We start from the raw sequence: 114,233 nt of genomic DNA, 5'->3' as shown, positions 1-114,233 counted from the left end.
AGGACGCCGATGCCGGTCGGGCCGCACATCTTGTGACCGGTGAAGGCCACGAAGTCGGCGCCGAGCGCCTGCACGTCGAGCGGCATGTGCGGCGCGGCCTGCGACGCGTCGATCAGCACCAGCGCGCCGACCTCCTGCGCGCGCCGGACGATCGCCTCGGTCGGGTTGACCGTGCCCATGATGTTGGAGACCAGCGTGAAGGAGACGATCTTCGTCTTCTCCGTGATGACCTCTTCGATGTTGGACAGGTCGAGCCGGCCGTCGTCGGTGAGGCCGAACCACTTCAGCTTCGCGCCGGTGCGCTGCGAGAGCAGCTGCCACGGCACGATGTTGGAGTGGTGCTCCATCTCCGTGATGGCGATCTCGGTCTCGCGGTCGACCCGGTAGGGCTCGTCCGCCCAGCCGAGCATGTTCGCGACCAGGTTGAGCGACTCCGAGGCGTTCTTGGTGAAGATCACCTCGTTGCGGCTCGGAGCGTTGATGAAGGCGGCGACCTTGTCGCGAGCACCCTCGTACAGTGCCGTGGCCTCCTCGGCGAGCACGTGCACGCCGCGGTGGACGTTGGCGTTGTGCCGCTCGTAGTACTCGTTCAGCGCGTCGAGCACCTGGCGCGGCTTCTGCGAAGTCGCCGCGTTGTCCAGGTAAACGATCTTCTTCCCGTCGTGGACCACACGATCCAGAAGGGGGAAGTCCTTGCGGATCGCCTCGATGTCGAGGAGGCCAGGCAGCTGTGTCACGCGGTCGCGCCACCCTTCGTGCTGTACGACTCGTAGCCTTCGGCCTCCAGCTTGTCGGCGAGCTCGGCGCCACCGGACTCGGCGATGCGGCCCTCGGAGAAGACGTGGACGAAGTCGGGCTTGATGTAGCGGAGGATCCGCGTGTAGTGCGTGATCAGCAGGGTGCCGGTCTCGCCGGTCGCGCGGACGCGGTTGACGCCTTCGGAGACCTGACGCAGGGCGTCGACGTCCAGGCCGGAGTCGGTCTCGTCGAGGATCGCGATCTTCGGCTTCAGGAGCTCCAGCTGCAGGATCTCGTGGCGCTTCTTCTCACCGCCGGAGAAGCCCTCGTTGACGTTGCGCTCGGCGAAGGCCGGGTCCATCTGGAGCTGCTCCATCGCGGCCTTGACCTCCTTCACCCAGGTACGCAGCTTCGGCGCCTCGCCGCGGATGGCGGTGGCCGAGGTGCGCAGGAAGTTGGAGACCGAGACGCCGGGGACCTCGACCGGGTACTGCATGGCGAGGAAGACGCCGGCGCGGGCGCGCTCGTCGACGGACATCTCCAGGACGTCTTCGCCGTCGAGGGTGACGGTGCCACCGGTGATCGTGTACTTCGGGTGACCGGCGAGCGAGTACGCCAGCGTGGACTTGCCGGAGCCGTTCGGACCCATGATGGCGTGCGTCTCACCCTGCTTGACGGTGAGGTCGACGCCCTTGAGGATCTCGCGGGCGCCGTGCTCGGCCTCGACGGAGACGTGCAGGTCGTGGATTTCAAGCGTTGCCATGGATACCTCAGGACTCCTGGGTGAGGGAGACGAGCACGTCGTCCCCTTCGATCTTTACGGGGTATACGGGTACGGGGCGCGTCGCGGGCAGACCGGAGGGCTTGCCGGTGCGCAGGTCGAAGGCCGACCCGTGCAGCCAGCACTCGATCTGGCAGTCCTCGACCTCGCCCTCCGAGAGGGAGACGTTCGCGTGCGAGCAGATGTCGTTGATCGCGAACACCTCGCCCTCGGTGGAGATGATGGACACCGGCGTGCCGTCGAGTTCCACCCGCTTGGGGGTGTTCTCCTCCAGCTCGCTCATCGCACAGGCCTTGACGTAGGTCATCAGACGGACGCCTGCAGCTCGGTTTCGATCTTCGCGAGCAGTCGCTCTTCGATGTCGGGGACACCGATCTGCTGCACGAGCTCGGCGAAGAAGCCGCGCACGACCAGACGGCGGGCCGTGTCGGCCGGAATGCCGCGGGACTGGAGGTAGAAGAGCTGCTCGTCGTCGAAGCGGCCGGTCGCGGAGGCGTGGCCGGCGCCGACGATCTCGCCGGTCTCGATCTCCAGGTTCGGCACCGAGTCGACCCGCGCGCCGTCCGTGAGGACGAGGTTGCGGTTCATCTCGTAGGTGTCGGTGCCCTCGGCGGTCTTCTCGATGAGCACGTCACCGATCCAGACGGCGTGGGCGTCCTGGCCCTGGAGCGCGCCCTTGTAGACCACGTTCGACTTGCAGTGCGGGGCCTTGTGGTCGACCAGGAGACGGTGCTCCTGGTGCTGGCCGGCGTCCGTGAAGTACAGGCCGAACAGCTCGGCCTCGCCGCCGGGGCCCGCGTAGTTCACGCGGGGGTGCAGGCGTACGACGTCGCCGCCGAAGGTGACCACGATCGACTTGAAGGTCGCGTCGCGGCCGATCAGGGCGTTGTGCTGGGAGCAGTGGACGGCGGTGTCGTCCCAGTCCTGCACGGAGACGACGGTGAGCTTGGCGCCGTCGCCGACGAGGAAGTCGACGTTGGCGGCGCGCACGCCGTCACCGGTGTGGTCGATGACGATGACGGCCTCGGCGAAGGCCTTCACGTCGAAGACGGTGTGGCCGAAGGTGGTGCCGCCCTCGCCGTGCAGCGTGACGCGCACGGGCTCGGTGAGCACCGCTTCCTTGGGCACGGTCACGACCGTGGCCTTGGCGAAGGACGAGAACGCCTGGGCGGCGATCCGGTCCACCGGGGTGCCGGCCTTGCCGATGCGCGCGTCGCCGCGCTCCACGGACTCGATCGTGACCACGTCGGGCGCGTCGATCTGGGCCTTCATGGTGCCGTTGGCGACCGCGGTGCCGTCGTGCAGGCCCTTGAGGCGGGCGAGCGGCGTGAAGCGCCACTCCTCCTCGCGGCCGTTGGGCACGGGGAAGTCCGCCACGTCGAAGGACGGGGGGGCACTCATCCGGGTGGCGACGGTGGACTCGGCGGCCACCGCGATCGCGCCGGCGGTGGTCGAGCCCGCCGGAATGTTCTGAGCCTCAGCCATGGCTGTCGTGTTGCTCTCTTCCTTAAAGAATCTGCTGCGGGACGTCGGGCGGGCCGGGACTAACCGACCGAGCCTTCCATCTGCAGCTCGATCAGCCGGTTCAGCTCCAGCGCGTACTCCATCGGCAGCTCACGGGCGATCGGCTCGACGAAGCCGCGCACGATCATCGCCATGGCCTCGAACTCCGTCAGACCGCGGCTCATCAGGTAGAAGAGCTGGTCGTCGGAGACCTTGGAGACGGTTGCCTCGTGGCCCATGGACACGTCGTCCTCGCGGACGTCCACGTAGGGGTAGGTGTCCGAGCGGGAGATGGTGTCGACCAGGAGCGCGTCGCACAGCACGTTGGACTTGGAGCCGTGGGCGCCTTCGCCGATCTCGACCAGGCCGCGGTACGAGGTGCGGCCGCCGCCTCGGGCCACCGACTTCGAGACGATGTTGGAGGAGGTGTTCGGCGCCATGTGGACCATCTTGGAGCCGGCGTCCTGGTGCTGGCCCTCGCCCGCGAAGGCGATGGAGAGGGTCTCGCCCTTGGCGTGCTCGCCCATCAGGTAGACGGCCGGGTACTTCATGGTGACCTTGGAACCGATGTTGCCGTCGATCCACTCCATGGTCGCGCCCTCGTACGCCACGGCGCGCTTGGTGACCAGGTTGTAGACGTTGTTCGACCAGTTCTGGATCGTCGTGTAGCGGCAGCGGCCGCCCTTCTTGACGATGATCTCGACCACGGCGCTGTGCAGCGAGTCCGAGGAGTAGATCGGGGCGGTGCAGCCCTCGACGTAGTGGACGTAGGCGTCCTCGTCGACGATGATCAGCGTCCGCTCGAACTGGCCCATGTTCTCCGTGTTGATACGGAAGTAGGCCTGGAGCGGGATGTCGACCTTGACGCCCTTGGGGACGTAGATGAACGAGCCGCCCGACCACACGGCGGTGTTCAGCGAGGCGAACTTGTTGTCGCCGACCGGGATGACCGTGCCGAAGTACTCCTGGAAGAGCTCCGGGTGCTCCTTGAGCGCGGTGTCCGTGTCGAGGAAGATGACGCCCTGCTCCTCCAGGTCCTCACGGATCTGGTGGTAGACGACCTCGGACTCGTACTGGGCGGCGACACCGGCGACGAGGCGCTGCTTCTCCGCCTCCGGGATGCCGAGCCTGTCGTACGTGTTCTTGATGTCCTCCGGCAGGTCCTCCCACGAAGCGGCCTGCTTCTCGGTGGAACGCACGAAGTACTTGATGTTGTCGAAGTCGATGCCCGAGAGGTCGGAACCCCAGTTGGGCATGGGCTTCTTGCCGAACAGCTTGAGGCCCTTGAGACGGAGGTTCAGCATCCACTCCGGCTCGGACTTCTTCGCCGAGATGTCGCGGACGACCTCTTCGGACAGGCCTCGCTTGGCGACCGCACCGGCCGCGTCGGAGTCGACCCATCCGTATTCGTAGGTGCCCAGGCCATCGAGCTCAGGGTGAGCAGTCTCCGTGGTCATGCGGGGTTCCTCCCGGCCGTACTTGCAGATACTGATGTGTCGGTCTGTGTGGCGCCTGTGCCAGCGGCGCCGTTTCCGCTGCGCGGAATGAACGTCGTGCACACCCCGTCGCCGTGGGCGATCGTGGCGAGACGCTGCACGTGCGTCCCGAGCAGGCGGGAGAAGACCTCGGTCTCCGCCTCGCAGAGCTGCGGGAACTGCTCGGCGACGTGTGCGACCGGGCAGTGGTGCTGGCAGAGCTGTTCACCGCTGTGCGGACCGGGAGCGCTCTTCGCCGTAGCAGCGTACCCGTCTCCGGTCAACGCCCTGGCAAGGGCCTCGGTGCGCTGCGCCGGGTCGGCCGCTTCCACGGCTTCGCGGTAGGTCTCCGCCTGCGCCGTCAGCCTGGCCTTCGCGAAGGCGGCCACGGCCGCTTCGCCCTGCTCCCCGCCCCCGGCGGCCTGCGCGATCCAGCGCATGGCGTCGGCGGCGAGCGAGTCGTAGGACTGGTCGAAGGCGTCCCGGCCGCAGTCGGTCAGCGCGAAGACCTTGGCGGGCCGACCTCGGGTCCGCGCACCGTACACACGCTGCTCACGGGGTTCGACGACGTCGTCGGCGACGAGCGTGTCGAGGTGGCGGCGAACGGCGGCCTGGGTGAGGCCGAGGCGCTGCGCGAGGTCGGCGACGGTGGAGGGACCGTGGTCCAGGATCGACCGCGCGACCCGGTTGCGGGTTGACCGCTCCCCGGTCGCGAGTTCGCCCTGGTGGGCCTCGCTCATCCGTTCGCCGTATTTCACAACGCCATTGTTGCGTAATTAGTCCGGCCCCGACAAGCCGTGATGGAGGCCACCTCTGGTGGCCTCCATCACTAAGGGTTACCTTATTTATCCACGGAGCGTTACTCGGAAGTCGACACTCCGCCCTCACGAAGAGCCCCTCCGGTGAACCAGTAAACGGCTCCCACCAGCAATCCCCCGCCCACGATGTTCCCCGGCACGGTGAACATCAGATTCCGGAAAAGATCACCGAACCCGGCTGAGCCATCCAGGATCGCGAGGCTGAAAACAGCCATGTTCGCTACACAGTGTTCGAATCCGACGGCGACAAAAACAGCCACGGGCAGCCACAGGACGAAAATCTTGGCGGCATCGCCGCGGGCCCGGGTGAACATCCAGATGGCCAGGCAGACGAGCATGTTGCAGAGCACCGCGCGCCAGAACAGCTGTCCGCCGCTCAGCGCCATCTTCCCGTGCACCATCTCGGTGAGCATGGACCGCGCCGAGGGCGAGGAGGCCACGCCCGAGGCGTGCACCATGGCCCCGAAGGCGAAGGCTCCGACCAGGTTCCCGGCCAGCGAGAGCGTCCAGGAGAGGATCAGGTCCCGGGGGCCGGTCCGCCCCGACAGGGCGCCGACCAGCATGACCATCACATTGCTCGTGAAGAGCTGGGCGCCGGCGAACATCACGATGGTCAGGGCGATCGGGAAGACCGCGCCCTCCAGCAGCTTCACAGCCGGCGAGCCCTTGGCCACGAACGGCGAGATCGCGACCAGGAGCAGCACCTCGCCGATGGCGATGTAGGCGCCGGCGAGCATCGCCGACACGAAGTAGCGCGGCGGATGCCCGAGGTCATGGGCCTTGTGCTCGGCCTGCCCCGAGGTGGCTTCGACGTTCTGAGCGATGCTGTTCACCAAACCTCCTCGAGGATCAGCGACGGCTGGTAGGGTCGTGGATCGCGGAGCGAGAACCAAGCCCGCACGGCAACTCCTTCCATAACTTCATACATCCGGGCTGGTTCCAACCCGGCTGGTGCTGATCGCGGAAGACTCGATCGTTCGCTGAGCGAACGAGCAGCGTGAGCCAGGAATCCCCCTCGTTCGCGAGCGGGAGGGTTCAACATTCGACGTTAGGTCCGCGCCGAGGGTTGGTCCGCACGAAAAGGTCATCAACGTGCGGGCCGGTAACCCCTCACCCCCGGGACCTAGGACCCCCTCCCCGGCTCCGTAGACTCAACCCCCATGAGCAACGACCCCGCCGTGGAAATCCGCGGACTGGTGAAGCGGTACGGCCCCAAAACCGCGGTGGACGGCCTGGACCTCACCGTCCGGAGGGCCTCGGTCACCGCAGTCCTTGGTCCCAACGGCGCGGGCAAAACGACCACTGTGGAAACCTGCGAGGGCTACCGCCGCCCCGACGCCGGATCCGTCCGCGTCCTCGGCCTCGACCCCGTGACACAGGCCGAGTCCCTGCGCCCGCGCATCGGCGTGATGCTCCAGTCCGGCGGCGTCTACTCCGGCGCCCGGGCCGTCGAGATGCTGCGCCACATGGCCAAGCTCTACGCCGACCCCCTGGACGTCCCCACCCTGGTGGAACGCCTCGGCCTCGGCGGCTGCGGCCGCACCGCCTACCGCCGGCTCTCCGGCGGCCAGCAGCAGCGCCTGGCCCTCGCCATGGCCGTCGTCGGCCGTCCCGAGCTGGTCTTCCTGGACGAGCCGACCGCCGGGCTCGACCCGCAGGCCCGCCGCGCGACCTGGGAACTCGTACGGGAACTGCGCGCCGACGGAGTCTCGGTCGTCCTCACCACGCACCACATGGACGAGGCCGAGCAGCTCGCCGACGAGGTCGCCATCGTCGACGCCGGCAAGGTCATCGCCCACGGCACCCCCGACGCGCTGTGCCGCGGCGGCGCCGAGAACACCCTGCGCTTCACCGGCCGCCCCGCGCTCGACGTCGGCTCCCTGCTGAAGGCCCTGCCCGACGGCACCCAGGCCGCCGAGCTCCTCCCCGGCGTCTACCGGGTCACCGGCGACGTGGACCCCCAGCTGCTGGCCACCGTCGCGTCCTGGTGCGCGCAGCACGGGGTGATGCCCGACAGCCTCTCGGTGGAGCGGCACACCCTCGAAGACGTCTTTCTGGAACTCACGGGCAAGGAGCTGCGCGCATGAGCGCCGGTACGTTCACCCCCCGCCCCGGGGCCGCGCCCGTGTCCCGCATGATCCTGGCGCAGACCGCGCTGGAGACCCGGATGCTGCTGCGCAACGGCGAGCAGCTCCTGCTGACCGTGATCATCCCGGCGCTTCTGCTGGTGCTGTTCTCGGCCGTCGACATCATCGACGTGGGCACGGGCAAGTCCGTGGACTTCCTCGCCCCCGGCATTCTGGCGCTGGCCGTGATGTCCACCGCCTTCACCGGCCAGGCCATCGCCACCGGCTTCGACCGGCGCTACGGGGTCCTCAAGCGGCTCGGCGCCTCCCCGCTGCCGCGCTGGGCCCTGATGGCGGCCAAGACGCTGTCCGTCCTGGTCACCGAGGTGCTGCAGATCGCGCTGCTGACGGTGATCGCCTTCGCCCTGGGCTGGTCCCCGCAGGGGAACCCGCTGTCCGTCGCCGTGCTGATCCTGCTCGGCACCGCCGCCTTCTCCGGGCTGGGCCTGCTGATGGCCGGCACCCTCAGGGCGGAGGCCACACTGGCCGCCGCCAACCTGGTCTTCCTGCTGCTCCTGGTCGGCGGCGGGGTGATCGTGCCGCTGGACAAGTTCCCCGGCGCGGTCCAGTCCGTCCTCGGCCTGCTCCCGATCTCCGCACTCTCCGACGGGCTGCGCGAGGTGCTCCAGCACGGGGCCGCGCTGCCCTGGGGCGACGCGGCGATCCTGGCGGTCTGGGCCGTACTCGGTCTGGGCGCAGCCGGGCGGCTCTTCCGCTGGGAGTGAATCCCTTCCCCCGAGCGTTGCCCTGGCAGGAGGATGGTCGCCTCCACAGGGGAGCGCACCACAGACGCCGGGGGGCGGCATGGCGCAGCGGGAGGCCGTTCTGCGGCTGGACGAGCAGTGGGCACGGATCCGGGCGGGCGCGGCGCACGCGGAGCCCGCGGAGGCCGACGCCCTGCTGGCCGAGCTGATCGGAGCCCTGCGCGAGCCGGCCCGCACCGACGCCGAGTGCGCGGCCCGGCTGGGTCTGCGCCTGGGCGACCTGGCGGCCCGCCGGTTCGCCGGCGGGGACCGGGCCGGGGCCCTGTCCGCCATCGAGGAGGGGCTGCGGTTCTCGCAGCAGGCGGCCGGCCACGCAGCCGAGTACGCCCGCTGGTACGCCCGGGGCCTGATCAACCAGGGGGTCTGGCTGGCCTGGCCCCTCAGTGACGGGGAGCGGCTGCCGAAGCACCCGCTGGGCCCGGGATCCGAGAGCGGCCCGAGCGCCATGGAACGGGCCGCCGGCGAGCGGGCCCGGGACCTGACGCACGGCGCGGTGGAGGTCTGGGCGGCCCTGGACCAGGAGGATCCGGTCAATCAGCGGGGCCTCGCGCAGGCGAAGGTGTTCCTGGGCGACCGGCTCGCGGAGCTGGGCCTGGCCGAGGAGTCCGTGGCCTGGGCCGTCGACGCGGAGGGCTCCTTCCGGCGGCTGCTGCTCGCCGATCCCGGCTCCGAGGAGTCGCAGGAGGCCGAGGAGGCCCTGGACCACATCGGCCGCCAGCTCGAACTGCGGCTGCGCTTCCTGTCCTTCGCCTCCCTGGCCGGCCTGCGCTCCCGCGGGCTGCTGCCCGAACGGCTGCTGCCCCAGGCCGTGGTGGCCGCGCGCGTCCAGGGCGTCCCCGAGGCGGAGATCGCCGCCCGGCTGGGCCTGGAGGCCGACCAGGTCCACACGATGCTGGAGGTGACGCCCTGGGTCGCGGTGTGGCGCGTCGAGGTCCGCGGCTCCGACGGACTGTGGAACGTACAGTCGCATCCCTGGCACAGCGGTGCGGAAGTGAGGAATAGGACAGCCGAGGACGTAGGGGCCGAATTGGTACGCGGCTTCGCGGCCTCGGCCGACTACCCGGGCGAGGGCGCGCATTGGCGGATCCGTGTGTGGTGGCACGCGGAAGGCGAATCCGCCGGGGCCCGGTTCCGGCTGGTCATCGGCCCTGACGGCGCGACCGCCACCCCCTCGTGAAACTTTGCACAAGTGTCCGCGTACGATAAGGGCCGTGTTGACCCCCCTCTCATATCTCGCCAGCCGCTGGACTCCGTCACCCCGGACCGTCCGGCGGGCCGCGTTCGCAGCGGTGCTCATGAGCGTCGTCATCGTCGTCACCGGCGGCGCGGTGCGGCTGACCGGATCCGGTCTCGGCTGCGACACCTGGCCCAAGTGCACCGGCGACAGCCTGATCGTGACCCAGGAACAGGGCTTCCACGGCGTGATCGAGTTCGGCAACCGCATGCTGACGTACGTGCTCAGCGCGGCCGTTGGCTGGGCGATCATCACCGCCCGCTGCGCCAAGCCGTGGCGCCGCTCGCTGACCCGGCTCGGCTGGCTCCAGTTCGCCATCGTGATGGGCAACGCGGTCCTCGGCGGCATCACCGTCCTGACCGGCCTCAACCCCTACAGCGTGGCCGGGCACTTCCTGCTCGCCACCTCGCTGATCGCCGTGACGACGATCACCTGGCAGCGCACCCGCGAGGGTGACGGCCCGTCCCGGCCGCGCGTGCCCGCTCCGGTGCGCAAGCTCGCGTGGGCGCTGCTCGCGGCCACCGCAGTACTGATCGCTGCGGGCACCGTGGTCACCGGTTCCGGCCCGCACGCCGGGGACAGCAGCGAGATCAAGCGGATGCCGTTCGACTGGTCTGCCATCGCCCACGTCCACGCGGTCTCGGCCTGGGTGGTGTGCGCGCTCGCCGTCGCGATGTGGCTGGTGCTGCGCGTGGTCGACGCCCCCGTGGACACCCGGGCGCGCGCCCGCGACCTGCTGATCGTGCTGCTCTCCCAGGGCGCCATCGGCTACGTCCAGTACTTCACCGATGTCCCCGAGGCGCTCGTGGCGGCCCACATGCTCGGCTCCTGCGTGGTGTGGATCTCGGCGGTCCGAGTGGTGCTGAGCCTGCGCGAGCGTCCGTCCGAACAGGCCGGGCTCCCGGCCCAGGACGACGCCCGGCTCGCTGCGGTCTGACCCACGCGTGTTCCCTCCGGGGGCCTGATCCGCGCGTCGGACCCGCTCGTCAGCCCCGTTCGTCCAGCCGGTAGACGCGGCGGGCGTTGCCCGCCGCGACCATCGCCGCCACCCGCTCCGCGTCCCGCCAGGACCAGGAGCCGTCCGCGACCCAGCCGCCGAGCACCCGGCCGAGCGCCTCCCGGAAGACCAGCGCGCCCACCGCGTGCAGTTCGGGCAGTCGGCGTCCCCCGCCGGAGAACATCAGCTTTCCGAACGGCGCCGTCTCCAGGCACTCCGCCAGTACGGCGGCCGCCCGCGCTCCCGTGGACCCCAGCGCCGCGCCGAGGTCGGCGTGTACGTGCGGAAAGGCCGCGGTCAGCCGCGCGGCCTGCCGGTGGTGGGGGTACCCGCCCAGCAGCACCAGCCGCGTCCCCGGGCCTTCGGTCGCCCGCAGGAACCCGGTCAGCCGCTCCGGATCCCCCCACTCCCCGCCCGTGTGCAGCTGGAGCGGCAGCCCGGCGGACACCGCGCTCCACGCCAGGTGCCGCATGAGTACGGGATCCCGTACGGCCCCGCCCTTGGCCCGCGCGGCCAGCCAGCGCCCGGCCGCGCCCCGCACCTCGCCCGGACCGGGCGGCTCGGGCGCGGCTTCAAGGGCGTCCCCCCAGGCCCGGGCCGTACTCCCCGCCCCGGCCCCGGCCCCGGCCCCGCAGGTGAAGGCCACGGCCCCTCCGGCGGCGTGGTGGACCGCCCCCGCGAGGTTGGCCAGGAAGGCCTCCACGGTCCCGGAGGTGTCCGCCGCCTGCTCGGCCAGCAGCTCGGGCCGCACCAGCTCGTGGGCCTCCGCCTCGCCGGCCAGGGCCAGTTCCTTGGGCCCGGTGAGGTCCCCGGGCACCCCGGTGTCGACGAGCCGGGCGCCGACCCCGCAGCCGCGCAGCAGTCGGCGGGCCGACTCGGCGGCGCCCAGCTCGCGCCGCCTGGCGAGGTAGCGGGCGGGGGCGCAGTGCGGTTCGAGCCCGAGCAGCGGCGGGCACCAGCGGCGCACCGCGAAGCCGGTCTGGGTGTCGAAGAAGGTGGTGCCGGCGGCGGGCGGGCCGGCCGAGGGGACGAGCTGGGCCTCGAAGGTGGCGAGGCCGAGCTCCGTGCGGAGCACTCCCTGGCAGTACTGGTCCACCAGGGGCGGCGTTTCGATCATCCGGGCATCCCGTTGCGGACGTGAGGAAGGGGCTTCCACACGTCCTAACGGGTGAGCGGGGTGTGAGGTGTTGCTCGCGCTGTTGACCGAGCGGGTGACGCGGAAACGATCAGGCCAATGATCAAGCCAAGATCAACCGGATCAGGCCGCGGGATTCGCGGGTCCGCCGAGCTGGATGCCTGCCATCCGGGACCACTCGTACGGGCCCGTCCGCACCCGCGCGGCGAACTCTCCGTCGAACTCCTCGTGGAGGGTCAGCCCGGCCTTCTCGGCCGCGAGCCGCGCGGTGTCGTACGCCGGGGCCACCAGGTCGCCCCAGCCTCCGTCGGTGCCGACGAGGACGATCCGGGTGCCCGCCTGGCCGATGTGCGCGAGGTGGCCCTCGGCGCCGCCGTGCTGCTTGGCGAACGCGCCGATCTGCTTGGCCAGCTTCGCGGCCGTGCGGTCCTGCTTCTTGTCCGCCGTGGTGGCGGTCTCCTCGGTATCTGCCATGGGCAGCATGCTACCGGCGGGTAATGAAGGAGGGAAGCACCGAAGGAAGCACGGACGCGGGAAGCGTCAGCGGGGGAAAGCTCAGCGGAGGAAGGGATCCACCGCGACGGCGACGAAGAGGAGCGACACATAGGTGATCGACCAGTGGAACAGCCGCATCTCCTTGAGCTTCGCGCCCGTCACGCCCGACTTGGCGCGCGCGTTGAGCCCGTGCGCCTCCCACAGCCACCAGCCGCCGGCCACCAGGGCGACCGAGGTGTAGAACCAGCCGGTGTACCCCAGCGGGGTCAGCAGCAGCGAGACCGCCACCATCACCCAGCTGTAGAGGACGATCTGCTTGGCCACGGCCCTGTTGCCCGCCACGACCGGCAGCATCGGCACGCCGACCCGCGCGTAGTCGTCCTTCACCTTCATCGACAGCGGCCAGTAGTGCGGCGGCGTCCAGAAGAAGATGACGAGGAAGAGGATGACCGCGGCCCAGGAGACCTCGTTCTTCACGGCCGACCAGCCGATGAGCACCGGCATGCAGCCCGCGATGCCGCCCCAGACGATGTTCTGCGAGGTGCGCCGCTTCAACAGCATCGTGTAGACGACGACATAGAAGAGGAGCGCGCCGAGCGCGAGCGCGGCCGAGAGCCAGTTGATCAGCAGCCCGAAGAACAGGGTGGACACGATCCCGAGGGTGATGCCGAAGACCAGGCACTCGCGCGGGCTGACCATGCCGGTCACCAGCGGGCGCCCCGACGTCCGGTCCATCAGCGCGTCGATGTCGCGGTCGATGTACATGTTCAGCGCGTTGGCGCCGCCCGCGGACAGGTAACCGCCGAAGCAGGTGGCGAGGACCAGCCACAGCGAGGGCACGCCCTGCTCGGCGAGGAACATCACCGGCACGGTCGTGATGAGCAGAAGCTCGATGATCCGCGGCTTGGTCAGTGCCACGAAAGCCATGGCCCGGGCCCCGAACGGCCGGTGACCGGGGCTCGTCCCGAGCACCCCCGCTGGACGGGATTCGACGGCCGTCACGCACACCCCTGACAGAGAATCCAGCAAGCTCCGACGTGAACCCTTTTAAACATGAAGGTCCCGTAAAGGCTTGCGCGTACCACGCCACTCTAGACGTAGCCATTGGCTCGTCCCGCGCGGGGGTCACCCCGTGTTGGTCCGATCGGCGCTGAGACGTCACGCGTGGACCGCGGGTGCTCGAATAGCTGCACGCTGTGGCGGGGGTAGGCTCGGAATCGCGCCGGTGCACCGTTCGTCACCGGGAACCAGACATGTGGAGAGGAGCCCTGACCCACGGTGAGCACCAAGCCGACGACCACAGAGCTCGACTGGACCGAACTGGACCAGCGTGCTGTCGACACCGCCCGGATCCTGGCCGCCGACGCGGTCCAGAAGGTCGGTAACGGCCACCCCGGCACGGCGATGAGCCTGGCCCCCGCCGCGTACACCCTCTTCCAGAAGGTGATGCGGCACGACCCGGCGGACCCGGAGTGGGTCGGCCGCGACCGTTTCGTGCTCTCGGCGGGTCACTCTTCGCTGACCCTCTACACCCAGCTGTACCTCGGCGGGTTCGGGCTCGAGCTGGACGACCTGAAGGCCTTCCGCACCTGGGGTTCGAAGACCCCGGGCCACCCGGAGTACGGCCATACCGCGGGCGTCGAGACCACCACCGGCCCGCTGGGCCAGGGCATCGCCAACGCGGTGGGCATGGCCATGGCCGCCCGCTACGAGCGCGGCCTGTTCGACCCCGAGGCTCCCGCGGGCGCCTCCCCGTTCGACCACATGATCTACGCGATCGCGGGCGACGGCTGCCTCCAGGAGGGCATCTCCCACGAGGCGTCCGCGCTGGCCGGCCACCAGAAGCTCGGCAACCTCGTGCTCCTGTGGGACGACAACCACATCTCCATCGAGGGCGACACGGAGACGGCCGTCTCCGAGGACACCCTGAAGCGCTACGAGGCGTACGGCTGGCACGTCCAGCGCGTCGCGCAGCAGGAGAACGGCGACCTCGACCCGAAGGCGCTGTTCACGGCCCTCCAGGCCGCCAAGGCCGAGACGGAGCGCCCCTCCTTCATCGCGGCCCGCTCGATCATCGCCTGGCCGGCCCCGCACGCCCAGGGCACCGAGGCCTCGCACGGCTCGGCCCTCGGCAACGACGAGGTCGCCGCCACCAAGCGCGTGCTCGGCTTCGACCCGGAGCAGACCTTCGAAGTCTCCGACGAGGTCATCACGCACACCCGCTCCCTCGGCGACCGGGGCCGCGAGGCCCGCGCCGCCTGGGAGAAGGAGTTCTCCGCCTGGCGCACCGCGAACGCGGAGCGCGCCGCCGAGTTCGACCGCATCAACGCCAATGAGCTGCCCGCGGGCTGGGAGGACAAGCTCCCCGTCTTCGAGGCCGGCAAGGGCGTCGCCACCCGCGCCGCCTCGGGCAAGGTCCTCGCAGCGCTCGGCGCGGTCATCCCGGAGCTGTGGGGCGGCTCGGCCGACCTCGCCGGCTCCAACAACACCACCATCGACAAGAACTCCTCGTTCCTGCCGGTGGGCAACCCGCTGCCGGAGGCCGACCCGTACGGCCGCACCATCCACTTCGGCATCCGCGAGCACGCCATGGCCGCGGCCATGAACGGCATCGCCCTGCACGGCCACACCCGCATCTACGGCGGCACCTTCCTGGTGTTCTCCGACTACATGCGCAACGCCGTGCGCCTCTCCGCCCTGATGCACGTGCCGGTCACCTACGTGTGGACGCACGACTCCATCGGCCTCGGCGAGGACGGCCCGACCCACCAGCCGGTGGAGCATGTCGCCGCGCTGCGCGCCATCCCGGGCCTGAACGTGGTCCGTCCGGCCGACGCGAACGAGACCGCCGTCGCCTGGCGCGAGATCCTGAAGCGCCACACCAAGGTCTTCGGCAAGGGCGCCCCGCACGGTCTGGCGCTGACCCGCCAGGGCGTGCCGACCTACGAGCGCAATGAGGACGCCGCCAAGGGCGGGTACGTGCTCTTCGAGGCCACGGGCCCCGATGGGCAGAGCGCAGCCGCTCAGGTCGTCCTCATCGGCACCGGTTCCGAGGTCCAGCTCGCCGTCGCCGCGCGCGAGGCGCTGCAGGCCGAGGGCGTCCCGGCGCGGGTCGTCTCCATGCCGTCCGTCGAGTGGTTCGAGGAGCAGTCCCAGGAGTACAAGGACAGCGTCCTGCCGCCTTCGGTCAAGGCGCGTGTCGCGGTCGAGGCCGGCATCGGTCTGACCTGGCACCGCTACGTCGGCGACGCGGGCCGGATCGTCTCGCTGGAGCACTTCGGTGCCTCGGCCGACGGCGCCGTGCTGTACCGCGAGTTCGGCCTGACCGCCGAAGCCGTGACCGCCGCCGCACGCGAGTCGCTCGCCGCCGCCGCGCGCTGACTCCCGCACCCAGACCAGTAGGAGATGCAATTCCCATGACAGACGCACTGAAGCGCCTTTCCGACGAGGGCGTGGCGATCTGGCTGGACGATCTGTCCCGCAAGCGGATCACGTCCGGCAACCTGGCCGAGCTCATCGACCAGCAGCACGTGGTCGGTGTCACCACCAACCCGGCGATCTTCCAGAAGGCGATCAGCGGCGGCGAGGGGTACGGGCAGCAGCTCGCCGACCTGGCCGCCCGCAAGGTCACCGTCGAAGAGGCGATCCGCATGATCACCACGGCGGACGTCCGCGACGCCGCCGACATCCTGCGCCCGGTCTACGACTCGACCGAGGGCCAGGACGGCCGGGTCTCGATCGAGGTCGACCCGCGCCTGGCCCACAACACCGCGGCGACCATCGCCGAGGCCAAGCAGCTCGCGTGGCTGGTGGACCGTCCGAACACGCTCATCAAGATCCCGGCGACCAAGGCCGGCCTGCCGGCGATCACCGAGGTCATCGGCAAGGGCATCAGCGTCAACGTCACGCTGATCTTCTCGCTGGAGCGTTACCGCGAGGTCATGGACGCGTACCTGGCGGGCCTGGAGAAGGCGAAGGCCGCGGGCCTGGACCTCTCCAAGATCCACTCGGTCGCCTCCTTCTTCGTGTCCCGCGTGGACTCCGAGATCGACAAGCGCCTGGATGCCGTCGGCACCGACGAGGCCAAGGCCCTCAAGGGCAAGGCGGCGCTCGCGAACGCCCGTCTGGCCTACGAGGCCTACGAAGAGGTCTTCTCCACCGAGCGCTGGGCCGCCCTGGACAAGGCGCACGCCAACAAGCAGCGTCCGCTCTGGGCCTCGACCGGCGTCAAGGACCCGGCCTACAAGGACACCCTCTACGTGGTGGACCTGGTCGCCCCCGGCACCGTGAACACCATGCCCGAGGGCACCCTCGAGGCCACCGCCGACCACGGCGTGGTCGAGGGCGACACCATCCGCGGCACGTACGAGCAGGCGCGCGCCGAGCTCGCCGCGGTCGCGAAGCTGGGCATTTCGTACGACGATGTGGTGCAGCTGCTCGAGGAAGAGGGCGTCGAGAAGTTCGCGGTGTCCTGGAACGACCTGCTGAAGTCGACCGAGGCGGAGCTTGAGCGCCTCGCCCCCACGGAGGCCTGAACACTTTGTCTGTAAACGGAGCGAACCCGCTTCGTGACGCACAGGACCGGCGGCTCCCGCGCATCGCGGGGCCGTCCGGCCTGGTCATTTTCGGCGTTACGGGTGACCTGTCGCGCAAGAAGCTGATGCCTGCCGTCTACGACCTCGCCAACCGCGGCCTGCTCCCGCCGGGCTTCTCCCTGATCGGCTTCGCCCGGCGCGAGTGGCAGGACGAGGACTTCGCGCAGGAGGTTCACGACGCGGTCAAGCAGCACGCGCGCACCCCCTTCCGCGAAGAGGTCTGGCAGCAGCTCGTCCAGGGCTGCCGCTTCGTCCAGGGCGACTTCGACGACGACCAGGCGTTCGAGACGCTGAAGTCGACGATCGAGGAGCTGGACAAGGCGCAGGGCACGGGCGGCAACTTCGCCTTCTACCTGTCGGTCCCGCCGAAGTTCTTCCCCAAGGTCGTCGCCCAGCTCAAGAAGCACGGGCTGGCGCAGAAGGAAGGCTCCTGGCGGCGCGCGGTCATCGAGAAGCCGTTCGGGCACGACCTGACCAGTGCACAGGAGCTCAACCAGCTCGTGCACGACGTCTTCCCGCCCAACGAGGTCTTCAGGATCGACCACTACCTGGGCAAGGAGACCGTCCAGAACATCCTGGCGCTCCGCTTCGCCAACACGATGTTCGAGCCGATCTGGAACCGGTCGTACGTCGACCACGTGCAGATCACCATGGCCGAGGACATCGGCATCGGCGGCCGGGCCGGCTACTACGACGGCATCGGCGCGGCCCGCGACGTCATCCAGAACCACCTGCTCCAGCTGCTGGCGCTCACGGCGATGGAGGAGCCCGGCTCCTTCCACCCCAAGGCGCTGGTGGCCGAGAAGCTCAAGGTGCTGACCGCCGTGGAGCTGCCCGAGGACCTGGGCAAGCACACCGTGCGCGGCCAGTACTCGGCTGCGTGGCAGGGCGGCGAGAAGGTCGTCGGGTACCTCGAAGAGGACGGCATCGACCCCAAGTCGAAGACCGACACCTACGCGGCCATCCGCCTGGAGATCAATAACCGCCGCTGGGCGGGCGTCCCGTTCTACCTGCGGACGGGCAAGCGCCTGGGCCGCCGGGTGACCGAGATCGCGGTCGTCTTCAAGCGGGCCCCGTACCTGCCGTTCGAATCGGGCGCGACCGAGGAGCTGGGGCAGAACGCCCTGGTCATCCGGGTCCAGCCGGACGAGGGCGTGACGGTGCGCTTCGGCTCCAAGGTTCCGGGCACCTCCATGGAGGTCCGGGACGTGACGATGGACTTCGCCTACGGCGAGTCCTTCACGGAGTCGAGCCCCGAGGCCTACGAGCGGCTGATCCTCGACGTGCTGCTGGGTGACGCGAACCTGTTCCCGCGCCACCAGGAGGTCGAGCTGTCCTGGAACATCCTCGACCCGATCGAGCGGTACTGGGACACGCACGGCAAGCCCGCGCAGTACCCGTCGGGCACCTGGGGACCGGTCGAGGCGGACGAGATGCTCGCACGAGACGGACGGAGCTGGCGCCGGCCATGAAGATCGATCTCACGGAGACCAACTCCAGCAAGATCAACGCCTCGTTGGTGCAGGCGCGCCGGGACATCGGCACGCCTGCCATCGGGATGGTGCTCACGCTGGTGATCGTGACCGACGAGGAGAACGCGTACGACGCGCTCAAGTCGGCGAACGACGCCTCCCGCGAACACCCTTCGCGGATCGTCGTGGTCATCAAGCGGGTCAGCCGCTCGCCACGCAGTCGCCGCGATGCCCGTCTCGACGCGGAAGTCCGCGTGGGGACGGACTCCGGCACCGGCGAAACGGTTGTCCTGCGCCTGCACGGCGAACTGGTCGACCACGCCCAGTCGGTGGTTCTCCCGCTCCTCCTCCCGGACGCGCCCGTCGTCGTCTGGTGGCCGGAGGGTGCTCCGCAGGACCTGGCGGGCGACCCCCTGGGGGCGCTCGGCCAGCGCCGGATCACGGACACGTACTCCGCCGAGGACCCGATCGAGGCGCTCGGCAGCCGGGCGGCGGCGTACGCGCCCGGGGACACGGACCTGTCCTGGACCCGGATCACCCCGTGGCGCTCCATGCTGGCGGCGGCGCTCGACCAGCAGGTCCACTCGGTGTCCTCGGCGACGGTCGAGGGCGAGGACGACAACCCGAGCTGCGAGCTGCTGGCGATGTGGCTCGCGGACCGGCTGGGGGTCCCCGTCAAGCGCACCTCCTCGGCGGGCCCCGGGCTCACCGCGGTGCGCCTGGAGACCAAGGACGGCGAGATCGTCCTGGACCGGGCGGACGGGGCACTGGCCACGCTGTGCATGCCGGGGCAGCCCGACCGTGCGGTGGCGCTGAAGCGCCGCGACACGGCCGAGCTCCTGGCGGAGGAACTCCGCCGCCTGGACCCGGACAACACCTACGAGGCCTCGCTGAAATTCGGCGTGTCCCGTCTGTCCCCCACGGCCGGGCCCGCGAAGCCGGCTCCCGCCAAGGCGGAGGCCAAGGCGGAGGCCCCGGCGGCGAAGCCCGCTCCGGCGAAGCCGGCCAAGAAGGCCGCGGCGAAGTAACGGCCCCGCTGCGCGGAGCTGTCCCCTACCCGCCCTTCGACCGTTCCCCGGGCTCCGCCCGGACCCGCGCCTCAAACGCCGGCGGGGCTGGATTTTCCAGCCCGCCCGGCGTTTGAGGGCGCGTGCGCGCAGCGCACGTACGGGGTCCGGGGCGGAGCCCCGGTTTCGGGAAGGGGCGGGGTGGGGGAAGGCTCCGCGCAGCGGCAACCGGACCCGCACCCGAACTCAGAACTACCGACAAGGCGGCAGCACATGGGTATGACGACTCCCCAGGTGGTCGTCCACCGGGACAAGGAGCTGATGGCCCAGGCCGCGGCCGCCCGGCTCATCACGAAGATCGTGGACGCACAGGCCGCCCGCGGCACCGCGTCCGTGGTCCTCACCGGCGGCCGCAACGGCAACGGCCTGCTCGCCGCGCTGGCCGCGGCCCCGGCCCGGGACGCCATCGACTGGTCCCGGATCGACCTGTGGTGGGGCGACGAGCGCTACGTGCCCGCCGACGACCCCGAGCGCAACCACGTCCAGGCCCGTGAGGCCCTGCTGGACTCCGTCCCGGTGGACCCCGCGCGGGTCCACGCCATGCCCGCCTCCGACGGCCCGTACGGGCTCGACGTGGACGCGGCGGCCGCCTCCTACGCGGCGGAGCTCCAGAAGGCCTCCGGCCCCGAGGACCACGGCCCGGTCCCCCGCTTCGACGTCCTGATGCTGGGCGTGGGCCCCGACACGCACGTGGCCTCGCTGTTCCCGGAACACCCCGCGTCCCGCGAGACCGAGCGCACGGTCGTCGGCGTCCACGGCGCGCCCAAGCCGCCGCCGACCCGCATCTCGCTCACCCTCCCGGCGATCCGGGCGGCCCGCGAGGTCTGGCTCCTGGCGGCCGGCGAGGACAAGGCCGGAGCGGTGGCGATCGCGCTGGGCGGAGCGGGCGAGGTCCAGGCGCCGGCGGCCGCCGCGTTCGGCCGCTCCCGCACCCTGTGGCTCCTCGACCGCGCTGCGGCCGCGAAGCTCCCGCCGGCCATGTACCCCCCGGCCTCCGCCTGACCCCGTACGACGCGAAAGTGCCCGCCCTCCCCACGGAGAGCGGGCACTTTCACGTCAGGTGTGACCGGGTCAGCGGCCGCGCAGCGAGCGGTACGTGGCCACCAGCGCGCGCGTCGACGCGTCCAGGCCGGGTACCTCCGCGCCTTCGGTGAGCGCCGGCTCGACCCGCCTGGCCAGCACCTTCCCGAGCTCCACGCCCCACTGGTCGAAGGAGTCGATGTTCCACACCGCGCCCTGGACGAACACCTTGTGCTCGTAGAGCGCGATCAACTGGCCCAGTACGGCCGGGGTCAGCTCGGTCGCCAGGATCGTGGTCGTCGGGTGGTTGCCCGCGAAGGTCTTGTGCGGGACCAGCGGTTCGGCGACGCCCTCCCCCCGGACCTCGTCCGCCGTCTTGCCGAAGGCCAGTGCCTGCGTCTGCGCGAAGAAGTTGGCCATCAGCAGGTCGTGCTGGGCCGCCAGCGCCGGCGAGAGTTCGTCCACCGGCCGCGCGAAGCCGATGAAGTCCGCCGGGATCACCCGGGTGCCCTGGTGGATCAACTGGTAGTAGGCGTGCTGGCCGTTGGTGCCGGGCGTGCCCCACACCACCGGTCCGGTCTGCCAGTCCACCGGGTTGCCCTCGCGGTCCACCGACTTGCCGTTGGACTCCATGTCCAACTGCTGCAAGTACGCGGTGAACCGGGAGAGGTAGTGGCTGTACGGGAGCACCGCGTGCGACTGGGCGTCGAAGAACGCCCCGTACCAGATCCCCAACAGGCCCAGCAGCAGCGGGGCGTTCTCCTCGGCGGGCGCCGTGCGGAAGTGCTCGTCCATGGTGTGGAATCCGCCGAGCAGTTCCCGGAACGCCTCCGGGCCGATCGCGATCATCAGGGACAGCCCGATCGCGGAGTCGAAGGAGTACCGCCCGCCGACCCAGTCCCAGAACTCGAACATGTTGGCCGTGTCGATGCCGAACTCGGAGACCTTCTCCTCGTTGGTGGAGAGCGCCACGAAGTGCCGTGCCACGGCCGCCTGGTCGCCGCCGACGCCCGCGAGCAGCCATGCGCGCGCCGAGGTGGCGTTGGTGATGGTCTCGATCGTCGTGAAGGTCTTCGACGCGATGATGAAGAGCGTCTCGTGGGGGTCCAGGTCCCGCACGGCCTCGTGCAGGTCGGCGCCGTCCACGTTGGACACGAAGCGCAGGGTCAGGCCCCGGTCGGAGAAGGCGCGCAGCGCCTCGTACGCCATCGCCGGTCCCAGGTCGGAGCCGCCGATGCCGATGTTGACGACGTTCTTGATGCGCTTGCCGGTGGAGCCGGTCCACTCCCCCGACCGGATGCGGCGGGCGAAGGCGGCCATCTTGTCGAGGACCGCGTGGACGCCGGGTACGACGTTCTCCCCGTCCACCTCGACGACGGCGTCGGCCGGTGCGCGGAGCGCGGTGTGCAGGACCGCCCTGTCCTCGGTCGTGTTGATCTTCTCGCCGCGGAACATGGCCTCGCGCAGCCCGGCCACGCCGGTCGCCGCGGCCAGTTCGCGCAGCAGTGTCAGCGTCTCGTCGGTCACGAGGTGCTTCGAGTAGTCGATGTGCAGGTCTGCGACCCGCAGGGTGTAGCCGGTGCCCCGGCCCGGATTCGCCTCGAACAGCTCCCGCAGATGCGTCTGCCCCAACTCGTCCCGGTGCTTGCCGAGTGCGTGCCACTCGGCCGTCCGGTTGAGCCTCGTACGGCTGTCTGCGTTCATCTCGGACATCAACCCACTTCCTGTCCTGTCGTGCCCCGCCGGTTCCAACCTAAGGGATGGGAAGCGGCACAACCGACACAAAGCGGCCCGGCCCGCAGGAGAGAAGACTCCTGCGGGCCGGGCCTGATGCCACGTCGGTCGTTCGGTGGGACGCGTCAGATCTCGCCGCGCAGTTTGGCGAGCGCCTCGGCGAGGATCGCCTCGCCGTCGGCGTCCGTCCGCCGCTCCCGCACGTACGCCAGGTGCGTCTTGTACGGCTCGGTGCGCGGCGGCGCGGGCGGGTTGTCCCGGTCCTGGCCGGCCGGGAACCCGCAGCGCGGGCAGTCCCAGGTATCCGGCACCTGCGCGTCGCTGGCGAAGCTCGGCTGCGTCTCGTGCCCGTTCGAGCACCAGAAGGAGATGCGCAGGCGGGGCGCGGACTCGCCGCGCTCGGCCTCACCCATCGGCCCCGCTCCGACCCGACTACCACGGATCGCGTTGCCACTTGCCACGGTCGTAACTCCCTGCGTGATGGTGCCGCGAAACGTGAGTGGATTCCGTCGCGGGCGCCCAAGTCTACGTAAGGCGGGCGCCCGTCCAGGAATGGAGTTACCCATTCCAGACAAGAACGCCGGACCTCATGATAGGCCGGGGGGAGCCGACCGGACGGCCGGAATGGCCAGAACGGTTCAGCTGCTGGTCTTCATGAGCAGACCGAGCGCGACGATGCAGGCGAACCAGAGCAGACCGACCACGACGGTGATGCGGTCGAGGTTGCGCTCCGCGACCGAGGAGCCGCCGACCGACGACTGCATACCGCCGCCGAACATGTCGGAAAGACCGCCGCCCTTGCCCTTGTGCATCAGCACGAGCAGCATCAGCAGGGCGCTGAAGACGACCAAGGCGATCTCGAACCCCAAAATCACGGCTGATTCCTACTTTCTGGGCTTACTGGCTTTCCGGCTTTCCCGTATTGCCGATAACGAGCACGGGGGCCAGCGGCTGGTTCAGCCTCTGGCCCCCGCAAGGGTACGACGGATCCGCCCTACCGCATACTCACGATGAACGTCACTGGTCGCGGAACCGGACGATCTTCACGAACTCGTCCGCGTCCAGCGCCGCGCCGCCGATCAGGGCGCCGTCGACGTCGGGCTGGGCCATGATCGCGGCGATGTTGCCGGACTTGACCGAGCCGCCGTACTGGATGCGGACCTTGTCGGCCAGCTCCTGCGAGTACAGCTCCGCGAGACGGCCGCGGATGGCACCGCAGACCTCCTGCGCGTCCTCGGGGGTGGCGACCTCGCCGGTCCCGATCGCCCAGACGGGCTCGTACGCGATCACGATGGACTCGACCTGCTCGGCCGGGATGTCCTTGAGGCCGCCGTCGAGCTGGTTCAGCGTGTACTGGACCTGCTGGCCGGCCTTGCGGATGTCGAGGCCCTCGCCGACGCACAGGATCGGGGTGATCCCGTGCTTGTAGGCGGCCTTGACCTTGGCGTTGCAGATCTCGTCGCTCTCGCCGTGGTACTGGCGGCGCTCGCTGTGGCCGACGGCCACGAACGTGCACTTCAGCTTCGAGAGCATCGGTCCGGAGATCTCGCCGGTGTAGGCACCGGAGTCGTGCGCCGAGATGTCCTGGGCGCCGTACTTGATCTTCAGCTTGTCGCCGTCGACCAGGGTCTGGACCGAGCGGAGGTCGACGAAGGGCGGCAGGACCGCGACCTCGACGAAGTCGTAGTCCTTGTCGGCCAGGGCGAAGGCGAGCTTCTGGACGTGGGCGATGGCCTCGAGGTGGTTGAGGTTCATCTTCCAGTTGCCCGCCATCAGCGGGGTACGGCCGGCGGTGTTCTCAGTCATCAGGGTTCAGACCTCCAGAGCGGCGAGGCCGGGGAGCGTCTTGCCCTCGAGGTACTCGAGGGAGGCGCCGCCACCGGTCGAAATGTGGCCGAAAGCGTTCTCGTCGAAGCCGAGCGTGCGCACGGCGGCGGCCGAGTCGCCACCGCCGACGACGGTGAAGGCGTCGCTGTCGACGAGGGCCTGCGCGATGGCGCGGGTGCCGCCGGCGTAGTCGGGGTGCTCGAAGACGCCCACGGGGCCGTTCCAGAAGACGGTCTCGGCGTCGGCGATCTTCGAGGCGTACAGCTCGCGGGTCCTGGGACCGATGTCCAGACCCTCCTGGTCGGCGGGGATCTTGTCCGCGTCGACGGTGATGAAGTCCGCCGGGGCCTTGGTCTTCAGGTCCGGGAAGTCCTTGGAGGCGAGGATGTCGACGGGGAGGACCAGCTCGACACCGTTCTTCTCGGCGCGCTCCATGTACTCCTTGACGACGTCCACCTGGTCCTTCTGGAGCAGGGAGATGCCGACCTCGTAGCCCTTGGCGTAGAGGAAGGTGTACGCCATGCCGCCGCCGATGAGCAGGCGGTCGGCCTTGCCCAGCAGCTCGTCGATGACGGCGAGCTTGTCGGAGACCTTGGCGCCGCCGAGGATGACCACGTACGGGCGCTTGACCTCGGCGGTCAGCTTCTTCAGGACGCCGACCTCGGTGGCGATGAGGTAACCGGCCGCGTGCGGGAGGCGCGCGGGGAGGTCGAAGACCGAGGCGTGCTTGCGGTGGACAGCGCCGAAGCCGTCGCCGACGTAGACGTCGGCCAGCTCGGCGAGCTGGTCCGCGAAGGCGCCGCGCTCGGCGTCGTCCTTCGCGGTCTCACCGGCGTTGAAGCGCAGGTTCTCGATGACGGCGACCTGGCCGTCGGCGAGGCCCGCGACCGTCTCCTTGGCGGAGGCGCCGACGGTGTCGGTGGCGAACGCGACGTCCGTACCGAGCAGCTCGCCGAGGCGGGCGGCGGCGGGCGCCAGCGAGAAGGCCGGGTCCGGGGCGCCCTTGGGGCGGCCCAGGTGCGAGGCCACGATCACGCGGGCGCCGGCCTCGGCGAGCTTCGCGATGGTCGGCTGCACGGCGCGGATGCGGCCGTCGTCGGTGATCTCACCGTTGGAGAGCGGCACGTTGAGGTCGGCGCGGACGAAGACCCGCTTGCCGGAAACGCCCTCGGTGAGAAGTTCGTCGATCGTCTTCATGCTGTTTTCTACTCCTTTTCCCAGCCCAGGACTCTACCCGTGCGGGGCGAGAGGGGTACGAGGCAAGCAACAGGGCCCGCACAGCGCTTCATCGCGCTGCCCGAGCCCCGGTGCTCACATCGTGGTGCCTTGCCTTGGTGCTTAGAGCTGACCGCCGACGAACACGGTCAGGTCGACGAGGCGGTTGGAGTAGCCCCACTCGTTGTCGTACCAGCCGATGACCTTGACGCTCTTGCCCTGGACCATCGTCAGGGAGGAGTCGAAGGTGCAGGAGTACGGCCAGTTCACGATGTCGGAAGAGACGATCGCGTCCTCGGTGTAGTCCAGGATGCCCTTGAGCTGGCCCTGAGAGGCCTTCTGGAAGGCCGAGTTGACCTCGTCCTTGGTGACTTCGCGCTCGAGCTCGATGACGAGGTCGGTCACGGAACCGGTGGGGACCGGGACGCGCATCGCGATGCCGTCGAGCTTGCCCGCCAGCTCCGGGATGACCAGCGCGGTGGCCTTGGCGGCACCCGTGGTGGTCGGGATGATGTTCTCGGCGGCCGCGCGCGCCCGGCGCAGGTCCGAGTGCGGGAAGTCCAGGATGCGCTGGTCGTTCGTGTACGCGTGGACCGTCGTCATCATGCCCTTGACGATGCCGAAGTTCTCCAGGAGGACCTTGGCCATCGGCGCCACGCAGTTGGTGGTGCAGGAGGCGTTGGAGATGACGTGGTGGTTGGCCGCGTCGTACTTCTCCTGGTTGACGCCCATCACGATCGTGATGTCCTCGTCCTTGGCCGGAGCCGAGATGAGGACCTTCTTCGCGCCGGCCGCGATGTGCTTGGCGGCGTCGGCCTTCTTCGTGAAGATGCCGGTCGACTCGATGACGATGTCGGCGCCCAGCTCGCCCCAGGGGAGGTTCGCGGGGTCGCGCTCGGCGAAGGTCTTGAAGGTGTTGCCGCCGACGGTGATGGTGTCGTCGGTGTGGCTGACCTCGGCCTTGAGACGGCCCAGGATCGTGTCGTACTTGAGGAGGTGAACCAGGGTTGCGTTGTCAGTCAGGTCGTTGACACCGACGATCTCGATGTCCGCTCCCTGCTCCAGAAGCGCCCGGAAGTAGTTGCGGCCAATTCGGCCAAAACCATTGATGCCTACGCGGATCGTCACGAACCGATCTCCTCGTTGGTGCGCCGGCCTGTCCGCCAGCGAGCTGTATGGGATGTCCCCGACCGCTTACGACACTACCTCTCCGTGAGCTTCGGAGTGACATCGACCGTCCTGTGACACGCCCCGAAGCCCCGCACTCCAAGACGACTACAGGACCTCGGGGACTTTGTGCCCGGTCACTCACGGTGAGCCCGGTCGGGGGCTCTGATCAGTGGTTCAGCGAGCGGAGCGCCTTACCGACGAGTACGGCGCGGTCGGCCGCGGCCGGCACGTGTTCCAGGCCGAAGCCCAGGAGCACGGTGTCACGCGTAGTGACGGAGGCGTAGGACTTGAACAGCTCGCCCGACCGGGACCATTCGCCCGGAACTTCAGGGCTTCCGGCAGGTGCGCCCTGGGCGGTCCAGACACCGAACGAGGACTCGAAGCCCTCGGCCGGCTGGTCGGCGCCGCCGATCGACACGCGGGCCTCGTCCGCGAAGACTCCGCGGCCGCCGGAGCCCGGGTCGGTGATGTAGGCGAGGGAGACCTCGACGGTCTTGCCCGCGTAGGCGCTCAGGTCGAAGGAGACCTGCTTCCAGCCGCCGGAGGAGGCGGTGAAGGAGTTCCACATGCCGCTGGTGCCCTGCGGGGTGCAGCCACCGGCGTCGAGGGTGAGGTAGCGGCGCAGGAACGGGTGGCCGTTGATGAAGAACCCGGCCCCGCACTCCTCCGGAACGGTGGTGGTGGTCAGGCCGCTCGCCTCGGGCAGCGTGGTCCAGTCGTCGCCGCCCGCGGTACGGGACTCCAGGACCGCGTGGTCGTAGCCCTCCTCGGTGTTCCAGTTCAGCGCCATCTTGAGCTTCGGCTGGTCGGCCGCGGTGACCCCGGTGAGGTCGATGGTGCGGGTGAGGCGCTTCCAGTCGTCGTCCGCGTGCGTGGCCGAGGCCATCGACGCGCCGGCGTACGGGGCGTACGGGTTCACGACTCCGGCGTACTGGCCCGACTGCGCGCTCTTGAACTGCGGGAACTGCGCCGCGGGCAGGGTGTCGGAGGTGACCGTGTAGGAGCCCGGGCGGTCGAGCGGGTTGCCCGTGGCGTCGCCGAGGGCGCCCTTGGCCCCGGTCAGGGAGCCCGCTCCGGTGAAGCCGGTGGGGCCGGTGACCCCCGCGCGGCCGTAGGCGCCGAGGAAGTACTGGCTGAAGTCGTTGGTCACGGCGCGGCCGACCTGGGCGTTGCCGCCCGCCAGCTCGCCGGCCTCGATCAGCTTGCCGCCCTCGTTGAGGAAGTCGCGCACGGCCAGCTGGGTGTCGCCGCCCGGGGACTTGGCCCCGGTGTAGTGGACGGCCGTACGGAAGTGGGAGAGGGCTCCGAGGTGGTGCGGGGCGCCCTGGACGGCCACGTCCCAGACCGCCGCGCTCTTGCCGTTGGCGCGCAGGGCGTCGACGTAGGCCTGCGCGTGCTGCGCCGGGGCGCCCTCCTCGGCGATCACCAGCACGTCGGCGCGGGGGCGCTGGGCCACCGTGTAGGTGAAGTGCTCGCTGGAGACCTGCTTGCCGCGGTCGCGGCCGGTGAACCAGACCTCGACCTTGTCGCCGGGCTTGGCGCCCTCGACCTCGGCGCGGTATTCGTCGAACCAGTTGTTGTCCTCGCCGCCGTAGACCTCACCGCCCTTCCAGGCCTCGAGGTCCTCGTCGTGGGTGCGGCCCCCATTAATCCTGTACTGGAGTTCCTTGTCCTTCAGCGCCTTGCGGGCCGTGACGGCGACCTTCTGGTCCTCGCCGCGGGCCGCGTAGGAGGTGGTGAAGGGGTCGAGGGTGAAGTCCGCGGCGGTCAGGCCCAGGGAGGACTTCGGCTGGTCCGGACGCTCGGCGCTCTCGGCCACGGAGAGCGCGAAGTCGATGTTCTTGGCGAACTCGGCCTGGATGAGCTTCTCGTCGTCCGGGAAGTTGAAGCCGGAGGCGCAGTCCTCGGGCTTCCACTGGTCGTCCGGGTCGATCGCGGAGGCCGTCTGGCAGGTGGTCATCTCCGGCGTGAACATCATCATGCCGTTGGCGTTGGCGGCATGGCCGTCGGCCTCGCCGTTGGTGGTGTAGAGCTCGGAGGAGACCTGCGGGTAGTAGCCGGGGACCGCCGGGTTCTCCGGGGTGCCGGCGAGCGCCTTGTAGGCGACGTCGTCGGGGGTGGGGGTGGCCACCTGCCAGCCCACGCCGTACAGGATCAGTTCGGCGGCGGAGTGGTAGTTGATGCCGTAGTCGAATCCGATGCGCTTCTGGAACGTGTCGAGGGCGACGGTCTCGGGCTCCGAGGAGGGCTTGGCGCCGCGGTAGGTCTCGCTCGACTCGTTGGGCGAGGAGCCCTCGTTGTCGTAGCCCCACTTGTAGGTGAAGTTGCGGTTGAGGTCGACGCCGTCGCCCGCGGTGATCTTGCCGTCGGCGTTGTTGTCGCGCAGGTTCTTGCGCCACAGCCGCCGGCCGTCGGGGGCGAAGGTGTAGTCGTAGCCGTCGGGGTTGGCGGAGAGCAGGAACCACAGCTCGGTGGTGTCCACCAGCTTGGTGATCCGCGGGTCCTTGCCGTAGCCGTCGAGGGTGTGGTGCATCAGCCGCCGGGTCATCTCGGGGGTGATCCACTCACGGGCGTGCTGGTTCGACATGTACAGCGTGGAGGGCTTGGCGCCGTCCCTGGACTTCTTGGCGTTCTTGGTGACCTTCAGGGCGAGGATGTCCTTGCCCTGGACGGTCTTGCCGATGGAGACGACCTTGGTCAGGCCCGGGTTCTCCTGGGCGGTGCGCAGGATCTCCTCCTGGAGCCCGCCCTTGCCGCTGTAGGGGCGGAAGACCCCGTCACCGGCCGCCAGCGAGCGCGCCGCGGCCTTGGCGCCGACCTTGCGTTCGGCGAGCGGGATCCCCTGCGCCGCGAGCTCCTTGGCCTGACCGCCGGTGAGGAAGAGCTCGACCTTGGCGGTCCCCGTCTCCGGGGCGCGTTCGGAGAGCTCGTGCGCGTCCTGGCCGGCCGCGAGGACCAGCGGGACCTGCTCCTTGGTGATGTCGGCGTCGTAGACCCGTACCTCGTCGGCGGCGGGCTTGTCCGCCGAGCCGGGCTGGGCCTGAGCCGCTGCGGGTAGTGCGGCGAGTGTGGTGCCGAAGACGAAAGCGCTTGCGGCGAGGATCGATCTCGCGCGGTGCCTCATGTGCCCCCCTGGGCGTCGTCTGCCACGAAAGCTCCCGTCTGCCACGAAAGCTTCGGACGACAGGCTCACGATCAGCCCATGCTCATGTCAATGGGGCCTACCGAAAAGGGGCCCGCACGAGTGATCGTGCGGGCCCCTTCTGCCGTAGTCCCCAGCAGGCCTCAGCCGGCCATGTTGTCGGCCAGCTCCTCGCTGTCGCTGAGGTCGAGGTTCGACTCGGTGCCCGGGATCCCGAGGTCCTGGGCCCGCTTGTCGGCCATCGCCAGCAGGCGGCGGATCCGGCCCGCGACCGCGTCCTTGGTCAGCGGCGGGTCGGCGAGCGCGCCCAGCTCCTCCAGGGAGGCCTGCTTGTGCTCCATGCGCAGCCGGCCGGCCGCGGCGAGGTGCTCGGGGACCTCCTCGGCGAGGATCTCCAGGGCCCGCTGGACCCGGGCTCCGGCGGCCACCGCGGCCCGCGCCGAGCGGCGCAGGTTGGCGTCGTCGAAGTTGGCGAGGCGGTTCGCGGTGGCGCGAACCTCGCGCCGCATCCGCCGCTCCTCCCAGGCCAGCACCGAGTCGTGGGCGCCGAGCCTGGTCAGCAGGGCGCCGATGGCGTCCCCGTCCCGTACGACGACCCGGTCCACGCCGCGGACCTCACGGGCCTTCGCGGCGATGGAGAGCCGGCGGGCGGCGCCCACCAGGGCCAGCGCGGCCTCCGGACCGGGGCAGGTGACCTCCAGGGAGGACGAGCGTCCCGGCTCGGTCAGCGAGCCGTGGGCCAGGAAGGCCCCGCGCCAGGCCGCCTCGGCGTCACAGGTGGCCCCGGAGACCACCTGCGGCGGCAGACCCCGGATCGGACGGCCGCGGCCGTCCACGAGACCGGTCTGGCGGGCGAGCTGGTCGCCGCCGGCGACCACGCGGACCACGTACCGGTTGCCCCGGCGCAGACCGCCCGGAGCCATGATCACCAGATCTGAGGAGTGTCCGAAGATCTCCAGAATGTCCTTGCGCAGGCGGCGGGCCGCGATCCCCGCGTCCAGTTCCGCCTCGATGACGATCCGGCCGCTCACCAGGTGCAACCCGCCCGCGAACCGAAGGATCGCCGAGACCTCCGCCTTCCTGCAGCAGGTGCGGGTGACAGGCAGGCGGGCGATCTCATCCTTCACCGCGGGCGTCATCGCCATGGGCCGATCCTTCCATGCATACGAAAAATACGGTCGTACGCGGCGGCCAGCAGCTCCGGATCATGCTTCGGAGAGCCGTCCTGCCTGGCAACCGGCGCCAGCTCGACCGCGGCGCCGAACCGTTTTGCGGCATCGGCGAGGGACTCGCGATCGGGCACGGCAGCCTGATCGGCCAGCACCACGTCCAGGGCGAGTTTAGGGGCGTGTCGGGCCAAAACCTCCAAATGACGCTGCGGAGAGAAGCCCTCTGTTTCGCCGGGTTGTGGTGCGAGGTTCAGCGAGAGCACCTTTCTGGCCTTCGTCTCGACCAGCGCATCGAGCAGTTCGGGCACCAGCAGGTGCGGAATCACCGACGAGAACCAGGACCCCGGACCGAGCACGACCCAGTCCGCGTCGAGCACCGCGGCGACCGCTTCCGGCACCGCCGGCGGGTCGCTCGGCACCACCTGTACGGAGAGCACCTCGCCGGGGGTCAGCGCCACGGTGGCCTGCCCCCGTACGGTGTCCACTTCCTCGGGGCGGGCCGGATCGTGGCCCTTGACGAGGGCCTGGAGCTCCAGCGGGACCGCCGACATCGGCAGCACCCGGCCCTGGGCACCGAGCAGCTTGCCGACGAGGTCCAGGGCCTGGACGGGGTCGCCGAGCTGTTCCCACAGGGCGACGATCAGCAGATTGCCGACCGCGTGCTCGTGCAGGTCGCCCTGGGACTGGAAGCGGTGCTGGATGACCCGCGACCAGGTCTGGCCCCAGTCGTCGTCACCGCACAGCGCGGCCAGCGCCTTGCGCAGGTCGCCGGGCGGCAGGACGCCGAGCTCCTCGCGCAGCCTGCCGCTGGAGCCGCCGTCGTCGGCGACGGTGACGACGGCGGTCAGCTCGCCGGTGATCCGGCGCAGGGCGGTCAGCGAGGCCGAGAGGCCCATGCCGCCGCCCAGCGCCACGACCTTGGGCGAGACCCCCTCGGGGGCCTCGCCCCGGCGCAGGCCCGTGCGGCCCGCGCCGTCCTCGCCCTTGCCGGCGGTGAGCCGGCGCAGGCGGCGGAGCCGCATGGTACGTCCGGTCACTCGCGCCCCATGTCCCTGTGGACGACGACGGTCTCGACTCCTTCGGAGGCGAGGCGGGCGGCGAGCTTCTCCGACATGGCGACGCTGCGGTGCTTGCCGCCGGTACAGCCGACCGCGATGGTCACGTACCGCTTGCCCTCGCGGCGGTAGCCGGTGGCGATGAGCTGGAGCAGCTCGGTGTAGCGGTCGAGGAACTCCTTGGCGCCGGGCTGGCTGAAGACGTAGCCCGACACCTCCTCGTTCAGGCCGGTGAAGGGGCGCAGCTCCGGGACCCAGTGCGGGTTGGGGATGAAGCGGCAGTCGACGACGAGGTCGGCGTCGACGGGGAGCCCGTACTTGTAGCCGAAGGACATGACGGTGGCCCGCAGCTCGGGCTCCTCGTCGCCGGCGAACTGGGCGTCCATCTTGGCGCGCAGCTCGTGCACGTTCAGGCTGGAGGTGTCGATGACCAGGTCGGCGTCGCCGCGCAGCTCGCGCAGCAGGTCGCGCTCGGCGGCGATGCCGTCGACGATGCGTCCGTCGCCCTGGAGCGGGTGCGGGCGGCGGACCGACTCGAAGCGGCGGACGAGGGCGTCGTCCGAGGACTCCAGGAAGACGATCCGCCGGGTGACCCCGCGGGTCTCCAGGTCGGCGAGGGATTCGCGCAGCGCGTCGAAGAACTGGCGGCCACGGACGTCGACGACGACGGCGATGCGCGCCACGTTGCCCTGCGAGCGGGCGCCGAGTTCCACCATGGTGGTGATCAGCGCGGGCGGGAGGTTGTCGACGACGAACCAGCCGAGGTCCTCCAGGCACTTGGCCGCCGTACTGCGGCCGGCCCCGGACATACCGGAGATGATCACCAGCTCGGGGATGGCCGCCTCGGCGGTATCTCCGGGCTCCACTGTCGTGCCCGTACTCACCTGTGCTCCGTCTCGGTCGTACTCGGATGCGATGTCTGCGATGCCACTTCCGGAATCCTGCTCGGATCCTCGGTCGCGGCGGGTCTCGTGCTCGGTCATTGCTCGGTCCCCCGATCGGATGCTGCTCCCGCGGACGCGGGGGTCTCATCCTCAATGATCTCCCCGGTCGCCGTATTGACGGCGGGACCGGCGGGAACGGCCTGGGCGAGGGCCACGGCCACGGTCTCGGCCGTCTTGCGGCCTATGCCCGGGACCTCGCAGATCTGGTCGATTGTCGCCTGTCTCAGCTTTTTCACCGAACCGAAGTGCTTGATCAGGGCCAGCCTGCGGCTCTCGCCGAGCCCGGGGACCTCGTCGAGGGGCCCGGCCTTCAGGCGTTTGCCGCGCTTGTTGCGCTGGTACTGGATGGCGAACCGGTGGGCTTCGTCACGGACGCGCTGGAGCAGGTACAGGCCCTCGCTGCTGCGGGGCAGCACCACCGGGTCGTCCTCCCCGGGCAGCCAGACCTCCTCCAGGCGCTTGGCGAGGCCGCACACGGCGACGTCGTCGATCCCCAGCTCCTCCAGGGCCCGCTTGGCGGCGGCCACCTGGGGCTGCCCGCCGTCGACCACGACGAGCTGGGGCGGGTAGGCGAAGCGCCTGGGGCGCCCGTCGTCCTCGGGCTGCAGCTCGTTTTCGGCGTCCTCGGGCGACCACTCCCCCGTCTTCAGCTTCTCCTGGAGGTAGCGGCGGAAGCGCCGGGAGACGACCTCGTGCATGGAGCGGACGTCGTCCTGCCCCTCGAAGGACTTGATCTGGAAGCGCCGGTACTCGCCCTTGCGCGCCAGCCCGTCCTCGAAGACGACCATCGAGGCCACGACGTCGTCGCCCTGCAGGTGGGAGATGTCGAAGCACTCGATGCGCAGCGGCGCGCCGTCCAGCTCCAGCGCCTCGGCGATCTCCTCCAGGGCCCGCGAGCGGGTGGTGAGGTCGGAGGCGCGCTTGGTCTTGTGCAGGGCGAGGGATTGCTGGGCGTTGCGGTGGACGGTCTCCATCAGCGCCTTCTTGTCCCCGCGCTGCGGGATGCGCAGGCTCACCTGCGACCCGCGCCGCTCGGCGAGCCACTGGCTCAGGGCCGGGGTGTCCTCGGGGAGGGCCGGGACCAGCACCTCCTTGGGGACGGCCTCGCCCTTCTCCTCCCCGTACAGCTGCTGGAGCGCGTGCTCGACCAGCCCGGCGGTGTCGACGGCCTCGACCTTGTCGGTGACCCAGCCGCGCTGGCCCCGGACCCGGCCGCCGCGAACGTGGAAGATCTGCACGGCCGCTTCGAGCTCGTCCTCGGCGACCGCGAAGAGGTCGGCGTCGGTGGCGTCGGCGAGCACGACCGCGTTCTTCTCCATCGCCCGGCGCAGGGCCCCTATGTCGTCGCGCAGCCGGGCGGCCTTCTCGTACTCCATCTCCTCCGCGGCCTCGTGCATCTGCTGTTCGAGGCGGGTGAGGTAGGTGCCGGTGCGGCCGGCCATGAAGTCGCAGAAGTCCTCGGCGAGTTCGCGGTGCTCCTCGGGGGTGACCCGGCCGACGCAGGGCGCCGAGCACTTGCCGATGTAGCCGAGGAGGCAGGGGCGGCCGATCTGGGCGGACCGCTTGAACACCCCGGCGGAGCAGGTGCGGACGGGGAAGACCCGGAGCATCAGGTCGACGGTCTCGCGGATGGCCCAGGCGTGCCCGTACGGGCCGAAGTAGCGCACGCCCTTCTTCTTGGGTCCGCGCATGACCTGGACCCGCGGATAGTCCTCGTTCATGGTGACGGCGAGGGAGGGGTAGCTCTTGTCGTCCCGGTACTTGACGTTGAACCGGGGGTCGAACTCCTTGATCCAGGAGTATTCGAGCTGGAGCGCCTCGACCTCGGTGGAGACCACGGTCCACTCGACGGCGGCGGCCGTGGTCACCATGGTGGCGGTACGGGGGTGCAGCCCGGCGAGGTCCTGGAAGTAGCTGGCCAGCCGTTGGCGCAGGCTCTTGGCCTTCCCGACGTAGATCACCCGGCGGTGCTCGTCGCGGAACTTGTAGACCCCCGGGGAGTCCGGGATCTGCCCCGGCTCGGGGCGGTAGCTGGAAGGGTCGGCCATGCCAACCACCCTACTGTCGCCCGCCGACAAGCGGGCCTCAGCCCCGCAGGGCCTGAAATCCAGCCCCGCCGGCGTTTGAGGCGCGGGGTCTGGGGCGGAGCCCCAGCTGGGGGTCCCCCCGGACGGAGTCTGGGGGATGGTGGAAGGGCGGGTAGGGGACATGCCCCGCAGGGCCCGGCCGCCTGGCAGGCGGCCGGGCCCCTCGGGTGGCTACGCCCGCACCACCCGCTGCCGCCGGGACCGGCGCGCGGCCACCGCGCCGGCCGCGCCCAGGGCCAGAGCCAGGGCCGCGGCCCCGGCGCCGACCGGCAGTCCTCGCGTACCGCCGGACCCGGCCGCGGCTTCCGTGGGGGCGAAGCCGCCGGCCTTTCCGGACTTGGCGTAGGCGGACCCGGGGAGCTTGTCCCCGTACGCCTTCACGACCCGTGCCCGGTAGGCGGCGATGCTCATGCCCCGCTCGCCCACGGCGTCGATGGCGTCAGGATCCAGCGGCAGCACCCGCTCGCCGCCGGCCACGTACCAGGCGTCGATCTGCGGTTCGCGGAACACGGTCCCGCCGGGGAGTTTCGCCGCGCCGAGCCGTGCGTAGCGGAACTCGTCGTCGCCGGTGGCGATGTTCACCACCTGCCAGCCCGCTTCGGTCCGCGCGGTCCACAGGGCGGCCTGCTGTCCGTCCGAGGAGACGGCCTTGCTGGCGAGGAACTCCAGCCGGGCCACGCTCGCGCCCGCCTTCCCTGCGACGAACTCCGGCGAGAGGTGGTGCACGGGAACCGTCTCGCCCTCGATGCGGGGCTGCGCGGCGGCGAGGGAGACCTTGCCCTCCCGGGCGAAGAAGCGGGACAGGGTGGCGAGGGTGTCGGGGGCCGCCGCCCTTCGTCCCGCGGCGGCCAGGTTCTCGGCGGTGGCGTTCTGGGGCTGCGGAACGGGCGCCGCGGACGCCTGGGTGGGGGCCAGGGCCAGTACGGCGGCCGCGGCGACGGCCGCGGCGGCGAGGCGGGGATTCATGAGGTCACGGGGATTCATGAGGTCACGCCCCGATCCGGTAGAGCGAGTGGGTCCAGGAGAAGGTGCTGTTGTCCACGTACCAGGCGTGGGAGGCCCAGTTGTAGCGGTCGCTGGAGGGCCACGGGTCTCCCCAGTACACCCAGCTGTTCGCGGTGTCGTAGCCGTAGATCACGTGCATGTGGCCACCGCCGTTGGACCACTGGATGCGGGTCTCGACCGGGCGGTTGGCGTTGATCTCGGTCTGCACGGTGGAGTACTGGAGCCAGCCGTTCACGTAGGAGCCGGAGTTGATGCCGGCCCAGCGCAGGGCGGTCTGCACATTGCCGAGGGTGGCCTGGTTGTTGGGGCAGTCGTAGCCCTGCTGCCGGTTGAAGGCCGCGTTGCAGAACTGGTTCTGGGTGTAGCTGCGGCCGAACCAGGTGGCGATGGTGTTGCCGCCGGCGGCCCAGCACCAGTTGGTCTTCTGCTGGGCCTGCATGGTGATGTTCAGCCGCTTGGACGCCAGGGCCGAGCTCTCGCCGGGTACGGCGGCCATGTCGGGGGCGGCGGTCGTGGTGCCCGTACCGGCGGCGGCATCGGCGGCGGTGGCGGCAGCGGTGGGCAGGGCGAGGAGCAGGGCGGTGATGACGGCGGCGAGGGTGAGCCGCTGGTTTCTGTGGCGCATCGCGTTCCTCCCTATGGGGGGAGTGGGGGGTGGAGGAGCGCGTCCGGACGCTGTGGAGGAGCATCAGGGTGTTGTCGGGAACAGGTCAACACGCTTCAATACGGCGTGACATCGCGGTGTGAACGGTGGGGCCAGAGTGTGAACGTCCGCCGTCACCCCACCTGGACCCACCGGGACCCCGGGCGTCACCCGCCGGACCGCCCGCACCCCGTCGCGTGAACGTTCACAGGAGGAGCCGCCATGCGGTCGAGCGCGAACGGCACCTTCCCGGACAGCGCCCCTCCGGACAGCGCCCCTCGGGACGGCTTCCCTCCGGACCGCTCCCCTTCGGACCGCTCCCCTTCGGACCGCGCCCGCTCGGACCGCACCCGCTCGGAGAGCGCCCGGGAGCTGCCGCACCTGCTGCGCGTCGGCCCCTTCCACCTCGCGCTCCGCGCCGCCCTCACCTCCCGCGGCCTGCCCCTGCACCGGGTGCAGCACCGGCTCGCCGCCCGCGGCATCAAGCTCGGGGTGACCAGCCTCAGTTACTGGCAGCAGGGCGCCCGGCGGCCGGGCCGCCCCGAGTCCCTGAAGGCCGTACGGGCCCTGGAGCAGATCCTGGAACTGCCCGAGGGCGCCCTGCTGCGGCTGCTGGCCGCGCCGGATCCGGCCGCGCCCGCCGCGGCCCGGCCGCCCTCGCGTTCGTACCGGGCGCTGTTCAGCGTGGGCGCGGTCGTGGAGGAGCTGCTGGCCGGCATGGAACTGCCCGCCGACGGCGGCCTGCACACGGTCGGCCACCACGAGCGGGTGCGGATCGGTCCCGCCGGGGAGCTGCTCGGCCGCGAATCGCAGCACGTCGTACGGGCCCACCGCGACGGGGTCGACCGGTACATCGCGGTCCACCACGGCGACCCCGGCTGCGATCCGGAGCGGATCCGGGTCCGGGCCGACGAGAACTGCCGGACCGGGCGGATCCGCCGCCACCCCGAAGCGGAGCTGGTCGTCGCCGAGCTGCTCTTCGACGCCCGGCTGCGCGCCGGGGACACCTACGTCTTCGGCTACGGCTTCGAGGACGGCACCGCGGGCCGCAGCAGCGAGTACGTGCGGGGCTTCAGCTACACCGGCGGGCAGTACGTGCTCCAGGTCCGCTTCGACGAGGCCGCGCTGCCGGTGCGCTGGCGCCGCTTCACGCGCAGCGGGCCGGGCGCGCCGCGCGGGCGGCTCGCGGACCTGAACCCGAGCGGGCCGCACCGGGCCGTGCACCTGGTGGAGCAGGGGGTGCGGCGCGGGATCCTGGGGATCGGGTGGGACTGGGAATGAGTGGGCGGCGGCCGGTGGCCGCGGCGCCGGTCAGCCCGCGACGAGCTTGCCGCCCTCGACCTTCACCGGGACCTCCGGCAGCGGGTCGGTGGCCGGGCCGCGCAGCACCTTGCCCGTGGTCACGTCGAAGCGGCTGCCGTGGCAGGGGCAGTTGCCCACGCCCCCACCCTCGATGAGCTTGTCCAGGACGCAGCCGGAGTGGGTGCACTTGGCGCTGAAGGCCTTGTACTGGCCCGCCTCCGCGCAGCTGACCACGAGCTTCTGCTCCCGGAACAGCTTCGCGCCGCCGACCGGCACCTCCGCCGCCGCACCCAGCTCGACGGGCTCGGCGGGGACCGCCGGGGAGCCGTAGCCGCTGTTGGTCTCGGTGGAGCAGGCCGTGAGCGCAGCACCGCCGCCGACGGCTCCGACGATCGCGGCGGCGCCCTTGAGGACGGTACGGCGGGCGGCGGACTGCGAGGCGGACATGCGGTTCTCCCGGAGTGCGGTGGGTTGAGGATCAGGCCGGGCCGGGATCGGCCTGGCCGGGCCCGGGCGGGCCCACCCGACGATACCCGCGCCCGATGGGATACCTTCCCCCGCGTGATCGTCGTCGGTGGAGAAGCCCTGATCGACCTGGTGCCCGTCGCGCAGCCGCCGGGGGCCCTGCTGCCGCGGCCGGGCGGCGGACCGTACAACACCGCGCTCGCGCTGGGCCGGCTCGGCGTGCGGACCGCCTTCTGTTCCCGGATCTCGACGGACGGCTTCGGCGCCTCGCTGCTCGAGGGGCTGCGCGCGGCCGGGGTGGACCTCTCCCTGGTCCAGCGCGGACCGGAGCCGACCACGCTGGCCGTGCCCTCGCTGGCCCCGGACGGCTCGGCGGCGTACGGCTTCTACGTCGAGGGCACGGCCGACCGGCTGTTCCGGCTGCCGCCCGCGCTCCCCGAGGGGGTACGGGCCCTCGCGCTCGGCACCTGTTCGCTGGTGCTGGAGCCGGGGGCCAGTGCCTACGAGACCCTGCTGCGCCGGGAGTCCGGGCGCGGGCTGCTGACGCTGCTCGACCCCAACATCCGTCCGGCGCTGATCGCCGACCCGGCGGCCTACCGGGCCCGCTTCCTGTCCTGGCTGCCGCACGTCGGCGTGCTCAAGCTGTCGGAGGAGGACGCGGCGTGGCTGGGCGGCCGCGCCGGTGACTGGCTGGCGGCGGGACCCTCGGCGGTGGTGCTCACCCGGGGCTCCGGCGGCCTGACGGTGTGGACGCGGGAGGGAGCGGAGCACTCGGTGCCCGCACGCCGGGTCGCGGTGGTGGACACCATCGGCGCGGGCGACACCGTGAACGCAGCCCTGCTGCACCGGCTCGCGGGCGGCGCGGGGGGCCCGGGCCCGGTGGACTGGCCCGAGGTGCTCTCGTACGCCGCCGCGGCGGCCGCGCTGACCTGTACCCGGGCGGGCGCGGAGCCTCCGTACGCCCGCGAGCTCAGCGGAGCGCGGCCCACACCGTAGCGGCCACCGCAGGGGCGAACTCCTCGACCGGCGCGATCGTGTCGGGCCCGGAGAAGTGCAGGAAGAAGGCCCGCTGGAAGCAGGCGCCCAGCAGCAGCGCGGCGGCGGCGGCCGGGTCGGCGTCGGGGCGCAGCCTGCCGCGTTCGAGCTCGCGGAACAGATGACCGGTGAGGGCCTCCAGCACCACGTGCGGACCCGCGCCGATGCTCCGTACGCCTTCGCGGTGGCGGGTGAGCAGGACGGGATCGGCGAAGAGCGAGGCGGACATGGGCATCGCTTCGGCGTAGAAGAGCGAGGCGTACCGGGCGATCTCCGTCAGCCGCTCCTCGACCGGCTGCTCCCCCGGGTCGCCGGTCAGCGCCGCCATCATCGCGCCGGCGTTGGGGCGGCGCTCCATCAGCACGCGGACGAACAGCTCTTCCTTGTTCGCGAAGTACTTGTAGAGCGCGGCCTCCGAGCAGCCCGCCTCCCGGGCGATGGCCTTCGTGGTGGCGTTGGCCAGGCCGGTGGTGCGCATCAGGGTCTCGGCGGCATCGAGCAGGCGTTCCGGAGTGGACCGGCTTGACTTTGGGGTGAGCATTCACTCACCATAGCGGAAGCGGGGGTGAGTGAGCACTCACCCACCTCGTTTCGGTCATGCACCACACGTCATGCGCCATACGTCATGCGTCACATGAATACGGGAGCACAGCCACATGAAACTCACGGTGTTCGGAGCCACGGGCGGGGTCGGCCACGAGGTGGTCCGGCAGGCACTCGAAGCAGGTCACCAGGTGACGGCGGTCGTCCGCGACCCGGCGCGGCTGGACGTTCCGGCGCACGAACGGCTGCGGGTCGCGGTGGTGCGGGACCTGTCCGACGAGGACGCGCTCCTGTCGGTACTGGAGGGGCAGGAGGCGGTGGTCTCCGCGCTCGGCGCGGCGAGCAACAAGCAGGCCAGGCTCACCCCGATCGCGGGCCCGGCCCTGCGGTCGATCGTCTCCGCGATGGACCGGGCCGGGGTGAGCCGCCTGTCGGCGGTCAGTGCGGCGCCGGTGGCCCCGGACGGGCCGGAGGACGGCGCGCTCGTCCGGGTGGTGGTCTACCCGATCCTGCGCAGGGCCCTGCGGGACCTTTACGCGGACCTCGCGGTCATGGAGGAGGCGATCGCCGCCAGCCGTACGCAGTGGACGGTGATCCGGCCGCCGAGGCTGCTGAACCGGCCGTTCACGGGGACGTACCGGCGGGCGGTCGACGCCAACGTTCCCGGCGGCAAGGTGATCGGCCGGGCGGACGTCGCCGACGCCCTCCTGACCACCCTGTCCGACCCGTCGACGACAGGCCACGCCATCGGCGTAGCCGCGTAGCCGGTCCCGCTTCGCGGGGCTTGTCCCCTACCCACCCTTCCACCGTTCCCTGGGGCTCCGCCCCAGACCCCGCGCCTCAAACGCCGGCGAGGCTGAAATTGCGCACAGCGCAATTTCAGCCCGTCCGGCGTTTGAGGACCGGGTCCGGGCAGAGCCCGGTTTCGGGAAGGGGCGGGGTGGGAAAGGCCCCGCGCAGCGGCACCCGCACCCGGCAACGGACCCGCACCCACCCCCGGAGGGCTACGCCTTGCGGGCTCGCGCCGTCTTCTTCGCGGCAGCGGCAGGTGCCGCCGCCTTCTTCCGCGGCGCCGCCTTCTTCACCGGCCGGGCCGGCTCGGACGCCGCGTCGGAGATGCGGTCCGCGCCCAGGATGTCCCGCAGGAACTTGCCCGTGTGGCTCGCACCCACCGAGGCGACCTGCTCCGGCGTGCCCTCGGCGACGACCAGGCCGCCTCCGTACCCGCCCTCGGGGCCCATGTCCACGACCCAGTCCGCGGTCTTGACGACGTCGAGGTTGTGCTCGATGACGATGACCGTGTTGCCCTTGTCGACGAGCCCCGACAGCACCTTGATCAGCTTCGAGATGTCCTCGAAGTGCAGACCCGTCGTCGGCTCGTCCAGGACGTACACCGTCCGCCCCGTCGACCGCTTCTGGAGCTCCGAGGCCAGCTTCACGCGCTGCGCCTCGCCGCCCGAGAGCGTCGGCGCCGACTGGCCGAGGCGGACGTACCCGAGCCCCACCTCGTTCAGCGTCTTCAGGTGCCGCGAGATCGTGGGGACGGCCTCGAAGAAGCCCGCGGCCTCCTCGATCGGCATGTTCAGGACCTCGGCGATGGACTTGCCCTTGTAGTGGACCTCCAGCGTCTCCCGGTTGTACCGGTCGCCGTGGCAGACCTCGCACGGGACGTACACGTCCGGCAGGAAGTTCATCTCGATCTTGATCGTGCCGTCGCCGGAGCAGTTCTCGCACCGGCCGCCCTTCACGTTGAAGGAGAAGCGGCCCGGCAGATAGCCGCGCACCTTCGCCTCCATCGTCTCCGCGAAGAGCTTGCGAACGTGGTCGAAGACACCGGTGTAGGTGGCCGGGTTGGACCGGGGGGTCCGGCCGATCGGCGACTGGTCCACGTGCACGACCTTGTCGACGAGGTCGTCGCCGTCCACCCGGGTGTGCCGCCCCGGCACCGAGCGCGCGCCGTTGAGCTCGCGGGCGAGGTGCGTGTACAGGATGTCGTTGACCAGCGTCGACTTGCCGGAGCCCGATACGCCCGTCACCGCCGTGAGCACGCCCAGCGGGAAGGCCACGTCGATGTCCCGCAGGTTGTTCTCCTTGGCGCCGTGGACCGTGAGCTTGCGCGACGGGTCCACGGGACGGCGTACGTCCGGGAGCGGGATGGACCGCTTGCCGGACAGGTACTGACCGGTGATCGACTCGGGGTTCTTCAGCAGCTCCTTCAGCGAGCCGCTGTGCACGACCTTGCCGCCGTGCTCGCCGGCGCCCGGGCCGATGTCCACGACCCAGTCGGCCACCTTGATGGTGTCCTCGTCGTGCTCGACGACGATGAGCGTGTTGCCCATGTCCCGCAGCCGGACGAGGGTCTCGATCAGGCGGTGGTTGTCCCGCTGGTGCAGGCCGATGGAAGGCTCGTCCAGCACGTACAGCACGCCCACCAGGCCGGAGCCGATCTGCGTGGCGAGGCGGATGCGCTGGGCCTCGCCGCCCGACAGGGTGCCGGCGGCGCGGTTGAGCGAGAGGTAGTCCAGGCCGACGTCGACGAGGAAGCGCAGCCGCTCGTTGACCTCCTTGAGGACCCGCTCGGCGATCTTCTTGTCGCGGGCGTCGAGCTTGAGGCGCCCGAGGAAGTCCGCGCACTCGCTGATCGACATCGCGGCGACATCCGCGATCGAGCGGTCCATCACCGTCACCGCGAGCACGATCGGCTTGAGCCGGGTGCCCTGGCAGGTGGGACAGGGCACCTCGCGCATGTAGCCCTCGAAGCGCTCGCGGCTGGCGTCGCTCTCGGACTCCGAGTGGCGCCGCTTCACGAACGGCACCGCGCCCTCGAAGGCCGTGGTGTAGGCCCGCTCGCGCCCGTACCGGTTGCGGTAGCGGACCTCGATCTGCGTCTTGTGGCCGTACAGCAGGGCCTTCTTCGCCCGGAGCGGCAGCCCGGCCCACGCGATGTCGGTGCGGAAGCCGAGCTCCGTGGCGAGCGCGCCGACCAGCCGCTGGAAGTAGTCCTTGGTGTGGCCGAGCGACCACGGCGAGACCGCGCCCTCATCGAGGGACTTGTCCTCGTCGGGGACGATCAGCTCCGGGTCCACCTCCATGCGCGTACCGATGCCGGTGCACTCGGGGCAGGCGCCGAAGGGCGAGTTGAAGGAGAAGGAGCGCGGCTCCAGCTCCTCGAAGGAGAGGTCGTCGTACGGGCAGTAGAGGTGCTCGGAGTACATCCGCTCACGCTCGGGGTCGTCCTCCGCGAGGTCGACGAAGTCCAGGATCACCATGCCGCCCGACAGCCCGAGGGCGGTCTCCACGGAGTCCGTCAGCCGGCGCTTGGCGCTGTCCTTGACGGTGAGGCGGTCGATGACCACCTCGATGGTGTGCTTCTCCTGCTTCTTCAGCGTGGGCGGTTCGGAGAGCTGGATCGTCTCCCCGTCCACCCGGGCCCGGCTGTAGCCCTTGGTCTGGAGGTCGGCGAAGAGGTCGACGAACTCGCCCTTGCGCTCGCGCACCAGCGGCGAGAGCACCTGGAAGCGGCTGCCCTCGGGCAGCGCGAGCACCTTGTCGACGATCGCCTGCGGCGACTGCCGCGAGATCGGCCGGCTGCACTCGGGGCAGTGGGGCTTGCCGATGCGCGCGAAGAGCAGGCGGAGGTAGTCGTAGACCTCGGTGATGGTGCCGACGGTGGAGCGCGGATTGCGCGAGGTGGACTTCTGGTCGATGGAGACGGCCGGGGAGAGGCCCTCGATGAAGTCGACGTCGGGCTTGTCCATCTGCCCGAGGAACTGGCGGGCGTACGAGGAGAGCGACTCGACGTAGCGGCGCTGGCCCTCGGCGAAGATCGTGTCGAAGGCCAGGGAGGACTTGCCCGACCCCGAGAGTCCGGTGAAGACGATGAGCGAGTCGCGCGGCAGGTCAAGAGAAACGTTCTTGAGGTTGTGCTCGCGAGCGCCACGAACGATGAGACGGTCGGTCACGCCGGTCCGCACCTTTCTTGAGAGAGCGGGGGCACTGGCCCCCGTCCCAGGGTATTGGGGGGCGCCTCTGCGGTGGAGTGGGAAGACTGGACTCCGAGCGTATAGCACGTGCATTCGATTTTCGGCACTACGCCGACCGCTTCACCCGATCGTGTGGCGGAGGCCCTGCCACCACTAGGCTCGGCCGCATGATTGACCATGCGCATGACCTGCGATCCGTACGTGAGGCCACGGACCGGCTGCTGACCGCGGCCGCGAAGCTGGACAACGCCGCCCTGGCCGAAGAGTCACATCTCCCCGGCTGGACGCGTGGCCACATCCTGGCCCACCTCGCCCGCAACGCCGACGCCCTGGTGAACGTCTTCGAGGGCCGCCCGATGTACGAGAGCGGCGCCGCCCGCGAGGCGGACATCGAGCGCGACTTCGGCCGACCCCTTCTGGAACAGCTCGAAGACGTCCGGCATTCCGCGGATCGCTGGCAGGCCGTCGCCGAGCGCCCGCAGGACTGGACCCGCACCGTGGAGCTCCGCAACGGGGTCACCGACACGGCGGCCCGGGTGCCCTTCCGGCGCCTGATCGAGGTCGAGCTGCACCACGTCGACCTGAACATCGGCTACGAGCTCTCCGACCTGCCGGAGGAGTTCACCGGCCGGGAGATCGAGTTCCTGGCCGACCGCTGGTCGGGACGCCCGGACGTGCCGCCCACCGCCCTGTCCGCCGCCGACGGACGCCACTGGCGCACCGGCTCCGCCGGCGACCCGGCCGTCACCGTCACCGGCACCGCCGCCGCGCTCCTGGGCTGGCTGGCCGGCCGCGCGGACAAGGGAGCCTCCCTGACCACCGAGGGCGGACCCCTGCCGGCCCTCCCGCCGCTCTAGGATCGGTCCATGACGTACAGCGGAGCGGTCAAGGTCGGCGGTCCGGCCGACGTGCACGAACTCTCGGACCTGATGATTTCCAAAGTCGCGGTGGGCGGGATGAACAACAACGCCTACCTGCTGCGCTGCCGGGCCACCGACGAGCAGCTGCTCATCGACGCGGCCGCGGAGCCGCAGACCCTGCTGAGCCTGATCGGCGACGGCGGCATCGCCTCCGTGGTCACCACCCACCAGCACGGCGACCACTGGGGCGCGCTGGCGGACGTGGTCGGAGCGACCGGCGCGCGGACGTACGCGGGCCGCTACGACGCGGAGGGCATCCCGGTCCCGACCGACGTGCCCGTCGAGGACGGCGACACGATCACGGTCGGCCGGGTCACGCTGACCGCCCGCCACCTTGTCGGCCACACCCCCGGCTCGATCGCGCTGGTCTACGACGACCCGCACGGACACCCGCACGTGTTCACCGGCGACTGCCTCTTCCCCGGCGGCGTCGGCAACACCTGGGGCGACCCGAAGGCCTTCGCCCAGCTCGTCGACGACGTGGAGCACAAGCTCTTCGAGCGGCTGCCGGACGAGACCTGGGTCTACCCCGGCCACGGCAACGACACCACGCTCGGCGCCGAGCGGCCCCACCTGACCGAATGGCGCGAGCGCGGCTGGTAGCGGGCGGCGAAGGGGGCGCCGGCCCGTCAACCTCACGCCGGACCGCACTCCCTTCCGGTCATTGATGGCCGAACGCACGTCCTGAGGGGGCGGGGCAGGGTAATTGCTGCACCATGCAACAGGACCCCTCTCCCGCTCCCCTCCCCCAGGCCAAGGCCGTCCCGGCCGCCGCCGCCCCGTCCCGCTCCTCCGCCTCCCCCTCGATGCTCCGGCTCGCCACGGCCTCCCTCGTCGGCACCGCCATCGAGTTCTACGACTTCTTCGTCTACGGCACCGCCGCCGCCCTGGTGCTCGGGCCGCTGTTCTTCCCCTCGTTCTCCCCGCTCGCCGGGACCCTCGCCGCCTTCGGCACCTTCGGCGTCGGCTTCCTCGCCCGCCCCCTCGGCTCCGCCGTCTTCGGCCACATCGGCGACCGGTACGGCCGCCGCCCGGTCCTGCTCGCCTCCCTGCTGCTCACCGGCCTGGCCACGGTGGCGGTGGGCTGCGTGCCCTCGTACGCCTCCATCGGGATGGCCGCGCCGATCCTGCTGGTCCTGCTGCGCTTCCTCCAGGGCCTCGGCCTCGGCGGCGAGTGGGGCGGCGCGGTGCTGCTGACCTCGGAGCACGCACCCGAGGGGCGGCGCGGACTGTGGTCGAGCTTCCCGCAGATGGGCCCGGCGGTGGGGTTCCTGCTGGCCAACGGCCTGATGCTGACCCTGTCGAGCACGCTGTCCGACGGGCAGTTCGCCGCCTGGGGCTGGCGGGTGCCGTTCTGGGTGGCGGGGCTGCTGGCCCTGACCGGGCTGTGGCTGCGCCGCTCGGTGGAGGAGACCCCGCAGTTCCGTGCCCTGGCCGAGACCGGCCACCGGGCCGAAGCTCCCCTGGCCGAGGTCCTACGGGGCCACTGGCGCCTGCTCCTGCTGACCGGCGGGGCCCTGGCCGTGGGCTACGCCGTCTTCTACGCGGTCACCACCTGGTCCCTCGCGTACGCCACCGAGCACCTCGGTGTGCACCGCTCCGTCATGCTGGCCTGCATCATGGTGGCCGTCGCCCTCAAGGGGGTAGCCACCCCGGTGATCGCGGTGCTCGGCGACCGCTACGGCCGACGCCCGCTGTGCCTGGCGGGCTGCGCCGCGTCCGCGCTGTGGATGTTCCCGTTCGTGGCGCTGCTGCGCACCGCGGACCCGCTGCTGATGACGGTGGGCCTGTTCGGCGCCCTGCTCGGCATGGTGACGATGTTCGCGGTGGTGGGCGCCTACCTGCCGGAGCTGTACGCCCCGCGGATCCGCTGCACGGGCGCGGCCGTGGGCTACAACCTCGGCGGGGTGCTGGGTGGTGCGCTGACCCCGATCGTGGCGACGGCGCTGGCTGACGGCTCCGGCCCGCCGTGGGCCGTGGCCGTGTACCTGACGGCGATCGCCCTGGTCTCGCTGGCCTGTTTCGCGCTGCTGCCGGAGACCAACCCGGTGGTCGTACGGCAGCGGACGGGCGCGGACGCGGAGAAGGGGGCGGCCGAAGCGGCCGCCCCCGTGTAGCCGCGGGGCTCGGATCCGGTCAGTCCTTCTGGGGCACGGTCGGCTTGTGTCCCGGGTACACGTGGCCGGGGGTCACGATGCTGGTGACGGCCTCCCCGAAGAGGGTGCTGGGCTCCTGGCCCTTGTACAGGTCGTCGGTGTTGAGGACGACGACCATGGTGGCCTGCTCCTGCGGCAGGTAGACGGTCAGCGTCTCGTACCCGGGCAGCGAGCCGTTGTGGCCGATCCAGCCCTGGACGTTGAAGATGCCGAGCCCGTAGCCCGCGCCGGGGATGATGCCGATCGGCTGGGTCTTCAGCCGCTCGGCCTGGGTCTCGGGGGTCAGCAGGGTGCCGGTGGCGAGGGTCTTCGCCCAGCTGCGCAGGTCCTCCAGGTCGGAGACCATCGCTCCGGCGGCCCAGGCCCAGGACGGGTCGAAGTCGGTCGCGTCCACGATCTTCCCGCCGGGCAGGTCGTTGGTGTAGCCGTGTGCGTGCGGCTCGGGGAACTCCTTGCCGACGGGGAAGAGCGTGCGGCCGCTCAGCCCGGCGGGCTTCACCACGTCCTGCCCGATGACCTCGTGGATCGGCCGGCCGGTGATCTTCTCCACCAGCAGGCCGAGCAGGATCAGGTTGGTGTTGGAGTACTCGAACTTCGCGCCCGGCTCGAAGTTCACCGGATGCTTGAAGGAGATGTCGAGCAGCTGCTGCGGCGTGAAGGTGGAGGTGCCGCTGAGCTCCTTGTCGAAGCCCGGGTCCTCGCTGTAGTTGAAGAGCCCGCTGCGCATGCCCGCGAGTTCGCGCAGGGTGATGCGGTCCCCGTTCGGGACGCCGCTGATGTACTTGCCGATCGGGTCGTCCAGGGCGAGCTTGCCCTGGTCGACCAGCTGGAGGAGGGCGGTGACCGTGAACGTCTTGGTCTCGCTGCCGATCCGGACCCCGAGACCGGGCTTCATCGGCTCGCCGGTCGCCTTGTCGGCCACACCGAAGGACTTCACGTAGCTGCCCTTGCCGGGGGCCCACAGGCCCACGGTCACGCCCGGCACCTGAGCCTGCTCCATGACCTGGCGGACGGCCGTGTCCAGTCGGGCCGCGACGGCGGGGGTGAGCTGTGGGAACTCCGTATCGGCGTCCGGGGACGGGGCCGCGGACACGGACCGCGCCGGGGCGGTGGCCCCGTACGCGGTGCCCGCGACGACCGGCACCAGGAGTGCGCCGGCGGCCGAGACGGCCACGCAGGCCCTGCGCATACGCATACGGGTCGCCCTCATCGCAGGGCCTCCTGTCGCACGACGGCCAAGGCAGCATCCTCAGCCTAGGCCCGGGCCACCCCGGTCGCGCGGCGACCGGGGTGGGCCCGGATCAGGCGTCGATGCGCTCCGGGCCGGCGGCGGCCTCGGCGGCCTCGGCTTCGGACTGCTTCTTCGAGGCGATCAGGCTGGTGATCGTGGTGATCACCAGGACACCGCAGATGACGCCCAGGGAGACCGGGATGGAGATCTGCGGGACGTGCAGGCCCGACTCGTGCAGGGCGTGCAGCACGAGCTTGATGCCGATGAAGCCGAGGATGACGGAGAGGCCGTAGCTGAGGTGGACCAGCTTCTTGAGCAGGCCGCCGATGAGGAAGTACAGCTGGCGCAGACCCATCAGCGCGAAGGCGTTCGCGGTGAAGACGATGTACGGGTCCTGGGTGAGGCCGAAGATCGCGGGGATCGAGTCCAGGGCGAACAGCACGTCGGTGGTGCCGATGGCGAGCATGACGACCATCAGCGGGGTCAGGACGCGCTTGCCGTTGCTCTGGATGAAGAGCTTCGTGCCGTGGTAGCGGTCGGCGACGCCGAACTTCTTCTCGATGGACTTGAGGAGACGGTTCTCCTCGAACTCCTCTTCCTCCTCGTCCTTGCGGGCTTCCTGGATCAGCTTCCACGCGGTGTAGATGAGGAACGCGCCGAAGATGTAGAAGACCCACGAGAAGTTGGTGATGATCGCGGCACCGGCGGCGATGAAGATGGCGCGCAGGACCAGGGCGATCAGCACGCCGATCAGCAGCACGCGCTGCTGGAGCTGTGAGGGGACCGCGAACTTCGCCATGATCAGGACGAAGACGAAGAGGTTGTCCACGCTCAGGGACTTCTCGGTGATGAAGCCGGCGAAGAACTCCTGCGAGGCATGGCCGTGGCCGAACACCAGCAGGCCGATGCCGAAGAGCACCGCGAGGGCGATCCAGACGACCGTCCAGATGCCCGCTTCCTTCATGGAGACGTCGTGCGGTTTGCGGCCGATGAAGAAATCGGCGCCGATGAGGATGCTCAGACCAAGAATGGTCAGCACCCAGAGGGTCAACGAAACGTCCACAATTAACACGCCTCCGGCAGATGGCTCAGAACTTTGTCAGCGTCATCGCTGCCGGAGGTCTCTTCCACCCGGACGGCCAGGAGGCCACGGGCCGGCGCCCCGGGACCGATTGCAGTCCGTATTGACGGGCACGCCGTAGCAGGAAAGCAGGAATACTCCCCTCCGCGCTCACCAGGGTACCCGTCGTAGGCACTTTAGGTAAAGGGGACCCCAAGAACTGGTCAGTGGCCGGTCATCGAGGCCGGGCGGCGGACCGCCCGGCCGCCGCTACCGCGCGCCGCCCCGGGCCGCCGCGACCCGCTCCAGCGCCTGGTCGAGGACCCGGCTGCCCTGCGGGGGCAGATCCGGCTCGAAGATCCAGGCGTGGTGGACCCAGGGGTCGGCGAGGTGGTTGTCCGGTACGGGCGACAGCCGCATCAGCGAGCGCCACAGCGGGTCCAGCAGCGGCCCGTAGGCCGAGGCCTCGTCACGGTCCGCGACCATCAGGAGGTGCACGCCGACCGCCGGGCCCTCGTCGGCGAGGTAGCGCAAACGGGTGACGGCGCGGTCGTCGAAGCCGTGCGGGAAGTCGTGCACGATCAGCAGCTGGTCGGAGGTGTCCACATCGGGCGGCAGGTCCTCGGGAGCACCGGCCCGCACCGCCATCTGTACGAGGTCCACCCGGCGGGTCAGCCGCTCCAGGGTCTCGGTGACCCCCGCGGCCCCGGCGGCGGGCGCCCCGGCCAGCACTCCGGCGCGCACCAGCGGTGCCAGCGAGGCGGCTCCGGCTCCGGCCGCGTCGATGACGTGGACGGCGAACCGGTCGGCGGGGTGGGCAGCCAGCATCCGCGCCGCGTGCGCGACGGCCATGTCCATGGCGGCCCGGCGCAGCCGGTCGGTGTCCATCGCCATGGCCGCCTCGGAGCCGGTACGGCCGTTGTCTATCCACAGCCCGCGCTCCAGCGGGACCCGGACCAGCATGGGGATGCGCAGGTCGGGCCGCTCGGGCAGGTGGAGGTCGCCCAGGCGCAGGGCGAGGGGGGCCTCGGCGGGCACGGAGTGCGCCTGCCAGACCGGATCGTCCCAGCGCGCGTACGCGGCGGGCAGCGCGGGCTCGACCACCTCGGACTCGGCGGTGAGCTGGACCAGGTCCCGGTCGAGGACTTCCTGCGCCCGCGCGACCAGTTCCTCGCGGCGGGCCCGGGCGGCGTCCCGCGCGGCGTTGCCGGAGCCGCCGAGCCGGTGGCGGGGGTCGGACAGCGCCTCGTCGAGCTCGCGGTCCATCCGGGAGTCGGCGAACTCGACGGCGCCGCGGTAGGCGGCGACGGCGCGGGCCAGGTCCTCGAACATGCCCCAGACCTGGTTGTAGAGCCGCTCCTCCATGGACCAGCCGCTCGCGTCCCCGGCGACGGGGCGGGGCGCCTCGCCCGGCCCCGTCGGCGCGGCCGGGCGCGGCGCGGGCTCGGGCGGCTCGGTGCTGGTGCGGCGGCGCGGGTGGGCGTAGCTGATGGTGGGCGGGCCGCCCGCGGTGTCGGCGCCCTGAGCGGGCACGGGGCCCGGGGTACCGGCGTACGGGGCTCCGGAGGCCGGGACGACCGGCTCCGGGGGCGTGGGGGCGGACGGTGCGGGCGGAACGTCCTGCGGGGCCGGGGCCGGGGCCGGAGCCGAGGCCGGCGCCGGAGCCGGAGCCGGGTCGGGAGCCCGGAGCCCGCGCGGGACGGTCGGGGCCGGACCGCCGGGACGGGCGGCCAGGGTGATGTCCCCGGCCGGCGCCGCGCCCAGGGCGGCGGCGGCCAGTTCGGCCGCGGCCGGGGCGGGCAGCCCGGCGTCGGCCAGGAGCGCGCCGAGGCCGGCGGCGTACCCCTGGCCGACGGCGCGCACCTTCCAGGCGCCCTGGCGCCGGTACAGCTCAAGGGCCACGACGGCGGTCTCCGTCTCCAGTCCGGTCAGTGTGTACCCGGCGAGCTCCGCGCCCTCCGGGTCGGCCACGGACACGTAGGAGGCGGGGACCGCGCCGAAGTGCCCCGGTCCGCCGGGCGGCAGGACCAGGACGAAGCCGACCCGGTGGACGGCCGGTGCGACCGCGTCGAGGTCGACCGCTATGCGGTGCTGCCCGGAGGCCGCCCCGGGCACTTCCAGCCCGGGGAGGGTGCGGGCGCCCGGGTGGGCGACCGCACCGGGGCCGGCGAGCCGGCCCGCGTCGTCGCCGAGCTGGGCCAGGGCGAGCACGGGTGTGCCCGCCGAGACCCTGACCTCCACCCGGCTCCGGGACAAGGGGTGGTTCTGCCCCCGGACCAGTTCGGCCGTCATCGTGCAGCCCCTCCCCCGTACCCGTTCTTCCGCCGGGCCCTCGATCGTGCCCGGTCGTGCCGTGCTGTGCTGCGGTGCTGCTCTGCGGTGCTGCTGTGCTGCCGTGCTCTGACGAGCCGCCGGTCCTGCTTACAGGTGCGGCAGGATCGACGGCATCAGGTCCTGGAAGGTACGGCCGTTGGCCGGGTTCCCGAGGGCCGTCATCTGCCAGCCGGTGCCGACGCGCGACACCTTCGCCATGATCTGAGCGGTGTACTGGCCGCCACCGTCCAGCGTGTAGCGGGCCAGCTCCTGGCCGTTGGTCTCGTCGACGATGCGGCAGAAGGCGTTCTCCACCTCCTGGAACGTCTGGCCGGTGAAGGAGTTCACCGTGAAGACGATCTGGTCGATGTGCACCGGCACGCGCTGCAGGTCGACGAGGATCGACTCGTCGTCCCCGCCCTGGCCGACGCCGCCGACGAGGTTGTCACCGGTGTGCTTGACCGAGCCGTCGTCGCTCTGCAGGTGCCGGAAGAAGACCACGTCCACGGGCTGCTTGTCGGCGAAGAGCACCGCCGACGCGTCGAGGTCGATCTCCCGGGTCCGCGAGCCGAACAGCCCCCGGCGCTTGGCCGCCTGCCAGCCGAGGCCCATCCGGACCGCGGTCAGCGTGCCTCCGTCCGCCTTCTGCAGATTGATGGCCTGACCCTTGGTCATGTTGACCGTCACGCGCTGTCCCCTCTCCATAGCCCTCCCCCGATGGGGGTGCGCAGCGTGTACCTGCGGCTGGTGCCAACCCTACTGACCGCCTCCGGGTCAGGCGAGGCCCGCTTCCTTCATCTGTCGCAGCTCCTTCTTCAGCTCACCGACCTCGTCACGGATCCGGGCCGCGACCTCGAACTGCAGCTCCGCGGCCGCGCCCCGCATCCGCTCGGTCATCTGCTCGATGAGTGCGGCCAGTTCGGCGGCGGGACGGTCGGTCGCGACCACGGGACCCTTCGCTCCCCTGGCCCCCTTCGCCCCGGCCTTGCCGCCCGACGCGGCCTGCGCCGCCTTGCCGCCCAGCGCCGGGACGGGGGCCTTGAGGGCCTTGCCGTCCTTCGTCTGCCGGTAGCCGGTGCCGAGGAGCTCCTCGGTGTCGAGCTCCTCGCGGGCGATGGTGGCGACGATGTCGTTGATCTTCTTGCGCAGCGGCTGCGGGTCGATCCCGTTGGCCGTGTTGTAGGCGACCTGCTTCTCGCGGCGCCGGTTGGTCTCGTCGATGGCCTGCGCCATCGCCGGGGTGATGCTGTCCGCGTACATGTGGACCTGGCCGGACACGTTGCGCGCGGCGCGGCCGATGGTCTGGATCAGCGAGGTGCCGGAGCGCAGGAAGCCCTGCTTGTCGGCGTCGAGGATCGCCACCAGCGACACCTCGGGCAGGTCGAGGCCCTCGCGCAGCAGGTTGATGCCGACCAGGACGTCGTACTCGCCGGCCCGCAGCTCGCGCAGCAGCTCGATGCGGCGCAGGGTGTCCACGTCGCTGTGCAGGTAGCGGACCTGGATGCCGAGCTCCAGGAAGTAGTCGGTGAGGTCCTCGGCCATCTTCTTGGTGAGGGTGGTGACCAGGACCCGCTCGTCCTTCTCCACCCTCTGGCGGATCTCGTGCACCAAGTCGTCGATCTGGCCCTCGGTGGGCTTGACCACGACCTCGGGGTCGATGAGGCCGGTCGGGCGGATGATCTGCTCGACGAAGCCGTCGCCGCGCGAGAGCTCGTACTTCCCCGGAGTGGCAGACAGGTAGACGGTCTGGCCGATCCGCTCCTGGAACTCCTCCCACTTCAGCGGCCGGTTGTCGAGGGCCGACGGGAGCCGGAAGCCGTGGTCGACCAGGGTCCGCTTGCGCGAGGCGTCGCCCTCGTACATCGCGCCGATCTGCGGCACGGTGACGTGCGATTCGTCGATGACGAGGAGGAAGTCCTCGGGGAAGTAGTCGATGAGGGTGTTCGGGGCGGAGCCGCGCTCGCGGTCGTCCATGTGCAGCGAGTAGTTCTCGATGCCGGAGCAGGAGCCGATCTGGCGCATCATCTCCAGGTCGTAGGTGGTGCGCATGCGCAGGCGCTGCGCCTCCAGCATCTTGCCCTGCTTCTCCAGCTCGGCGAGGCGCTCGGCGAGCTCGGCCTCGATGCCGCGGACCGCCTTCTCCATGCGCTCGGGGCCGGCGACGTAGTGGCTGGCGGGGAAGACGTAGAGCTCGCGGTCCTCGCTGATCACCTCGCCGGTCAGCGGGTGCAGGGTGGACAGGGCCTCGATCTCGTCGCCGAACATCTCGATGCGGACGGCCAGTTCCTCGTAGACCGGGAAGATCTCGATGGTGTCGCCGCGCACCCGGAAGGTGCCCCGGGTGAAGGCCACGTCGTTGCGGGTGTACTGGATGTCGACGAAGCGGCGCAGGAGCTGGTCCCGGTCCATCTCCTCACCGACCTTGAGGGGGACCATCCGGTCCACGTACTCCTGCGGGGTGCCGAGGCCGTAGATGCAGGACACGGAGGCGACGACGATGACGTCGCGCCGGGTGAGGAGGGAATTGGTCGCGGAGTGGCGCAGCCGCTCCACCTCCTCGTTGATCGAGGAGTCCTTCTCGATGTAGGTGTCCGACTGCGGTACGTACGCCTCGGGCTGGTAGTAGTCGTAGTACGAGACGAAGTACTCGACCGCGTTGTTCGGCAGGAGCTCGCGGAACTCGTTCGCCAGCTGGGCGGCGAGCGTCTTGTTCGGCGCCATCACCAGGGTGGGCCGCTGGAGCTTCTCGATCATCCAGGCGGTCGTCGCCGACTTGCCGGTTCCGGTCGCGCCGAGCAGCACGACATCCTTCTCACCTGCACGGATGCGCTTCTCCAGCTCGGCGATGGCCGCCGGCTGGTCGCCGCTGGGCGTGTAGGAGCTGACGACCTCGAAAGGCGCCACCGTGCGTTCGATCTTCGATACGGGCCGCATGGGTCAACCGTACGACCCCCCACTGACACCCGAGGCACGCCCGCCCCGGGCGGAGCCGTGCGGGCGTGGTCCGTTTGTCGTAGTTCGGTGGCGGCCCGGTGATCGCCAACCCCATGATCGCCGTACGCGGCTCTCCCTGAAAGTGCGTCGGAAACGCACCGCCGCCAGTGCCCCGCCGCAACGAATGCCGCTCCGCGCCCGTTTGACGGCAGGAGCAGGGCCCCTGACCCGAGGAGAACGCGCATGTACGTCCGATCAGCCGCCGCGGCCACCGCCGCCTTCCTTGGACTCACCCTGACCGTGTGCGCTGCGGGCTCCGCCTCGGCCGCACCCGGTCCGGACTGGCTGTCCAACCCGATCGTGTACGCCCACCGGGGGGCTTCGGCGTACGCCCCGGAGAACACCCTGGAGGCGATCGACCTCGCCATGGAGATGGGGTTCGACTGGGTGGAGAACGACGTCCAGCGCACCAGGGACGGGGAGCTCGTGGTCATCCACGACGAGACCCTGGCCCGGACGACCGACGTCGAGGAGGTGTTCCCCGACCGCAAGCCCTGGCGGGTGAAGGACTTCACCGCGGCGGAGATCGCCCGGCTGGACGCGGGCAGCTGGTTCGGGCAGGAGTTCGCGGGCGCCCGCGTACCGACCCTGCGGGCGTACATGAACCGGGTCCAGCGCAACCAGCAGCGGCTGCTCCTGGAGATCAAGAAGCCGGAGCTCTACCCGGGGATCGAGCGGCAGACCCTGGACGTGCTGGGCGAGACCGGCTGGCTCGAAGAAGACCACGTGGCCCGCCGGCTGGTGGTCCAGAGCTTCAGCGCCACCTCGGTCCGCACCGTGCACGAACTGCGCCCCGACCTGGTCACGGCCTTCCTCGGCACCCCGGCCCTCGCCGACCTGCCGCGGTACGCCGAGTTCACCGACCGGATCAACCCCTGGCACACCACCATCGACAGCGACTGGGTCGCCGCGGTGCACGGGCTGCTCGGCGCCCACGGCAAGGCGCTCGAAGTGGACACCTGGATCGTGAACGACGCCGCGACCGCCCGGAAGGTCCAGGACATGGGCGTGGACGGGATCATCACCGACAACCCCGACGTCGTACGGGAAGCGGTCGGCGGCTACTGACGGGCAGGGCCGTCAGCGTTGTCGGCGTTGTCAGCGTTGTCAGCGTTGTCAGTGGGGCGCCGTACGGTGAAGGGGTGGACACTCCTGAGCCCCGCGGGCCGTACCTCGAATGGACCGTCGTCGACAGCGGCGGCATCGGCATCGGGGCGCTGCTCCTCGCCGCCACCCCCGAGGGCCTGGTCAAGATCGAGTTCCATGCCGGACCGGACCGGGCCGAGAAGATGATCGGGGCGCTGATCTCCCGCCTCGGTGCCGACGCATGGCGCCCGCCGCCGGGCGTGGAGGTGCTGCTGGCCGAGCCGATACGCCAGCTGGACGCCTACTTCGCCGGTACGCTGCGCCGCTTCGAGCTGCCGCTGGACTGGCGGCTGAGCTCCGGCTTCAACCGGCAGGTCCTGCTGGTGCTGGACCGCACCGTGCCCTACGGGGCGGTCGTGGGGTACGGCGAGCTGGCCGCCCGGGCCGGGGCCCCGGGCGCGGCCCAGGCCGTCGGCAACGCCATGGGCTCGAACCCGCTGCCCCTGGTGGTGGCCTGCCACCGGGTCGTGGAGAACGACGGGGGCATCGGCGGCTTCGGCGGCGGCGTGGAGACCAAGCGCCGCCTGCTGGCCCTGGAGGGGGTCCTCCCCCAGCCGCTGTTCTGAGGGGGGACGGGCCGTGCTCCCGGTGCTCCCCGTGCTCCCCGAAACCCTGTTCCGCCCGCCTGGGGAGGGGTGCGAAACTGCGGCGGTGACCACACCTTGCGCCGCACCCGCAGCCCCTCCGCATCCGTGTCGGGGGTGGACCGCGTGAGCACCGCGCCCGGCACCGCCCGGCCCGCCGTCACGTTCACCGCCGCCGACCTGCCCAGGCTGCGGCGCCGCACCTCCGGGGTACTGATCGCCGGCCAGGTGCTGGGCGGGATCGGCGTGCCCATCAGCATCGCCCTGGCCCCGGTCCTGGCCACCGAGGTCAGCGGGACGGAGTCGCTCTCCGGCTTCGCCTCGACCGCCTCCGTGATCGGCACCGCGGCCGTCTCCCTGCCGCTCGCCGCGCTGATGACCGCGCGCGGCCGCCGGCCCGGCCTGGTCCTGGCCTACGTGATCGGCGCGGCCGGTGCCGCCCTCGTCGTCCTCGCCGCCTCGATCAAGAGCTTCCCGCTGCTGATGCTCGGCATGGCCGCCTTCGGAGCCGCCTCCTCCGCCAACCTCCAGGCCCGCTTCGCCGCCGCCGACCTCGCCGAGCCGGACCACCGGGCACGGGCGATCTCCGTCGTCGTCTGGGCCTCCACCATCGGCGCCGTGCTCGGCCCCAACCTCTCCGCCCCGGCCAGCCGCAGCTTCGCCGGCACCTCCATACCCCCGACGGCGGGGCCCTTCATCTGGGCCGGCGCCGTCTTCCTGCTCACCGCCACGCTGATCGGCGTACTCCTGCGCCCGGACCCGCTGCTGACGGCCCGCGCGCTCGCCCCGGCCGAGGACCAGACCCGCGCCGGGCGTTCGCTGCGCGCCGGGTTCGCGGCCGTCAAGGCCTCCCCCCGGGCCCGGCTCGCGCTGCTCACCATCGCGGTGTCACACACCACCATGGTCTCGATCATGGTGATGACCCCGGTCGACCTCGGGCACCACGGAGCCGGGCTCCAGCTCATCGGGCTCGTCATCAGCGGGCACATCGCCGGCATGTTCGGCTTCTCGCCGGTAATGGGCTGGCTCGCGGACCGGATCGGCCGGCTGTCCGTGATCGGGCTCGCCGCCGGGCTGCTGTCCATCGCCGCGCTGCTCGCCGGCACCGCCGACGGGAACCACACCCAGAGCGGCGTCGGCCTCTTCCTGCTCGGACTGGGCTGGTCCGCCGGCATGGTCTCCGGCTCGGCGCTGCTGACCGACTCGGTGCCGCAGCCCGCGCGTGCCGCCGTACAGGGGCTGGGCGACCTCACCATGAACACGGCCGCCGGGGTCGGCGGCGCCGCCGCCGGGCTGGTCATGTCCCAGGCGGGGTACGGCTGGCTCAACGCGGCCGCCGCCGCCCTGCTGCTGCCGATGGCGGCGCTCGCGCTGTTCACCTCGCGCCGCCGTCCCGCGAAGGCCTCCCCTACCGATCAGTAGCTGATGTGGTAGGCCTTGCGGAGGGTCTCGTGGACCGTCCAGGTGGTCTTGTCGCCCTCCCGCAGGACGCAAGCGGAGCCCGGGCCGACCTCCAGCGTCTCGCCGCCCTCCACCTCGACGGTGGCCCGGCCGCTCACGACCACGAACAGCTCGTTCGCCTCGGTGTCGGTGACCACGCCGGGGGTGATCTGCCAGATCCCGCGCACCTGCGAGCCGTCCGGCGCCTCCCACAGCACCTTGCCCGTCACCACGGGGTTCCCGGAGACGATCTGCGCGGGGTCGAGCTCGTCCACCTCCAGCTCGGAGTCCGGGAAATCCGTCACGGAAACGGCGAAGGAGGCGGGGGCGGGGGCGGGGACAGGGACGTCGTGGTGATCAGTTGTGCTCATGTCCGGGAGCCTAATCCGGACACCGGGCGCGCCGGGGTGACCAGAGCGTCCAGCGCGCGCCCGGCCCACCCGTCACCCTGTCGAGCGGCGTCGCGCGGTGAGCACCGGCTGGTGGAACCCGGAGTTTCCTTCTTGACGCCGACCTCGCACCGCTACGCGGGCTTCGCCCGGCGGCGCCTGGCTCCGTCCGGCGGTGGCCGGTCGGGGCCCGCGCCACTGCCGTCCCGGCGCGGGGTCCGGTGGGCGGGTGCGGGTGGTTCGGCCCTGCGGGGCCGGGGTCCCCTACCCGCCCTTCGCCCGTTCCCCGGGCTGCGCCCGGACCCTTGCCGTGTGCGGCGCCGTTGCCGGGGACCAGTCCCCGGACCCCTGCGCCTCAAACGCCGGCGAGGCTGGATACGCCGACGGGGCTGGAATTGCCCCGGCAATCCAGCGCGCTGACGCGCACGTGCAGGCTGACGCCGGGCGAAATCCAGCCTCGCCGGCGTTTGAGGCGCGGGGTCTGGGGCGGAGCCCCAGGGGGTCCGGGCGCAGCCCGGTACCCCTCCTCAGCCCGTCCGGCGCTTGAGGACCGGGGTCCGGGCGGAGCCCGGGAACGGGCGAAGGGCGGGTAGGGGACTTCGCCCCGCGCAGCGGCACACCCGCAGACGTCCAGGCCGACGCGGCGCCACCCCCAGCCCCCCGCGCCCCCGCCTCGCGGGCGACGGAGCCGGGCTGCCTCGGGTCCGTGCCGGTGACGCAGTGACCGAGCGCGGCCCGGGCGGGCGGTGCGCGCTCGCCGGTCGGCATACAGCAGGTCGTGGCGGTCGGCGAGTTCGTCGTGGAAGGTGTCCGGGTCCCGGGAGGCCGGTGCGTCCTGAGGGCTCATGCGGGCACGCCACCGGGGCGGGTTCGCGCCGCTGCGGCGTCCGGGCGTTTGGGGTGCCGGATCGCGTGCCAGGGATGGGGACATGTCACAGCACACTGCATCTGAGCACACGGCGCCGTCCCCCGTCCCGGCCGCGGTCCCGGTCCTGTCGGAGGAGGTGCGCGAGGCGCTGGAGCGCCGGCAGCCCGTCGTGGCGCTGGAGTCCACCATCCTCGCCCACGGCCTGCCCCGCCCCCGCAATCTGGCGGTCGGTCTGGAACTGGAGGAGCTCGTCCGGGCGGAGGGAGCCGTTCCGGCGACGATCGCGGTCGTCGACGGGGTGGCGTACGCCGGGCTGGACAAGGCCCGGCTGGAGCGGATCGCGGGCGGCGAGGGCGTGCGCAAGCTCGGCCACCGGGATCTGGCCCCCGCCCTCGCCACTGGGGCGACGGGCGCGACCACGGTCTCGGCCACGGCCTTCCTCGCCGCGCGGGCGGGACTGCGGGTCTTCGCCACCGGCGGGCTCGGCGGCGTCCACCGGGACTGGACGCGGTCGCAGGACGAGTCGGCGGACCTCGCGCTGCTGGCGCGGACCCGGATCACCGTGGTGTGCGCGGGGGTGAAGTCGATCCTGGACGTGCCCGCGACGCTCCAGCGGCTGGAGACGCTGGGGGTGACGGTCCTCGGCTACGGGACGGATCGTTTCCCCGGGTTCTACCTGGCCGATTCCGGCGAGCCGGTGGACTGGACGGTCCACCGCCCGGAGGAGGTGGCGGCCGTGATGGCCGCTCAGGACCGCCTCGGCGGCGCGGAGTCGGCGCTGCTCGTGGCCCATCCGGTGGCGCGGGAGCGGCAGCTCGATCCGGAGCTCCACGACCGGGTCCTGGCCGAGGCGCTGTCGGAGTGCCGGGAGCGGGGCATCACGGGGCAGGCGGTGACGCCGTTCCTGCTGGGGTTCCTGGTGCGCGCGACGGGCGGGGCCTCCCTGGAGGCCAACCTCGCGGCGGTACGGGGCAACGTGCGCCTCGGGGCCCGGATCGCGCGGGCCTGGGCGGCGCGGCCGTGACCGCGGCGCCGGCCGCTCCCGCCGGGCCGGGGGCGCTGCTCGTCGTGGGGGACGTGGTGACGGATGTCGTGGCAGTGCATGCGGAGCCGCTGGCTCCGGGTACCGACACCCCGGCCCGGATCCGCACCCTGCCGGGCGGCGCCGGGGCCAACGCGGCCTGCTGGGCCGCCCACGCGGGCGCCGCGGAGGTACGCCTCCTCGCGCGGGTCGGCGCCGACTCGGCCGGGTGGCACGAGCGGGCGCTGCTCGACGCGGGGGTGCGGCCGAGGCTGGTGATCGATCCCGCCGAGCCGACCGGGACGGTGGTCGCGCTGGTCGGCGAGGACGCGGAGCGGACCTTCCTGACCGACAGCGGGGCCTCGCTGCGGCTCTCCGCCGCCGACTGGGAGCCCGGACTGCTGGACGGAGTCGCCCATCTCCACCTGTCGGGCTACCTGTTCTTCGCCGACGCGAGCCGGGAGCTGGCCCTGATCGCGCTACGGGCGGCCCGTGCCCGGAACGTACCGGTGAGCGTGGATCCGGCCTCGGCGGGGTTCCTGGCCGCGCTGGGTCCGGAGCGCTTCCTTGCCGCCGCGGCGGGGGCCGGCGTACTGCTGCCGAACGAGGACGAGGCGCTGCTGCTCGCGGGGTCGCCGGGGGCGACCGGGGCGACGGGGGCAACCGGGGCGACCGGGGCGATCAGGCCGCCGGATCGGCCGGCCGCGGTCGCGCGAGCCGCGGTCGCTCGGGCCGCGGCGGAGCTGAGCCGGCGGGTGCCGTTGGTGGTGGTCACCCGGGGCGGGGCCGGAGCGCTCATCGCCGAGGACGGCCGGGTGACGGCCGAGGTCGCGGCGGAGAGCGCCGAGGCGGTGGATTCCACTGGCGCCGGGGACGCCTTCACGGGTGCGTTCCTCGCGGCCCGGCTGGCCGGAGCGGGCTCGGCGTGGGCCGCGGGGGCCGGCTGCCGGGCGGCCGCGCTGGCGGTGACCCGGCTGGGCGGGCGGCCGTAGGGAGAACTGGGGAAGACCGTACGGCCGCACCTGTGGGTGTTACGACGTGTACTGCTGGTCCATCCAGTCGATCACGCCCGCGCTGTCCAGGTGGTAGCGGAAGACACGGCCCTGGTTCGGGTGGGCGATCAGCCAGTCGATGAGCTGCTGGAGCGTGATCGGCTTGCTCACCGGGCTGGCGATGATGGGGGTGACGGCCGTGATCTTGGCATCCTCTGCGATGTTGAGGAAGGTTTCCTTGCCGGTGGTCTCGAAGGGGGCGGAATCCTTGCCGGGGGCGGCGCAGCCCCAGTTGCCGTGCTTGATGATCAGGCTGTGGACCCCGCCTTCGGGGGTGTAGCGGTAGACGGCGACCTCGTCGGGCGAGATCGGCATCTTGTGGTCGCAGGTGGAACCGGGCGTCGGCGCCTTCTTCGTGCCGGCCGGGGTGACGGTCGCGGTGGCGGGCGGAGTGGCGGCCGGGGTCGGCTTCTTCGACGGGGCCGGGGAGGGCGACGGCGAGGCCGACGGCGAGGTGGTGCCCGTGGCCGCCGCGCTGGTGGCGGGACTCGCGGGGGTTCCCGGCGCGCCGGCCTCCTCGTCACCGTTGCACGCCGTGAGGGCCAGGGTCCCGCACAGGGCCAACGCGGCGAGCGCCGCCTGCGTGCGCACCCGTCTCGCGCCCCGAACCGCCGTGCCGTGTCCGCGCATTGCCTTCTCCCTCTGCCAAGGCGCCACCGGGGTGGCGCCGTCGAAGCGTGCCGTCAACGTAGCGCGCGGTTCCGGCCGGAGCGATGGCCGGAACCGATCGTCACCGTGCCGGAATCCCCCTGTTGCGGTTCCCGGACCTCCGTGACGGGGCGGGGGTACGCAGTGGCACGCAGAGGCATGCAGTGGAACGCCAACGTGCATGGACGGGCGCCGGCGTCAGCGCGGCAGTCCCGCGGAGTCAGCCGGTGCGGCCCGGCCGCAGGCCCGTCCAGGCCGGGTGGCGCGGATCGTCGGCGCGGACCAGGGCGTCGGCCCGGTCCGCCGGGGCGGTCTCGGCCTCGTAGCGTGCGAAGGCGGGGAGGGTCCAGCGGGCGGACTCCTCGGTGCGGCGGGCGAGCGCGCCCGGGGAGAGGCCGATGTGGACGCTGAGGTCGAAGGGGAACCAGTGGCTCAGCAGCAGCGGGCCGTGCACGATGAGTACGCCGCCTGGCGGGAGTTCGGCGTAGGGGCTGCGGGTCGCCCGGTCGGTGGCCGGGTCCCAGAGGTCGGGCAGCACCCGGCCGGTGCCGCCGGGGTCGGTCGGGCCGAAGACCTCCCGCCAGAGCGCCGCCGTGTCGTACCAGCCGTCGAGGTAGGAGTCGACGTCCTCGCGGCCGAACTCGAAGCGCAGGGAGGCCGGGCGCAGGAAGCCCTCGGCCGCCACGACCAGGACCGAACGCCCGCGCAGGCGCAGCGCGTCGGCGAGCTCCGCCGCGAGGACGCCGGTGCGGGCGGCGGGCGCCCCGTCGATGCCCACGCGCTGCCACCGGTCCCCCGGGCCGGTCTCGCTCTCGCCGCTGCCCTTCTCGTTGTCGTTGTCGTTGTCGTCGAGGTGACCGGCGAGCCGCTCGGCCATCCGCTGCCATGTGATCGCTTCCAGCTGCACCAGCCCATTGTCAGTGGTGGCCCCTAACGTTTTTCGAGAGGGATCACCGGCGCACAGGGGCCGGTGGCCCGGCCTTGGGGAGGGGTCTGTCATGGCTCGGGAGACGACGTATCTGGAGCTGTCCCAGGAGGACGGCGGAGCCCACAAGTTCTACGAGGTCACCCTCGACGGCACCGCCGTCTCGGTGCGGTACGGACGCATCGGCGCGGACGGCCAGCTGCAGAACTCCTCCTTCCCGACCGCCGAGAAGGCACGGGCGGCCGCCGCCAAGAAGGTCGGCGAGAAGGTCCGCAAGGGCTATGCCCCGGCGGTGCGGGGAGCCCGCGCGGCCCGGTCGGTGACGCGCCGCCAAGTGACCTCGACGCCGTCCACCGCACGCGCGACGGCCCCCGTGCTGTGGCGGCTGCGTACGGGGTCCTCCGCCTTCGGGATCCACGTCGACGAGGACCGCTGCTGGGTCGGCAACCAGGCCGGCGACGTCTACACGGTGAGCCACGGCGGTGAGGTGCTGGCCCGGTACTCGCTGCCGGACGGGGTGAAGTGCCTGGTGGCGGACGAGTTCTGGATCTACGCGGGCTGTGACGACGGCACGGTCTACGACCTGTCCTCGAAGGTGCCGTTCGGGGCGTACGACATCGCGGCCGACGTGGACATCTTCTGGCTCGACATCCGCGAGGGCGTGCTGAACGTGTCCGACCGCAACGGCGGGCTGACGGTCATCGACCACGAGGACGAGTTCCAGTGGTCGCGGCGCTCGGCCGGTACGAACGCGTGGATGGTGCGCGCGGACGAGCGGGCGGTCTACCACGGCCACGGCAAGGGGGTCACGGCCTACGCCCCGGACGGCGGGCGGGAGTTGTGGCACACGCAGACCGACGGGGCGGTGCTGTTCGGCTGGCAGGAGGACCACGCGGTGTACGCGGGGACCGGCCGCAACACCGTGCAGCGGCTGTCGAAGGCGACGGGCGCGCTGGAGGCCTCGTACCGGTGCGACGCGGCGGTCTACTCGTGCGCGACCTCGCCGGACGGCCGGCACGTCTTCGCCGGCGACCTGGCGTCGTCCGTGTACTGCTTCGACGCCGACGGGCGGCGGCTGTGGAAGCTGGGCACCGGCAGCGGGGCCGCGCTGTCCATGCAGTATCTGGACGAGCGGCTGTACTTGGTGACCACGGACGGTTCGCTGGTGTGCGTGGACGCGAGCGAGGCCGCGATCGCAGCCGCACGGGAGGGGACGGTGCCGACGCCCGTGGACGTGAAGTCGGCGGCCGCCCTGCCCGTCTTCACCCCGGCCGTCACCCCCGCCTCGGTGGCGACGGTGTCCGTGTCCTCGGTGCCCGCGGGCGGTGTGGTCGTGGAGTGCGTGCAGCAGGGCCAGCGGATGCGCGTACAGGTCGTGTCGGGCGGGTTCGAGCCCTCCTGGAACGTGCAGTTCCCGCGCGGGATACGGGAGCCCGGCGCCCGGTACGTGGTGGACGGCCTGCACCCGGCGGCCGGGGGCTTCTACCGCGTGCGCGGGGAGATCCGCCGACTCGTCTGAGCGGTGACCGGAAGCTTCACGGGGGGGCGAGGGCGACGGGCCGGATCTCACCTGGCCGGAGCTCACCGGGCCCGATCTCACCGCGTCCGCGTGGGGCACGCGCAGGGCGTGGCCCCGGGTGGGGCCTCGGCGGGCAGCGCGAAGGGGTCGCCCTCGGCGAGGGCGGCGGTCACGCAGAGCACGACCGGCTCGGTGCCGAGGTTGCGGCCGAGGTGGACGTGGCGGCGACCGGCGGGCTCGACGAAGCTGGTGCCGGTGTGATGCACCTCGACCGTGCCGTCGCGCAGGATCCGGGTCAGGATGCCGGACTTGACCACCGCTATCAGCGGGACGCGGTGGTAATGCCAGCCGGTGCAGCCGCCGGGCTCTATCTCGACCTCTCTCACCACGAGGTCGGAGGCCACCTCCGCTTTCGGACGCCGGCCCGCAACCCTCGGGCGCCCGGCCGTCGCCTGCCGTCCAGCCATGTTTCCCTCCTCCATGGACCGGCCGCGGCCCACTCGACTCACGGTAGGAGGACACCATGAGGTCAGGGAAGACTCTGTGAAACCGCAACTACCCGTTCTTACAAGGTGATATACGGCCGGATCGGCGGTATCACTTCGGCATGAGCCTGGTCGTTTTCGAGTCGACGAAGCAGATCCACTGCGCGGAGTGCAGGCAGGGACCACTGGGCCGCCTCGTCCGCGAGGCCGGCGTGCCCCGTTGCCTGGACTGCGCCGACCTCGGACACCTCGTCTACCTGCCGCGCGGCAACGCGGCCCTCACCCGGCGGGCCCACGAGGCCAGTCCGCTGTCCGCCGTCGTCGTCCGCTTCCACCGGCGCCGCCGTCGCTACGAGCGCCTGGGGATCCTCGTCGAGGACGCGGCCCTGGCCCGGGCCGAGCGGGCCTGCCTCGCGGACGCCGAAGCGCGGGCCCGCCGCCGGGAGCGCGACCGGCTGCGCCGCGCGGCCGAGGACACCCGGTTCACGGCGGCCTTCGCCGCCGAGATTCTGCGGCTGTTCCCCGGGTGCCCCGCCGGCCGGGCCCAGGCCATCGCCGCGCACGCCTCGGTGCGCGGCAGCGGCCGGGTGGGCCGCAGCGCGGCAGGCCGGGCCCTGGACCCGCCGGCCGTGTACGCGGCGGTACGGGCGGCCGTGCGGCACCTCGACACCGAGTACGACGCCCTGCTGATGGGGGGCGTGCCGCGGTTCGCGGCCCGGGCCCGGCTGGCGCCCCGGATCGACGCGATCCTGGACGGCTGGCGGGCGGCTCCCCAGGCGCCCGCGCAGGCTAGTTGAGCCGGAACCGGCGGTAGAGCAGCACCCCGCCGAGCAGCATGGCGCCGCCGCCGGACAGCAGGTAGCCGACGTTCTCGGCCCCGGTGTGGGCGAGGGCCGAGGGGTGGCTGCGAGGCGGGGCCGGCGGGGTGACCGGCCGCACGGCGGCGGGCGGCTGGACGGGCTTGCCGACGACCGGGGCCGGGCCGTTGACGGAGGTGTTGCCCCCGGAGGAGTTGCCGACGCCGACGACGCTCACCGCGTTGCCGCTGATGTTGACCGGCACCTCGACCGGAAGCTGGAGCCCGTTGCCGGAGAGCAGCCCCGGCGAATCCTTTCCCCGCCCATCGGCCACCGCACCCCGGCCCGGCCCGCCGTTCCCCGCACCGTTTCCGGCGCCGGGTTTCGAGGGGTGCGAGAGGTCGGACGGCCGCGACCCGTGATGACCAGGCTTGCCCGGCTTCCCACCGCCCTGGTCCGCGTTGACACACCGGTTCCCGGCTGCCGAGTTGAGCACGCCGACCACGCTCACGGTGTTCCCGCACACGTTCACCGGGGCGCTCACCGGCAGTTGCAGCAGATTCCCCGACAGCACCCCCGGCGAACGCACGGCCTGCCCGCCCGCCTCCGCGTCGGCGTGGGCGAAGCCGCCCACACCCGCGACCGCGAGTCCACCCCCCGCAACCACCGCAGCGATCAAGCCATTCCGACGACTGTGACGCATCAGTTTTCCTGCCTTCCGGAAGGGTCCACGGGCCTTGCACCCGTACCGGAAACAACGCGGTAACCCCATTCGGGTTATAGGGCCGGTAGGCATTTCACTCCATCGTGTACTGGGTAATCCCTACTTCATGACTCGCCCGCTGCTCCTCCTCGACGTGGACGGCCCCCTCAATCCGTTCCGGTCCCGCCTCGCAGGTCTCCGCGGATACACCAGTCACCGGATGCGTCCGAGCATCTGGCTGTCCTACCGCGCACCGGAATCCCGCAGCACCAGGCGCGGTCTGCGGGTGCGCCTGCACCCGGCCCACGGCGCCCGGCTGCTGGCCCTGCCCTACGAACTCGCCTGGGCCACCGCCTGGACGCACGAGGCCAACACGCTGATCTCCCCGCACATCGGACTACCCGCTGATCTTCCTGTCATCGAATGGCCGGAACCCTTCACCCGCGACCCCGACGGCCTCTTCTGGAAGACCCGCCCGCTCGTGGAATGGGCGGCCGGCCGCCCCTTCGCCTGGGTCGACGACTTGATCACGCCCCGGGACCGCGCCTGGGTCGCCGCCCACCACCCGGCCCCGGCCCTGCTCCTGCGCATCCACCCCCGCCACGGCCTGCGCCCCCAGGACTTCGCCACCCTCCACCGCTGGGCGGCAGGGCTCAGCCCAGCAGGGCCATGACCGGATCCGCGGAGGGGCGGCGGCTCGTGGGCCACCAGTCGTCGTCGCCCAGGCGGTTCTCGTACGAGTACCAGAGGCCGTCCCGGCCGAGCCGGAGCTGGCGGTAGGAGCCGGTGAGCCGGTTGCGGTCGGGCCGGAACGAGCCCTGGACGGCGGCGAGAAGGGCAGGGCGGGCCCGGTCGAAGGGGCCCGCCGGCGGGTCCCACGGCTCTTCGAGGGCGAGCAGGGCGGGCAGACCGCCCTGCCTCCAGGCGGCCGCCCCCCGCGCCAGGTCGGTCGTGCTGCGTCCCGTGGCGTGGGCCAGCTCCCGGTAGAGGGCGCGGGCGGCGCCGGTGAGCCCGGCCGTGGGGTGGGCCGAGGCCAGCCGGACGGCGTCCTGCCAGCGGCTCAGCCCGGCCATCGGATCCTCGGCGGTGCGCAGCAGAGCCAGGGCGCGGGCGGCCGCGTCCCCGGCGAGCTGGTCCAGGGCGAGCGGGTCCGGTGCCGCCGGGTCGGCCGGGTACGCGGGCGGCAGCCCGACGGCGGAGGGCGCCGCCAGGGGAGCGGGCAGCGGCGGCAGGACGGTACGGGCGAGCGCTCCACGGGCCGGTACGCCGGGGAAGTCCGGTGTCCCGTCGGGCTGTTCGCGCGCGGCCTGGGCGGCGTTGCGGCGGGTGAGCTCCTCCAGCAGCTCCCGCTCGCCGCGGCCGCGCAGCAGGAGCAGGACGAAGGGGTCGGAGTCCAGGAGCCGGGCCGCGCGGTAGCACAGGGCGGCGGCGTGCTTGCAGGGCGGGCGGGCGACGTCGGGGCAGGAGCAGCGCGGCACGAGCTCTCCCGCACCGGGCAGCACCGACTCGGCGAGGGACTCCGGGACCTCCCGCTCCAGCAGCGCGGCGAGCGCCGTCGGATCGGCCACCACAGATTCCAGCAGCTCGCTCCACTCGGTGTCCGAGAAGGCGGGCAGGGACAGCTCGGTGCGGTACGGCCGCGGCCGGCTGCCCCGTACGTAGGCCACGATCCGGCCAGGCGTGATGGTGACGGCGTCGACGTGGCCCTCGGCGGCGTACGTCCGCCCCCGGGTCAGGCGGGCTCCGTCACCGGCCACCGCCTCCAGCGCGGACACCCAGGCCCGGCCCCACCAGCTGACGGCCTCCACCCCCGGCGGCACGGTCTCGAAGGTGCGGCGGCGGTCGTCGCGCGCGGTGATCATACGGGCCTGCGCAGGGAGACCAGGTCGGCCAGCTCGCGGTCGGTGAGCTCGGTCAGCGCCGTCTCGCCGGAGCCGAGGACGGCATCGGCCAGCGCCCGCTTCGCCTCCAGCATTTCGGCGATCCGGTCCTCGACAGTGCCTTCGGCGATGATGCGGTGGACCTGGACGGGCTGGGTCTGGCCGATCCGGTAGGCGCGGTCGGTGGCCTGTTCCTCGACGGCCGGGTTCCACCAGCGGTCGTAGTGGATGACGTGGCCGGCGCGGGTGAGGTTGAGGCCGGTACCGGCCGCCTTGAGGGAGAGCAGGAACACGGGCACCTCGCCCGCCTGGAAGCGGTCCACGAGCTCCTCGCGGCGCGGAACGGGCGTGCCCCCGTGCAGCAGTTGGTGGGAGATCCCGCGCGCCGTCAGGTGACGCTCGATGAGCCGGGCCATCGTCACGTACTGCGTGAAGACCAGGACCGAGCCGCCCTCGGCCAGGATCGTGTCGAGCAGCTCGTCGAGGAGGGCCAGCTTCCCGGAGCGGTGCGCGATGCGTGGCTCCGCCTCCTTCAAGCTGTGCTCTTTCAAGCTGTGCTCTTTCAAATACTGGGCGGGGTGGTTGCAGATCTGCTTGAGCGAGGCCAGCAGTTTCATGATCATGCCGCGCCGCTCGATGCCCTCGCTCGCGCCGATCACGGCCATCGCCTCGTCGACCGCGGCCTGGTAGAGGGAGGCCTGCTCGCGGGTCAGGGACACGGGGTGGTCGGTCTCCGTCTTCGGCGGCAGCTCGGGCGCGATACCGGGATCGGACTTCTTGCGCCGCAGCAGGAAGGGCCGGACCAGCGCGGCCAGTCGGGCGACCGCCGCCTCGTTGCCCCCGTCCTCCTCCGTCTGGTGCTCCACGGGCCGGGCGTGCCGGGCCCGGAACGCGGTGAGCGGGCCGAGCAGTCCGGGCGTGGTCCAGTCGAGGAGCGCCCACAGCTCCGAGAGGTTGTTCTCCACCGGGGTGCCGGTCAGCGCGACCCGGGCCGGCGCCGGGATCGTGCGCAGCGCCTTCGCGGTCGCCGAGTGCGGGTTCTTGACGTGCTGGGCCTCGTCCGCGACGACCATGCCCCAGGGCTGTTCGGCCAGCCGGGCCGCTCCCGCGCGCATGGTTCCGTAGGTGGTGAGGACGAATCCCCCGGCGGGCTGGTCGGCCAGCCCTTCGAGGCTGCGGCCGGCGCCGTGGAAGCGGCGCACCGGCGTGCCGGGGGCGAACCTCTCGATCTCCCGCTGCCAGTTGCCCAGCAGCGAGGCCGGGCAGACCACCAGCGTCGGCTCGGGACGGTCGCGGTGCAGGTGGAGCGCGATCAGGGTGACGGTCTTGCCCAGGCCCATGTCGTCGGCGAGGCAGCCGCCGAGTCCGAGCGAGGTCATCAGGTCCAGCCAGGCGAGCCCGCGGGCCTGGTAGTCGCGCAGGGTGGCCTTGAGCCCGGCCGGCTGGGGCAGCGGCGCCAGCTCCCCGGTCAGCCGGTCCCGCAGGGCGGCCAGCGCCCCCACGGGCACCGCGGCCACGGGCTCCCCCTCGACCTCGGCCGTCCCCGTCAGTACGGCGGCCAGCGCGTCCACCGGGTCCAGCAGACCAAGCTCCCGCTTGCGCGCCTTGCGCACCAGCTCCGGATCGACCCGCACCCACTGGTCGCGCAGCCGCACCACGGGCCGGTGGGCCTGCGCGAGCGCGTCCATCTCCCCCGGGGTGAGCCGGTCCCCGCCGAGCGCCAGCTCCCAGGAGAAGGCGAAGAGGTGCTCGGCGTCGAAGAAGGCGGTGCCGTCGGTGGCGGAACCGGGCGCGGTGGACCGTACGACCGCGGTCGCGGACAGCGTACGAGCCAGCTCGCGCGGCCAGTGGACCAGGACTCCGGCCTCCGCCAGCCGGGTCGCGGCCCGGCCGAGCAGGTCTTCGAGCTCGGGGTCCGAGAGGGCCAGCACATCGGGGACCTGCTGGTCCAGCAGCCGCAGCAGCGGCGGCCAGACCCGGGCCGCCCGGCGCAGCGCGAGGACGGCGTCGATCCGGGCGCGGGGTCCGAAGCCGGCTGCGGCGGCGCCCGCCCAGAGCATCGCCGCGTCCGTGACCAGGGTCGGGTCGGCGAGGCTGTGCACCTGGACGACGGCGGCCCCGGCGCGGCGCACGTCCTGCGCCGGTTCCGTACTGGTCTCGGCCTCGTCGAAGAGGCGGAAGGAGGACAGGTCGAGGCGGAGCGAGATCCCGACTCCGGTGTCCGCGCCCGAGGCGACCTGCGCGGCCCAGTCCCGTATCCCCGGGACCTGCTGCGGCTCGCGGGCGGCGAACGGCCGGCCCGCGGCGAAGGGCGCCGCGGGGGTCCGGGGCAGGCTGTCGGCGACGGCGTCGAGGAACGCCCTGACCAGCGCCTCCGGTTCGGGCAGGTGGAGCGGGCGGCGTCCGGCGAGCGGGGTGGCGTACCCCTCGTGGGGCAGGGCGGCGGCGACCGCGCGCAGATGCCCGATGTCCTCGGCGTCCAGCGGCCCGGCCCGCCAGGCGTCGACACCCCCGGGGGTCACCCCCGGCAGCAGCCGGCCCCGCGCGACGAGCGACAGCGCCTGGACGGCGGCGGTCCCCCAGGCGCGGGTCGCGGGATGCGTGGCGGGCCTGCGGACCGCGCGGACGAGCACGGGCAGTGCGGCGGTGACCGTCAGCGTGACGGCGGGCACCGTGCGGGTACGGATGCCCTCGCCATGGGGACGGACCACCTGGAGCGTGTCCGGGGTGCCTTCGGCGGGCAGGGCGTCCCCGTCGGGGGCCCAGAACGCGATGCGGCTCTCGCGGGGCACGGCGGCGGGGAGGAACACGGCGGCGTGCCGCGGCAGGGCGGAAGCCGCCCCCGGCACGGACGGCTGCGCCGGTGCGTGCCGCGTCGTCGGCGTGGCCATCGCGTCCCCCCTCTCGCGCTCTGCGCGGTCTCCTTCATCACCTTCGCGGTCAGACGGATCCCGTCTGCCGTCGAGTCTAGGCGGGAGCACTGACAACGCCGCTGAGCTGCACGTTCCCCGAAGATCCGGAACTCCGCGAACCCGACGGCCCATACCCCGCCGACCCACCGCTCCGGCGGCCGTCCGATCCGGCAGCCCGAGGCCCAGCGGCCCTGAGTCTCGGGGGCCAGGGGGCCTGGGGGCCTGGGGCTCGGGGGCCTGGGGGCCCAAGGGCCCAGCAGCCCAGCAGCCCAGCAGCCCAGCAGCCCAGCAGCCCAACGGTCCGGTAGCCCGGCGGCCCGCGGTCCGGCGGCCGGGCGATCCGGCAGCCCGAGGCCCGGCGGCCCTGGGGCGCGGGGGCCCGGGGACCGAGGACCGGGGACCCGGGGACCCGGGGACCCGGGGACCCGAGGACCCGAGGACCCGAGGGCCCAGCAGCCCAACGGTCCGGTAAGCCCGGCGGCCCGCGGTCCGGCGGCCGGGCGGTCCGGCGATCCGGCAGCCCGAGGCCCAGCGGCCCTGAGGCTCGGGGCCGGGGGCCCGGCGACCCGGGAGCCCAGCGGCTCGGCAGCTCGGCAGCCCGGGGGTTCAGCGGTCCCAGCGTCCCCGCTCGTGGGCGTACCCGTAGACCGGACGGTCCGAGGAGACGGCGGAGATGCGCCAGGGTCGGCCGTCCTCGTCCAGGCGGAGGGTGCCGGAGCCGGTGGGGCCGCTCCAGCGGAGGTCCAGGTACCAGTCGCAGTCGCATCCGGTGCTGCTCGCCACCACCCGCAGGACGGCCGGTTCGGTGGCCGAGACCCGGAGCGGGAAGGCGGGTGCCGCGATCTCCTCCCCCTCGTTGTTGCCGGCCACCGGCCGGGCGAGTGGGCGCGGTGCGTCCAGGTTGACCGCGAACCCGGCCGGGGTGAGCCCTCCGCCGCAGCCCTGCGACATCTCGTAGACGTTCCACGGCAGCGGGGACCGCCGCCCGGCCACCCGTACCTCCAAGTCCTCCAGGACCACCGCGTCCGGCCCCGTGCCCAGCAGGGTGACCTCGACGATCTGCGTCCCCGCGTGGACGGCTCCGCGCCCCGCCGCCCACGCGGGCGCGTCCGCCTCCAGCGGGGGCGGGGGCACCGCCGAGGGCGCCGGCTCGGCGAGGTACGCGTGGTCGCAGGCCGCCGCCCACACGTGCGACCGTACGGCCGCGCGCAGGGGCGGGGAGGCCGGCGAGGGGCCGCCCGTCGCCGCGGGCCCGGTCGGCGATCCCGTCGCGCCCGTGGAACCGCCCGTGGAACCGCTCGTGGAACCGCTCGTGGAACCGCTCGTGGAGGCGCCCGGCGCCGGGCCCGTCGGCGTCGCCGCGGGCGCGGTCCCTTCGGGAGCGGTCGCCGACCTCGTCGGCCCGGCCGTCCCCGCAACCCCGGCCGTACCCGTGGCCGCCACCGGCGCCGTCGGTCCGGCCTGGGGTGCTGCCCGGTGGCCCTGACCCGTCTGCGGAAGCCATCCGACACCCACCGCGAGGGCCACGACCGCGGCCGCCACCGCCCCGGCCAGCAGCAGCCGGCGCCCGGACCGGCGCGGCTGCGGCGCCGCCGCAACACCGGGATCCGGGGCCGCCGCCTCCGGGTCGGCTTCCGGGTCCGCCCGGTCCCCCTCACCCACGGGTGACGCGTCCACCACCGAGACCGCCCGCCGCCGCGCGTCCGCCAGCAGCCAGGCCCGGTGCAGTTCCACCGCCTCCGCCGGCGTCGCCCCGCAGGCCCGCGCGAAGCGGTCCACCACCGCGAACTCCGCGGGCAGCGCCTCACCGCTGCAGTACCGGTGCAGGGTCGACGTGCTCGTGTGGAGCCCCCGCGCGAGGGCCCCGTAGCTCCGCCCGCTCCGCTCCTTCAGTTCCCTCATCGACCGCGCGAACGCCTGCGCCTCGGCCGATCTCCCCGTCCCGGAGTTCCGTTCCATGCCAAGGATGTTCCCGCAGCTGACGGTGCGTACGGCCGTTCCATCGTCCCGAGTTCGTCCCGAACCGTCGGCATGGGCCCGATCCGGGGTACAGCCTTCTCCAGACACACCGCCGCACCGTCACGAACCACACGGGGAGAACCGACCATGTTCCGACGCACCGCCCGATCCACCCGATCCGCCCGGACCGCCCGGACCGCCCGGACCACCGCCGTTCTCGCGGCCACCGCGGCCGCCGCCACCGCCCTCGTCCTCGCCGCCTCCACCACCTCCACGGCCGCCGTCACCGCGCCCGGGTTCCTGGCCGGCACCGATCTGCCCCCGCACCCCGGCTCCGCCTGGTACGCCGGGAAGGTCACCAAGGGGCTGCCCGAGTTCCCGCCGTTCTGCGCGGACGGCGTGCTCCCCGCCACCGGGAGCTGGTACCGCGACTTCGGCACCGAGTTCGACACGAACGCGGTACAGGTGTCCGTACGTACGTCCTCCAGCGCCGCGGCCATGAAGCTCAAGGCGGCCCTGGAGCGCAAGGTGGCGGCCTGCGCCGCCGACTGGCTGCGGACCATGCCCGGCGGTACCGCCTCCTGGCAGGACTACGGGAAGCTCAGCGTCGAGGAAGGCGCGCACGTCTACGGGGTGCACACCTCCATGCCGGAATCCGAGCCCGGCGTCCACCTGTTCGGCATCGGGCGCGACGGCTCCACGGTGACGTTCGTGAGGTGGGGGCAGATGGGGTACCTGCACGAGGCGCCCCTCCCGGCCTTCAAGAAGACGACCGTCAGGGCCGTGAACAAGCTCAACCCCTGACGCGCGACGCGCCACGCCCCCGGTGGGACCATGGAAGGGACAGGGGAGCCGGGGTGGGCGACGACGCCGAGGCGGCGATGGCCATGCGCAGCGGAAACGAGCCGGTGACCGCCCGCAGCGCGCTGCGGCTGCGCTTCTGGCTGAGCCTGTGGGGCCTGATCTGGTCCGGTGCCGGGGCGGCGGCGTTCTCGCTCGCCGCCCGGCCCGGGTGGGCGGCGGCCTGCGCCGCCGTCGCCGTACTCGCGGCCGTGGACCTGGCCGTGGTGCTCCGCCGCATCCACCAGGGCCCGCACTACCAGCCGGGCCGCGACATCCCTCCGTACGAGCCCCCGGGTCGCTAGGCAGCCGTCGTCTCTTTCGGATCGAGCCCGGCCCGGAGCCCTGCCCGGAGCACCGCCCGGAGCCCTGCCGGGCTACTTCTCGAAGCGGGCCGCCGCCAGGTAGTCCGGCTGGGGGTCCAGGGCGGCCGCGAGGCGGAAGTGCTTGCGGGCCTGGTCCGGCCGGCCGGCGCGCTCGTGGGTGCGGGCCAGCGCGAAGTGGGCGAACGCGTTGTCCGGCTCCCGCTCCAGCACGATCTCGAACTCCAGCTCCGCCGGCCGCAATTGGGCGGCGGCGAAGAAGGCCCGGGCGCGCAGCAGCCGGGCCGCCGTGTTCTCCGGGTGGGCGGCTATGACCGAGTCGAGCAGCTTCACCGCACCGCGCGGGTCGCGCGCGGCGAGGAGCTGCTCCGCTGCCCGGTAGTCGATGACGTGCGTCTCGGGCGAGGCGGACCGAGGGGGCGGCGGGAGCTGCGGCGTGGTGTCGGACACGGTCTGTTCCTTCCCTCTACAGCCGCGTTCAACGCCCCGCGCACCGCCCGCTATTCCGTCAGCCGAGCCGGTCCTCGAGTTGGGCGTACAGCTCGGCGACGGCGGCGTCGTCGGCCGGGGAGACGGGGAAGAGGTTGCGGAAGGTGTGGATCAGTCCGTCGTAGATACGGGCGAAGACGTCCACGTCGGCGTCGGTGAGGGCTCCGGCGTAGGCATGGCCCTCGTCGCGCAGGGAGTCGTACGGGGCGGTGCCGATCACCGCGGGGGCGAGGTCGGTGGACCTCTCGGCGCGCAGCGGGGAGACCCGGAGGGAGCCGCGGACGGCGGGGTCGTCGCCCGCGTAGAGGTGTTGGAGGTCCAGGACGTCCTGGGTGCCGAGGACGTAGCCGGTGGCGTTCTCGGTGCGTGAGGGGTGGTCGCCGACGAAGTCGGTGGCGGGGTGGACCAGGAGCTGTGCGGCGAGCGGCCGGCCTTCGTCGCAGGTTGCCTCCGGCGCTGTCACCGGCCACGGCGAGGCGGTCGCGGCGGCCGCCGTAGTCGTCGATGCGGTCGGCGACGTGGTGGGCGGCGGCGGGGAAGGGGTGCTCGGGGGCCAGGCCGTAGTCGACGGCCACGACCACGGCGTGCACGTCGCGGCACATCCGCCGGGTGACGTCGTTTGTGGGTGCCGAGGCCGCCGGTGAGCCAGCCGCCGCCGTGGAGGAAGACCACCGTGGGAACGGGTCCGTCGCCTTCGGGCCGGTAGACGCGGACGGGGATCCGCCCGGCGGGTCCGGGCACGACCGTGTCCTGCACCGAGCCGACCTCGATCGGGTCCGGGAGCGCGAGGCCTGCGCCCATCCGGCGGTTCAGCTCGCGCAGCACCTCGGGATCGGTGTCGATGACCCGGGGGGGCCGGGTGGGCGTTGACCTGGTCGAGCACGGCTGCGATGGGCGGGTCAACGGGCATGCGCGGCACCCTTCGTCGGCGGGACGTGCCCAGAACGCTCGGGAGCGGCGGTTCGGCTCCGTGCCTCGCGTCGTGCGGTCACGCCGCGGATGCCGCCACCGCGGGCCGGCCGGCGAGTAGCGGCCGCCCTGCCCTCCCGGGTCGGAAACGGAACCCGCCCGGCACTTTCCCCGGGCGCCGAGTCCCGCGCAAGTCCTGAGGGCGGGCCAAGGGACACCCCTCACCGGCATGCGCGACGGGCTACGTGCCACCGGCCACGGGCTACGGGCTACGGGCTACGGGCCACCGGCTATCGGCTACCGGCCACGTGCCACCGGCCAGGGGCTACGGCCACGTGCCACCGGCTACGGGCACGGGCTACGAGCCACCGGCCACGGGCCACGGGCCACCGGCCAGGGGCTACCGGCCACGTGCCACCGGCCAGGGGCGACGGCCACGGGCCAGGGGCTACGTGCCACCGGCTACGGGCTACCGGCCACGTGCCACCGGCCAGGGGCGACGGCCACGGGCCAGGGGCTACGTGCCACCGGCTACGGGCTACCGGCCACGTGCCACCGGCCAGGGGCGACGGCCACGGGCTACGGGGACCAGGCACCACGGGCCACCCCGCACAGGTCACGGTCACCCGTCACCCGTCACCCGTCACCCGTCACGATCAGCCTCACGCAGCACCCGTCATGCCCCGCCGCCCGCCGCCCGCGCCGTGAGTTCCTCCCACACCTTGCGCACCTGCGGCTCCAGCGCCTCCAGCGGCCCGTCGTTGTCGATCACGAGCGTGGCTACGGCCAGCCGCTGTTCGCGCGTGGCCTGCGCGGCCATCCGGGCCCGGGCCTCCGACTCCTCCATGCCCCGCAGCCCCGTGAGCCGGGCGAGCTGGGTGGCGGGCGCCGCGTCCACGACGACGACCAGGTCGTACAGCGGGGCGAGCCCGTTCTCCGCGAGCAGCGGTACGTCGTGCACCACGATCGCGTCGGGCCCCGCGGCTGCTTCCAGCTCCGCCGACCGGGCCCCGACCAGCGGGTGCACGATCCCGTTGAGGATCCGCAGCTTCGCCGGGTCGGCGAACACGATCGACCCCAGCTTCGGCCGGTCCAGCCCGCCCTGCGGATTCAGTACGGACTCCCCGAAGGCCTCCACCACCGCCGCGAGCCCGGACGTACCCGGCTCCACGACCTCCCGCGCGATCCGGTCGGCGTCCACGACGACCGCCCCGTACCCCGCCAGCAGCCGCGAGACCTCGCTCTTGCCGGCGCCGATTCCGCCTGTCAGGCCAACTTTCAACATGCCCGGCAGACTAGCCCCCGCGTCCTGGGCCCCGTACAGACCCCCGGCCCGAGCCTTCCTCGGCCTCGGCGTCAGTCTCGGCGTCGGCCCTCGGCGTCAGTCTCTGCGCCAGCCTCAACCTCAGCCTTCGCCCTCGCGCTCCGCCAGGAACCGCTCGAACTCGAGGCCGATCTCGTCCGCCGACGGAATCTCCGCGGGCTCCGCGATCATGTTGCCCCGGGTCTCGGCCCCGGCCGCCGCGTCGTACTGGTGCTCCAGCCCCTGCACCAGGCTGACCAGCTCCTCGTCGCCCTCCCGGATCTGCCGGTCGATCTCCGTCTGCGTGCGGTGTGCCTCGGTGCGCAGCGCGTGCGCGACCGACGGCAGGACCAGCCCCGTCGCGGCGGTGATCGCCTCCAGGGCGGTCAGCGCGGCGTCGGGATACGGGGAGCGCGCCACGTAGTGCGGTACGTGGGCGGCGACGCCCAGCACGTCGTGCCCGGCCTGACCGAGGCGGAACTCGACCAGCGACTCGGCGCTGCCGGGGACCTGGGCCTCGTCGAAGGGGCTGCGGTGTCCCGGCATGAGGTCGGTCCGGTTGCCGTGCGGGGTGATCCCGACGGGGCGGGTGTGCGGGACGCCCATGGGGATGCCGTGGAAGTTGACGGAGAGCCGCACGCCCAGGCGCTCGACGATCTGACGGACGGCGACGCAGAAACGCTCCCACTCCACGTCCGGCTCGGGGCCGGACAGCAGCAGGAAGGGCGCGCCCGTGGCGTCCTGGACGAGGCGCACCTCGAGCAGGGGCTCCTCGAACTCCGTCCAGTGGTCGCGCTGGAAGGTCAGCAGCGGACGGCGCGCCCGGTAGTCCACCAGGCGGTCCGCGTCGAACCGGGCCACGACCTGGTGGGGCAGCGCGTCGAGCAGCCGCTCGACGATCTGCTCGCCGGTTTCACCCGCGTCTATGTACCCCTCGAAGTGGTAGAGCATGACCAGCCCGGCCGAGTCCTGGGCAAGCGCCAGGTCGGCCACCGCCAGGCCCTTGGCGTCCCATTCGTACAAACCCTGTGGATCAAGCACCGCCACCACTCCTCCTCCGCCGCGTTCTCTGGCAAGAACGTCCAAGGACTCGTGACCATTCCCCAGTTGACGGTATTCACGAGGCGGTGTTCACCGGAACGGCGGCACGGCCGCACCACGCGGAAAGGCCCGCCCCCCTGAGGGGACGGGCCTTCCGGTGAAGATCAGCTCAGCTCACGCCGTGCTGCTGCGATCAGCTCTGGCCGCCGGCCAGCTTCTCGCGGAGCGCGGCGAGGGCCTCGTCGGACGCCAGGGCGCCAGAGGTCTCGTCCGCACCCTCGGAGGAGTACGAACCACCCGAGATGCCCGCACCGGCGCTGCTGCTGCTGCCCGCGGCCGGAGCGGCCGCACCCTCGGCAGCGGCGGCCTCGTCGGCCTCGCGGCTCTTGATGACCTGAGCCTGGTGCTGCTCGAAGCGCGTCTGCGCCTCGGCGTACTGGCCCTCCCAGGCTTCGCGCTGCTTGTCGAAGCCCTCGAGCCAGTCGTTGGTCTCGGGGTCGAAGCCCTCGGGGTAGATGTAGTTGCCCGCGTCGTCGTACGAGGCAGCCATACCGTAGAGGGTCGGGTCGAACTCGACCGAGGCCGGGTCGGCACCGAAGGACTCGTTGGCCTGCTTCAGCGACAGCGAGATCCGGCGACGCTCGAGGTCGATGTCGATGACCTTGACGAAGATCTCGTCGTTGACCTGGACGACCTGCTCCGGGATCTCCACGTGGCGCTCGGCCAGCTCGGAGATGTGGACCAGACCCTCGATGCCCTCGTCCACGCGGACGAACGCACCGAACGGAACCAGCTTGGTGACCTTACCCGGGACGACCTGACCGATCTGGTGCGTCCGGGCGAACTGCTGCCACGGGTCTTCCTGCGTCGCCTTCAGCGACAGGGAGACGCGCTCGCGGTCCATGTCGACGTCGAGGACCTCGACGGTGACTTCCTGGCCGACCTCGACAACCTCGGACGGGTGGTCGATGTGCTTCCAGGACAGCTCGGAGACGTGGACGAGACCGTCGACGCCACCCAGGTCCACGAAGGCACCGAAGTTGACGATCGAGGAAACGACGCCGGAGCGGACCTGACCCTTCTGCAGGGTGGTGAGGAACGTCTGGCGAACCTCGGACTGGGTCTGCTCGAGCCAGGCACGGCGGGACAGGACCACGTTGTTGCGGTTCTTGTCCAGCTCGATGATCTTCGCCTCGAGCTCCTTGCCCACGTAGGGCTGGAGGTCGCGGACGCGACGCATCTCGACGAGGGAGGCCGGCAGGAAGCCACGGAGGCCGATGTCGAGGATGAGACCACCCTTGACGACCTCGATGACGGTACCGGTGACGATGCCGTCTTCTTCCTTGATCTTCTCGATCGTGCCCCAGGCGCGCTCGTACTGCGCACGCTTCTTGGACAGGATCAGACGGCCTTCCTTGTCCTCCTTCTGGAGAACAAGGGCCTCGATCTCGTCGCCGACCTTGACGACCTCGTTCGGGTCGACATCGTGCTTGATCGAGAGCTCGCGGCTCGGGATGACGCCCTCGGTCTTGTAACCGATGTCGAGGAGGACCTCGTCACGGTCGACCTTCACGATGACGCCGTCGACGATGTCGCCGTCGTTGAAGTACTTGATCGTCTCGTCGATCGCGGCGAGGAACGCTGCCTCGTCACCGATGTCGTTGACCGCAACCTGCGGGGTGGTGGCGGTGGTCTCGGTGCTGCTCGTCATGTGGGTAAGGGCTCCGGTTACGGACAGAAAGTCGTAGGTACTGCTACGCCGGGAGCCCTTATCGGCATCTGCCGAAGAAGCCGGACAGCCAAGGAAGCCCCAGTTCCGCGAAGTGCGGGGTGGGGGCCTCGAAAACCGAGGGGTCATCAACAGATACAAGCGCAGCCTGCTAGGTCTGAGGAGCACAGGCTCGCAGCGCAACTTGTAGCATACGGGGGTAGCCGGACAGGGTCAATGCGCGAAGGCACACACCCCGGGCGGATCACCGCACAACCGGCACAATTAGTGGGCAGGCAGGCGCCGATGGCCCTTCCCGCCCGCTTTCCGCAGACATTCGCAGACTACGACGACGGGCCCCATGAACCAAGAGGACTACGCCCCCGAAGAGGCGTACGAAGCCGGATCGGCCGCCGAAGACGATTCCGAGGCCACCCGGCGTGACGCGGGGGACGCGGAGAGCAGCCGGGCGAGCCGGGGCTGGTGGGACCGCAACGCCGACGAGTACCAGAGCGAGCACGGCGCCTTCCTCGGCGACGACCGCTTCGTCTGGGGACCCGAGGGCCTGGACGAGGCGGAAGCGGCCCTCCTCGGGCCCGCCGCCGCCCTCAAGGGCAAGGACGTCCTGGAGATCGGCGCCGGCGCCGCCCAGTGCTCGCGCTGGCTGGCCGCCCAGGGCGCCCGCCCCGTCGCCCTGGACCTCTCCCACCGCCAGCTCCAGCACGCCCTGCGGATCGGCGATGACGTCCCGCTGGTCGAGGCCGACGCCGGGCGCCTGCCCTTCCGCGACGGCTCCTTCGACCTCGCCTGCTCCGCCTACGGCGCCGTCCCCTTCGTCGCCGACCCCGTGAACGTCATGCGCGAGGTGCGCCGCGTCCTGCGCCCCGGCGGCCGCTGGGTCTTCTCCGTCACCCACCCGATCCGCTGGGCCTTCCCCGACGAACCCGGTCCCGAGGGGCTCTCCGTCGCCGCCTCCTACTTCGACCGCACCCCGTACGTCGAACAGGACGAGCAGGGCCGCGCCGTGTACGTGGAGCACCACCGCACCCTCGGCGACCGGGTACGGGACGTGGTCGCGGGCGGCTTCCGCCTCGTCGACCTGGTCGAGCCGGAGTGGCCCGCCTGGAACAGCCAGGAGTGGGGCGGCTGGTCCCCGCTGCGCGGCAACCTCATCCCCGGTACGGCGATCTTCGTGTGCGAGCGGGACTGAGCCGGTGACGGGACAGCGCGTGATCCGTACGGCCGACCTCGACGCCCTTCCCGTACGGGAAGCCCTGCCCGCGCTCGTCTCGGCGCTGGACGCCCACGGCGCCGCCGTGCTGTGCGCCCCGCCCGGCACCGGCAAGACCACGCTGGTGCCGCTGGTGCTCGCGGGGCTGGTGGGGGGCGGCCCGCGCCGCCGGGTCGTGGTCGCCGAACCCCGCCGGATCGCCGCCCGCGCGGCCGCCCGGCGGATGGCGTGGCTGCTCGGCGAGCAGGTCGGCGCGTCCGTGGGCTTCACGGTGCGCGGGGAGCGGGTGGTGGGGCCGTCCACCGTGGTCGAGGTGGTCACCACCGGGGTGCTGCTCCAGCGGCTCCAGCGCGACCAGGAGCTGTCCGGGGCCGATCTGGTGATCCTGGACGAGTGCCACGAGCGGCACCTCGACGCCGACACGGTCGCCGCCTTCCTCCTGGACGTACGGGAGACCCTGCGCCCGGAGCTGCGGCTCCTCGCGGCCTCGGCGACCACCGACGCGGCCGGCTGGGCACAGGTTCTGGGACGCGGCAGCCCCGGGGGTGCGCCCGTCGTGGAGGCGGCCGGCGTCTCCTACGCGGTGGAGACCGTGTGGGCCCCGCCGGCCCGCCCGGTGCGGCCGCCGCACGGGATGCGGGTGGATCCGGCGCAGCTCACGCACGTGGCCTCGGTGGTGCGGCGGGCGCTGGCGGAACGTTCCGGCGACATCCTCTGCTTCCTGCCCGGCGTCGGTGAGATCGCCCGGGTCGCCGGGCAGCTCGGCGCGGCCGACGCGGAGGTCCTCCAGATACACGGCCGCGCCCCGGCCTCCGTCCAGGACGCGGCGCTGTCCCCCGCGCCGCACCGCCGGGTCATCCTCTCCACCGCCGTCGCGGAGTCGAGCCTGACCGTGCCCGGCGTACGGATCGTCGTGGACTCGGGGCTGGCCCGCGAACCCCGGGTCGACCACGCCCGGGGTCTGGGAGCGCTGGCCACCGTACGGGCGTCCCGTGCGGCCGGCCGCCAGCGCGCGGGCCGGGCCGGGCGCGAGGCCCCGGGCACGGTGTACCGCTGCTGGGCCGAAGCGGAGGACGGGCGGCTGCCCGCGTACCCCTCCCCCGAGATCCGGATCGCGGACCTCGCGCAGTTCGCCCTCCAGGCCGCCTGCTGGGGCGACCCGGACGCGACCGGCCTGGCCCTCCTCGATCCGCCGCCGGCCGGAGCGATGGCCGCGGCCCGGGAGGTGCTGCTCGCGGTGGGCGCGGTGTCCCCTGCGGGACGGCCGACCCCCCGGGGGCTGCGGATGGCCCGGCTGGGCCTGCACCCGCGCCTCGCCCGGGCGCTGCTCGACGGCTCCGCCGCGCTGGGGCCCCGGCGGGCGGCGGAACTGGTGGCCCTGCTGAGCGAGGAGCCGCCGCGGGAGTACGGGGACGACCTGGCCGCGGCCTGGCGGCGCGCTCGCGCGGGCGGCGACCCGTACAGCTCCCGCTGGCGCGCGGAGGCCAGGCGCCTGGAGCGCGCGGCGGTTGAAGGCGGCCCTGCGGGGCAGTCCCCCACCCCGCCCCTTCCCGAAACCGGGGCTGCACCCCGGACCCCTTCGGGGGCTCCGCCCCCGGGCCCCCACGCCTCAACCGCCGGCGAGGCTGATTTTCAGCCCGCCCGGCGTTTGAGGGCCGGGTCCGGGCAGAGCCCGCCCGCGGCGAAGCCGCAATCCGGCACAGCGGGAAGGGGCGGGGTGGGGGAAAACCCTGTCCCCGACGATGCCGCCGCCGGGCTGGTCGCCGCGCTGGCGTTCCCCGAGCGGGTGGCCAGGGCCAAGGGTCAGGGAGCCTTCCTCATGGCCTCCGGGACCGGGGCCGAGCTCGGCGAGGGGTCCGGGCTGCGCAGCGCGCCCTGGCTGGCTGTGGCGGTCGCCGACCGGCCCCCGCACTCCGCGTCCGCCCGCGTCCGCCTCGCGGCCCTCCTCGACGAGGACACCGCCCGAGCGGCCGCCGACCACCTCTACCGCTCCGGCGAAGAGGTCCACTGGGAGGACGGAGACCTCGTCGCCCGGTCCGTCGAACGGCTCGGCGCCATTGAGCTCACCCAGCGCCCCCTGCGCGACCCCGACCGCGCACTCGTCAGGGCCGCGCTCCTCGACGGGCTCCGGACCGAGGGGCTGGGGATCCTCCGCTGGACCGCGGACGCGGAGGGGCTCCGGGCCCGGCTCGGCTTCCTGCACCGCACGCTCGGCCCGCCCTGGCCCGACGTAGCGGACGACGGGGAGCTGCTGGAGCGGGCCGACGACTGGCTGGAGCCCGAGCTGTCGCGGGCCCGCCGCCGCGGCGACCTCGCGCGGATCGATGCGGGGCAGGCGCTGAACCGGCTGCTCCCCTGGGCCACCGGGGAGGCCGCCCGGCTCGACGAGCTGGCCCCGGAGCGCATCGAGGTGCCCAGCGGATCCCGGATCCGCGTCGACTACGCCGCCGAGCACGGGCAGCCCGTCCTCGCGGTCAAGCTGCAGGAACTGTTCGGGCTGGCCGAGACCCCCCGGGTCGCCGGCGTCCCCGTACTCGTCCATCTCCTGTCGCCCGCCGGCCGGCCCGCGGCGGTCACCGCCGACCTGGCTTCCTTCTGGCAGGGCGGCTACCGCGCCGTCCGCGCCGAGCTCCGCGGCCGCTACCCCAAGCACCCGTGGCCCGAGGACCCGGCGACCGCCGAGCCCACCCGGCACACCAACGCCCGGCTCAAGCGCTGAGCGGCCCCTCCCGCTCGGGGCGCCGGCTGCGCGCCTCGAGCAGCAGGGCCAGTCCGAAGAGCGCGAGCCCGCCGGCCGCCAGCCCGATCGGGGCGTACGTGTGCAGCGCGAGGACCATGATCCGGTTCGACTTGACCAGGTCGACGGTGTAGTCGCTGTAGTCCTCGCGGATCTTCACGTGCCCGGCGAAGACGGTGAGCTTCCCGTCGGGCGCGCTGCCCGCGATGCTCCCGCCGCGCATCTCCTGCTGGATCTCCTGCTCGGCGTTGACGGGAGCCCCGGTCACCGGGTCGACCCAGAACATCGCCTTGGTCGTGTACCAGAGGCTGGTTCCGGTGGTCTGCTCGAACGTCGCCGGGTCGATGGCCTCGATCGGCATCTTCTTCGGGAGCCCGACCTTCGTCCACGGCACGGTCTGCTCGAAGTAGTAGACGTCCATGCCCTTGAACTTGCGCGGCCCGACGTAGTGGATGGGCGAGGAGGTGCGGGTCTGCGCGTCGAAGTAGAGGTAGTCGCGCGGCTCGGTGAAGAACGGCCACTTGAACTCGATGCCCTCGCGCTTGACCGGGTCCCCGTCCACGGCCTCGCCGGTGGCGTGCACCGGGTCCTGGCTGTGGGCGTCGAAGATGTAGCGCTCGGGGATCTGGGAGACCATCTTCCCGTCCGGTCCCATGATGTAGGTCAGCGTGTCCCAGACCACGACGTCCTTGCCGGCGCTGGCCTCGATCGACTTCGACGCCTCGACGTTGCCCTTGAGGGTCTGGATGATGGTGACCTTGTCGACCTTCTTGGGCTGCAGGGTGGAGTAGTCGACGAGGGTCGCGTCCTTCGCCTCCAGCACCATCTCCTGGTACTGGCTCGGCGGGATCTTCGCGAGCCTGGGGTACGCGTACCAGCGCAGCAGCGGTGCGAGGGCTGCACAGAACACGGCTACGGCTAGCAGGACGAGGCTTGCTCTGCGTCGCATGGCCGGGCCCTCCTCTACTTTCCGGGCGCGGCGGGCGCGGTGGTGAGCAGGGGCTTCGGTGAGGTCTTGCCTTCCGGCGCACCCGTCGCCGTGATGGCGAAGACGAGGAGCACCGCGAGGACGAGACCGCTGGCGGCGGCGACGAATGCGCGCATGCCGGGGCCTCCGGAATCTGATTGGTCGTCAGGGCGGTGGCACCGTAGCAATGCGGGTGACAGATGAGAACCGTTTGCGCCACTGCTCGCGCGGGGATCCGGGCCGCACGGGGGCACGCCGGGGCCCCGCACCCCTTCAGGAGGCGGGGCCGGTGCGCGTCAGGGGCGTCAGGGGGCCGGCGTGGGCGCCGGAGCGGCGGCGGACGCGGACGGTGACGGCTTCGGCGACGGCTTGGGCGACGGCTTGGCCGAAGGCGTGGGCTTCGGCGACGGGGAGGCCGAAGCCGTGGGCTTCGGAGCGGGCTCGGGCGTCGTCGAGGTGGTCGGCGTCGGGCTCGGGGTGGGGCTCGTCGTCGGCGAAGGGCTCGGCGTCGGAGTCGGGCTCGGCGTAGGCGTCGGGCTCGGCGTCGGTGTGGGGCTCGGGGTAGGTGTGGGGCTCGGCGTAGGCGTCGGCTTCGGAGTCGGTGTCGGGCTCGGCGTGGGCGTCGGGCTCGGCGTAGGCGTCGGGCTCGGCGTGGGCTTCGGGCTCGGCGTGGGCTTCGGGCTCGGAGTCGGCTTCGGCGTCGGGCTCGGCGTCGGCGAAGGCGTGGGCTTGGGCGTCGGGCTCGGGCTCGGCTTCGGGGGTGTCACCGCCGGGTCGCCACTGCCACCCGTACCGGTACCCGCACCGGCCCCACCGCCACGGCCGTCCGGGACCTCGTGCGCGCCCTTGAGGTAGTACGTGAACCACGACCGCACCGTCCGCAGGTACGCGGAGGAGTGGTTGTACGACAGCACGGCCCGGTCCAGGTCCGCGTCCACCCGCAGGTCACGCGTACCGGCGCACAGGTAGCGGCCCGCCGCGAGCGCGGCGTCGTGCACGTTGTTGGGATCCCGCCGGCCGTCCCCGTTGGCGTCCTGGCCCCACGAGGCCCACGTGGACGGGATGAACTGCATCGGCCCGATCGCACGGTCGTAGCGGGAGTCCCCGTCGAAGACCCCGCCGTCGGTGTCCGAGATGTTCGCGAAGCCGTTGCCGTCGAGGACGGGCCCCCGGATCGGCCGCAGCGTCGTACCGGAGGCGTCGACCTGGCCGCCGCGCGCCTGCCCGGACTCGACCTTGCCGATCGCCGCGAGGAGCTGCCAGCGCAGTCCGCATCCGGGGTCGTTCCTGCCGACCGCCTGCTCCGCACCCCGGTACGCGGCGAGCACGGTCGCCGGTATGCCCTGCGCGCCCTCGGCCCCGCCCATGGCCACGGGCTCGCCCCGCGCCCCCGGATCCGCGGCGGCCGGCACCACGGGCGGCGGCGCCGCCCCGTCCTCGGGCAGCAGCACGGCCGGCGGCTCGGGGCTCACCAGCGGCGGCAGCGCGGTGTAGTAGGAGCCGTCCCCCGCGGAGCCGTCGGGCACGGGCGCGGGCCCCGCAGCCGCGGACGCGTCCGCGCCGGCCGCGACCGGCCCCTGCGAGGCGGTCAGCACGGCGGCCACGAGAGCGGAGACGAACACGGCGGCCCCGCCCTTGCGCACCACCCGGCCGAGCCGGGTCGACATCCCCGCGGCCGCGCGTGCCGGTATCCGAATCCGAGCCGTCATGAGCCGGACCCCCCTCCCCCTAGACGTCCGCGTGACCCTACGTCAACTCGCTGAACAGGGCACGCATCGTGGGCGGGAATTCACGATTTCCTCATTTCCTCAACAGTTCCGCAGGCCACCGATACTGGAGGCACCCGATCGCACCGGACCGCACCGGTCGATGAGCCGAGCCCCCGAGACAAGGTCCCATGCCGTTCACTCTCAGCCACGCGGCCGCCGTGCTTCCGGCCCTCCGCAGGTCCGGTCGCGCCCGCGGCCCCCTCGTCGGATCGGCCCTGGTCCTCGGGTCGTTCGCTCCGGACACCTTCTACTTCGCCGACACGGTGGTCTCGGGCCTGGGGCCGTACAGCACCTTCACGCACTCCCTGCCCGGCATCCTGACCACCGACGCGGTCCTGACCGCCGTCCTCTCGGCGTGCTGGCTGCTGCTGCGCGAGCCGCTGATCGCACTCCTGCCCCGCGGGCGGCAGGGCAGGGTGCACGCCTTCGTCCGGGGCGAGGAGTGGCGCGGGCGCCGACTGCCCGCGCTGGCCCTCTGGTTCTACCTCTCGGCGGTCATCGGCTCCCTCACGCACGTGGTGTGGGACGCCTTCACGCACGTCGACCGCTTCGGGACGCGCATCCTGCCGGAGCTGGGCGAGCCGCTCGCCTTCGGGCTGCCCCTCTACTCGTACCTGCAGTACGGGACTTCGGCGCTCGCGGCCTGCTTCCTGGTCTGGTTCACGGCGACCGCGCTGCGCCGGCTGCCGGACTCGCCGGCCCCCGCGTCCGTCCCGGTGCTCGGCCGGGCCGAGGTGTGGGGCGCGCTCGCCCTGGTGCTCGTCTGCGTGACGGTCGGGGTCACCCTGCGCGTGCTGCGCTTCTTCACCTTCTTCGACCGGATCCGCAGCCCGCTCGACATCATCCCGACCGTCTGTTTCGGCGCGGGCGGCGGCCTCGCCGTGGGGCTGGTGCTGTACGGGGTCCTCGTGCGCCTGCGCCCCCGGCGGGTCCGCGACCGCACGGAGGAGGACACGAGAACGCCCGTCCCCACCGCGTAGGCGGGGACGGGCGCTGCCCGGACCACGGGCTCGGGCGGTCAGTGCGCGGCGGACTCCCAGTCGGGACCGACGCCCACGGACACGTCCAGCGGGGCCCGCAGGTCGACGGCGGCGGCCATCTCGCGCCGCACGAGCTCCTCGACCTGCTCGCGCTCTCCGGGCGCGATCTCCAGCACGATTTCGTCGTGGACCTGGAGCAGCATCCGCGATTTCAGCCCGGCCCCGGTGATCGCCTTGTCCACGCGCAGCATCGCGACCTTGACGATGTCGGCGGCGGTGCCCTGGATCGGCGCGTTCAGCGCCATCCGCTCGGCGGCCTCGCGGCGCTGGCGGTTGTCGCTGTTGAGGTCCGGGAGGTAGCGGCGGCGGCCGAAGACAGTGGCCGTGTAGCCGGTGGCGCGGGCCTCCTCGACGACGCGGCCCAGGTAGTCCCGGACTCCGCCGAAGCGCTCGAAGAAGGTCTCCATCAGGCCGCGGGCCTCACCGGGCTCGATGTTCAGCTGCTGGGCGAGGCCGAACGCGGAGAGCCCGTAGGCAAGACCGTAGGACATGGCCTTGATCTTGCGCCGCATCTCGGCGTCGACCTCGGAGCGCTCGACGCCGAACACCTGGGAGGCGACGGTGGTGTGCAGGTCCTCGCCCGACTGGAAGGCTTCGAGCAGGCCCTCGTCCTCGGAGAGGTGGGCCATGACGCGCAGCTCGATCTGGCTGTAGTCCGCGGTCATGAGGGATTCGTAGCCCTCGCCGACGACGAAGCCGCGGCGGATGGCCCGGCCCTCGTCGGTGCGCACCGGCACGTTCTGCAGGTTGGGGTCGGTGGAGGACAGCCGTCCGGTCGCGGCGACGGTCTGGCTGAAGCTGGTGTGCACCCGGCCGTCGGCGGCGATCATCTTGACCAGGCCCTCGACGGTGACGCGCAGCTTGGCCTGCTCCCGGTGGCGGAGCATGATCACGGGCAGGTCGTGGTCGGTCTGGGTGGCCAGCCAGGCGAGCGCGTCGGCGTCCGTGGTGTAGCCGGTCTTGGTCTTCTTCGTCTTCGGCAGGTCCAGCTCGCCGAAGAAGACCTCCTGGAGCTGCTTGGGCGAGCCGAGGTTGAACTCGTGGCCCACCGCCGCGTGCGCCTCCTTCACCGCCTGCTGCACGGCGCCCGCGAACTGCAGCTCCATGCCCTCCAGGTGGCTCCGGTCGACGGCGATGCCGGCCCGCTCCAGGCGGGCCAGCAGCTCGGAGGTGGGCAGCTCCATGTCGTGGAGCAGCCCGGCAGCGCCCACCTCGGGCAGCTTCACCGCGAAGGCGTCGCCGAGGTCCAGGACGGCGCGGGCCTGCGCCATCAGGGCTTCGGCCTCGGCGGTGTCGTCGGCTCCGAAGGCGAGCTGCCCGTCGGCGGCGGCGGGCGCCAGCTCCCGGTGCAGGTACTCCTGGGAGAGCACGTCCAGCGCGAAGGAGCGGCGGCCCGGCTTGACCAGGTAGGCGGCGAGCGCGGTGTCCATGGCGACCCCGGCCAGGGTCCAGCCGTGCTCGGGGAAGACCCGCATGAGGGCCTTGGCGTTGTGCACCACCTTGGGCTTTGCGGCGTCGGCGGCCCAGGCGGCGAAGGCCTGCTCGTCGGCCCCGTCCAGCGCGGACGGCTCGAACCAGGCGGCGGCTCCCCCGGCCGAGGCCAGCGCGATCTCGGAGACGTTGCCGGTGCCCAGCGCCCAGCTGTCGACGGTGGAGATGCCGAGCGGGCTGCCCGCGTGGCTCGCCAGCCACGGCGCGAGCTCCCCGGCGCCCAGGACGGAGCCGTCCAGCTCGACGGCGGCCGCGGCCGGTGCGGGGGCCTCTTCCTCCGCGGCGCCCGGGTCGACGGCGAGCAGCCGCTCGCGCAGGGAGGCGTTGCGGATCTCCAGTACGTCCAGGACACCGGTGACGGCGGTCCGGTCGTAGGGAGCGCGGGCCAGGTCGGCGGGGGTCTTGGGCAGGGCGACGTCCTTGACCATCTCGGTCAGGACCCGGTTGAGCTTCACGGCGTCCATGTGGTCGCGGAAGTTCTGCCCGGCCTTGCCCTTGACCTCCTCGGCGCGCTCCACGAGCTCCGCGAACGACCCGAACTGGGTGATCCACTTGGCTGCGGTCTTCTCGCCGACGCCCGGGATGCCGGGGAGGTTGTCGGACGGGTCGCCGCGCAGCGCCGCGAAGTCCGGGTACTGCTGGGGGGTGAGCCCGTACTTCTCCTCGACCTTCTCGGGGGTGAAGCGGGTCAGCTCGGAGACGCCCTTGGTCGGGTAGAGCACGGTGGTGTGCTCGGAGACGAGCTGGAAGGAGTCCCGGTCACCGGTGACGATCAGCACGTCGAAGCCGAGGGCCTCGGCCTGCGTGGCGAGCGTCGCGATCACGTCGTCGGCCTCGAAGCCGTCGACCGCGAAGCGCGGCACGCTCATCGCGTCGAGGAGCTCGCCGATCAGCTCCACCTGCCCCTTGAACTCGTCGGGGGTCTTGGAGCGGTTCGCCTTGTACTCGGGGAACTCCGCCGAGCGCCACGTCTTGCGGGACACGTCGAACGCCACCGCGAAGTGCGTGGGCGCCTCGTCGCGCAGCGTGTTCGCCAGCATCGACGCGAACCCGTAGATGGCGTTGGTCGGCTGCCCCGTCGCGGTGGTGAAATTCTCCGCGGGCAGCGCGAAGAACGCCCGGTACGCCAGGGAGTGCCCGTCCATGAGCATCAGGCGGGGGCGGTCCGCTGCGGTCGGCTGGTCGGTCTTCTTCGCTGAATCTGCCACGCCCCCGATCCTAGGCGCCGCCACTGACAAATCCGGACGGGCTGCGCGGCCGGTCGAGGAGGCCGGCCGGAGCGCCCCTCGCACCAGCCGCCGCGAGCGCCGTTGAAATCCGGGGTCGGCGCCGCGGACGGAGCGTGACAGGATCGGATGCGTACGAAGAAGACTGCTCAAAGGGGAGCGACATGGCCACCAAGCCGCCCACAGGTGATCCGGTACAGGACGCGCCCCAGGTAGCGCCCCCTCAGCACGCGGCCGCCGGCCTGCCCGCCATCGGGCACACCCTGCGGATCGCGCAGGAGCAGATGGGCCTGGTCCGTACCGCCCGCACCCTCCTCAAGGTCAACCAGAAGAACGGCTTCGACTGCCCGGGCTGCGCCTGGCCCGAGGGCGACAAGCGGCACACCGCCGAGTTCTGCGAGAACGGCGCCAAGGCCGTCGCGGAGGAGGCCACCCTGCGCCGGGTCACCCCCGCGTTCTTCGCCGCGCACCCGCTGGCCGACCTGGAGACCCGCTCCGGCTACTGGCTGGGCCAGCAGGGCCGGATCACCCAGCCGATGTTCATGGAGGCCGGCGCCGACCGCTACGAGCCGGTCAGCTGGGAACGGGCCTTCGCGGTGATCGCCGAGGAGCTGCGCGCCCTGGACTCCCCCGACGAGGCCCTCTTCTACACCTCGGGCCGTACCAGCAACGAAGCGGCCTTCCTCTTCCAGCTGTTCGTCCGCGAGTTCGGCACCAACAACCTCCCCGACTGCTCGAACATGTGCCACGAGTCCTCGGGCTCCGCGCTGAACGAGACGATCGGCATCGGCAAGGGCAGCGTCTCCCTCGAAGACCTCCACCAGGCCGACCTGATCATCGTCGCCGGGCAGAACCCGGGCACCAACCACCCGCGCATGCTCGCCGCCCTGGAGAAGGCCAAGTCCGCCGGCGCGAAGATCATCTCGGTGAATCCGCTGCCCGAGGCCGGCATGGAGCGGTTCAAGAACCCGCAGACCCCCCTCGGCATGCTCAAGGGCACCGCCCTCAACGACCTGTTCCTCCAGATCCGCATCGGCGGCGACCAGGCCCTCTTCCGCCTCCTGAACAAACTGGTCATCGAGGCGGGCGGCGCCACCGACGAGGAGTTCATCCGCGAACACACCCACGGCTACGAGGAGTTCGCGGCCGCCGCCAAGGACACCGACTGGGACGAGACCCTCACCGCCACCGGCCTGACCCGCCCCGACATCGAGCGCGCCCTGGCCATGATCCTGGCCTCGAAGCGCACCATCGTCTGCTGGGCCATGGGCCTGACCCAGCACAAGCACTCCGTCGCCACCATCCGCGAGGTCGTCAACCTGCTGCTCCTGCGCGGCAACATCGGCCGCCCCGGCGCCGGCGTCTGCCCCGTCCGCGGCCACTCCAACGTGCAGGGCGACCGCACCATGGGGATCTTCGAACGCCCCGCGCCCGCCTTCCTCGACGCCCTCGACAAGGAATTCGGCATCACCTCGCCCCGCGAGCACGGCTTCGACGTGGTCCGCTCCATCCAGGCCCTGCGCGACGGCGAGGCCAAGGTCCTCTTCGCGATGGGCGGCAACTTCGTCGGCGCCACCCCCGACACCGAGGTCACCGAGGCCGCGATCCGCCGCGCCTGTCTGACCGTGCACGTCTCCACCAAGCTCAACCGCTCGCACGCGGTCACCGGCAAGCGCGCCCTGATCCTGCCCACCCTCGGCCGCACCGACAAGGACCTCCGGGCGAGCGCCCCCGGCAAAAAGGGCACGGCGCAGTTCGTGACCGTCGAGGACTCCATGGGCATGGTCCACTCCTCCCGCGGCAACCTCGCCCCCGCCTCCCCGCACCTGCTCTCCGAGCCCGCGATCGTGGCCCGCATGGCCCGCGCCGTCCTCGGCGAGGCCTCCGCGACCCCGTGGGAGGACTTCGAACACGACTACGCGGCCATCCGCGACCGGATCTCCCGCGTCGTCCCCGGCTTCGAGGACTTCAACGCCCGCGTCGCCCGCCCCGGCGGCTTCCAGCTCCCGCACGCCCCGCGCGACGAGCGCCGCTTCCCCACGAAGACCGGCAAGGCGAACTTCACCGCCGCCCCCGTGGAGTACCCGCACCTCCCGCCGGGGCGCCTGCTCCTGCAGACCCTGCGCAGCCACGACCAGTACAACACCACCATCTACGGCCTCGACGACCGCTACCGCGGGATCACCGGCGGCCGCCGCGTGGTCATGGTCAACCCCGAGGACGCCGCCGAGCTCGGGCTCGCCGACGGCTCGTACACCGACCTCGTCGGCGAGTGGCGCGACGGCGTTGAGCGGCGCGCCCCCGGCTTCCGCGTCGTCCACTACCCGACCGCCCGCGGCTGCGCCGCCGCCTACTACCCCGAGACCAACGTGCTGGTCCCCCTCGACTCCACGGCGGACACCAGCAATACACCGGCGAGCAAGTCCGTCGTCGTGCGCTTCGAGCCGGCCTGATAGAACGACCTGAGGACAAGATGGTTAACGAGCGTTGACGAACGGAGTCGGCCCATGGGCGAGCAGCAGCACGCGGTGAAGTTCCCTCAAGAGGTCCTCGACGAGTACACGGCCCTGGGCATCGACCTGCCCGCGCTGTTCTCGGCGGGCGACCTCGGCAAGCGGATGGACATCCGCATCCTGGAGGCCTCCGCCGAGCGCGTCGTCGCCACCATGCCCGTCGAGGGCAACACCCAGCCCTACGGACTCCTCCACGGCGGCGCCTCCGCCGTGCTCGCCGAGACCATCGGCTCCGTCGGCGCGATGATGCACGGCGGCATCACCAAGGTCGCCGTCGGCGTCGACCTGAACTGCACCCACCACCGCGGCGCCCGCTCCGGCCTGGTCACCGGCGTCGCGACCCCCGTGCACCGGGGCCGCTCCACCGCCACCTACGAGGTCGTCATCAGCGACGACCAGGACCGCCGGGTCTGCACGGCCCGCCTCACCTGCCTGCTGCGCGACGTGAACCCGCAACAGGACGGCAACAACTAACCGTTGCCCTCACAGCGGCGCCGGTCTAGCGTGCCCCGCATGGGATCCGGACCGGCGCCGCGGCGCGCCTCGGCCGCGGCGGTGACGGCAACGGCACTGCTGACCGCCGCACTGGTCGGCTGCTCCTCCGGCGCCCCCTCCGCGGCCACCTCCCCGGGAGCACCGGCCTCACCGGCGACCGCACCACCGGCCGAACCACCGGCCGAACCATCGGCCGAACCGGAGCCCGTCCCGCCCCAGCAGCTGTGCACCCGCCTGATCACCCACTGGGCCGGGGTGATCCTCGACGCCGGCGAGGGCCAGGACGCCGTCGGCCTCGACTACCAGTCCATGGGCCTGTCCGGCGGCCAGAACGAGATCCTGCGCGCCGTCCTCGCCGACGCCCGCACCGAGCAGGCCGCCAACGGCCCGGCCGCCGCCCGCGAGCTCACCGCCCGGGAGGCCGAGCGCCGCTGCGCCGAGCGCTACCGCTCCGGCGCCCCGACCGGCGGGCCCTGGCAGTGAGCGCCGGCATCGGCCCCGTCGAGCCCGGGGAGGGCACGGAGGCCCACGAGGGCCCGCGCCCCGCCCCCCGTACGCCCCCGGCCGTCCGCAGGGTCCGCGAGGCCTACGAGGGCCACCGGCGGGCCGTCCTGGCCCTCGGGGCCCTGACCTGCGCGTCCGCCGTGATCGCCGGTGGGGCCGCGCTGTACGCGGCCCGGCCGCGCCCCGCCCCGTACACGCCGCCCGCGCCCTCGCAGGTGTTCTCCCTCGCCTACGCCGGTCCGGCCGGGCAGGCCCCCTCCGGCACGGCCTTCACCTTCACCGTCCGTGTGCGCGCCGCGTCCGGTCCGGCCATCACTCTGGAGCGGCTGACGCAGCCCTCGCGGGCCCTGGAGGTCGAGGTCCAGCCACCACTTCCGGCCACTCTCGCCCCGGGCGAGGCCCGTGACCTCGCCGTACGGATTCGGGTCACAGACTGCGTGCATGTGGCACGGAATTCCGGACTCCCTTTTCTCGAAGTAACCCTAAGTAATGGGTTTGAGAAAGAGGATCACAGCTACATCCCCGGTGACCGTTATGCGACGGATCTCTCCACCGCCCTGACCAGGGCCTGTCCCGAAGATCGAGACGCGAGCACCCCTGCACCGTCATGACCAAAAGGGCCCAGAGTCCTGGCACGACAGTACTCAAACCACCCAACGGTCCTCACCAGTCTCAGCATGCGGACAAGACGAACCGGCCGGATTTCCCCCTTTCCACCCGCAGAGATCCGCTATGTATTACGCCGTGGCATAACAAGAGAGTCACATCATTGGCCTCAGCCCTCCATAACGTCCTAAGACCCGCTTAGAGTCACGGCCAGTCACCGCGACCAGCCGGATTCCTTCAGTTCGGTTCCCCGCGTTCGACACGGTGCGTCCCACGGGGGACGCAGTGCCAGGAAAGGACTGATCGTGCGTCAGCGTTCTCTCATTGCCGTGACCGCCGCGCTCGCCGCGGGCGCCCTCACCCTCACCGCCTGCGGATCGCGCGGAGAAAAGACCAACGACGCCGGCAGCGGCGACACCACGGTGGTCATCGGCGTCGACGCCCCGCTGACCGGCGACCTCTCCGCCCTCGGCCTCGGCATCAAGAACTCCGCCGACCTCGCCGCCAAGACGGCCAACGAGAAGAAGTACGTCAAGGGCGTCACCTTCAAGATCCAGGCCCTCGACGACCAGGCCCAGGCCTCGTCCGGCCAGCAGAACGCCACCAAGCTCGTCGCCGACAAGGACGTCCTCGGTGTCGTCGGACCGCTGAACTCCTCCGTCTCGGAGTCCATGCAGAAGGTCTTCGACGACGCCAAGCTCGCCCAGATCTCCCCGGCCAACACCAGCCCGTCCCTCTCCCAGGGACCGAAGTGGGCCACCGGCGAGAAGGTCCGCACCTACAAGAGCTACTTCCGCACCGCCACCACGGACGCCATCCAGGGCCCGTTCGCGGCGCAGTACCTCTTCAACAAGGCGGGCAAGAAGAAGGTCTTCCTGATCGACGACAAGAAGACCTACGGCGCGGGCCTCGCCGGCACCTTCAAGGGCGAGTTCACCAAGCTCGGCGGCCAGGTCGTCGGCGAAGGCCACATCGACCCGGAGAGCAAGGACTTCTCCGCGATCGTGACCGAGGTCAAGAGCTCCGGCGCCGACGTGGTCTACTACGGCGGCGAGTACCCGGCGGCCGGCCCGCTCAGCAAGCAGATCAAGGCCTCCGGCACCAAGATCCCGCTCGTCGGCGGTGACGGCATCTACGACAAGAAGTACGTCGAGCTCGCCGGCGCCGAGTCCGCGGGCGACCTCGCCACCTCGGTCGGCGCCCCGGTCGAGAGCCTGCCCTCCGCCAAGGACTTCGTCGCCAACTACACCAAGGCCGGATACAAGGAGCCCTTCGCCGCCTACGGCGGTTACTCCTACGACTCCGCCTGGGCGATCATCGAGGCCGTCAAGGCCGCCGTCGACGCCAACAACGGCAAGCTCCCCGCCGACGCCCGCGCCAAGGTCCTCGCCGCCGTCCAGGGCGTCTCCTTCGACGGAGTGACCGGCAAGGTCTCCTTCGACGAGTTCGGTGACGCCACCAACAAGCAGCTCACCGTCTACAAGGTCGAGGGCACCGAGTGGAAGTCCGTCGAATCCGGCACCCTCGCCGGCTGACCTCCACTGACCACCCGACCGACCCGTAGCCGGTAGTCCGCTCGAACGGCCGGCCACGGGAGCACCACCCACCTGCCGCGCGGGGCGCGCACAAAAAGCGCCCCGCGCGGAGTCACATCCGTCGAAAGACTCGGAGGACCTGCGGTGCACGAACTGCCGCAACAGCTGGTCAACGGCCTGCTACTGGGATCCATGTACGGGCTCGTCGCCATCGGCTACACGATGGTCTATGGCATCGTCCAGCTCATCAACTTCGCGCATGGCGAGATCTTCATGACCGGAGGATTCGGAGCGCTCACCGTCTGGCTGATGCTCCCCGGGGGCACCACCATGTGGATCGCCCTTCCGCTCATGATCATTGGCGCGATCATCGTCGCCACCCTCATCGCCGTCGGTGCCGAACGCTTCGCCTACCGACCCCTGCGCAGCGCTCCCCGCCTCGCCCCGCTCATCACCGCCATCGGCCTCTCCATCGCCCTCCAGCAGGCGGTATGGGCCTGGTACCCCGGAGCGGAATCCTCCCTGATCTTCCCCGAGATCCCCGGCGGACCCTTCCACCTCGGCAGCGTCACCATCCAGACCGGCGACGTCTTCCTCCTGATCGCAGCCCCCATATCCATGGCCTTCCTCGGCTTCTTCGTCAAGAAGACCCGCACCGGCCGCGGCATGCAGGCGACCGCCCAGGACCCCGACACCGCCAAGCTCATGGGCATCAACACCGACCGCATCATCACCACCGCGTTCGCGCTCGGAGCCGTCTTCGCCGCCATCGGAGCCGTCGCCTACGGCCTCAAGTACGGCGAAGTCCAGTTCAAGATGGGCTTCCTCCTCGGCCTCAAGGCCTTCACCGCCGCCGTCCTCGGAGGCATCGGCAACATCTACGGCGCCATGGTCGGCGGCCTCGTCCTCGGCCTCGCCGAAACCCTGACCACCGTCTACGTAGCCGACATCCCCGGCTTCGAACAGCTCGGCGGCCAGTCCTGGGGTAACACCTGGGCGTTCGTACTTCTCATCCTCGTGCTCCTCTTCCGGCCACAAGGCCTGCTGGGCCAGCGCGTGGCGGACAGGGTGTGACCTCCATGACGAACATCTCCGCGGACACCGCGACCCCCGTGAAGACCACCACCGCACCGGCCAAGGGACTCATCCCCCTCCCCGAGAAGACGGCCCGCGCCCTCGCCACCGCCGGCGGCGCACTCACCGCCGTCTCCGCGTTCCTCGCCTGGACCTGGAGCACCGACTTCCCCGGGGACCTCACCTACTACGGCTCCCCCGCCGGCCTCCAGTGGCTCGTCCTCATCGGCGGCGCACTCACAGCCCTCTTCGGCCTCGCCTCCTACGGCACCAAGGGCCTGGGCTGGCTCACCCCCGCCGGCGCCGACGCAGCGATCAAACTCTCCGCCCTCGCCGCGTTCGCCACCACCTGGTACACCGTCGTCTCGATCGTCCTCGAACTCGGACTCCTCGTAGACCTCGAACCCGGAGCCGGCATCGCCGCCCTGGTCAGCCTCCTCGCCGTCATCGGCGCCTTCGGACTCCCCTTCGAACGCCCCGCGCTCGAAGGCCCCGACCCCGACGACACCAGCTTCGAGAAGTTCAAGCACGAAGCCGGCAACCGCTGGACGACCTTCAAGGCCGCCTTCGCCTCCGGCCCCGTCAAGCCCGCCCGCACCCTCCCGGCCTGGGCCGAGATCCTCCTGATCGCCGCCGTCCTCGGCCTCGCGCTCACCGTCTTCACCTACGGCATCACCACCGCGTACCAGGAACTCTTCGTCGGCTTCCTGCTCACCGCCTCATTCGGTGCCGCAGCGCTCAACAAAGCGGGCCTCTTCGCCCGCGTCACCGCCCTCACCACCCGCCACCGCAACGTCGCCCTCGTCGGCGCCTTCGCCGCCGCGGCCGCCTTCCCCCTCACCCAGACCGACGACCAGTACGCGAACCTCGGCGTCAACATCCTGATCTTCGCCACCGTCGCACTCGGCCTGAACATCGTCGTCGGCCTCACCGGCCTCCTCGACCTCGGCTACGTCGCCTTCCTCGGCGTCGGCGCCTACACCGCGGCCCTGGTCTCCGGCTCCCCCAACTCCCCCTTCGGCGTGCACTTCCCCTTCTGGGCCGCAATCCTGCTCGGCGCCGCCGCCTCCATGGTCTTCGGCGTCCTCATCGGAGCACCCACCCTGCGCCTGCGCGGCGACTACCTCGCCATCGTGACGCTCGGCTTCGGTGAGATCTTCCGCATCTCCATGAACAACCTCGACGGCACCTCCGGCCCCGACATCACGAACGGGCCCAACGGCATCGCGGGCATCCCGAACGTCAACCTCTTCGGATTCGACTTCGGCGCCACACATACCATCGCCGGATTCACCATCGGCCGCTTCGCCAACTACTTCCTGCTGATGCTGCTGATCACCCTCATCGTGATCCTCGTCTTCCGCCGCAGCGCGGAATCCCGCATCGGCCGCGCCTGGGTCGCCATCCGCGAGGACGAGACCGCCGCCGAAGCCATGGGCATCAACGGCTTCCGCGTCAAACTCATCGCCTTCGCCCTCGGCGCCACCCTCGCCGGCCTCGCCGGAGCCGTCCAGGCACACGTCAGCTACACGGTCACCCCCGACCAGTACACCTTCGCCAACGCCGTGCCCCCGAACTCCGCGTTCCTGCTCGCCGCGGTCGTCCTCGGCGGCATGGGCACCATCGCCGGACCCCTCGTCGGCGGATCACTGCTCTTCCTGATCCCCAACAAGCTCCAGTTCCTCGGCGAATACCAGCTCCTCGTCTTCGGCTTCGCCCTCATCGTCCTGATGCGCCTGCGCCCCGAAGGCATCATCCCCAACCGGCGCAACCAGCTCGAACTCCACGAGGACATGGAAGCGCCCACGGTCCTCGGCAAGGCAGGGGTCTGAACCCATGACGACCACCACCACCGACACGCCCCCCGCCACCACGGCGGAGACCGTCCTCGACGCACGCGGCGTCACGATGCGCTTCGGCGGCCTCACCGCCGTCAAGAACGTCGACCTCACCGTGCGCAGCGGCGAGATCGTCGGCCTCATCGGCCCCAACGGCGCCGGCAAGACCACCTTCTTCAACTGCCTCACCGGCCTCTACATCCCCACCGAGGGTGAAGTCCGGTACAAGGACACGGTCCTGCCGCCCAAGTCGTACAAGGTCACCGCGGCCGGCGTCGCCCGTACCTTCCAGAACATCCGTCTCTTCAACAACATGACGGTCCTGGAAAACGTCCTCGTCGGACGCCACACCCGCACCAAGGTCGGCCTCTGGGCCTCCCTCCTGCGCCTCCCCAGCTTCGGCCGGGAAGAAGCAGCGAGCCGCGAGAAGGCCATGGAACTCCTCGAGTTCATCGGCCTCGCCCACAAGGCCGAACACCTCGCCCGCAACCTCCCCTACGGAGAGCAGCGCAAGCTCGAAATCGCCCGCGCGCTCGCCAGCGACCCCGGCCTCATCCTCCTGGACGAGCCCACCGCCGGCATGAACCCGCAGGAGACCCGCGCCACCGAAGAGCTCATCTTCGCCATCCGGGACCAGGGCATCGCCGTCCTCGTCATCGAGCACGACATGCGCTTCATCTTCAACCTCTGCGACCGCGTGGCCTGCCTCGTCCAGGGCGAAAAGCTCATCGAAGGCACCGCCGCCGAAGTCCAGGGCGACGAGCGCGTCATCGCCGCCTACCTCGGCGAACCCTTCGAAGGCGCCCCCGGCGCCGAAGAACTCGCCGAAGTCGAAGCAGCCGAAGCACACAGCGAAGCCGCACACGAAGAGGCTGCACAGGACGAGGCGACGGACAGCACGACCAGCACGGACGGAGAAGACCGGTGACCGCACTCCTCGAGGTCGAGGACCTCCGCGTCGCCTACGGCAAGATCGAAGCCGTCAAGGGCATCTCGTTCAGCGTCGACGCCGGCCAGATCGTCACCCTCATCGGCACCAACGGCGCCGGCAAGACGACGACCCTGCGCACCCTCTCGGGCCTGATCAAACCGCGCGGCGGCCAGATCAAGTTCCAGGGCAAGTCCCTCAAGAAGATCCCCGCGCACGACATCGTCGCGCTCGGACTCGCCCACTCCCCCGAGGGGCGGCACATCTTCCCGCGCATGACCATCGAGGACAACCTCCTCCTGGGCGCCTTCCTCCGCAAGGACAAGGACGGCATCCAGAAGGACGTCCAGCGCGCCTACGACCTCTTCCCGATCCTGGGAGAGCGCCGCAAGCAGGCCGCCGGCACCCTCTCGGGCGGCGAGCAGCAGATGCTCGCCATGGGCCGCGCGCTCATGTCCCGCCCGAAGCTGCTCATGCTCGACGAGCCCTCGATGGGCCTCTCGCCGATCATGATGCAGAAGATCATGGCGACCATCGCCGAGCTCAAGTCACAGGGCACCACCATCCTGCTGGTCGAGCAGAACGCCCAGGCGGCGCTCTCCCTGGCCGACCGGGGCCACGTGATGGAGATCGGCAAGGTCGTCCTGTCGGGCCCGGGCCGCGAGCTCCTGGTCAACGAGGACGTCCGCAAGGCGTACCTCGGCGAGGACTAAGCCCCTCTCATACGAGTGAGGCCCGCCTCCGGATCCTGGATCCGGAGGCGGGCCTCACTCGTTCCCTACTACGTCTTACTCGCCCTTGCCCGCGGCGGCCTTCTTCTCCTCGGCGTCCTCGATGACGGCCTCGGCGACCTGCTGCATGGACATCCGGCGGTCCATGGAGGTCTTCTGGATCCACCGGAAGGCGGCCGGCTCGGAGAGCCCGTACTGCGTCTGCAGGATGCTCTTGGCGCGGTCCACGAGCTTGCGCGTCTCCAGACGGAGGGAGAGGTCGGCGACCTCCTTCTCCAGCGCACGGAGCTCGGCGAAGCGCGACACGGCCATCTCGATGGCGGGGACGACATCGCTCTTGCTGAAGGGCTTGACGAGGTACGCCATGGCCCCGGCGTCCCGCGCCCGCTCGACGAGATCGCGCTGCGAGAAGGCGGTGAGCATCAGCACGGGGGCGATGGACTCCTCCGAGATCTTCTCGGCGGCGGAGATCCCGTCCAGCACGGGCATCTTCACATCAAGGATCACCAGGTCGGGACGGTGCTCCCGGGCCAGCTCGACGGCGGTCTGTCCGTCTCCGGCCTCACCGACGACGGAGTAGCCCTCCTCTTCGAGCATCTCCTTGAGGTCGAGACGGATGAGCGCCTCGTCCTCGGCGATGACGACGCGCGTCGTCAGCGGCGGAACGTGCGACTGGTCGGCGTCGGGCGTGGGCGTCGACTCGTGCTCGGCGGTCACGGGGGCTCCTTGGTGCAAGGCGATTCAGCTCCCCCGAGCCTACCTAGCTCCTGTATGTTTGTGACACGGAGGGTATTAGGTATCCTTCGTTTCGAAGGGGCCCCGGTAGCCCAGCGGTAGAGGCAATGGATTCAAAACCCATTCAGCGTCGGTTCGAATCCGACTCGGGGTACTTCTCCTTCATTTCCAAGGTCGCCAAGCGATTTTACGATCTTCACTCGTCACAGTGAACGCAGCTTCGAATTGCGACCAACTGGACGAACAGCGACGAAGCTCGCAAGTGTGGAGCACAATCCTTCGATACGCGAAGAAGCAGTCCTGCTGATGCGCCGGGGCGTGACCAATCGAGTGGTCGCCGAGCACCTGGGTATACCGCGCGGCACCATCGGCTGGTGGCGGTCCGAGGACCGAAGACACCGCGGTGAGGCGTACGTCCGCCCGACCGACTGCCCGAGATGCACCTGCCGCGAAGTCGACCAGCCCGCGTACGCCTATCTCCTGGGGCTCTACCTCGGCGACGGCCACATCGTCTCGAAGTACAAACAGCACCACCTGTCCGTCTTCTGCGACGCCTCCTGGCCCGGCCTCATCGACGCCGCCGAAGCAGCGATGCACCTCGTCATGCCCTTGCCCAAGGTGGGACGAGTCCAGCGGCAGGGCTGCGTGGAGGTCAAGTCGTACACCCACCACTGGACCTGCCTGTTCCCTCAGCACGGGCCCGGCAAGAAGCACGACCGCCGCATCGTCCTCGAGGACTGGCAGCAGGCCATCGTGGACGCCCACCCGTGGGAGTTCGTCCGGGGGCTGATCCACTCCGACGGGTGCCGGGTCACCAACTGGACCGTCCGCAACGGCAAGCGCTACGAGTACCCGCGGTACTTCTTCACCAACAAGTCCGACGACATCCGGAAGCTCTGCACGGACACCCTGGCGAAGGTCAGCGTCCAGTGGACGATCCTGGCCCGGGGCTGCGACCCCTTCAACGTGTCCATCGCCCGCAAGGCGTCCGTCGCGCTGATGGACGAGCACATCGGGCCGAAGTACTAGCCCGGCAGGTCACCGCTGCCGCCCAGGTTGGCGACCATGCGGCGCAGGCCGTCGATGGTCGCCGCGTAGGCGACATCGTCCACACCCTCCCGCATCTGCGCGTGCACCTTCGCGTTGCGGTCGTGCGCACGGGCCCGGCCGGCCTCGCCCTGTTCCGTGAGGGTCAGCGCGCCGTCCGTCTCCGTGAGCCAGCCCCGGGCCGCCAGGTCGTCGTAGAGGGCGTCGAAGTCGGTGTCCTGGTCGTCGTACGGGGCGAGCTTCTCCGTGAGGGCCGCTCGCTTCCAGTGGGCCGGGGAGGCGGCCACGTGGTTGAGGGTCCACCAGTGGGGCTGGGTGAGGTTCTCCTCGGCGAGGGCGGCGCGGAGGCCGCCTATGGCGAGGTTGGCGGCCTCGCGGGCCCAGTAGCCGATGGGCTGGGCCGCGAGCTGGTCCTGTGAGTACGTGTTGATCGTCGTCATGCCGGGAGGCTATGACCTCAAGTCAGCTTGAGGTCAAGGCCCGTGAGGCCGTGCAGGACGGTCCTCACGTGGGCTTCGGCGTCTGCCGGGTCGAGGGGTGCGTGGGCGATGAGGAGGCGGTACCAGAACGGGCCGAAGACCAGGTCGACCGCGTGGTCGAGGTCCGTGGCGGCGGGGAGTTCCTCGCGGGTGACGGCCCTGGTCAGCAGGGTGGCGACGACCTCGCGGCGGGTGGCGACCCAGGCGCGGAAGGGTTCGGCGAAGGCGGGGTCGAGCTGGGCTTCGGCCATGAGGCCGGTGAGGGCTTTCGCGCGGACGGGGTCGCGGCCGATGCGGTAGAGGTCGGTGACGAAGGCGGTGAGGTCGCCGGTGAGGGTGCCGGTGTCGGGCTCGGGGACGCGGGCGGCGGTTTCGTGGGCGTAGGCGTCCATGACGAGGGCGGGCTTGGACTTCCACCAGCGGTAGACGGTGCTCTTGGCGACGTTGGCGCGTTTGGCGACGCCTTCGATGGTGAGGGCGCCGTAGCCGTTCTCGACGAGGAGTGCGGCGGTGGCTTCGAGGACGGAGTGGTGGGCGTCTTCGTTGCGGAGGCGGCCGCCGGTGCGGGGCGGGGTGCTCGACGAGTTGCTCGAAGGAGTGATTGACACGGCTTCACGATAGCCCTAGCGTTTTATCGAAACGCGGCGTAGCGTTTCGATTGAAGGATCGACCGAGGGATACGAGGGGCGGAGCCATGGGCAAGATCGTGATCGCGCACGGGTACGGGATGAGCGCCGGGGAGCACTGGTACACGGCGACGGGTGAGGAGTTCGCTGCGGAGGGGCACGAGGTGCGGATCCCTAATTTCCCCGAGCCGTTCGCTCCGGAGGCCGATGTGTGGCTGAAGGGGCTGCGGGAGGAGACGGTGGGTGCGCCGGCCGGTGAGACGGTGCTGGTGGGTCACAGTCTGGGCGGGGTGAATGTGCTGCGGCTGCTGCAGGAGCACGACACGGAGGCCGAGGGGGCGTTCGCGGGGGTGGTGTTCGTGGCGTCGATGTCCGGCGAGGTGGGGTATGACGCGTTGGCGCCGTTCTTCTCGCCGGAGTTCGACTGGCAGCGGATCCGCAAGGCTGCGCGGGAGTTCCGTGTGCTGCACGCGGCGGATGACCCGGTGACCGGGGAGGCGACGGGTGAGCACGTGTTGCGGTTCGTGCGGGAGCTGGGCGCCGAGGCGCGGGTGACCGCGTCGGGCGGGCACTTCCCTAGTACGGGTGAGAGCCGGTTGGTGTTGCCCGACGCGGTGCGTCTTATACGTGAGGTGCTGTAGCCGCTTGCGGGCGGTGTCAGCGGACTGCGTCGCCGATGTGGTGGATGCGGACGAGGTTGGTGGATCCGCTGACGCCGGGGGGTGAGCCGGCGGTGATGACGACGACGTCGCCGGGTACGCAGCGTCCGATGCGCAGGAGTTCTTCTTCGACCTGGGCGACCATGGCGTCGGTGGAGTCGACGTGGGGGCCGAGGAAGGTTTCGACGCCCCAGGTGAGGTTGAGCTGGGAGCGGGTGGCGGGGTCGGGGGTGAAGGCGAGGAGGGGGATGGGTGAGCGGTAGCGGGAGAGTCGGCGGACGGTGTCTCCGCTCTGGGTGAAGGCGACGAGGAATTTCGCGCCGAGGAAGTCGCCCATTTCGGCGGCGGCGCGGGCGACTGCTCCGCCTTGGGTGCGGGGCTTGTTGCGGTCGGTGAGTGGGGGGAGGCCCTTGGCGAGGATGTCTTCTTCGGCGGCTTCGACGATGCGGGCCATGGTGCGGACGGTTTCGATGGCGTATTTGCCGACGCTGGTTTCGCCGGAGAGCATGACGGCGTCGGTGCCGTCGATGACGGCGTTGGCGACGTCGGAGGCTTCGGCGCGGGTGGGCCGGGAGTTGTCGATCATCGAGTCGAGCATTTGGGTGGCGACGATGACGGGCTTGGCGTTGCGCTTGGCGAGCTTGACGGCGCGCTTCTGGACGATCGGGACCTGTTCGAGGGGCATTTCGACGCCGAGGTCTCCGCGGGCGACCATGATGCCGTCGAAGGCGGCGACGATGTCGTCGATGTTTTCGACTGCCTGGGGCTTTTCGACCTTGGCGATGACGGGGAGGCGTCGGCCTTCTTCGTCCATGATGCGGTGGACGTCTTCGATGTCGCTTCCGCTGCGGACGAAGGAGAGGGCGATGATGTCGGCGCCGATGCGCAGGGCCCAGCGGAGGTCTTCGATGTCTTTTTCGGAGAGGGCGGGTACGGAGACTGCGACGCCGGGGAGGTTGAGTCCCTTGTTGTCGGAGACCATGCCGCCTTCGATGACGCGGGTGTGGACGCGGGGGCCGTCGACGGCGGTGACTTCGAGGGTGACGCGGCCGTCGTCGACGAGGATGCGTTCGCCGGTGGTGACGTCGGCGGCGAGGCCCTTGTAGGTGGTGCCGCAGGTGTGGCGGTCGCCTTCGTGGTCTTCGACGGTGATGGTGAATTCGTCGCCGCGTTCAAGGAGTACGGGGCCTTCGCGGAAGCGGCCCAGGCGGATCTTCGGGCCTTGAAGGTCCGCGAGGATGCCGACGCTGCGGCCGGTTTCGTCGGCAGCCTTGCGGACGCGCTGGTAGCGGTCCTCGTGTTCGGCGTAGGTGCCGTGGCTGAGGTTGAAGCGGGCGATGTCCATTCCGGCTTCGACCAGGGCTTTGATCTGGTCGTATGAGTCGGTGGCGGGGCCCAGGGTACATACGATTTTCGCTCGGCGCATGAGGCGAGCGTATGCCCCTACCAGGGAGTAGGAAATTGGTTCCGGGTGTCCACTCAACAACCTTTGAGCAAAAGGTTGTTGACAATTGTTGAATGTGCATGGGGGTGCTCTGATGAGCACCCCCGGGGCGCCGATCGTGCAGGTTTTCAGAGCTGGGGAGGGGTCATTGTGAAGCGTGCGTTCACCTGCGCGTAGACGGTCTGGCGCTGGGGTTCGAGGTCGAGGGCGGGGGCGCCTGTGTCTTCGGCGGCGCTGAAGGCCATGGTGCGCATGCCGCCGCCGGCTGCCTGGAAGGGGGCGGGTGCGTTCTCGGCTCCGAGGTCGGCGAGTTCGACGAGGGCGGCGAGGTTGGCTCCGAGGGCGGCGGCGTATTCGCGGGCGCGCTGGACGGCTTCGAGTACGGCTTGGCGGCGGGCTTCGCCGTGGGCGGGTGAGGTGGGGCGCAGGGCCCACCAGGGTCCGTCGACTTGGGTGAGTTCGAGGTCGGCGAGGCGGGTGGTGAGTTCGCCGAGGGTGGTGAAGTCGTTGAGTTCGGCGGTGAGGTGGACGCGTCCGTGGTAGGCGCGGATGCGTTCGCCGCGGCCGTGGCGGGTGAGTTCGGGGGTGATGGAGAAGGCGCCGGTTTCGAGTTTTTCGACGGGGTCTCCGTAGCTTTTGACGAGGTCGAGGACGGCGTTGTTGCGGCGGGTGAGGTCTTCGAGGGCGGTGCGCCGGTCGGTGCCGCGGGCGCTGACGGTGATGCCGATGCGGGCGATTTCGGGGTCGACTTCGAGGGTGGCTTCGCCGCGGACTGCGACGCGGGGGACTTCGGGGGTTCCGTAGGGCTGGTGCGATGCGTCGTGGGTCATGGATTCACTCTCGCACTGCTGCTCGTACGGGGGTGGTCATCGGATCGAAACCTGGTGGGGGTGTTGCGTCTTGTTACTGCTGGGTCAGAATCTACGCGCGTTGCCTGTCCGTACACACGCACCTCACAAGGGGAGATGGCATGGCGTTTGACCGTAGGACATTTCTGGGCACTTCGGCTGCGACGGGTGCGGCTGTGGCGTTGGCGGGGGCCACGAGCACCCCGGCCGCTGCGGCTGACGCGGTGGTCGGCGGCGCTTCCGGCGCGCGGCCGAGGACGTACGCGTTCACGGTGATGGGGACGACGGACCTGCACGGGAACGTCTTCAACTGGGATTACTTCACGGACAAGGAGTTCGACGACAAGGCGCACAACGACGTCGGTCTGGCGAAGATCTCCACGCTGGTGAACCAGGTGCGGGCGGAGAAGGGGCGGCGCAACACGCTGCTGATCGATGCCGGGGACACCATTCAGGGGACGCAGCTTTCGTACTACTACGCGAAGGTGGATCCGATCACCGCGCGGCGCGGTCCGGTTCATCCGATGGCGCAGGCGATGAACGCGATCGGTTATGACTCGGCGGCGCTGGGGAACCACGAGTTCAATTACGGCATTCCGGTGCTGCGGAAGTTCGAGGAGCAGTGCGAGTTCCCGCTGCTGGGGGCGAACGCGCTGGATGCGAAGACGCTGCGGCCGGCGTTCCCGCCGTACAGCATGCACCGGTTGCGTACTCCGCACGGGCGGGACGTGAAGGTCGCGGTGCTGGGTCTGACGAATCCGGGGATCGCGATCTGGGACAAGGCCAACGTGCAGGGGAAGATGACGTTCCCCGGTCTTGAGGAGCAGGCGGCGAAGTACGTGCCGCGGCTGCGGTCGCTGGGTGCGGATGTGGTGATCGTGTCGGCGCATTCGGGTTCGAGTGGTACGTCGAGTTACGGGGATCAGTTGCCGTACGTCGAGAACGCGGCGGGTCTGGTGGCGGAGCAGGTGCCGGGGATCGACGCGATCCTGGTGGGGCACGCGCATACGGAGATCCCGGAGTACCGGGTGCGGAACAGGGCGACGGGCAAGGACGTGGTGTTGTCCGAGCCGCTGAAGTGGGGGCAGCGGCTGACGCTGTTCGACTTCGAGCTGACGTGGGCGAAGGGCTGCTGGTCGGTGTCGAAGGTGTCGGCCCGGGTGCTGAATTCGAATGCGGCGGTGGAGGACCCGGAGATAGTGGGGCTGCTGTCGGACGAGCACCGCAAGGTCGTGGCGTATGTGAACCAGGTGATCGGTACGTCGACGCAGGCGATGTCCTCGGTGGACGGTCCGGTCAAGGACGTGGCGATCATCGACCTGATCAATCACGTGCAGGCGGAGACGGTCAAGGGTGCGCTGGCGGGTACGGAGTGGGGGGCGCTGCCGGTGCTGTCGCAGGCTTCGTGCTTCTCGCGGACGGCGGCGATTCCGGCCGGGCAGGTGACGATCAGGGATGCGGCGGGTCTGTATCCGTTCGAGAACACGCTGGAGGCGCGGCTGCTGACGGGTGCGCAGGTCAGGGATTATCTGGAGTATTCGGCGAAGTACTACGTGCGGACGGCGCCCGGTGAGGTGGTGGATCCGGCGAAGCTGACGAACGCGGAGGGTACGCCGGACTACAACTACGACGCCGTGTACGGGTTGACGTACGACATCGATGTTTCCGAGCCGGTGGGTTCGCGGATCTCGGGGCTGTCGTTCCAGGGGGAGCCGGTGGATCCGGCGGCGCAGTTCGTGCTGGCGGTGAACAACTACCGGGCTTCGGGTGGCGGGAACTTCCCGCACGTGCCGCAGTCGAAGCAGTTGTGGGCGAACTCGGATGAAATACGCAACACGATCATCCAGTGGGTGAAGGCGAAGGGGACGGTGGACCCGGCGCAGTTCGCGTCCGTGGACTGGCGGCTGACCCGAGCCGGGACACCGGTCTTCTAAAGCGGCGGTCTTCTAAACGTTTCTCCTTACGGGTGCTCGACCAGTGGGAGTAGTTCGCCGGCGGGTTGGGGCCGGGTGTGCTCCCGCTGTTGGAGGCCGAAGGTGGTGAAGGCCGTGCGGGTGGGCTGGGGGTAGGGCTCTTTGCCCGTCAGGGTGTTCAGGATGGCGGCGCTGCGCCAGGCGGCGAGGCCGAGGTCGGGGGCTCCGACGCCGTGGGTGTGGCGTTCGCCGTTCTGGACGAAGACGCTGCCGGTGACGGTGGGGTCGGTGATCATCCGGTAGCGGTCGTCGATGCGGGGGCGGCCGGAGGAGTCCTTGCGCAGGTAGGGGTCGAGTCCGGCGAGGAGGCGGGCGAGGGGGCGTTCGCGGTAGCCGGTGGCGAGGACGACGGCGTCGGTGGTGAGGCGGGAGCGGGTGCCCTGGTCGACGTGTTCGAGGTGGAGTTCGACCTTGGTGGTGGCGACGCGGCCGGCGGTGCGGACGCTGACTCCGGGGGTGAGGACGGCGTCGGGCCAGCCTCCGTCGAGGGTGCGGCGGTAGAGCTCCTCGTGGATGGCGGCGATGGTGGCTGCGTCGATGCCCTTGTGGAGTTGCCATTGGGCGGGGACGAGGCGGTCGCGTACCGGTTCGGGGAGGGAGTGGAAGTAGCGGGTGTAGTCGGGGGTGAAGTGTTCCAGGCCGAGCTTGGAGTACTCCATGGGGGCGAAGGAGGGGGTGCGGGCGAGCCAGGTGAGGCGTTCGCGGCCGGCGGGGCGGGAGCGGAGCAGGTCGAGGAAGACCTCGGCTCCGGACTGGCCCGATCCGATGACGGTGACGTGGTCGGCGCCGAGGATGCGCTGGCGGTTGTCGAGGTACTCGGAGGAGTGGATCACCGGGACGGTGGGGGCTTCGGCGAGGGGGCGCAGCGGTTCGGGGACGTAGGGGGCGGTGCCGATGCCGAGGGCGAGGTTGCGGGTGTAGGTGCGGCCGAGGGCTTCGGCTTCTCCGTCGGCGTCGACTTGGGTGAAGTCGACTTCGAAGAGGTCGCGTTCGGGGTTCCAGCGGACGGCGTCGACTTGGTGGCCGAAGTGGAGTCCGGGCAGGCGGCCGGCGACCCAGCGGCAGTAGGCGTCGTATTCGGCGCGCTGGATGTGGAAGCTCTCGGCGAAGTAGAAGGGGAAGAGGCGTTCCTTGTGCTTGAGGTAGCTGAGGAATGACCAGGGGCTGGTGGGGTCGGCGAGGGTGACGAGGTCGGCGAGGAAGGGGACTTGGAGGGTGGCTCCGTCGATGAGGAGTCCTGGGTGCCAGCGGAAGTCGCGGCGCTGGTCGTAGAAGGCGGTGGCGAGTTCTCCGGCGCCTTGTTGGGGCAGGCCGTGGGCGAGGGCCGCGAGGGAGAGGTTGAAGGGGCCGATGCCGATTCCGACGAGGTCGTGGGGTGCATCGAGCTGGGCGGTCATCGGTGGGTGCTGCCTTCCAGGAGGTTCACGAGGGCGTCCAGGTCCCCCGCCGTGGTGTGGGGGTTGAGCAGGGTGGCCTTGAGCCAGAGGCGGCCGTCGGCGGTGGCCCGGCCCAGTACGGCGGTGCCGCCCTGGAGGAGGGTGCGGCGCAGGGTGGCGAGTGCGGTGTCGTCGGCGTGGGTGGGCCGGAACAGGACGGTGCTGATGGTGGGCGCCGCGTGGAGTTCGAAGGCGGGGTGTGCTTCGAGGAGTCGGGCGAGCTGGTCGGCGCGGGCGCAGGTGCGGTCGATGAGGTGGGTGAGGCCGTCTCGGCCGAGGGAGCGCAGGGTGGCGGCGATCTTGAGGGCGTCTGCGCGGCGGGTGGTGCGCAGGGAGCGGCCGAGGAGGTCGGGGAGGCCGGCTTGGGTGTCGTCGGGGGCGTTGAGGTAGTCGGCCTGGTGGGTGAGGGGGGCGAGCAGGGTGGTGTCGGGGACGGTGAGGAGTCCGGCGGCGATGGGTTGCCAGCCGAGTTTGTGGAGGTCGATGGTGATCGACCGGGCGCGGTGCAGGCCGGCGAGTTTGGGGCGGTGGCGGGGGCTGAGGTGGAGGAGGCCGCCGTAGGCGGCGTCGATGTGGAGGTCGGCGCCGTGTTGGTCGCAGAGGTCGGCGAGGGCGTCGAGGGGGTCGATGAGTCCTGCGTCGGTGGTGCCTGCGGTGGCGGTGACGAGGACGGGGCCGGTGGTGGTGGCGAGGGCCTGGGCGAGGGTGGCGGGGGTGAGGGTTCCGGTGGGGGTGGGGAGGCTGCGGGCGGGGGGTAGGCCGAGGAGCCAGGCGGCGCGCGGGATGGAGTGGTGGGCGTTGGCGCCGTGCAGGACGGTGAGGTGGGGGCCGTGGCGTTCGCGGGCGAGGAGGAGGGCGAGGTGGTTGGCTTCGGTGCCGCCGGTGGTGAGGACGGCGTCGGGGTGGGGGGTGTCGTGGAATTCCGCGGCGAGCGTGCGGGTGAGGAGGGCTTCGAGGGCGGAGGCGGCGGGGGCCTGGTCCCAGGAGTCGAGGGAGGCGTTGAGGGCGCTGGCGGCGAGGTCGGCGGCGGCCGCGACGGCGAGGGGTGGGCAGTGCAGGTGGGCTGCGCACAGGGGGTCGGCGGGGTCGGCGGCGCCGGCGGTGAGGGTGTGGACGAGGGTCCGTAGTGCTTCGTGGTCGCCGTGTCCGTGGTCGGGGAACACTTCGCCGAGTGCGGCGGTGACGCGGGCGGTGACGGCCTCGGGTCCGCCGGCCGGGAGCGGTCCGCCGCGGGCGCGGGCTCCGGTGCGCAGGGCGTCGAGGACGGTGGCGAGGAGGGGTTGCAGGGCGTCGGGGCCGTGGGGTCCGCCGGCGAGCGGGGCGGTGCCGCGTCTGCCTGTGCCGGGGGGCGCTGTCATGCGGTTGTCCTCACGGGAACGGTTCGGCGGCGGGTGGTGCCGCTGTGCTGGGTCGGTGACCCGGGGGTACAACGATCCGACCCGAATGGGGTAACCGCCCGGGTTTATGGGTGGTTGATTTCAAGCCGTCTGCGGTGGTGCGCGCGCCGGCGGAGGGGTCGGGGGATGTGGTCGCCGTTGCTCACCACGCCGTTCAGCCTCGTGTGGCTGCGCGTGGGGCTTCTACGCTGCGGCGCTGCCGATCGGCGCGTCGGCCACGCCGCGGCGTTCTGGGCGACGGTCCGGGTGCCGGCCGGGCCGTGGGCGCGTACAGGGGCCAACAGGCCTGAGGGGCCCCGGGGCGGCGGCCCCGGACGGCCCCGGCGGGGGCAGACCGGGCTGGGCGGCGGAGCGCGGCCAGACGGGGCGGGCCGGGCCGGGCGCGGCGCCGCCGGCTGGGCGCGGCCGAGCGCGCCCAGCGGGGCGGGGCAGGCGGTGCGGAGCACGGCCGGGCGGGCGCGGCGAGGGCGGCTGGGGAGGGCGCGGTCGGGCCCGGGCGGGGGCGGCCCCGGGCGAAATCAGGCCGGGCACCGGCGGGTGGGGCGCCGGGTGGGGAGGGGGTTTGGCCCCGGACCCTCGTGGGGGCCGGGGGGCGGGGGGCTGGGGTTAGGGGTGGGCGCGTAGGGCTCGGGTGAGGTCGTCGAGGTGGTCTACGAGTTTGCGGTGGAGGAGCGGGGTGATGTCGGGGGCGGTCAGGGCTTCGTGGCCGGCCTCGAGGTTGGCTTCGGTGATTTCGTGTCCGGGGAGGGCCCAGCGGCCGGCGGCGTCGGCGATGGCGGGGCCGCGGCGGGCTGCGAGGGTGACGGCCTCGGAGTAGGCGCGGGGTACGTAGTCCCGTAGCAGGTCGGCCTGTTCGGGCTGCCAGAAGCCTTGGGCGGTGGCGGTGAAGAGGTAGTTGGAGAGGGAGTCGTCGTGGAAGAGGCGCTCCCAGGCGGCGGCCTTGGCCTCGGCCGTCGGGAGGGCGGCCCGGCAGCGGGCGGCGCCTTCGCGGCCGGTGGCGCTGGGGTCGGCGGCGAGGGCTTCGTCGATCTCGGTTTCGCCGGCCGCGCCGAGGACGGACAGGCGGGCCAGGATGCGCCAGCGCAGTTCGGGGTCGAGGTCGGGGCCGCCGGGGACGGTGCCGTCGGCGAGCCAGCCGGCGATGGTGTCGGGCTGGGTGGCGCTGTCGACGAGGGTGCGGACGGCGACGAGCCGCAGGCCGGGGTCGGAGCCGTCCTCGGTGCGCCGCAGCAGGTCGCGGGCGATGGCGGTGAGGGTGGTGAGTGCGTCGCCCCGGCGGTCGGGGGTGACGTAGCGGTCGGCGATCTGGGTGCGGGTGAAGGTGAGGACGCCCTGGACGATCGCGAGGTCGGACTCGTCGGGGATGTGCGCTTCGGCGGTCGCCAGGTAGTCGGCGGCGGCCAGTTCGCCGTCGCGGACCATGTCGCGCAGGGAGTTCCAGACGACGGCGCGGGTGAGCGGGTCGGGGATGCGGGAGATGCCGCGCAGGGCGGTTTCGAGGGAGGTTTCGTCGAGGCGGACCTTGGCGTAGGTGAGGTCGCCGTCGTTGAGGACGAGGAGGGCGGGGCGCGGGCCGCTCACGGAGAGGACCTCGTCGGAGGGGACGTCGAGGGCGAGGACCTCGCGGGGTTCGATGGCGCGGTCCGGGGCGCGGTCGTAGAGGCCGACGGCGATGTGGTGGGGGCGGTTGCCGGTGCGGTCGACGGTGAGGGTCCAGCCTCCGTGGCTCTCTTCGAGGCGGGGGGTGAGGGTGTCGACGCCGGTGGTGCGCAGCCAGGTCTCGGCCCAGGTGTGGACGTCGCGGTCGGTGTGGGCGGCGAGGGAGTCCACGAAGTCGGCGAGGGAGGCGTTGGCGAACTTGTGGCGGGCGAAGTGGGTGTTGATGCCGGCCAGGAAATCCTTCTCGCCGAGCCAGGCGACGAGTTGGCGCAGGGCGGAGGCGCCCTTGGCGTAGGAGATGCCGTCGAAGTTGAGGAGGGCTGAGGCGGTGTCGGGGACGGAGGCGGCGTCGGGGGCGACGGGGTGGGTGGAGGGGCGCTGGTCGGCGTCGTAGCCCCAGGGTTTGCGTTCCATGGCGAATCCGGTCCAGGTCTCGGTGAAGCGGGTGGCTTCGATGAGGGTCTGGTAGCCCATGAACTCGGCGAAGGATTCGTTCAGCCAGATGTCGTCCCACCAGCTGAGGGTGACGAGGTCGCCGAACCACATGTGGGCCATCTCGTGCGCGATGGTCACGGCGCGGCGCTGGCGTTCGGCGTCGGTGACGGCGGAGCGGAAGACGTAGTCGTCGCGGAAGGTGACCAGTCCCGGGTTCTCCATGGCGCCGGCGTTGAACTCGGGTACGAAGGCCTGGTCGTAGGAGTCGAAGGGGTAGGGCTCGGTGAACTTCTCGTGGAAGCGGTCGTAGCAGGCGGTGGTGAGGTCGAGGATCTCCTGCGCGTCGGCGTCGAGGTGGGGGGCGAGGGAGCGGCGGCAGTGGATGCCGAAGGGGAGGCCGGCGTGTTCGGTGCGGACGCTGTGCCAGGGGCCTGCGGCGACGGCGGCGAGGTAGGTGGAGATGACGGGTGTGGGGGCCGATGTCCAGATGCCGGCCTCGGCGGCGGAGCCGTCGCCCGGGCCGTCGCCCGAGCCGCCGCCGCTGTCGCTGTCGCTGTCGCTGTGGCCGAGGCGTTCGCCGATGCGGGTGGTGATGCCGTTGGCGAGGACGGTCCAGTGCGCGGGGGCGGTGACGGTGAACTCGAACACGGCCTTGAGGTCGGGCTGGTCGAAGGCCGGGAAGACGCGCTGGACGTCGTCGAGGAACATCTGGGTGTAGACGTACGTCTCGCCGTCCGCGGGGTCGGTGAAGCGGTGCAGGCCTTCGCCGGTGCGGGAGTAGCGCATGCGGGCGGCGATGCGGAGCTCGTGGGGGCCCTCGGTGAGGCCGGTGAGGGGGAGGCGGCCGTCGGTGAGGGCGGCCGGGTCCAGGGGGTGTCCGTCGAGGGCGGCGGAGCGCAGTTCGTCCGGCTTCAACTCGACGAAGGTGTCGCCGGCGGCGCGGGCGGTGAACCGGATGACGGTGCTGGACTCGAAGGTCTCGTCGCCGGTGGTGAGGTCGAGGGCGACCTCGTAGTGCCGGACGTCGAGGAGCCGGGCTCGGAGCTGCGCTTCGTTGCGCGTCAGTGCGGACATGGGGCCCATGCTGCCGGATGGCGGCGCCGGGCCCCAGCTCCTATCGCTCGCCTACGCCTGCGCCTGCGCCGTCGCCCTGGCCCTCACCGTCGCCGTCGCCGTCGCCTGCGGCGATCGTCTCGTGGTGGCGGATGACCTCGGCGATGATGAAGTTGAGGAGCTTCTCGGCGAAGGCGGGGTCGAGTTTGGCGTTCTCCGCGAGCTGGCGCAGCCGGGCGATCTGGCTGGCCTCGCGGCCCGGGTCGGCCGGGGGCAGCTGGTGGCGGGCCTTGAGGTGGCCGACCTGCTGCGTGCACTTGAACCGCTCGGCGAGCATGTGGACCACGGCCGCGTCGATGTTGTCGATGCTGTCCCTGAGCCGGGCCAGCTCGGCGGTGACGTTCTCGTCGATGTCCCTGGTGTTCATGGTCACCGAGAATACGTGGCGCGCGTCGTCGGTTCTTCGGCCGATCGACCACTGAGACGGCGGGCGGTGCGGTGGCTCCTGGAGCTCGGGACGACGGGCCCTAGATGATTGATTCCAAGGGGTAGCTGTACGGACGCGAGGGTGCCCACTCTCAGTTTGTGACGACCGAGATAGAC

The 114,233-nt window shown here is 71.5% G+C and carries 96 protein-coding genes, 1 tRNA gene and 1 pseudogene (1 of these 98 running past the window's edge); 41 read left to right on the top strand and 57 right to left on the bottom strand.

The features are described from left to right. The 7 genes from MTF69_RS26360 to MTF69_RS26330 form a co-directional block, all read right to left on the bottom strand. Positions 1 to 737, bottom strand: the 5' portion of a protein-coding gene (locus MTF69_RS26360) for a cysteine desulfurase (RefSeq protein ID WP_243338409.1). The gene continues 520 nt to the left of window position 1, outside the view; 737 of the gene's 1,257 nt are visible here — the first part of the coding sequence; its start codon is at positions 735 to 737; the stop codon falls past the left edge of the window. Beyond that, complete coding sequence (gene sufC, locus MTF69_RS26355; protein WP_243338408.1) at positions 734 to 1,501, bottom strand: Fe-S cluster assembly ATPase SufC; 768 nt, start codon at positions 1,499 to 1,501, stop codon at positions 734 to 736. The genes MTF69_RS26360 and sufC overlap by 4 nt, the downstream gene beginning before the upstream one ends. Positions 1,502 to 1,508: 7 nt before the next feature. Beyond that, positions 1,509 to 1,826: a bifunctional 3-phenylpropionate/cinnamic acid dioxygenase ferredoxin subunit gene (locus tag MTF69_RS26350; protein ID WP_243338406.1), complete on the bottom strand. Its 318-nt coding sequence runs from the start codon at positions 1,824 to 1,826 to the stop codon at positions 1,509 to 1,511. Beyond that, entirely contained in the window at positions 1,826 to 3,004 is a 1,179-nt protein-coding gene (gene sufD / locus MTF69_RS26345) for a Fe-S cluster assembly protein SufD (RefSeq protein WP_243338405.1), read from the bottom strand. Before sufD ends, MTF69_RS26350 begins: the two co-directional genes overlap by 1 nt. 59 nt (positions 3,005 to 3,063) lie before the next feature. After that, positions 3,064 to 4,479 carry a Fe-S cluster assembly protein SufB gene (gene sufB / locus MTF69_RS26340; RefSeq protein ID WP_243338403.1) on the bottom strand — a complete coding sequence of 472 codons (1,416 nt, stop codon included), beginning with the start codon at positions 4,477 to 4,479 and terminating at the stop codon, positions 3,064 to 3,066. Beyond that, a complete protein-coding gene (locus MTF69_RS26335; protein WP_374323858.1) occupies positions 4,476 to 5,255 on the bottom strand; it encodes a helix-turn-helix transcriptional regulator in 780 nt (259 codons plus the stop codon). Before MTF69_RS26335 ends, sufB begins: the two co-directional genes overlap by 4 nt. A 101-nt stretch (positions 5,256 to 5,356) precedes the next feature. Then, the gene (locus tag MTF69_RS26330) at positions 5,357 to 6,148 is read right to left on the bottom strand and encodes a formate/nitrite transporter family protein (RefSeq protein ID WP_243338400.1); all 792 of its coding nucleotides are present in this window, start codon (positions 6,146 to 6,148) and stop codon (positions 5,357 to 5,359) included. Between the two features lie 327 nt (positions 6,149 to 6,475). Between MTF69_RS26330 and MTF69_RS26325 the strand changes: the two genes are divergently transcribed. From MTF69_RS26325 to MTF69_RS26310, 4 genes are all read left to right on the top strand, one after another. Next, complete coding sequence (locus MTF69_RS26325) at positions 6,476 to 7,402, top strand: ABC transporter ATP-binding protein (RefSeq protein WP_243338398.1); 927 nt, start codon at positions 6,476 to 6,478, stop codon at positions 7,400 to 7,402. Beyond that, the gene (locus MTF69_RS26320) at positions 7,399 to 8,166 is read left to right on the top strand and encodes an ABC transporter permease (RefSeq protein WP_243338396.1); all 768 of its coding nucleotides are present in this window, start codon (positions 7,399 to 7,401) and stop codon (positions 8,164 to 8,166) included. Before MTF69_RS26325 ends, MTF69_RS26320 begins: the two co-directional genes overlap by 4 nt. A 79-nt stretch (positions 8,167 to 8,245) precedes the next feature. Further along, entirely contained in the window at positions 8,246 to 9,382 is a 1,137-nt protein-coding gene (locus MTF69_RS26315) for a hypothetical protein (RefSeq protein WP_243338395.1), read from the top strand. 4 nt (positions 9,383 to 9,386) lie between these two features. Then, positions 9,387 to 10,376, top strand: a complete 990-nt coding sequence (locus tag MTF69_RS26310; protein ID WP_243338394.1) for a heme A synthase — start codon at positions 9,387 to 9,389, stop codon at positions 10,374 to 10,376. Between the two features lie 49 nt (positions 10,377 to 10,425). Here the strand turns inward: MTF69_RS26310 and MTF69_RS26305 are convergent, their stop codons facing one another. The 3 genes from MTF69_RS26305 to MTF69_RS26295 all read right to left on the bottom strand — a co-directional run bounded on the left by MTF69_RS26305 (position 10,426) and on the right by MTF69_RS26295 (position 13,074). Beyond that, positions 10,426 to 11,553, bottom strand: coding sequence for an amidohydrolase family protein (locus tag MTF69_RS26305; RefSeq protein ID WP_243338393.1), 1,128 nt, complete (start codon positions 11,551 to 11,553; stop codon positions 10,426 to 10,428). A 141-nt stretch (positions 11,554 to 11,694) separates the two neighbouring features. Then, positions 11,695 to 12,045, bottom strand: a complete 351-nt coding sequence (locus MTF69_RS26300) for a hypothetical protein (protein ID WP_243338392.1) — start codon at positions 12,043 to 12,045, stop codon at positions 11,695 to 11,697. Between the two features lie 81 nt (positions 12,046 to 12,126). Then, the gene (locus MTF69_RS26295) at positions 12,127 to 13,074 is read right to left on the bottom strand and encodes a heme o synthase (protein ID WP_243338598.1); all 948 of its coding nucleotides are present in this window, start codon (positions 13,072 to 13,074) and stop codon (positions 12,127 to 12,129) included. Positions 13,075 to 13,344: 270 nt separating this feature from the next. Between MTF69_RS26295 and tkt the strand changes: the two genes are divergently transcribed. From tkt to pgl, 5 genes are all read left to right on the top strand, one after another. Next, the gene (tkt, locus tag MTF69_RS26290) at positions 13,345 to 15,447 is read left to right on the top strand and encodes a transketolase (RefSeq protein ID WP_243338390.1); all 2,103 of its coding nucleotides are present in this window, start codon (positions 13,345 to 13,347) and stop codon (positions 15,445 to 15,447) included. 35 nt (positions 15,448 to 15,482) lie between these two features. After that, positions 15,483 to 16,601 carry a transaldolase gene (gene tal, locus MTF69_RS26285; protein WP_243338383.1) on the top strand — a complete coding sequence of 373 codons (1,119 nt, stop codon included), beginning with the start codon at positions 15,483 to 15,485 and terminating at the stop codon, positions 16,599 to 16,601. A 5-nt stretch (positions 16,602 to 16,606) separates the two neighbouring features. After that, positions 16,607 to 18,133, top strand: coding sequence for a glucose-6-phosphate dehydrogenase (zwf, locus tag MTF69_RS26280; RefSeq protein WP_243338381.1), 1,527 nt, complete (start codon positions 16,607 to 16,609; stop codon positions 18,131 to 18,133). Continuing rightward, complete coding sequence (gene opcA, locus MTF69_RS26275) at positions 18,130 to 19,161, top strand: glucose-6-phosphate dehydrogenase assembly protein OpcA (protein ID WP_243338379.1); 1,032 nt, start codon at positions 18,130 to 18,132, stop codon at positions 19,159 to 19,161. Before zwf ends, opcA begins: the two co-directional genes overlap by 4 nt. Positions 19,162 to 19,419: 258 nt before the next feature. Further along, positions 19,420 to 20,202 carry a 6-phosphogluconolactonase gene (pgl, locus tag MTF69_RS26270; protein ID WP_243338377.1) on the top strand — a complete coding sequence of 261 codons (783 nt, stop codon included), beginning with the start codon at positions 19,420 to 19,422 and terminating at the stop codon, positions 20,200 to 20,202. 69 nt (positions 20,203 to 20,271) lie between these two features. On the opposite strand, the gene pgi is transcribed toward pgl, so the two are convergent. The 13 genes from pgi to MTF69_RS26205 form a co-directional block, all read right to left on the bottom strand. After that, positions 20,272 to 21,924 (bottom strand): glucose-6-phosphate isomerase, encoded by a 1,653-nt coding sequence (pgi, locus tag MTF69_RS26265; protein WP_243338596.1) that lies wholly within the window; start codon positions 21,922 to 21,924, stop codon positions 20,272 to 20,274. 155 nt (positions 21,925 to 22,079) lie between these two features. Continuing rightward, complete coding sequence (locus MTF69_RS26260) at positions 22,080 to 22,415, bottom strand: RNA polymerase-binding protein RbpA (RefSeq protein ID WP_007263454.1); 336 nt, start codon at positions 22,413 to 22,415, stop codon at positions 22,080 to 22,082. Positions 22,416 to 22,592: 177 nt separating this feature from the next. After that, on the bottom strand, positions 22,593 to 22,829 hold the full coding sequence (gene secG, locus MTF69_RS26255; protein WP_308401455.1) for a preprotein translocase subunit SecG: 237 nt from the start codon (positions 22,827 to 22,829) through the stop codon (positions 22,593 to 22,595). A gap of 142 nt (positions 22,830 to 22,971) precedes the next feature. Beyond that, on the bottom strand, positions 22,972 to 23,760 hold the full coding sequence (tpiA, locus tag MTF69_RS26250; protein WP_243338366.1) for a triose-phosphate isomerase: 789 nt from the start codon (positions 23,758 to 23,760) through the stop codon (positions 22,972 to 22,974). A 6-nt stretch (positions 23,761 to 23,766) separates the two neighbouring features. Continuing rightward, positions 23,767 to 24,978, bottom strand: a complete 1,212-nt coding sequence (gene pgk, locus MTF69_RS26245; protein WP_243338364.1) for a phosphoglycerate kinase — start codon at positions 24,976 to 24,978, stop codon at positions 23,767 to 23,769. Between the two features lie 141 nt (positions 24,979 to 25,119). Then, entirely contained in the window at positions 25,120 to 26,124 is a 1,005-nt protein-coding gene (gene gap, locus MTF69_RS26240) for a type I glyceraldehyde-3-phosphate dehydrogenase (protein WP_243338363.1), read from the bottom strand. A 208-nt stretch (positions 26,125 to 26,332) separates the two neighbouring features. Next, positions 26,333 to 29,290, bottom strand: a complete 2,958-nt coding sequence (locus MTF69_RS26235) for a M14 family metallopeptidase (RefSeq protein WP_243338361.1) — start codon at positions 29,288 to 29,290, stop codon at positions 26,333 to 26,335. 161 nt (positions 29,291 to 29,451) lie between these two features. Further along, positions 29,452 to 30,453 (bottom strand): DNA-binding protein WhiA, encoded by a 1,002-nt coding sequence (gene whiA / locus MTF69_RS26230; protein ID WP_112449750.1) that lies wholly within the window; start codon positions 30,451 to 30,453, stop codon positions 29,452 to 29,454. Then, positions 30,444 to 31,514, bottom strand: coding sequence for a uridine diphosphate-N-acetylglucosamine-binding protein YvcK (gene yvcK / locus MTF69_RS26225; RefSeq protein ID WP_243338359.1), 1,071 nt, complete (start codon positions 31,512 to 31,514; stop codon positions 30,444 to 30,446). The genes whiA and yvcK overlap by 10 nt, the downstream gene beginning before the upstream one ends. Beyond that, entirely contained in the window at positions 31,511 to 32,515 is a 1,005-nt protein-coding gene (gene rapZ, locus MTF69_RS26220; protein WP_243338357.1) for an RNase adapter RapZ, read from the bottom strand. Before rapZ ends, yvcK begins: the two co-directional genes overlap by 4 nt. Then, the gene (gene uvrC, locus MTF69_RS26215) at positions 32,512 to 34,524 is read right to left on the bottom strand and encodes an excinuclease ABC subunit UvrC (protein ID WP_243338355.1); all 2,013 of its coding nucleotides are present in this window, start codon (positions 34,522 to 34,524) and stop codon (positions 32,512 to 32,514) included. The genes rapZ and uvrC overlap by 4 nt, the downstream gene beginning before the upstream one ends. 210 nt (positions 34,525 to 34,734) lie before the next feature. After that, positions 34,735 to 35,547, bottom strand: a complete 813-nt coding sequence (locus MTF69_RS26210; protein ID WP_243338351.1) for a hypothetical protein — start codon at positions 35,545 to 35,547, stop codon at positions 34,735 to 34,737. 4 nt (positions 35,548 to 35,551) lie between these two features. Then, positions 35,552 to 36,193, bottom strand: coding sequence for a papain-like cysteine protease family protein (locus MTF69_RS26205; protein ID WP_243338350.1), 642 nt, complete (start codon positions 36,191 to 36,193; stop codon positions 35,552 to 35,554). Between the two features lie 240 nt (positions 36,194 to 36,433). Here MTF69_RS26205 and MTF69_RS26200 point away from each other — a divergent pair, with 240 nt between their 5' ends. After that, on the top strand, positions 36,434 to 37,492 hold the full coding sequence (locus MTF69_RS26200) for a hypothetical protein (protein WP_243338349.1): 1,059 nt from the start codon (positions 36,434 to 36,436) through the stop codon (positions 37,490 to 37,492). Positions 37,493 to 37,522: 30 nt separating this feature from the next. Here the strand turns inward: MTF69_RS26200 and MTF69_RS26195 are convergent, their stop codons facing one another. After that, positions 37,523 to 37,960 carry a Rieske (2Fe-2S) protein gene (locus MTF69_RS26195; RefSeq protein WP_243338348.1) on the bottom strand — a complete coding sequence of 146 codons (438 nt, stop codon included), beginning with the start codon at positions 37,958 to 37,960 and terminating at the stop codon, positions 37,523 to 37,525. A 114-nt stretch (positions 37,961 to 38,074) separates the two neighbouring features. Between MTF69_RS26195 and MTF69_RS26190 the strand changes: the two genes are divergently transcribed. After that, positions 38,075 to 38,974: a carbohydrate kinase gene (locus tag MTF69_RS26190; protein WP_243338347.1), complete on the top strand. Its 900-nt coding sequence runs from the start codon at positions 38,075 to 38,077 to the stop codon at positions 38,972 to 38,974. Here MTF69_RS26190 and MTF69_RS26185 read toward each other — a convergent pair. Beyond that, complete coding sequence (locus tag MTF69_RS26185) at positions 38,949 to 39,554, bottom strand: TetR/AcrR family transcriptional regulator (RefSeq protein ID WP_243338346.1); 606 nt, start codon at positions 39,552 to 39,554, stop codon at positions 38,949 to 38,951. The two genes, MTF69_RS26190 and MTF69_RS26185, sit on opposite strands and share 26 nt — an antisense overlap. A gap of 115 nt (positions 39,555 to 39,669) precedes the next feature. Here MTF69_RS26185 and MTF69_RS26180 point away from each other — a divergent pair, with 115 nt between their 5' ends. Then, positions 39,670 to 40,320 (top strand): NAD(P)-dependent oxidoreductase, encoded by a 651-nt coding sequence (locus MTF69_RS26180; protein ID WP_243338345.1) that lies wholly within the window; start codon positions 39,670 to 39,672, stop codon positions 40,318 to 40,320. A gap of 240 nt (positions 40,321 to 40,560) precedes the next feature. On the opposite strand, the gene uvrA is transcribed toward MTF69_RS26180, so the two are convergent. Then, on the bottom strand, positions 40,561 to 43,530 hold the full coding sequence (gene uvrA / locus MTF69_RS26175) for an excinuclease ABC subunit UvrA (RefSeq protein WP_374323842.1): 2,970 nt from the start codon (positions 43,528 to 43,530) through the stop codon (positions 40,561 to 40,563). Between the two features lie 176 nt (positions 43,531 to 43,706). On the opposite strand from uvrA, the gene MTF69_RS26170 reads away from it, so the two are divergent. The 3 genes from MTF69_RS26170 (at position 43,707) to MTF69_RS26160 (ending at position 46,576) form a co-directional block, all read left to right on the top strand. After that, positions 43,707 to 44,396 carry a maleylpyruvate isomerase family mycothiol-dependent enzyme gene (locus MTF69_RS26170; RefSeq protein WP_243338341.1) on the top strand — a complete coding sequence of 230 codons (690 nt, stop codon included), beginning with the start codon at positions 43,707 to 43,709 and terminating at the stop codon, positions 44,394 to 44,396. Positions 44,397 to 44,405: 9 nt separating this feature from the next. Continuing rightward, positions 44,406 to 45,062: an MBL fold metallo-hydrolase gene (locus MTF69_RS26165; protein WP_243338340.1), complete on the top strand. Its 657-nt coding sequence runs from the start codon at positions 44,406 to 44,408 to the stop codon at positions 45,060 to 45,062. 203 nt (positions 45,063 to 45,265) lie between these two features. Then, positions 45,266 to 46,576, top strand: a complete 1,311-nt coding sequence (locus tag MTF69_RS26160; RefSeq protein WP_243338592.1) for an MFS transporter — start codon at positions 45,266 to 45,268, stop codon at positions 46,574 to 46,576. A gap of 19 nt (positions 46,577 to 46,595) precedes the next feature. Here the strand turns inward: MTF69_RS26160 and MTF69_RS26155 are convergent, their stop codons facing one another. The 5 genes from MTF69_RS26155 to uvrB all read right to left on the bottom strand — a co-directional run bounded on the left by MTF69_RS26155 (position 46,596) and on the right by uvrB (position 54,153). Continuing rightward, positions 46,596 to 47,825, bottom strand: a complete 1,230-nt coding sequence (locus MTF69_RS26155) for a serine hydrolase (RefSeq protein WP_243338331.1) — start codon at positions 47,823 to 47,825, stop codon at positions 46,596 to 46,598. Between the two features lie 91 nt (positions 47,826 to 47,916). Beyond that, positions 47,917 to 48,909, bottom strand: a complete 993-nt coding sequence (locus MTF69_RS26150) for a TerC family protein (RefSeq protein WP_243338328.1) — start codon at positions 48,907 to 48,909, stop codon at positions 47,917 to 47,919. 267 nt (positions 48,910 to 49,176) lie between these two features. Beyond that, on the bottom strand, positions 49,177 to 51,198 hold the full coding sequence (locus MTF69_RS26145) for a TerD family protein (protein WP_243338326.1): 2,022 nt from the start codon (positions 51,196 to 51,198) through the stop codon (positions 49,177 to 49,179). A gap of 129 nt (positions 51,199 to 51,327) precedes the next feature. Further along, positions 51,328 to 51,906, bottom strand: a complete 579-nt coding sequence (locus tag MTF69_RS26140; RefSeq protein WP_243338324.1) for a TerD family protein — start codon at positions 51,904 to 51,906, stop codon at positions 51,328 to 51,330. Between the two features lie 87 nt (positions 51,907 to 51,993). Continuing rightward, entirely contained in the window at positions 51,994 to 54,153 is a 2,160-nt protein-coding gene (uvrB, locus tag MTF69_RS26135; RefSeq protein WP_243338322.1) for an excinuclease ABC subunit UvrB, read from the bottom strand. Positions 54,154 to 54,396: 243 nt separating this feature from the next. On the opposite strand from uvrB, the gene MTF69_RS26130 reads away from it, so the two are divergent. From MTF69_RS26130 to MTF69_RS26120, 3 genes are all read left to right on the top strand, one after another. Further along, positions 54,397 to 55,281: a glycerophosphodiester phosphodiesterase family protein gene (locus MTF69_RS26130; RefSeq protein WP_243338321.1), complete on the top strand. Its 885-nt coding sequence runs from the start codon at positions 54,397 to 54,399 to the stop codon at positions 55,279 to 55,281. A 74-nt stretch (positions 55,282 to 55,355) separates the two neighbouring features. Then, positions 55,356 to 55,925: a methylated-DNA--[protein]-cysteine S-methyltransferase gene (locus tag MTF69_RS26125; RefSeq protein WP_243338319.1), complete on the top strand. Its 570-nt coding sequence runs from the start codon at positions 55,356 to 55,358 to the stop codon at positions 55,923 to 55,925. Between the two features lie 144 nt (positions 55,926 to 56,069). Then, positions 56,070 to 57,365 (top strand): MFS transporter, encoded by a 1,296-nt coding sequence (locus MTF69_RS26120; protein ID WP_243338316.1) that lies wholly within the window; start codon positions 56,070 to 56,072, stop codon positions 57,363 to 57,365. Here MTF69_RS26120 and MTF69_RS26115 read toward each other — a convergent pair. Beyond that, on the bottom strand, positions 57,359 to 57,754 hold the full coding sequence (locus MTF69_RS26115; protein WP_243338314.1) for a cupin domain-containing protein: 396 nt from the start codon (positions 57,752 to 57,754) through the stop codon (positions 57,359 to 57,361). The genes MTF69_RS26120 and MTF69_RS26115 overlap by 7 nt on opposite strands. Before the next feature lie 947 nt (positions 57,755 to 58,701). On the opposite strand from MTF69_RS26115, the gene MTF69_RS26110 reads away from it, so the two are divergent. Then, positions 58,702 to 59,664, top strand: a complete 963-nt coding sequence (locus tag MTF69_RS26110; protein ID WP_243338312.1) for a pseudouridine-5'-phosphate glycosidase — start codon at positions 58,702 to 58,704, stop codon at positions 59,662 to 59,664. Next, positions 59,661 to 60,653, top strand: coding sequence for a PfkB family carbohydrate kinase (locus MTF69_RS26105; RefSeq protein WP_243338310.1), 993 nt, complete (start codon positions 59,661 to 59,663; stop codon positions 60,651 to 60,653). Before MTF69_RS26110 ends, MTF69_RS26105 begins: the two co-directional genes overlap by 4 nt. Before the next feature lie 39 nt (positions 60,654 to 60,692). Here the strand turns inward: MTF69_RS26105 and MTF69_RS26100 are convergent, their stop codons facing one another. Together MTF69_RS26100 and MTF69_RS26095 are read right to left on the bottom strand one after the other, a co-directional pair. After that, the gene (locus tag MTF69_RS26100; RefSeq protein ID WP_243338308.1) at positions 60,693 to 61,343 is read right to left on the bottom strand and encodes a hypothetical protein; all 651 of its coding nucleotides are present in this window, start codon (positions 61,341 to 61,343) and stop codon (positions 60,693 to 60,695) included. A gap of 238 nt (positions 61,344 to 61,581) precedes the next feature. Further along, complete coding sequence (locus tag MTF69_RS26095; protein ID WP_243338306.1) at positions 61,582 to 62,268, bottom strand: uridine kinase; 687 nt, start codon at positions 62,266 to 62,268, stop codon at positions 61,582 to 61,584. 91 nt (positions 62,269 to 62,359) lie between these two features. Between MTF69_RS26095 and MTF69_RS26090 the strand changes: the two genes are divergently transcribed. Next, the gene (locus MTF69_RS26090) at positions 62,360 to 63,805 is read left to right on the top strand and encodes a WGR domain-containing protein (protein ID WP_243338304.1); all 1,446 of its coding nucleotides are present in this window, start codon (positions 62,360 to 62,362) and stop codon (positions 63,803 to 63,805) included. A gap of 77 nt (positions 63,806 to 63,882) precedes the next feature. Here the strand turns inward: MTF69_RS26090 and MTF69_RS26085 are convergent, their stop codons facing one another. Next, positions 63,883 to 64,272 carry a cupin domain-containing protein gene (locus tag MTF69_RS26085; protein ID WP_308401454.1) on the bottom strand — a complete coding sequence of 130 codons (390 nt, stop codon included), beginning with the start codon at positions 64,270 to 64,272 and terminating at the stop codon, positions 63,883 to 63,885. Positions 64,273 to 64,412: 140 nt separating this feature from the next. On the opposite strand from MTF69_RS26085, the gene MTF69_RS26080 reads away from it, so the two are divergent. Continuing rightward, entirely contained in the window at positions 64,413 to 65,087 is a 675-nt protein-coding gene (locus MTF69_RS26080) for a DUF2293 domain-containing protein (protein WP_243338301.1), read from the top strand. Here the strand turns inward: MTF69_RS26080 and MTF69_RS26075 are convergent. Then, entirely contained in the window at positions 65,080 to 65,754 is a 675-nt protein-coding gene (locus MTF69_RS26075) for a chaplin (protein ID WP_308401453.1), read from the bottom strand. The two genes, MTF69_RS26080 and MTF69_RS26075, sit on opposite strands and share 8 nt — an antisense overlap. Positions 65,755 to 65,917: 163 nt before the next feature. Here MTF69_RS26075 and MTF69_RS26070 point away from each other — a divergent pair, with 163 nt between their 5' ends. Next, the gene (locus MTF69_RS26070) at positions 65,918 to 66,463 is read left to right on the top strand and encodes a 2-oxo-4-hydroxy-4-carboxy-5-ureidoimidazoline decarboxylase (RefSeq protein ID WP_243338297.1); all 546 of its coding nucleotides are present in this window, start codon (positions 65,918 to 65,920) and stop codon (positions 66,461 to 66,463) included. On the opposite strand, the gene MTF69_RS26065 is transcribed toward MTF69_RS26070, so the two are convergent. The 3 genes from MTF69_RS26065 to MTF69_RS43025 form a co-directional block, all read right to left on the bottom strand. Further along, complete coding sequence (locus MTF69_RS26065) at positions 66,444 to 67,652, bottom strand: SWIM zinc finger family protein (RefSeq protein WP_243338296.1); 1,209 nt, start codon at positions 67,650 to 67,652, stop codon at positions 66,444 to 66,446. The genes MTF69_RS26070 and MTF69_RS26065 overlap by 20 nt on opposite strands. After that, the gene (locus tag MTF69_RS26060; protein WP_243338293.1) at positions 67,649 to 70,561 is read right to left on the bottom strand and encodes a DEAD/DEAH box helicase; all 2,913 of its coding nucleotides are present in this window, start codon (positions 70,559 to 70,561) and stop codon (positions 67,649 to 67,651) included. The genes MTF69_RS26065 and MTF69_RS26060 overlap by 4 nt, the downstream gene beginning before the upstream one ends. A 627-nt stretch (positions 70,562 to 71,188) precedes the next feature. Continuing rightward, positions 71,189 to 72,541 (bottom strand): helix-turn-helix transcriptional regulator, encoded by a 1,353-nt coding sequence (locus MTF69_RS43025; protein WP_279346258.1) that lies wholly within the window; start codon positions 72,539 to 72,541, stop codon positions 71,189 to 71,191. Positions 72,542 to 72,688: 147 nt separating this feature from the next. Here MTF69_RS43025 and MTF69_RS26050 point away from each other — a divergent pair, with 147 nt between their 5' ends. Further along, a complete protein-coding gene (locus MTF69_RS26050; RefSeq protein ID WP_243338292.1) occupies positions 72,689 to 73,345 on the top strand; it encodes a hypothetical protein in 657 nt (218 codons plus the stop codon). 83 nt (positions 73,346 to 73,428) lie between these two features. Then, a complete protein-coding gene (locus tag MTF69_RS26045) occupies positions 73,429 to 73,686 on the top strand; it encodes a DUF6343 family protein (RefSeq protein WP_243338589.1) in 258 nt (85 codons plus the stop codon). A 72-nt stretch (positions 73,687 to 73,758) separates the two neighbouring features. Here MTF69_RS26045 and MTF69_RS26040 read toward each other — a convergent pair whose 3' ends face one another. From MTF69_RS26040 to rpsA, 5 genes and pseudogenes are all read right to left on the bottom strand, one after another. After that, positions 73,759 to 74,154 carry a tetratricopeptide repeat protein gene (locus tag MTF69_RS26040; protein ID WP_243338289.1) on the bottom strand — a complete coding sequence of 132 codons (396 nt, stop codon included), beginning with the start codon at positions 74,152 to 74,154 and terminating at the stop codon, positions 73,759 to 73,761. 58 nt (positions 74,155 to 74,212) lie between these two features. Further along, positions 74,213 to 74,795: pseudogene (locus MTF69_RS26035) on the bottom strand (alpha/beta hydrolase fold domain-containing protein). Positions 74,796 to 75,778: 983 nt separating this feature from the next. After that, positions 75,779 to 76,387 (bottom strand): dephospho-CoA kinase, encoded by a 609-nt coding sequence (coaE, locus tag MTF69_RS26030; protein WP_243338285.1) that lies wholly within the window; start codon positions 76,385 to 76,387, stop codon positions 75,779 to 75,781. Between the two features lie 120 nt (positions 76,388 to 76,507). Next, positions 76,508 to 77,446 (bottom strand): PAC2 family protein, encoded by a 939-nt coding sequence (locus tag MTF69_RS26025; RefSeq protein ID WP_243338284.1) that lies wholly within the window; start codon positions 77,444 to 77,446, stop codon positions 76,508 to 76,510. 193 nt (positions 77,447 to 77,639) lie between these two features. Then, a complete protein-coding gene (rpsA, locus tag MTF69_RS26020) occupies positions 77,640 to 79,157 on the bottom strand; it encodes a 30S ribosomal protein S1 (RefSeq protein WP_243338283.1) in 1,518 nt (505 codons plus the stop codon). 358 nt (positions 79,158 to 79,515) lie between these two features. Between rpsA and MTF69_RS26015 the strand changes: the two genes are divergently transcribed. Both MTF69_RS26015 and MTF69_RS26010 read left to right on the top strand, forming a co-directional pair. Then, entirely contained in the window at positions 79,516 to 80,364 is an 849-nt protein-coding gene (locus MTF69_RS26015; protein WP_243338281.1) for a class I SAM-dependent methyltransferase, read from the top strand. 19 nt (positions 80,365 to 80,383) lie between these two features. Beyond that, complete coding sequence (locus MTF69_RS26010; RefSeq protein ID WP_243338587.1) at positions 80,384 to 83,104, top strand: ATP-dependent RNA helicase; 2,721 nt, start codon at positions 80,384 to 80,386, stop codon at positions 83,102 to 83,104. Here MTF69_RS26010 and MTF69_RS26005 read toward each other — a convergent pair. The 3 genes from MTF69_RS26005 to MTF69_RS25995 all read right to left on the bottom strand — a co-directional run bounded on the left by MTF69_RS26005 (position 83,094) and on the right by MTF69_RS25995 (position 85,798). Next, on the bottom strand, positions 83,094 to 84,071 hold the full coding sequence (locus MTF69_RS26005) for a DUF3068 domain-containing protein (protein WP_243338280.1): 978 nt from the start codon (positions 84,069 to 84,071) through the stop codon (positions 83,094 to 83,096). The two genes, MTF69_RS26010 and MTF69_RS26005, sit on opposite strands and share 11 nt — an antisense overlap. 14 nt (positions 84,072 to 84,085) lie before the next feature. Continuing rightward, a complete protein-coding gene (locus MTF69_RS26000) occupies positions 84,086 to 84,226 on the bottom strand; it encodes an SPW_0924 family protein (RefSeq protein WP_243338278.1) in 141 nt (46 codons plus the stop codon). 168 nt (positions 84,227 to 84,394) lie between these two features. Then, complete coding sequence (locus MTF69_RS25995; protein ID WP_374323824.1) at positions 84,395 to 85,798, bottom strand: lytic transglycosylase domain-containing protein; 1,404 nt, start codon at positions 85,796 to 85,798, stop codon at positions 84,395 to 84,397. Positions 85,799 to 85,986: 188 nt separating this feature from the next. Here MTF69_RS25995 and MTF69_RS25990 point away from each other — a divergent pair, with 188 nt between their 5' ends. Then, positions 85,987 to 86,838 carry a DUF4184 family protein gene (locus MTF69_RS25990; protein ID WP_243338277.1) on the top strand — a complete coding sequence of 284 codons (852 nt, stop codon included), beginning with the start codon at positions 85,987 to 85,989 and terminating at the stop codon, positions 86,836 to 86,838. A 38-nt stretch (positions 86,839 to 86,876) separates the two neighbouring features. Here MTF69_RS25990 and polA read toward each other — a convergent pair whose 3' ends face one another. Further along, on the bottom strand, positions 86,877 to 89,540 hold the full coding sequence (polA, locus tag MTF69_RS25985) for a DNA polymerase I (RefSeq protein WP_243338584.1): 2,664 nt from the start codon (positions 89,538 to 89,540) through the stop codon (positions 86,877 to 86,879). A gap of 239 nt (positions 89,541 to 89,779) precedes the next feature. Here polA and MTF69_RS25980 point away from each other — a divergent pair, with 239 nt between their 5' ends. The 9 genes from MTF69_RS25980 (at position 89,780) to MTF69_RS25940 (ending at position 99,821) form a co-directional block, all read left to right on the top strand. Further along, a complete protein-coding gene (locus tag MTF69_RS25980) occupies positions 89,780 to 92,068 on the top strand; it encodes an FdhF/YdeP family oxidoreductase (RefSeq protein ID WP_243338274.1) in 2,289 nt (762 codons plus the stop codon). A gap of 54 nt (positions 92,069 to 92,122) precedes the next feature. Next, positions 92,123 to 92,602 carry a PaaI family thioesterase gene (locus MTF69_RS25975; protein ID WP_243338272.1) on the top strand — a complete coding sequence of 160 codons (480 nt, stop codon included), beginning with the start codon at positions 92,123 to 92,125 and terminating at the stop codon, positions 92,600 to 92,602. Between the two features lie 39 nt (positions 92,603 to 92,641). Then, entirely contained in the window at positions 92,642 to 93,106 is a 465-nt protein-coding gene (locus MTF69_RS25970; RefSeq protein WP_243338270.1) for a hypothetical protein, read from the top strand. Then, the gene (locus tag MTF69_RS25965) at positions 93,103 to 93,738 is read left to right on the top strand and encodes a Tat pathway signal sequence domain protein (RefSeq protein ID WP_243338263.1); all 636 of its coding nucleotides are present in this window, start codon (positions 93,103 to 93,105) and stop codon (positions 93,736 to 93,738) included. Before MTF69_RS25970 ends, MTF69_RS25965 begins: the two co-directional genes overlap by 4 nt. Before the next feature lie 300 nt (positions 93,739 to 94,038). Then, positions 94,039 to 95,268 carry a branched-chain amino acid ABC transporter substrate-binding protein gene (locus MTF69_RS25960; protein WP_243338261.1) on the top strand — a complete coding sequence of 410 codons (1,230 nt, stop codon included), beginning with the start codon at positions 94,039 to 94,041 and terminating at the stop codon, positions 95,266 to 95,268. A gap of 144 nt (positions 95,269 to 95,412) precedes the next feature. Beyond that, positions 95,413 to 96,342, top strand: a complete 930-nt coding sequence (locus tag MTF69_RS25955; protein ID WP_243338259.1) for a branched-chain amino acid ABC transporter permease — start codon at positions 95,413 to 95,415, stop codon at positions 96,340 to 96,342. Next, positions 96,339 to 98,174, top strand: a complete 1,836-nt coding sequence (locus MTF69_RS25950) for a branched-chain amino acid ABC transporter permease (protein WP_374323817.1) — start codon at positions 96,339 to 96,341, stop codon at positions 98,172 to 98,174. The genes MTF69_RS25955 and MTF69_RS25950 overlap by 4 nt, the downstream gene beginning before the upstream one ends. Positions 98,175 to 98,178: 4 nt before the next feature. After that, positions 98,179 to 99,108: an ABC transporter ATP-binding protein gene (locus MTF69_RS25945; protein WP_243338255.1), complete on the top strand. Its 930-nt coding sequence runs from the start codon at positions 98,179 to 98,181 to the stop codon at positions 99,106 to 99,108. After that, the gene (locus MTF69_RS25940; protein WP_243338252.1) at positions 99,105 to 99,821 is read left to right on the top strand and encodes an ABC transporter ATP-binding protein; all 717 of its coding nucleotides are present in this window, start codon (positions 99,105 to 99,107) and stop codon (positions 99,819 to 99,821) included. Before MTF69_RS25945 ends, MTF69_RS25940 begins: the two co-directional genes overlap by 4 nt. 75 nt (positions 99,822 to 99,896) lie before the next feature. Here MTF69_RS25940 and MTF69_RS25935 read toward each other — a convergent pair whose 3' ends face one another. Then, positions 99,897 to 100,556: an ANTAR domain-containing response regulator gene (locus MTF69_RS25935; protein WP_243338251.1), complete on the bottom strand. Its 660-nt coding sequence runs from the start codon at positions 100,554 to 100,556 to the stop codon at positions 99,897 to 99,899. 99 nt (positions 100,557 to 100,655) lie between these two features. Between MTF69_RS25935 and MTF69_RS25930 the strand changes: the two genes are divergently transcribed. Both MTF69_RS25930 and MTF69_RS25925 read left to right on the top strand, forming a co-directional pair. Beyond that, positions 100,656 to 100,728: transfer RNA gene (locus tag MTF69_RS25930), tRNA-Leu, on the top strand. A 152-nt stretch (positions 100,729 to 100,880) separates the two neighbouring features. After that, a complete protein-coding gene (locus tag MTF69_RS25925; RefSeq protein WP_243338582.1) occupies positions 100,881 to 101,603 on the top strand; it encodes a helix-turn-helix domain-containing protein in 723 nt (240 codons plus the stop codon). On the opposite strand, the gene MTF69_RS25920 is transcribed toward MTF69_RS25925, so the two are convergent. After that, positions 101,600 to 102,061 carry a MarR family transcriptional regulator gene (locus tag MTF69_RS25920; protein ID WP_243338249.1) on the bottom strand — a complete coding sequence of 154 codons (462 nt, stop codon included), beginning with the start codon at positions 102,059 to 102,061 and terminating at the stop codon, positions 101,600 to 101,602. The two genes, MTF69_RS25925 and MTF69_RS25920, sit on opposite strands and share 4 nt — an antisense overlap. Before the next feature lie 17 nt (positions 102,062 to 102,078). Beyond that, a complete protein-coding gene (locus MTF69_RS25915) occupies positions 102,079 to 102,708 on the bottom strand; it encodes a TetR/AcrR family transcriptional regulator (protein WP_243338248.1) in 630 nt (209 codons plus the stop codon). 86 nt (positions 102,709 to 102,794) lie between these two features. Here MTF69_RS25915 and MTF69_RS25910 point away from each other — a divergent pair, with 86 nt between their 5' ends. Then, positions 102,795 to 103,367 carry an alpha/beta hydrolase gene (locus tag MTF69_RS25910; RefSeq protein WP_243338246.1) on the top strand — a complete coding sequence of 191 codons (573 nt, stop codon included), beginning with the start codon at positions 102,795 to 102,797 and terminating at the stop codon, positions 103,365 to 103,367. Positions 103,368 to 103,383: 16 nt separating this feature from the next. Here MTF69_RS25910 and pyk read toward each other — a convergent pair whose 3' ends face one another. Then, positions 103,384 to 104,811: a pyruvate kinase gene (pyk, locus tag MTF69_RS25905; RefSeq protein ID WP_243338244.1), complete on the bottom strand. Its 1,428-nt coding sequence runs from the start codon at positions 104,809 to 104,811 to the stop codon at positions 103,384 to 103,386. Positions 104,812 to 104,957: 146 nt separating this feature from the next. After that, on the bottom strand, positions 104,958 to 105,659 hold the full coding sequence (locus MTF69_RS25900) for an SIMPL domain-containing protein (RefSeq protein WP_243338242.1): 702 nt from the start codon (positions 105,657 to 105,659) through the stop codon (positions 104,958 to 104,960). A 140-nt stretch (positions 105,660 to 105,799) separates the two neighbouring features. On the opposite strand from MTF69_RS25900, the gene MTF69_RS25895 reads away from it, so the two are divergent. After that, entirely contained in the window at positions 105,800 to 107,611 is a 1,812-nt protein-coding gene (locus tag MTF69_RS25895) for a bifunctional UDP-sugar hydrolase/5'-nucleotidase (protein ID WP_243338238.1), read from the top strand. Between the two features lie 26 nt (positions 107,612 to 107,637). On the opposite strand, the gene MTF69_RS25890 is transcribed toward MTF69_RS25895, so the two are convergent. The 4 genes from MTF69_RS25890 to MTF69_RS25875 all read right to left on the bottom strand — a co-directional run bounded on the left by MTF69_RS25890 (position 107,638) and on the right by MTF69_RS25875 (position 114,057). Further along, positions 107,638 to 109,047 (bottom strand): lysine N(6)-hydroxylase/L-ornithine N(5)-oxygenase family protein, encoded by a 1,410-nt coding sequence (locus tag MTF69_RS25890; RefSeq protein WP_243338236.1) that lies wholly within the window; start codon positions 109,045 to 109,047, stop codon positions 107,638 to 107,640. After that, entirely contained in the window at positions 109,044 to 110,444 is a 1,401-nt protein-coding gene (locus MTF69_RS25885) for an aminotransferase class V-fold PLP-dependent enzyme (protein ID WP_243338234.1), read from the bottom strand. The genes MTF69_RS25890 and MTF69_RS25885 overlap by 4 nt, the downstream gene beginning before the upstream one ends. A 645-nt stretch (positions 110,445 to 111,089) precedes the next feature. Next, positions 111,090 to 113,660 carry an aminopeptidase N gene (gene pepN, locus MTF69_RS25880; RefSeq protein WP_243338231.1) on the bottom strand — a complete coding sequence of 857 codons (2,571 nt, stop codon included), beginning with the start codon at positions 113,658 to 113,660 and terminating at the stop codon, positions 111,090 to 111,092. Between the two features lie 31 nt (positions 113,661 to 113,691). Beyond that, positions 113,692 to 114,057 (bottom strand): chorismate mutase, encoded by a 366-nt coding sequence (locus tag MTF69_RS25875; RefSeq protein ID WP_243338229.1) that lies wholly within the window; start codon positions 114,055 to 114,057, stop codon positions 113,692 to 113,694. Positions 114,058 to 114,233: the final 176 nt, after the last annotated feature.

Source organism: Streptomyces sp. AP-93 (assembly GCF_022808175.1).
Taxonomy (GTDB): Bacteria; Actinomycetota; Actinomycetes; order Streptomycetales; family Streptomycetaceae; genus Streptomyces.
Note: the sequence above shows the minus strand (reverse complement) of the source record. Positions and strands in the feature narration are given on the sequence as shown.

Coding starts and splice junctions, on each gene's coding strand:
- sufC (WP_243338408.1), bottom strand. CDS start 1,501: ATGGCAACGCTTGAAATCCACGACCTGCACGTCTCCGTCGAGGCCGAG.
- MTF69_RS26350 (WP_243338406.1), bottom strand. CDS start 1,826: ATGACCTACGTCAAGGCCTGTGCGATGAGCGAGCTGGAGGAGAACACC.
- sufD (WP_243338405.1), bottom strand. CDS start 3,004: ATGGCTGAGGCTCAGAACATTCCGGCGGGCTCGACCACCGCCGGCGCG.
- sufB (WP_243338403.1), bottom strand. CDS start 4,479: ATGACCACGGAGACTGCTCACCCTGAGCTCGATGGCCTGGGCACCTAC.
- MTF69_RS26325 (WP_243338398.1), top strand. CDS start 6,476: ATGAGCAACGACCCCGCCGTGGAAATCCGCGGACTGGTGAAGCGGTAC.
- MTF69_RS26320 (WP_243338396.1), top strand. CDS start 7,399: ATGAGCGCCGGTACGTTCACCCCCCGCCCCGGGGCCGCGCCCGTGTCC.
- MTF69_RS26315 (WP_243338395.1), top strand. CDS start 8,246: ATGGCGCAGCGGGAGGCCGTTCTGCGGCTGGACGAGCAGTGGGCACGG.
- MTF69_RS26305 (WP_243338393.1), bottom strand. CDS start 11,553: ATGATCGAAACGCCGCCCCTGGTGGACCAGTACTGCCAGGGAGTGCTC.
- MTF69_RS26300 (WP_243338392.1), bottom strand. CDS start 12,045: ATGGCAGATACCGAGGAGACCGCCACCACGGCGGACAAGAAGCAGGAC.
- tal (WP_243338383.1), top strand. CDS start 15,483: ATGACAGACGCACTGAAGCGCCTTTCCGACGAGGGCGTGGCGATCTGG.
- opcA (WP_243338379.1), top strand. CDS start 18,130: ATGAAGATCGATCTCACGGAGACCAACTCCAGCAAGATCAACGCCTCG.
- pgl (WP_243338377.1), top strand. CDS start 19,420: ATGACGACTCCCCAGGTGGTCGTCCACCGGGACAAGGAGCTGATGGCC.
- pgi (WP_243338596.1), bottom strand. CDS start 21,924: ATGAACGCAGACAGCCGTACGAGGCTCAACCGGACGGCCGAGTGGCAC.
- tpiA (WP_243338366.1), bottom strand. CDS start 23,760: ATGACTGAGAACACCGCCGGCCGTACCCCGCTGATGGCGGGCAACTGG.
- pgk (WP_243338364.1), bottom strand. CDS start 24,978: ATGAAGACGATCGACGAACTTCTCACCGAGGGCGTTTCCGGCAAGCGG.
- MTF69_RS26235 (WP_243338361.1), bottom strand. CDS start 29,290: ATGAGGCACCGCGCGAGATCGATCCTCGCCGCAAGCGCTTTCGTCTTC.
- whiA (WP_112449750.1), bottom strand. CDS start 30,453: ATGGCGATGACGCCCGCGGTGAAGGATGAGATCGCCCGCCTGCCTGTC.
- rapZ (WP_243338357.1), bottom strand. CDS start 32,515: ATGACCGAGCACGAGACCCGCCGCGACCGAGGATCCGAGCAGGATTCC.
- uvrC (WP_243338355.1), bottom strand. CDS start 34,524: ATGGCCGACCCTTCCAGCTACCGCCCCGAGCCGGGGCAGATCCCGGAC.
- MTF69_RS26210 (WP_243338351.1), bottom strand. CDS start 35,547: ATGAATCCCCGTGACCTCATGAATCCCCGCCTCGCCGCCGCGGCCGTC.
- MTF69_RS26205 (WP_243338350.1), bottom strand. CDS start 36,193: ATGCGCCACAGAAACCAGCGGCTCACCCTCGCCGCCGTCATCACCGCC.
- MTF69_RS26200 (WP_243338349.1), top strand. CDS start 36,434: ATGCGGTCGAGCGCGAACGGCACCTTCCCGGACAGCGCCCCTCCGGAC.
- MTF69_RS26195 (WP_243338348.1), bottom strand. CDS start 37,960: ATGTCCGCCTCGCAGTCCGCCGCCCGCCGTACCGTCCTCAAGGGCGCC.
- MTF69_RS26185 (WP_243338346.1), bottom strand. CDS start 39,554: ATGCTCACCCCAAAGTCAAGCCGGTCCACTCCGGAACGCCTGCTCGAT.
- MTF69_RS26180 (WP_243338345.1), top strand. CDS start 39,670: ATGAAACTCACGGTGTTCGGAGCCACGGGCGGGGTCGGCCACGAGGTG.
- MTF69_RS26170 (WP_243338341.1), top strand. CDS start 43,707: ATGATTGACCATGCGCATGACCTGCGATCCGTACGTGAGGCCACGGAC.
- MTF69_RS26165 (WP_243338340.1), top strand. CDS start 44,406: ATGACGTACAGCGGAGCGGTCAAGGTCGGCGGTCCGGCCGACGTGCAC.
- MTF69_RS26160 (WP_243338592.1), top strand. CDS start 45,266: ATGCTCCGGCTCGCCACGGCCTCCCTCGTCGGCACCGCCATCGAGTTC.
- MTF69_RS26155 (WP_243338331.1), bottom strand. CDS start 47,825: ATGAGGGCGACCCGTATGCGTATGCGCAGGGCCTGCGTGGCCGTCTCG.
- MTF69_RS26145 (WP_243338326.1), bottom strand. CDS start 51,198: ATGACGGCCGAACTGGTCCGGGGGCAGAACCACCCCTTGTCCCGGAGC.
- uvrB (WP_243338322.1), bottom strand. CDS start 54,153: ATGCGGCCCGTATCGAAGATCGAACGCACGGTGGCGCCTTTCGAGGTC.
- MTF69_RS26130 (WP_243338321.1), top strand. CDS start 54,397: ATGTACGTCCGATCAGCCGCCGCGGCCACCGCCGCCTTCCTTGGACTC.
- MTF69_RS26115 (WP_243338314.1), bottom strand. CDS start 57,754: ATGAGCACAACTGATCACCACGACGTCCCTGTCCCCGCCCCCGCCCCC.
- MTF69_RS26110 (WP_243338312.1), top strand. CDS start 58,702: ATGTCACAGCACACTGCATCTGAGCACACGGCGCCGTCCCCCGTCCCG.
- MTF69_RS26100 (WP_243338308.1), bottom strand. CDS start 61,343: ATGCGCGGACACGGCACGGCGGTTCGGGGCGCGAGACGGGTGCGCACG.
- MTF69_RS26090 (WP_243338304.1), top strand. CDS start 62,360: ATGGCTCGGGAGACGACGTATCTGGAGCTGTCCCAGGAGGACGGCGGA.
- MTF69_RS26085 (WP_308401454.1), bottom strand. CDS start 64,272: ATGGCTGGACGGCAGGCGACGGCCGGGCGCCCGAGGGTTGCGGGCCGG.
- MTF69_RS26080 (WP_243338301.1), top strand. CDS start 64,413: ATGAGCCTGGTCGTTTTCGAGTCGACGAAGCAGATCCACTGCGCGGAG.
- MTF69_RS26070 (WP_243338297.1), top strand. CDS start 65,918: ATGACTCGCCCGCTGCTCCTCCTCGACGTGGACGGCCCCCTCAATCCG.
- MTF69_RS26065 (WP_243338296.1), bottom strand. CDS start 67,652: ATGATCACCGCGCGCGACGACCGCCGCCGCACCTTCGAGACCGTGCCG.
- MTF69_RS26060 (WP_243338293.1), bottom strand. CDS start 70,561: ATGGCCACGCCGACGACGCGGCACGCACCGGCGCAGCCGTCCGTGCCG.
- MTF69_RS43025 (WP_279346258.1), bottom strand. CDS start 72,541: ATGGAACGGAACTCCGGGACGGGGAGATCGGCCGAGGCGCAGGCGTTC.
- MTF69_RS26050 (WP_243338292.1), top strand. CDS start 72,689: ATGTTCCGACGCACCGCCCGATCCACCCGATCCGCCCGGACCGCCCGG.
- MTF69_RS26045 (WP_243338589.1), top strand. CDS start 73,429: ATGCGCAGCGGAAACGAGCCGGTGACCGCCCGCAGCGCGCTGCGGCTG.
- coaE (WP_243338285.1), bottom strand. CDS start 76,387: ATGTTGAAAGTTGGCCTGACAGGCGGAATCGGCGCCGGCAAGAGCGAG.
- rpsA (WP_243338283.1), bottom strand. CDS start 79,157: ATGACGAGCAGCACCGAGACCACCGCCACCACCCCGCAGGTTGCGGTC.
- MTF69_RS26015 (WP_243338281.1), top strand. CDS start 79,516: ATGAACCAAGAGGACTACGCCCCCGAAGAGGCGTACGAAGCCGGATCG.
- MTF69_RS26005 (WP_243338280.1), bottom strand. CDS start 84,071: ATGCGACGCAGAGCAAGCCTCGTCCTGCTAGCCGTAGCCGTGTTCTGT.
- MTF69_RS26000 (WP_243338278.1), bottom strand. CDS start 84,226: ATGCGCGCATTCGTCGCCGCCGCCAGCGGTCTCGTCCTCGCGGTGCTC.
- MTF69_RS25995 (WP_374323824.1), bottom strand. CDS start 85,798: ATGACGGCTCGGATTCGGATACCGGCACGCGCGGCCGCGGGGATGTCG.
- MTF69_RS25990 (WP_243338277.1), top strand. CDS start 85,987: ATGCCGTTCACTCTCAGCCACGCGGCCGCCGTGCTTCCGGCCCTCCGC.
- polA (WP_243338584.1), bottom strand. CDS start 89,540: ATGCTCATGGACGGGCACTCCCTGGCGTACCGGGCGTTCTTCGCGCTG.
- MTF69_RS25980 (WP_243338274.1), top strand. CDS start 89,780: ATGGCCACCAAGCCGCCCACAGGTGATCCGGTACAGGACGCGCCCCAG.
- MTF69_RS25975 (WP_243338272.1), top strand. CDS start 92,123: ATGGGCGAGCAGCAGCACGCGGTGAAGTTCCCTCAAGAGGTCCTCGAC.
- MTF69_RS25970 (WP_243338270.1), top strand. CDS start 92,642: ATGGGATCCGGACCGGCGCCGCGGCGCGCCTCGGCCGCGGCGGTGACG.
- MTF69_RS25945 (WP_243338255.1), top strand. CDS start 98,179: ATGACGACCACCACCACCGACACGCCCCCCGCCACCACGGCGGAGACC.
- MTF69_RS25925 (WP_243338582.1), top strand. CDS start 100,881: ATGCGCCGGGGCGTGACCAATCGAGTGGTCGCCGAGCACCTGGGTATA.
- MTF69_RS25920 (WP_243338249.1), bottom strand. CDS start 102,061: ATGACGACGATCAACACGTACTCACAGGACCAGCTCGCGGCCCAGCCC.
- MTF69_RS25910 (WP_243338246.1), top strand. CDS start 102,795: ATGGGCAAGATCGTGATCGCGCACGGGTACGGGATGAGCGCCGGGGAG.
- pyk (WP_243338244.1), bottom strand. CDS start 104,811: ATGCGCCGAGCGAAAATCGTATGTACCCTGGGCCCCGCCACCGACTCA.
- MTF69_RS25900 (WP_243338242.1), bottom strand. CDS start 105,659: ATGACCCACGACGCATCGCACCAGCCCTACGGAACCCCCGAAGTCCCC.
- MTF69_RS25895 (WP_243338238.1), top strand. CDS start 105,800: ATGGCGTTTGACCGTAGGACATTTCTGGGCACTTCGGCTGCGACGGGT.
- MTF69_RS25890 (WP_243338236.1), bottom strand. CDS start 109,047: ATGACCGCCCAGCTCGATGCACCCCACGACCTCGTCGGAATCGGCATC.
- MTF69_RS25885 (WP_243338234.1), bottom strand. CDS start 110,444: ATGACAGCGCCCCCCGGCACAGGCAGACGCGGCACCGCCCCGCTCGCC.
- pepN (WP_243338231.1), bottom strand. CDS start 113,660: ATGGGCCCCATGTCCGCACTGACGCGCAACGAAGCGCAGCTCCGAGCC.
- MTF69_RS25875 (WP_243338229.1), bottom strand. CDS start 114,057: ATGAACACCAGGGACATCGACGAGAACGTCACCGCCGAGCTGGCCCGG.